Origin of the sequence: Pararhizobium polonicum (assembly GCF_001687365.1) — a bacterium.
Taxonomy (GTDB): domain Bacteria; phylum Pseudomonadota; class Alphaproteobacteria; order Rhizobiales; family Rhizobiaceae; genus Pararhizobium; species Pararhizobium polonicum.
In genome coordinates, this window is record NZ_LGLV01000019.1 from 1 (window position 1) to 112,092 (window position 112,092).

A 112,092-nucleotide genomic window follows, 5' to 3' on the forward strand; every position below is an offset into this window, starting at 1 on the left:
TCCTTGCGGGCGAGAATCTCGTCGGCGGTCTTCTTCAGGATGGCGTGGCGCTCGAGGATGCCCGAACGCGACCAGGCCGGAAACGCAGCCTTGGCAGCGGCGATCGCGGTCTTTGCATCGTCGGCGCTGGCGGTGGCATAGAGACCGACCACTTCCTTCGTGTTCGAAGGATTGATGTTTTCAACGCCGTTGCTGCCGACCCATTCGCCGGCGATCAGGTTGTGATGGAGTGTCATGGGCTAAAAGCCTCCTTGGTTTGCGCGAGCGCCTTGGGATTGGCACCCGCAGTCAAATGCTTGAACGGATCAGAGCTGGCCGATCACGATGTCGTCTTCGCCGGCAATCGCCAGCGTGTTGCGCAGCGGCAGGCCGAATTCGGATGCCTCGATTTCGAAGATATCGCCAGCCTCCGTCTTGATGCCATCGCCGAAAGACAGCGTCGCCGTTCCGAACATATGGACATGCACATCGCCCGGCGCACGGAAAATGCCGTATTTAAAGTGATGATATTCGAGATTGGCGAAAGTATGGGACATGTTGGCTTCGCCCGACAGGAAGGGCTTTTCCCAGAAAACGGCGCCATTGCGGATGATCCGCGAGGTGCCGCGAATGTCGCTCGGGGCTTCGCCGACCCGGATTTCCGGGCCAAAGCTTGCCGGCCGCAGCTTGGAATGGGCGAGATAGAGATAGTTGACCCGCTCGGTCACATGATCGGAGAATTCGTTGGCGACGGCAAAGCCGATGCGGAAGGCCGCGCCCTTGTCGGAGATCACGTAGATGCCGGCCATTTCCGGCTCCTCGCCGCCGTCCTGCGCGAATGACGGAGACACCAGCTCGCCGCCCGGAGCGACCGTCTGCGAACCGTTGCCCTTGTAGAACCATTCGGGCTGCACGCCCTTTTCGCCAGGTTTTGGCTTGCCACCTTCGAGGCCCATCTTGAACATCTTCATCGTGTCGGTGGCGCCCTCCTCCACCTTGGAGACGGCGGCGTGCATCGCATCGCGTGTCGAGGCGGAGCCAAGATGCGTCAGGCCGGTACCGGTCAGATGCAGATGGGCATCGTCCGGATGCGTGATCGGCGGCAGGAAATTGCCCTTGGCATAGACGTCCTGAAGATCGATTTCATCGCCAAGACCGTGAGCCTCGACGACAGCCTTCAGGCTCTTGCCCGAATTGGCGGCTTCCATCGCCAGTGCGTAAACGCTGGCGGCACCCTTGACGGCGCGGGCGGCTTGTCCGAGTTCACGAACGGCAACCGTGATCGAGCCGTCATTGTTCTTCACCTGAGAAATCAGCACAGCGTTGTCCTTTTCTAATTCCGGGCTGTTTTCGCACTGCCAAACGTTTGGCTTTCGGCAACAACAACCCATTGGGAGGCATGGCACACGCTCCCGTTCGTGGCGGCAAGGCCGCCGTTCTCGTCATGATGCGCGGGCCGGAGCGTTATCGCTTGCGCGCGAGCGCGCCCCGGCACCAGTTTTCACCGCCAGACAAAGCCCGGCGCATGGGACAGATCGAAACCGGTCAGCCCTTGTTCTTGTTGTAGACGTCGAAGAACACGGCCGCCAGCAGCACCAGGCCCTTGACGAGCTGCTGGTAATCGATGCCGAGACCCATGATCGACATGCCGTTGTTCATGACACCCATGATCAAGGCGCCGATGACAGCGCCGGTGATCTTGCCGACACCGCCGGAGGCGGAAGCGCCACCGATGAAGCAGGCCGCGATGACATCGAGCTCGAAGCCGACGCCGGCCTTCGGCGTTGCCGAGTTCAGACGTGCCGCGATGATCATCCCGGCGAGAGCCGCCAGCACGCCCATGTTGATGAACGTGTAGAACGTCAGCCGCTCGGTGTTGATACCGGAGAGCTTTGCCGCCTTCTCATTGCCGCCCATCGCATAGATGCGGCGGCCGACCGTCGAGCGTGTCGTCACGAAAGTATAGAGCGCGATGAGCAGCCCCATGACGATCAGAACGTTCGGAAAGCCCTTGTAGGTGGCCAACTGATAGCCGAGGAAAATCGCAACGGCAGCGATGATGGCCATCTGTGCGGCAAAGAATGCAAAGGGTTCGTTTTCCGTACCGTGCTTCTCATTCTCCCTGCGGTCGCGGAAACCGTAATAGATGGCGAGAGCGACAAGGGCGACGACGACGACGAGCGCGAAAAAGTTGGCGATCGTGTCCGGCATCGGATTGAGGAAGTAGAGAAAATCCGGAACGAAGCCCGTCGACAGCGACTGGAAGTCCTTCGGGAACGGGCCGATCGGCCGGTTCTGCAGGATCAGATAGGTCAAGCCGCGGAAGACCAGCATGCCGGCCAGCGTCACGATGAAGGCCGGAATCTTCTGGTAGGCGACCCAATAGCCCTGGGCTGCGCCGACGAGACCGCCGAGGATCAGGCAAAGCGGCACCACGATGGAGTAATGGATCCCCCATTTGACCAGCATGATCGCCGACAGGCCGCCGGTAAAGGCGACGATCGAGCCGACCGACAGATCGATATGGCCCGCCACGATGATCAACAGCATGCCCAGCGCCATGATGACGATGAACGAGTTCTGCAGGATCAGGTTGGTGATGTTGACGGGCCTGAACAGAACGCCGTTCGTCACGATCTGGAAGAACAGCATGATAACAACGAGGGCAACCAGAAGGCCGTATTCGCGGATATTGTTCCGGAGGTAATCCCCGACGGATGGTTTTGTTTTCTGAGCGCTGGTTTCGGCGACCATTAGTGTTTCTCCCCGGAGCGCATGATGGCTCGCATAATGGATTCCTGGCTTGCTTCCGCCTTCGAAAGCTCCGCGACGATGCGACCTTCGTTCATGACGTAGATGCGATCACAGGTTCCGAGAAGCTCGGGCATTTCCGATGAGATCATCAGGATGCCTTTGCCCTCGGCTGCAAGCTGGTTGATGATGGTATAGATTTCGTACTTCGCCCCGACGTCGATGCCACGCGTCGGCTCGTCGAGGATCAGCACTTCAGGGTTGGTGAACAGCCATTTCGACAGAACGACCTTCTGCTGGTTGCCGCCCGAAAGGTTAACGGCCTCCTGATAGATCGAATGCGAACGGATGCGCAGCTTCGTGCGGTATCCGGTCGCCACTTCCCTTTCCCTGAACTCGTCGATGACGCCATTGCTGGCAACGGCGTTGAGATTGGCCAGCGTCGTGTTGTGCATGATGTTGTTGCTCAGCACGAGCCCGAGATGCTTGCGGTCTTCGGTGACATAGGCAAGGCCCGCCTCGATGGCACGCGGAATGGTGCTGACATCGACCGGCTTGCCGTGCATGGAGACTTCGCCGGTGATCTTGTGACCCCAGGACCTGCCGAAGATGCTCATCGCGGTTTCGGTGCGTCCCGCACCCATCAGGCCGGCGATGCCGACGACCTCTCCGGCGCGGACATTGAAATTGACATCGTGCAGGAACTGCCGGTCGCGGTGGTGCTGGTGGAAGACGTTCCAGTTCTTCACTTCCAGCAGCGTTTCGCCGATCTTCGGCTCGCGGGCGGGATATCGGTCTTCCATGTCGCGGCCGACCATGCCCTTGATGATCCGGTCTTCGCTGATGTCTTCGTTGTGACAGTCGAGCGTCTCCACCGTACCGCCATCGCGGATGATGGTGATCTTGTCGGCGACTTTCTTGATCTCGTTCAGCTTGTGCGAAATGATGATCGAGGTCATGCCCTGCTTGCGAAACTCGATCAGCAGCTTCAAAAGCGCGTCGGAATCCGTTTCGTTGAGCGAGGCGGTCGGCTCGTCGAGGATCAGCAGCCGGACCTTCTTCGACAGCGCCTTGGCGATTTCCACCAGCTGCTGTTTGCCGATGCCGATATCGGTGATGCGCGCCGACGGCGGCTCCTTGAGCCCGACCTTTTGCAGAAGCTCCTGCGTGCGCGCAAAGGTCTGCTTCCAGTCGATGACGCCATTGGTGGCGATCTCGTTGCCGAGAAAGATGTTTTCCGCGATCGACAGCAAAGGAACAAGAGCCAGTTCCTGGTGGATGATGATGATGCCGATATGTTCGCTGTCGGAAATCGTCGAGAAGTTGCGCACTTCATTGTCGTAATGAATTTCGCCATCGTAGCTTCCGGCGGGATAGACGCCGCTCAGCACCTTCATCAGCGTCGATTTTCCGGCGCCATTTTCGCCGACGAGTGCGTGAATTTCACCCTCGCGGACCTTGAGGTTGACGTTATCCAGGGCCTTTACGCCCGGAAACGTCTTGGTGATACCGCGCATTTCGAGAATGATGTTGTCCATGGTCAGGTATTCCTGCGGCAGTCCGTGAAGGATGAGGTCAGACGAACCAACATACAAAGTCCTCATCAAGATAAAAGGGCCCGCAAGTGATCGCGGGCCCCGAATGAATGAGACGGGATCAGTTGTTGATCTGATCTTCCGTGTAGTAACCGGCACCAACCAGGACTTCCTTGACGTTGGTCTTGTCAACCGCAACCGGCTTCAGCAGGTAGGACGGAATAACCTTGACGCCGTTGTCGTAGGTCTTGGTGTCGTTGATTTCCGGCTCCTTGCCGCCGATGATGGCGTCCGTCATCGAGACGGCAACCTTGGCAAGCTCGCGGGTATCCTTGAAGACCGACGAATACTGTTCGCCAGCGAGGATCGACTTGACCGAAGGAAGCTCGGCATCCTGACCGGTAACGATCGGCATCGGCAGGTCGCCCGAGCCGTAGCCAACGCCCTTCAGAGCCGAGATGATGCCGATGGACAGGCCATCGTAAGGCGACAGAACGCCGTCAACCTTGGCATCCGTGTAGGTCGAGGAGAGCAGGTTTTCCATGCGGGCCTGTGCAACGGCACCGTCCCAACGCAGCGTGCCGACCTTTTCCATGCCCGTCTGGCCGGACTTGACGACGATCTTGCCGCTATCGATCAGCGGCTGCAGAACCGACATTGCGCCATCATAGAAGAAGAAGGCGTTGTTATCATCCGGCGAACCGCCGAAGAGTTCGATGTTCTTGACGCCGCTGTCGAGCTTCAGGCCTTCGACGAGCGAAGTTGCCTGCAGAACGCCAACCTGGAAGTTGTCGAACGTTGCGTAGTAGTCGACATTGCCCGAGTCGCGGATCAGGCGGTCATAGGCGATGACCTTGACGCCGGCTTCGTGAGCCTTTGCCAGGATGTCGGAGAGCGTCGTGCCGTCGATGGCGCCGATGATCAGAACCTTGGCACCCTTGGTGACCATGTTCTCGATCTGGGCCAGCTGGTTCGGGATGTCGTCGTCAGCAAACTGCAGGTCAGGGGTATAGCCCGATTCCTTGAACAGCTTTTCCATGGTCTCGCCGTCGGAAATCCAGCGGGTCGAGGTCTTGGTCGGCATCGAGATGCCGACGGTGCCCTTGTCCTGGGCCATCGCCGGAGCGACGAACGACGCCACGCTGAGCGCTGCGGCGGCGAGAAGCGAAGTAACTAATTTCATGTATCTCTCCCTGAGTGTTGATCCAGACAGGCAATCAGCCGGCCTCGATATGTGCAGCGCTTCGCGTGGCCGAGAGATAATATCCCTTGGCGGAGGTTTAAGGGGTGAAAGAAAGCCCTCCCAGGCCTTACACGCTCCCGAGCACGCTGGCGCACATGGCCGCAAACTGGAATCAAACATCATAACTGTCAAATACAATATAGGTGTATCCTCATAACAATTTTGATATAACAAGGCGGAACAGTGTGATTTTTCGCAGATGCGAAGGTATTTTTCTCGGAAGGCGCGCAAAATATGGACGATCCGATCCTGCTCTCATCCGTTCCTGTGGATTACTCCGAGCGGGGTATCTTCCGGTCCGGCCTGAAAATGAGCCATCTCCAGCTGATTCTCGCCATCGAGGATCACGGCCAGATCAGCGCGGCTGCGGATGCGCTGAGCATATCGCAGCCCGCCGCCTCCCGCATGCTGGGCGAGGTGGAGGCCATCCTGAAGGCGCCGCTGTGCGCCCGCGTCGCCCGCGGCGTCGAACTCACGCAATACGGCAGGGCACTGGCGCGGCGGGCCCGGACGATTTTCCTCGAACTGCGGGAAACGACGCGTGAAATCAACGAACTGAGAACCGGCAGCGGCGGCTCGGTATCGCTGGGTTCCGTCACCGGGCCGGCCATCAATCTCGCCGTTCCGGCCATCCGCCAGGTTTCGACCGCCTATCCCGGCATCGCGATCAGTATCCAGATCGAAAACAGCAACGTGCTGGTGCGCGAACTGCTGGCAGCCCGGCACGACTTCGTCATCGGCAGAATTCCGGATGACATGGATCCACGACAGTTCAACCTGATCGAGATCGGCGAGGAGGATGTCTGCCTGATCGTGCGGGAGGGACATCCGCTGCTCGACAAGGGCGTCGTCAGTTCCGCCGATCTTCCCGGCTACGATTGGGTTTTCCAGCCATCCGGGACGCTGCTGCGGCGCGCCGTCGAGGACAGCTTCCTGACGGCGGGCACCCCCCTGCCCGCAACCATCATCAACACGTCGTCGACCATCCTGACCATTTCGATCGTCCGCAACACCAACGCCGTGGCGCCGGTTGCCCGCGACGTTGCCAACCTGATTGCCGGCAATGGCAGCCAGGCAGGTGAAATCCGCATTCTCCCCACCGATTTCAACGTCAAGATCCGCCCTTACAGCCTCATTACCGCGCGTGGTCGTGCCTTGCCGCCCAGCGCCAAGCTTCTCTATGACCTGATCCTGAAGCAGAGCACCGCCTGATCAGGCCCGCAAAACCTTGATGTGCTTAGACATGCAGCGAATGCTGGAGGGACGCATGTTCGGGATGTCAGTGTTCCAGTCGGTACTGGAGCGGTTGAAAGCAGAAGAAGACGAGCAAGGCGCCACGCACGAAAAGCAGGCACCGGCCAGCATACGGGGCTTCAATGGCGGCTTTGTCGGCAATCTCGCGCCATCCGGCATGGCCGGCAGCAGTGCGGTGCAGCGCGCCTATTTCGATACGGCAAGCGACGAAATGCTTGCACCTCCCAAGCCGCTGCCCAAGCCCGTCATGCCGGAACATCTGCGCCGTATCCGCCCCGAGCAGATCGCCGCCGATCTGGCGCTGGCGGACAACGAGACGCCGCTGGGGCTGGCCGACAAACGCCGGCGGTTCGCCGCCGAAAACCATCCCGACTGCCATCATCCGGATTTCCGCACCAATGCGACCATACGCATGAAGATTGCCAACATGCTGATCGACGAGGCGCAACGACGCCTGCGCCTGATGCGGCAAGGCTGACGTCAGGCCGGATCGTCGGTTTTTGCCGGTTCGGCCGTTTCGATCTTCGGCGCCTCTTCGGCAACCTCAACCTTCGGCTTGAAGAAGATCAGGAGGACGCAGGCCGTATAGGCCGACACCGCAAGGAAGATCATCCCCCAGGTCGAGGCTCCGTTCCAGAATTCGACGGCCGTCCACAGCGTGCAGAGAACCACGATCAGAAGCCGCACCCAGAGCGGCCGGTAGAACGGGTGATCGGGATCGATGAACTTCATCATGCAAACGGTCCTTGAGGATTAGCCGGCCACACGGCCGGGTATCGAGGCCCACAGCTTTATGTCCAAAAAGACATTTGCCGCAAGAGGCGTAACGGTTTATCGGCTTGACGGCAGCGCATCAAATGGAATAAATATTCCGAAAATAACAATCATTATTTTTTCGTTCCGATTTCCGCATGTGTCACAGGAGGCATCTGGCACACAGCGCGCTTGGAGCGAAGAAGAACGGGAGAGAGACCATTGCGCCTGCCCGCACCCCCCAGCGGATCGGCAGACGCCTGACATCACATCACCAGTATCAGCGCGGACCTGTCTTCCGCAACGCCTGTCCGGAGTGAGCGTCATCACCCCGTCCCTTCGCGGCGCTCTGCCGCTCGTCAAAAAGAGATGAACATGACTGTCAGATTTGGTCTTCTCGGCGCCGGCCGTATCGGCAAGGTCCACGCAAAAGCTGTCAGCGGCAATCCGGATGCGGTGCTGGTCGCCGTGGCCGACGCTTTCCCGGCCGCTGCCGATGCCATCGCCAAGCAATATGGCTGCGCCGTGCGCAGCATCGAGGAAATCGAAAAATCGGCCGATATAGACGCTGTCGTCATCTGCACTCCGACCGATACCCATGCCGACCTGATCGAGCGCTTCGCCCGTGCCGGCAAGGCGATTTTCTGCGAAAAGCCGATCGATCTCGATGTCGGCCGCGTGCGCGAATGCATGAAGGTGGTCGAGGAAACCAAGGGCAAGCTGATGGTCGGCTTCAACCGCCGCTTCGATCCGCATTTCATGGCCGTTCGCCAGGCGATCGACGACGGCAAGATCGGCACTGTCGAAATGGTCACGATCATCTCGCGCGATCCGGGCGCCCCGCCGGTCGATTATATCAAGCGCTCCGGCGGCATCTTCCGCGACATGACCATCCATGATTTCGACATGGCCCGCTTCCTGCTCGGTGAAGAGCCGGTTGCCGTGACCGCCCATGCCGCCGTTCTCGTCGATCCGGAAATCGGCAAGGCCGGCGATTATGACAGCGTCTCGGTCATCCTGGAGACCGCATCCGGCAAGCAGGCGATCATCTCCAACTCGCGCCGCGCCACCTATGGCTATGACCAGCGCATCGAAGTCCACGGCTCCAAGGGCGTTGTCTCGGCCGAAAACCAGCGCGCCGTCTCGATCGAGATCGCCAACGGCGACGGCTACACCCGCCCGCCGCTGCACGATTTCTTCATGACCCGCTACACCGAAGCCTATGCCAACGAAATCGCCGGCTTCATCTCGGCGATCGAGAAAGGCACCAAGATCACGCCGTCCGGTGCCGATGGCCTGGCAGCCCTGGCGCTCGCCGACGCAGCCGTCAAATCCGTCGCGGAAAAGCGGCAGATCCGCGTCGACGCTTAAACGAAGACAACAGAATCAATAGTGAAAGGCCGGGTTCGCCCGGCCTTTTGCCGTCAAGGATGATCCGGTCCCGGCGGGAGCGGCTCTCGCGGCCAGCAACTTTTGATGAAGAGCGTCGATGAACGCGGCCGCCGCAGAAGCTGGTTTGCAACGCCGCAGATATCCAACATAAAATTGCTGCTTGAATTAAGAGGTTTTCGACAGGCCTCCCTTGAAAATTCCGAAAGTTTTCCCGGCATATATACCAGATATACTAGGTCAATCAGGCGGAGCGGAGATGGCGTTCAAGGTTGGTTTTGATGAGGGCACGATCGTCGATCCCCAACGACGCAACTGGTCGAACGACGGTCCCCGGCCGATTAAATGGTCAGCCTGGTACCCCGCAGTTGAGACCGCGGTCGAAGAGTTGACCCTCGTACCGACAGCTGCGCCATTGTTCATCATGGGGACAGTCGCACGCGGCGCTAGCCTCGATAACCGCCAGCAACGCTTTCCGCTCGTTTTGCTCTCGCACGGCACAGGTGGAACGGCGTCGAGTCTCGGTTGGTTGGCGCAGCGCATTGCCGCCGCCGGGTTCATCGTTGTCGGCGTGGACCATCACGGGAATACGGCATCGGAGCCTTATCGACCAGAAGGCTTCTTGTGCTGGTGGGAACGGTCACGCGATCTTTCGGTTTTGTTGGACGCGTTTGCTCACGAAGCCCGGTTCGCCGGCAGAATAGATATGAAATGCGTATCATCCGTCGGGTTTTCTCTGGGCGGATATGCCGTTTTATCTTTGGCTGGTGCGATCACCGACATGAAGCTTTTTTCAGAATGGGCGGGAACACAGCCCTTTGGAAGGGGGCCTCGGGAATATCCCGATCTCGCGGATTACATTGAACCGCTTCTTCAATCGAATTCGGTATTTCGCGCGTCTTGGGAGCGTCAATCCACATCTTATATCGATAGTCGGGTAACGGCGGTTATTGCCCTTGCTCCAGCCCCAACCGTGCGCGGTTTTACGACGGAAAGCCTTTGCCAGATTAAAATGCCTATAACAATCATGGTCGGTGACGCCGATAGCGAGGCGCCCGCCGGTTCGTGTTCAGCCTGGTTGCACAGCCACCTGTCGCAAAGCACTCTTACGTCGCTTGGTCAGAACGTCGGACATTACACCCTGCTGTGTGAAGGCACCGAGGCCGGAAAAAAGATCGAACCTGATATCTGTGTCGATCCACCCGGAATAGACCGCCTCGCCGTTCATAATATGGCAGCAAACGTCACACTGGCTGCGCTGCGAGCGCCTCGGCACCCCTCTGTTTCCCGGTAAATCGAAAAGACAGATTGGCAGCAGGATCGCTATCTCAGCATATCGCCGCGCGTCATTTGCAAAGATTCATCGAGACAGAAAGCCCCCCATTTCCGGTTGCCTCAGAGAGACGCCCCGCCTTTTGCCGTCAAGGGTGATCCGGTCCCGGCGGAAGCGGCCGGAAGGCTGCGATGTCGTGATCCATGTCGGTCAGGGCGCGGTCCAGATGGCCGTCGAAAATCAACCGCTGCTCGTCGACGATCACCGAAATCTCCGGACGTCCCTGCAGCCGCACCTCGTGCGATTGTTCGAGCCCTTCATCGACGCCGCGCTGCAGCAGATCGAAATAGCGCGTTCCCGGTCCGGTAATGTAGATCGGCATGCGATCGTAAAGACTGAGCAGCCGGGAAAGGCCGTTGCCGAGCGCGATGCCGGCTTGGCGGAAGGCATAACCGGCCATCCGGTTTCCCTGGCGGGCGCTCGTGGCGATCTTGTCCATTTCCGCCAGCGGCACGAACTTTGCCGGGATCGTATCGGGCGGCACTTCGAAGGCGGTGCGCAGGATTCCATAGAAGCCCGCCGACGCCTCGATGCAGCCGAAAGAGCCACAGCGGCACAGGCAGCCATTGGCGGCATGCAGCATGTGCCCGAAATTGGGCGCCGTCACTTCAAGCTCACCGAACCGGTCCTTGCGGGCAATGCCGAGCCCGATGCTGTGGCCGAGCGACAGGGCGGCAAGCGCCCGGAACGAACCGTCCTGGTTTGCATCCGCCTTCATCCCCAGCGCCTGGGCGACCAGCAGGGTCTCGTTGTTCAATGTCACCTTGGCGCGCCATGCCGGCTGCAGCAGCGAGACGAAATCGATCTGCTCTCCACCGAAGACCGGCGACCACAGCAGCCGCTTTCCGTCAGCGTCGACGGTCCCCTTGCTGCTGATCGAGACGGCAAGCACCTGCGCCCTGTCCAGGCGGGAGCGGTCGATCAGCCGGGTCAGTGCCTCGAGAAACCCGTTGGCAAAATCCATCGTTCCCGCAATCTTGTGATTGCGCGGCTCCTCGAAACGGTCGATCAGGCGCCCGGAATAATCCACCAGCGAATACTGGACGACATCCGACGAGATCCGCACGGCAATCAGGAAACCGCTGTCCCGGCGCTGCGCAAACAGCACGCGCGGCCGCCCCCGCCCGGAATGCGGCTGCTGCTCTGCCTTCTCGATGACCTCGACACGCTCCAGTTCGGCGGTGATTGCCGAGACGGTCGCCGATGCCAGGCCGGTATGCGCGGAAATGTCCGTATGCGACAGCGGTCCAAGACGCCGCAATGTCGCCAGCACGAGCGCACTGTTCTGCTGACGCACCAATTCGGTGCTGGATTTGGTCAGCATTGCGCATCCCCGTGATTCACGAATTCCACAAACACATGCTCCTCCCAAAGCATCTGCCCGATGTCAAACGGCCCTGCCCAAAGCCTTGTTGACAGCCCCGGAAATCTCTGACATCTATTTTCTCGACTGTCGAGAAAAAACTCTTTTCGGGTTGGCGACAGGCACTTTGGCTGACCGGGGGCTGTGCGGGAGGTTCGCACGGGCGGTCAGCGGTCACTTGGGAGGACTTCATGAAATCAGTTTTGAAACTGATGGCAGGTGTTGCCATCATCGCATCCATGCACACCGCAGCCATGGCCAAGGATCTGGTCGTCGGCGTTTCCTGGTCGAACTTCCAGGAAGAGCGCTGGAAGACCGACGAAGCCGCCATCAAGGCTGCTCTCGAAGCATCCGGCGACAAGTACATTTCCGCTGACGCACAGGCGTCCGCAGCCAAGCAGCTGACCGACATCGAATCGCTGATCGCCCAGGGCGCCAACGCCATCATCGTGCTGGCGCAGGATTCCGAAGCCATCGGCCCGGCCATCGAAAAGGCTGCCGCCGAAGGCATCCCGGTCGTCGGTTACGACCGCCTGATCGAAAACCCGGCCGCCTACTACATCACCTTCGACAACAAGGAAGTCGGCCGCCTGCAGGCTGCCGCGGTGTTCAAGGTCAAGCCGGAAGGCAACTATGTCTTCATCAAGGGCGCATCGACCGATCCGAATGCGGACTTCCTGTTCTCCGGCCAGCTGGAAGTTCTGAAGGCTGCCATGGACGCAGGCAAGATCAAGAATGTCGGCGAAGCCTATACCGACGGCTGGAAGCCGGAAGCTGCCCAGAAGAACATGGAGCAGTTCCTGACCGCCAACGACAACAAGGTCGATGGTGTCGTTTCCTCGAACGACGGCATGGCCGGCGGCGTTGTCGCCGCTCTCGAAGCCCAGGGCCTCGCAGGCTCGGTTCCGGTTTCGGGTCAGGACGGCGACAAGGCTGCCCTCAACCGCGTCGCACTCGGCACCCAGACCGTTTCCGTCTGGAAAGATAGCCGCGAACTCGGCAAGAAGGCCGGCGAAATCGCCGTAGCGCTGGCCGGCGGCACCGCCATGGACGCCATCGAAGGCACCGTGAAGTTCTCCGGCGGCCCGAAGGGCGTTGAAATGAACTCCTTCTTCATCGCACCGCAGCCGATCACCAAGGACAACCTCAACGTCGTCATCGACGCAGGCTGGATTTCCAAGGAAGAGACCTGCCAGGGCGTGAAGGCCGGAACCGTTGCGGTCTGCAACTGATCCGATCCTGACCATGGGCAAGTAAGTTCCCCGTCACGAGCGCCGCAGCGATCATCGTTGCGGCGCTTCTCCGATGTGCGGTATTTTTAGGAACGAGAATAAAGGGGGAGTAATCCGGAAATGGCAAACACCACCATTGCCACGCCTGCCAGCAGCGTGCGCCAGACGCAGGGAACCGCCTTGCAGCGCTTCCTGCAGGCGACAGAGATCGACACCCGGCTTCTCGGGATGATCGCAGCCCTGCTGTGCATCTGGCTCGGCTTTCAATATTTTACCGGCGGGCTCTTCCTGACGCCGCGCAACCTGTGGAACCTCACGGTTCAGGCGGCATCGGTTTCGGTCATGGCAACGGGCATGGTGCTGGTCATCGTCACCCGCAACATCGACCTGTCCGTCGGCTCGATCCTCGGTTTCGTCGGCATGATCATGGCGATCACGCAGGCCAAGATCCTGCCGCCCCTGATCGGCTTCGACAATCCCGCCACCTGGATCATCGCGCTCACGGTCGGCATCGTGCTCGGAACCGCTATCGGCGCCTTTCAGGGCGTCATCATCGCCTTTCTCAACGTGCCGGCCTTCATCGTCACGCTCGGCGGCCTGCTGGTCTGGCGTGCTGCGGCCTTCCTGGTCATCAGCGGCGCCACCGTCGCCCCGATGGACACGACGTTCCGGCTGATGGGTGGCGGCGCGGAAGGCTCCATCGGCGCCACGGCAAGCTGGATCGTCGGCGTCATCGCCTGCATCGTCATCGTCGCGTCGATCATCAATTCGCGCAAGCAGCGCAAACGCTTCGGCTTTCCGCTGCGTCCGATGTGGGCGGAATATTTCCTCTCTACCGTCGGCTGCGTCGCAGTGATGATCGCCGTCTGGGTGCTCAACAGCTATTACATGCCGGTCAATCTCGCCAAGAAATATGCAGAGACCCACAACATCCCCTGGCCCGAAGGCGGGCTGCAGATCCCGCTCGGCATCGCCATTCCGGTCCTGATGGCCGTCGGCATCGCCATTGCGATGAGCTTCCTCACCACCCGCACCCGCTTCGGCCGCTACGTCTTTGCCATCGGCGGCAATCCGGAAGCAGCCGAGCTCGCCGGCATCAAGACCCGCTGGGTGACGGTGCGCATCTTCGCCCTGATGGGCGCGCTCTGCGCCATCGCCGCGGCGATCTCGACCGCCCGTCTCAACGCCGCCACCAATGCGCAGGGCACGCTCGACGAACTGTACACGATCGCGGCCGCCGTCATCGGGGGCACGTCGCTCGCCGGCGGCATGGGAACGATCTCCGGCGCGGTTCTGGGGGCGATCGTCATGCAATCGCTGCAATCCGGCATGGTGCTGTTGCGGATCGATACGCCGCTGCAGAGCATCGTCATCGGCATCGTGCTGGTCATGGCCGTCTGGCTGGATACCGTTTATCGCGGCCGGGCCAAGTAGAGGAGTACGAACAATGACGGAACAACGCACTCCACTGGTGGAAATGAAGAACATTTCCATCTCCTTCGGCGGTATCCACGCCGTCGACAACGCCTCGGTCGATCTTTATCCGGGCGAAGTCGTGGCCCTGCTTGGCCATAACGGCGCCGGCAAGTCGACACTGATCAAGATCCTGTCCGGCGCCTACAAGCGCGATGCCGGCGAAATCCTGATCAACGGCGAACCGGTCCACATCAACAACCCGCGCGACGCCAAGGGCTACGGTATCGAGACGATCTACCAGACGCTCGCCGTCGCCGACAATGTCGATGCGGCCGCCAACCTCTATCTCGGCCGCGAACTGCGCACCCCCTGGGGCACGCTCGACGACGTGGCGATGGAAGCCAAGGCCCGTGAGGTCATGGGACGGCTCAACCCGAACTTCCGCCGCTTCAAGGAGCCGGTAAAAGCGCTTTCGGGCGGCCAGCGCCAGTCGGTCGCCATCGCACGCGCCATCCTGTTCGACGCCCGCATCCTGATCATGGACGAGCCGACGGCAGCGCTCGGCCCCCAGGAAACGGCACAGGTCGGCGAGTTGATCAAGCAGCTGAAGCGCGAAGGCATCGGCATCTTCCTGATCAGCCACGACATCCACGACGTCTTCGACCTCGCCGACCGCGTCTCGGTGATGAAGAACGGCCAGGTCGTCGGCCACGCCCGCACCGAGGACGTGACCAAGGACGAGGTGCTGGGCATGATCATCCTCGGCAAGGTCCCGCCGAAGGCAATCGCCGGCCCTGGCGCCATGCAGACGGCATGATCTGTCCGATGGTTTGAAAATCCGATGCCGCGCTCCAAAGGCGCGGCATTTTTCGTTGGCAACTCGTCTGGCCGAGTACACGCCCGGGCACGCTGCCAACGGTGGTGGACCGGACGGCTTTCAATGAACGGGATTTTCCTGCTGCCAAGGCGCTTTCACCATTGAAGCATCGCCTGTCCTAGGCTATGAACCGGTCACAGCCTGCTTCGACGCCTTGCCGTCGCGGATGCACCCGTAGCTCAGCTGGATAGAGTACTGCCCTCCGAAGGCAGGGGTCACTGGTTCGAATCCAGTCGGGTGCACCATTTTCTACACGACAAAGCAGAACCGCAAAATCCTCATGGCTTCGGCCGATGCGTCACCAGATCCATGGAATCCATTTGTAGCGCACACGCGCCGCGAACTCGGCGTAGCCGGGCAACTCCCGTTGCAAGGTTTTATCCTCCAGTTGGGTGCGGATCACCAGCACCACGGCAACCAGCGCCACAGGCCAGAGGGCCTGCAGCGAGCCGAGCGCAAGCGCAATTCCGGTCGCCAGCATGGTGCCGAAGACGTAGCCGGGATGCCGGGATGCCGGATATAGGCATAGGGACCGGTTGTGATCACATGGTGATCGCGGTTGGACTGGATGCGCACGCTGGGCTCGAAATGCCGGTTGACCGCCTGCGCCCATCCCGTACCCGAATAGCCGATCAGCAACAGGACATAGCCAAGGACAATGGCCCATGGCGGCGCTGGCGCCCAATGAAACCGGCCGCCATCAAGACCAGCCACAACCAGGATCGCCAGGAAACCGCCCAGAAGAATGCACAGCAAGACGATGTCCCAGCCGCGGGTGCCTTCACCGGTCAGGCGCCGCCGTGCGGCAAAGATTTCCGGATTTATGCGCCAGAGCAACGCCATGGCGACGAGGGTCAGCAATAGAAACACGGCTATGAACTGCCAGCCGTGCTGCCATTGGAGCGTGCCCGCCGACCAGAACAGCACTGCCCCCATCAGCAGCAATGTCACACCGAGCGAGACCAGAGCCTGGATCAGGTCACCACGAGAGGCAACAGACATAGCCATTCTCCTTTCGGTGCGGCCACTCTACCCTATGCAAGCCCGCTCAGCGGTATCGCTCCGGGCAGCCGGACCGGACCGCCAGCTCTACGCCAAGGCGTCCCGCACAAACCCCTTGCTCGCCACCATCAGGTTCTTCGTATAATCCTCGCTGATCCGCCCTGCGACGAGATCGGCAGACGACAGCCGTTCGACCACCTTGCCGTTTTTCATCACCGCCAGCCGCTCGCACATATGGGTGACGACGCCGAGATCGTGGCTGACCATGATATAGGTGAGCTTGCGGTCGCGGCGGACCTGTTCGAGCAGATTGAGGACTTCGGCCTGTACGGAGGCATCGAGCGCCGAGGTCGGTTCGTCGAGCAACATGATCTGCGGCTCGATGATCAGCGCACGGGCGATGGCGATGCGCTGGCGCTGGCCGCCAGAGAGCTGATGCGAATAGCGGAAGCGGAAGGAGGAGCCGAGGCCGACTTCATCGAGCGCGCGCAGGATACGGCGTTCGGCATCCGGCACGCTATGAATGGCCAGCGGTTCCTGCAACAGCCGGTCGACGGTCTGGCGCGGATGCAGCGAGCCATAGGGATCCTGGAACACCATCTGTACCTGGCGATAGAATGCCTTGTCGCGATATCTGACATCCAGAGGCTTGCCGTCGAGCACGATCCTGCCGGATGTCACCGGCGACAGGCCGGCGATGGCGCGCAACAGTGTCGATTTTCCGGATCCGGATTCGCCGACGAGACCGAAGGATTCGCCCGGTTCCACCTCAATGCTGACGGTGTCGAGCGCCAGGAAATCGTCATAGGAAACGGTCAGGTTTTCAGCCGAGACAATCGCCGTCATAGCGCCCACTCCGGTTGACGGTCGAGCACCGGCAGCGGATGCCTGTCCGTCCCGAGCGTCGGCATGCAGTTGAGCAAGCCTTGCGTATAGGGATGTTTGGCGTTGCCGAGATCGGATGCCGCCAGTTCCTCGACGATCCTGCCGGCATACATGACGATGACCCGGTCGCAGAAGGACGATACCAGTCTGAGGTCGTGCGAGATGAAGATCAGGCCCATGCCGCGCTCGGAAACCAGCTTGTCGAGGATACCGAGCACTTCGAGCTGCACGGTCACATCGAGCGCCGAGGTGGGTTCGTCGGCCACCAGCAGTTCGGGGCCGGCGATCAACATCATGGCGATCATGGCCCGCTGACCCATACCGCCGGAGACCTCATGCGGATGAAGATCGAAAACGCGGCCGGCATCGCGGATCTGCACGGCCTCCAGCATGGCAATGGCGCGGTCGCGGGCCTCGCGCTTGCTGACATTTTCATGCGTGCGCAGCGTCTCGACGATCTGTCGGCCGATGCTCATGACGGGATTGAGCGAATATTTCGGATCCTGCAGGATCATGGCAATACGGCTGCCGCGAAGGCTGCGCCGGACCTTGACGGTAGCGGACAGAAGGTCGATACCGTCAAAGTTCAGCTTACTGGCCGTTATCTTCGCATGCGCCGGCGTGAGCCCCATGATCGCCCTGCCTGTCTGCGATTTCCCCGAGCCGCTTTCACCGACAATACCCAGCCGCTCGCGGCCGAGCGTGAAGGACACGCCACGCACCGCCTCGATCAGACCGGTGCGGGTGGGAAACGAGACCCGGAGATCATCGACCGTCAGCATCGAGCTCATTGGCCGCTCTCCCGTGGATCGAGCGCATCGCGCAGGCCGTCGCCGAGCAGGTTGAACCCGAGGCTGACGATCAGAATGGCAATGCCGGGCATGGTGGCGACCCACCACTGGTCGAGAATGAAGCGGCGGCCCGATGCGATCATCGCCCCCCACTCCGGCAGAGGCGGCTGGGCGCCAAGGCCGAGAAAGCCGAGACCGGCGGCGGTGAGGATGATGCCGGCCATATCGAGCGTGACCCGCACGATCAGCGACGACACGCACATCGGCATGACATGACGCAGCACGACGCGGAACGGCGACGCTCCCATCAGGCGCACGGCGGCAATGTAATCGGAGTTGCGCACGCTCAGCGTCTCGGCCCGCGCGATGCGGGCATAGGGCGGCCATGAGGTGATGGCGATGGCAAGGATGGCGTTTTCGATGCCCGGGCCCATGGCGGCGACGAAGGCAAGCGCCAGAACAAGCTTCGGGAAGGCCAGAAAGATGTCGGTGATCCGCATCAGCACCGCATCGACCCAGCCGCCGGCATAACCGGAGATGGCGCCGACCAAGAGGCCGATGGGAGCCGCGATGATCGCCACGAGAACGATGACCAGCAGCGTCAGCCGCGATCCGTGCAACAGGCGCGAAAGGATGTCCCTGCCCTGATCGTCGGTGCCGAGCAGATAGCCCTCGCTTCCCGGCGGCAACAGTCGCGCACCGCCGAGATTGCCGATGACAGGCGAATGCGGGGCCAGCACATCGGCAAAAACAGCGATCAGGATGAGCAGAAAAATGATGCAGAGGCCGGCCACGGCCAGCTTGTTGGCCGAAAACCGCTGCCAGGTCATATAGGCACGGCCGAGACGGGCCTGCAGGCGCGATTGCGGCCGGTCTGACATCAGCCACTGGCGGCGGGTCATGGGGGTGGTTTGAAGGCTGGACTGGCTCATCGCGCGCGCGTCCTCGGGTCAAGCGTCCGGTAGAGAAGATCGGACAGGATATTGATGGCGATGAAGACGGAACCGATGACGATGGTGCCGCCCAGCACCGCGTTCATGTCGGCATTCTGCAGCGAGTTGGTGATGTAGAGACCAAGGCCCGGCCAGGCAAAGACTGTCTCCGTCAGCACCGAGCCTTCCAGAAGCCCGGCATAGGACAACGCAATCACCGTCACCAGCGGCACCGCGGCATTGCGCAGCGCGTGGCCCCAGATGATCCGGGTCTCCGACAAGCCCTTGGCGCGCGCGGCGACGATATATTCCTGGCTGAGTTCGTTGAGCATGAAACTGCGGGTCATGCGGCTGATATAGGCCAGCGAGAAATAGCCGAGCAGGCCGGCCGGCAGGATGATATGGCGGAAGACGTCGCGGAACACGTCCCACTGCCCTTGCCAGAGCGAGTCGATCAGATAGAGGCCGGTCACCGGCGTAAAACTGTATTCGTAGACAATATCGATGCGGCCGGGATAAGCGACCCATCTGAGCTTGGCGTAGAAGAACAGCAGCGACAGCAGGGCCAGCCAGAAGATCGGCACGGAATAACCGACAAGCCCGACGACGCGGACGATCTGGTCGGCGATCGAGCCGCGCTTGACGGCCGCCAGCACGCCAAGCGGCACGCCGATAAGGCTGCCGATGATGGTGCCCAGCGTTGCAAGCTCCAGCGTGGCGGGGAAGACGCGGCGTATATCGACCATCACCGGATTGGTTGTCAGCACCGAGGTGCCGAAATTGCCGGTCAACGCATCCCGAACATAGAGATAGAACTGTTCATAGAGCGGTTTGTTGAACCCCATCAGTTCGCGCGTCCGCTCGACCACATGCGCCGGTGCCCGGTCGCCGAGCACGGCCAGAACCGGATCGATCGGGATGACCCGGCCGATGAAGAAGGTCACGGCGAGCAGACCGAGATAGGTCGTAACGATGATGACAAGAAAGCGCAGGACACTTTTTGCCCAGCCGTTGGCGCGGGCGCGTTTGCGCCCGGCCAGTTGCGTTGTTTCGGGAATGGTCACCGGCTATCCCCGGCTCAATCCTTGGAGACCGTGAAGACGTAGTTGGTATCGAAGCTCGGGCCGAGCTTGAAGCCCTTCAGATTGCCGCGATAGCCGGCCACTTCGGTCTGCTGGAAGACGATGACGAACGGGCTCTTCTCGAGCACCTTCTTCTGCAGATCCTTGTACATGTCGGCGCGCTTGGTGGCGTCCTTTTCGAGAAGGGCGGCCTTGCTCTCTTCCGTCCACTCCTTCGGCACGTCCCAGGTGTTGCGCCAGGCCAGCGTCTTGTTTTTGCCTTCGTCGGAATTGTCGGCGTTGACGGTGAAGGTCTCTGCATTGGAGTTCGGATCGAAATAATCCTGGCCCCACTGGCCGATATAAATGTCGTGCGTGCGGGCACGGTACTTGGTCAGCGTCTGCTTGCCATCGCCGGGAATGATTTCCATCTTGACGTTGGCCTGGGCCAGCGTCTGCTGGATGGACTCGGCAATACCCGTGATCGGCTGGGTATTGCGCACGTCCATCGTCACCGAGAAACCATCGGCAAGACCGGCCTTGGCCAGCAGTTCCTTCGCCTTGGCGACGTCGAGCTTGTAGGGGTTTTCATCGAGTTCGCCGAGAACCCCCTTCGGCAGGAAGGTCTGGTGGATCTCGCCGATGCCCTTGATCAGGGTCGAGCCGATAGCGTCGTAATCGACGAGATACTTGAAGGCTTCGGCCACTTCCGGCTTGGCCAGATTGGCGTTCTTCTGGTTGAGGCTGAAGTAGTAGACCGTGCCCTTCGGCGCATTGGTGGTCGCAAGATCGGCGTTCTTCGACACTGCGTCGAAATCGCCCGGCTCGAGATTGCGCGCCACATCGATATCACCGGCTTCAAGCGCCAAACGCTGGCCGGAGCTTTCCTTCATGTGGCGGTAGATGACGCGGGCGAGCGGCGTCTTTTCGCCGTAGTAATTATCGTTGCGCTCCATGACGACGACTTCGTTGGCACGCCATTCACGCAGCTTGAAGGCACCCGAGCCGGCATAATTGGTCTTCAGCCATTCATTGCCGAAATCGTTGTCATACTTGTATTCGGCCGATGGCGTAACAGCGGCGACATGTTCCAGCACCAGCTTCTTGTCGACGACGGCACCGACCGTCGCGGTCAGGCAGTTGAGGACGAAGCTCGGCGCATAGGCCTTGTCGACGGTGAAGGTGAACGTGCCGGCATCCGTCGCCTTGGCTTTTTCCGCGACATTGTCGCCGGTGAGACCAAACTGCGTGAGAATGAAGGCCGGGCTCTTGTCGAGCTTGACGACGCGCTCGACGGAATAGGCGACATCCTCTGCCGTCACCGGGTTGCCGGAGGCGAATTTGAGGTCCGGCTTCAGCTTGAACGTATAGGTCAGGCCGTCGTCCGAAACCGTCCAGCTTTCGGCGAGATCACCGACGATCTTGGAGGTGTCGTTGAGGTCAAGGCGGACAAGATAGCTGTAGGTGTTGGCGGTGACTTCGGCGGTCGAAAGTTCGAAGGCTTCGCCCGGGTCCATGGTGATGATGTCGTCGATCGCCCAGCCCTCGACCAGCGTATCGGCCGGCGTTTCGGCGAAAGCGGGCGCACCCGCCATCAAGATCAGCGATAGGGCAGCACCTGTCGTCAACATTCGGACATGCCTGTTCAGTGAATGCATCATCTCTCTGTTCCCCTTGTGTGAGCCCGCAATGGGCCTTCTATTTCCGGCTCAGGCGGCTTCGTGCCAGGCTTGAGCCAAAACCCTCAGCCAGTTTTCCCGGCATATTTTTGTCAGTTCCGCATCACCATATCCGGCGTCCCGAAGGGCGGCAATCAGGTTCTGGTTACCCGCCGCGTCGGTTATTCCTTCGGGAATAGTCGCACCGTCAAAGTCCGATCCGAGCGCCACGCAGTCGATGCCCATGCGCTCGATCATGTAATCGATATGACGGACCATGTCGGAAAGGGGCGTCTTTGCGTTTTCCAGCCCGTCGGGACGCAGCATGGTCGTCGCATAGTTCAGCCCCGCCAGGCCCTTGCTGTCACGGATCGCATCCATCTGACGGTCCGTCAGATTGCGGGCAACAGCCGTCAGGGAATGCGCGTTGGAGTGGCTGGCGATCAGCGGCTGATCGGTGGTCTTCGCCACGTCCCAGAAGCCCTTTTCGGTGATATGGGCGAGATCGATCAGGATGCCGAGACGGTTGCACGCGCGCACCAGATCGAAGCCGGCATCGGTGAGGCCCGGCCCGGTATCCGGGTCCATCGGAAAGGCAAAGGGCACGCCATGACCGAAAATGTTGTTGCGGCTCCAGACCGGCCCCAGCGAACGCAATCCGGCCGCCTGGAATGTTTCGAGCGCGGTCAGATCCGCGCCGATCGCCTCGCAGCCTTCCATATGCAACACCGCGGCAAAGATACCCTTTTCCATCGCCGTGCGAATGTCGGCCGTCGAGCGGCAGAGCTTCCAGGCACCGGCGCGGTCCAGCCGCAGGGCAATCGCCGCGAACTCCAGCGCAATATCGAGAGAAGGCTGGCGCTCCAGCGGTTCCGACAGCGGCGTCACATAATGGCCGTTCTCGTCGGGCGTTTTCAGCACCAGATGCGCGGACGGAATATAGATCGCCGACAGACCGCCGGCGAGACCACCTCGTTTGGCGCGGGGGCCATCGATATGGCCTTCCGTGGTTCCCTCGGCAAATTCCCGAACCGGATCGCCGCCGTTCCTGGCATGGCTCCACAGTCGCAGCAACACATCGTTGTGGCCGTCAAACACCGCCTGCATTCGAAAAATCCCGTCCTGCCTGATGCGCAAACCGAGCGGCGCCCGTTTTTGTCCAATTGGTCAACAATGCGATGCTAGTGAATCGCCTGCGGAATCACAATGCGGTATCAATGAATTTTCGCGCGGCAAAAATTGACGGGGGAACAATGGCTTGCCCCCTTGCGGAAAGCCGTTCGACTGTGCAGCGGGCGCGGTGGATAACCGAACACGAACGGTTGGGGAAACACCCATCGGTCAAAAATGAGTATTACCGCCGCCGGAAATCTGGCAAAGCTTGCCACCAATGAGCTTGGGGACTGCAGTTATGATGACTGACCAGCGGACAGATGTGCCGGCACGGGGTTTCGCGCGGCGGTCTGCGACGATTGCGACACTGTTGCTGACAATGATCCTCGTCGCCTGCGCCAGCCGGCCGGTCGGCGTGCTGATCCCGTCCGGAACGAGTACCGGCGCTTCCGAAGTCAATATGCTGGTTGCCACGACCCGCGCTCCGTCCGGCCAGCCGGGTGTGCTGTTCAGCGGCGAACGGGCGGAGCAAATGTCCGCGGCCGAAATCACCGTGTCCATTCCTCCGGACGCCAACCGCGAGATCGGTCAGGTGCAATGGCCGAAGAAAATGCCTCCGGACCCGTCGCGCGAGTTCTCGACCGTCAGCGTCAAACCGCTGAATGTGCCGACGGATGTCAGGGGCTGGATGAAAGCAAATCTGCCGAAGAGCCGCCGCATCCTCGTGTTCGTGCACGGCTTCAACAACCGGTATGAGGATGCGGTCTACCGCTTCGCCCAGATCGTCCACGATTCAAACACCGACGTCGCACCGGTGATGTTTACCTGGCCGTCCCGCGCCAGCATCTTCGACTATAACTACGACAAGGAAAGCACCAACTATTCACGCGATGCGCTCGAGGAATTGCTGCGCCGCGCCTCGGAGGATCCGGCCATCGGAGAAGTCACGGTCATGGCCCATTCGATGGGCTCCTGGCTGACCATCGAGGCCCTGCGGCAGATGGCGATCCGCGACGGGCGGGTCGCACCCAAAATCACCAACGTCATTCTCGCGTCTCCGGATCTCGACGTCGATGTCTTCCGCAAACAATGGGAGGCGCTGGGCAAACAGAAGCCGAAATTCACGATCTTCGTATCGCGCGATGACCGGGCGCTGACGATATCGCGGCGCATTTCCGGCAATGTCGAGCGGCTCGGCCAGATCGACCCTTCGCAGGAGCCCTATCGCAGCGCTTTGGAGAAGGAAGGCGGCATCACCATCCTCGACCTGACGGCGCTGAAAGGCGGCGACAAGCTCAATCACGGAAAATTCGCTGAAAGCCCGGAGGTCGTCCGATTGATCGGCAACCGGCTGATCGCCGGTCAGGCCGTCACGGATTCCGATATCGGGCTTGGCGAGCGCGTCGGCGCGGTGGCGCTTGGTACGGCGCAAACGGTCGGCAGCGCCGCCAGCATTGCGGTCAGTACGCCGATCCTGATCTTCGATCCGAAAACGCGCGAAAACTACGGCGGACAGATCAACAGGTTCAACCAGTCCCTCGGAAACACCGTCAGTTCGACGGTCGGCCAGTGATCGAGAGTATGGATACCATGACCGAACAGCCTGAACGCCCCCGCTTCCACCTCGTCGGAGCGATCCTGCGCATCCTGTGCACGCTCGCCATTCTGAGCTTTGCCATCTGGGGTGCAATTGCTCTGTTCTATCAGGCGCCGGGCCCAATCTGGGTCCGAAGTGTGGCGGCGGCAGCCTGGGCCATTGCCTCGCTCGTAGCGCTCTTTGTCTATCTGCGCTGGCGCTCGCGGCTGGCCTCCCTGATCTATCCCGTGATGATCGCGCTGCTGCTCTTCTGGTGGGGCTCCATTCCGGCCAGCAACAGCCGCGACTGGGCCGACGAGGTCGGGCAGATGACCTCTGGCGTTGTCAACGGCCCCGAGGTGACGCTGGCCAATGTGCGCAATTTCGACTGGCGGACACCGACCGACTATACTGTTCGCTGGGAAAACCGAACCTACGATCTCGACAAACTTTCATCCGTCGATCTGTTGCTGTCCTACTGGGCAGGCCCGGCAATTGCCCACACGCTGGTCTCGTTCGGTTTCGAGGACGGTACGTTCGTCACCTTCTCGGTGGAGATCCGCAAGGAACGGCAGGAGAGCTTCTCGGAGATCGGCGGCTTCTTCAAAGAGTTCGAGACTAGCGTGATCGCGGCCGACGAGCGCGATATCGTGCGGGTGCGCACCAATATCCGCAAGGAGGACGTCTATCTCTACCGCATCAACATGCCGAAACCGGCAATGCGCTCGCTGTTCATGGCCTATGTCGATCAGGCCAACAACCTGACCGAGACGCCGCAATTCTACAACACGGTGACAGCCAATTGCACGACGATCGTCTACGAGATGGTCAGCCGCATCGTCCCCGACCTGCCGCTGGATTACCGGCTGCTGTTTTCAGGCTACCTGCCCGCCTATATCGCCGGGGTAAACGGCTTCACGCCGGGCTTCACGCTCGATCAGCTGCGTCAAGGCGGCGCGATCAGCAAACGGGCGCAGGCGGCGGACGCAGCCCCCGATTTCTCGCAGAAAATCCGCGAAGGCGTGCCGGGCATTGCCCCTTTGACGCAACCGCAAAGCACCTTAAACTAGGACCGCAGACAACAGGAAATTCCGCATGAACCTCAAGGAGTTCGCAAACCGGCTCGCACTGTCGCAGACGACGGTGAGCCGTGCCTTGAGCGGTTATCCGGAGGTGAAGCAGGCCACCCGCGAACGCATCCTCAAGGCGGCGCTGGAATATGGTTACCGGCCGAACACCAGCGCACTTGGCCTTGCGACCGGCCGTGTCGGCGCCATCGGCATTGTGCTCAAGGGTGGTGGCGAGTTCGGCCCGCACACGAGCGAATTCATGGGCGGGCTCGGCGGCCGGTTGCAGCAGGAAGAGATCGACATCCTCGTCTCCACCGTGGATTCACAGGAATCCGAACTGTCCACTTATCGGCGGCTGGCCGCCAGCAAGCGGGTCGATGCGGTGATCCTGCATTCGCCCTTTCTCGACGATCCGCGCATCGCCCTGCTCAATTCGCTCGGCCTGCCCTTCATCGTCCACGGACGCACCAATTCGGACGGCAATTTCGGCTGGCTGGACATCGACAATTTCGGCGCGGTGCGCCAGTCCACCAGCCACTTGCTCGATCTCGGCCACCGCCGCATCGCCCTTCTCAACGGCTACCGCGGCCGGATCTTTGCCGAACACCGGCAGGACGGCTATCAGACGGCGCTCAGCGAACGCGGCGTCGCGATTGATCCCGCACTGTGCGGCCACGGCGAATTCACCGACGAGATGGGGTTCCGGCTGATGCAAGGGTTTCTGAAGCTGGACGAAAGGCCCACAGCCGTCATCGCCGGCTCGATGATGTCGGCGCTCGGCGCCATGCGGGCGATCCGCATCGCCGGTATGAAAGTCGGCGAGGATATCTCGCTGATCGCCCATGACGACGTCTTTCCCTATATCAGCCCCGATCATCTGGTGCCGACATTGTCCACGACGCGGTCATCGATCCGCGCGGCGGGCGCGCGGATCGGCGAAATGGTGCTGGAACTTCTGCAGGGAACACCGGCCGAGAACCTGCGCGAGGTCTGGCCGGTGGAACTGGTCATCCGCAACTCGACGGCAGCGGTGAAGCCAGCTTAGACCGCAAGCTCGCGGCGTTCCTTCTCGGTGACCATCGCCAGATCGAGAACCTTCTGCAAATCCGCCGCGTGCCGGAATCCCGGCTCCACCGTCTTGCCGGCCCGGATCGCGTCGATGAAGCGCTGGTAATTTGTCAGCACCGTTCCGGCATCGATATCCTGCCAGATCCCCTTTTCGATGTCGGCGCCAAGGCAAGCCCTGAGCGTCGATCCGTCCGGCGTATGGATGACCTCGATCGCCCCCTTGTCACCATGCATGCGCAGGCGCAACTCGTTGAGATGCCCCGTCGCCCAGCGGCTGGCATGGACTACGCCCATGGCTCCATTGGTAAATTCGGCGGTCATGGTGAAGCTGTCATTGGCATCGAGATCGTATTCGCCGATCCGGTTGCCGGGTGCCTTGTCAAAGGTCTTCAGCCGCGCGAAAACGTGATCGATATCGGTCGCCGCGCCATAGCCGGCGAAATCGAGAATATGGATGCCGACATCACCGAGTACGCCATTCGAGCCATGCTTGGTGGACAGCCGCCAGAGCCATTGCGATTCCGTTGCCCAGTCGCCCCAGGCCTTGGAAACCAGCCAGCTCTGCAGATAGGAAGCCTCGATATGACGCACCTTGCCGATATCGCCGGCAAGAACCATCTGGCGGGCTTTCTGCACCTCGGCAACATTGCGGTAGGTGAGGTTTACCATCGTCACCAGGCCGGATTTCTCCGCGGCGGTCGCCATCTCGTCAGCCTTGGCATAGTCCTCCGCCAGCGGTTTTTCGCACAACACGTGCTTGCCGGCCGCCAGCAGCTTCAGCGTCGTCGGATAGTGGATCTTGTCCGGCGTCACGTTGGTGACCGCATCGAACTCACCCCAGGCAATCGCCTCGTCCAGCGATGTAAATGTCCGGGCGATTTCATGGCGCAATGCAAAGGCTTCTACCCGGACCAGATCGACATCGACCGCTGCGACGAGTTTCACCCCGTCGATGGTCGCGAAATTCATGGCATGGGTATTGGCCATGCCGCCGGTGCCGAGAATGAGGAGACGGATCGGCTTCATCACTTGTACCCCTCCTCGCCGGCCTGATGCAGCTTCGGGCCGCGCTCGACAATCGGTTCCAGCGCCTCTTCGACCGGCACGTTCGGCGCATCATGGATGGCGCTGTACGTGCCCTGCGGGTTGTAGGCCCATTTCACCGAATTGCGCAGAACCTTGTGGACATTGGCATCGTGATAGGTCGGATAGGTCTCGTGACCCGGACGGAAATAGAAGATGTTGCCGGCACCACGGCGCCAGGTCAGACCCGAACGGAACACCTCGCCACCGGCAAACCAGGAGATGAACACGGTTTCCAGCGGTTCCGGCACGGAGAACTGCTCGCCATACATCTCTTCGTTTTCCAGCACGAAATTCCCGTCGAGCCCTTCGGCGATCGGATGGCGCGGGTTGATCACCCACAACCGCTCGCGTTCGCCCGCCTCACGCCATTTCAGCGCACAGGGCGTGCCCATCAACCGCTTGAAAGGCTTGGAGAAATGGCCGGAATGCAGGACAATCAGGCCCATGCCTTCCCAGACACGCTTGGCGACGCGCTCGACGATCTCGTCTGATACCGCGCCGTGATCCTTGTGGCCCCACCAGAGCAGCACGTCGGTCTTTGCCAGGCGCTCGACGCTCAGGCCATGCTCCGGCTCCTGCAACGTCGCCGTCGTCGCCTCGATACCGGCATCGGTGTTGAGCGCCGCGGCGATCGTGTTGTGCATGCCGTTCGGATAAATGCTCCTGACGACCTCATTGGTCTGCTCGTGAATATTCTCGCCCCAGACGACCGCCTTGATGGTCATGATCAATCCTTTTCCTCGCTCCACCGGCGTTCGCCTGATGGATTTGAAACCGCTTTCAATTCGAAAGCGATAGAATCGACGCAACGCTTTTGCAAGCGAAAATCCGGCGGCGGGATGCGTTTAATGGAAGGTCGATTTTGAAAAGAGGTTGAGTACGACGACCCCGGCAATGATCAATCCGAGCCCGAGAAGAGCGGCGAAATCGAGCTTCTGACCGAAGCCGAAATAGCCGACGAGGGAAATCAGCACGATACCCAGCCCGCTCCAGATCGCATAGGCGATACCGACAGGAATGACCCTGAGCGTGTAGGACAGGAAATAGAAGGCGATCGCATAGCAGACGACCATGATCACGGTCGGCACCAGTCGCGTGAAGTGCTGGGCAACCTGCATCGCCGACGTGCCGAGCACCTCGAAAATGATGGCGAGGACAAGCATGGCATAGAGCATGGCGGGATTCATCTGGAGCTCCGATGGCCGGTTATTGCAGGGAAAGTGCGATGAGGTGGCTGCGCATCGCCTGACGCGCCGGCGGATCGACATCATGGCTCTTGAGAAGATCGGCCAGCCACAGGCCGTCGGCAGCAAACCGCGCGAGCAGACATGCGGCCGAAGAATCCGTCCCGACGAATGCGTCCGCGTGATCGGCCACCCATAACCGCCATCGCGCGCGCAGCTGCGGCTCGGACAAGAGCGCAATCGTCAGGACCTGCCAGCCCTGCGCGTCGGCGTCCTCCTGCAGCGCAAAGACGCAGGAGAGATAGGCTCGCGTGAACCGGCCGTGCGCGACGGGATCGTTGCGCATTTCCTCGGCAATCATCCGGTCGAGCTTGCCGGTCAGATCATCGAACAGACCGTCCAGCAACGCCATCTTGTTGGGAAAATGATGCAGCAGCCCGCCCTTGCTGACACCGGCAGCGTGCGACACGGCATCCAGCGTAACACCGGCTGCGCCCTGCTCCAGGGATAGGCGCGCGGCGACCTCCAGCAACTGCTGACGGACGAGTTCGGGTTGCTTACGGCGATGATGAGCGATAGACATAGGCTCATAAGATACCGTCTGGACGGTTTGTCAAGGACATTTTCAACGCGACCGTGACGGCGCGGTCAATCGACGCAACCCTGTCAGCCTTTGCGAAAACCGATGGAACACGCAGGCGCGGCACGCTAGAAGGTACGGCAATCAGGGAAGCGGTGATGACAACGGACGGGCAGACGGAAACACTTTACAACGCCATCGGCGGCGACAGCACCGTGCGGGCGCTGACCCATCGTTTCTACCAGCTGATGGATACACTTCCCGAAGCGGCCCGCTGCCGCGCGGTGCATCCGGCCGATCTCTCCGGCAGCGAAGAGAAATTCTACGAATACCTCACCGGTTGGCTCGGCGGTCCGCCGCTTTACACCGACAAGCGCGGCCATCCGAGGCTGAGAAGCCGGCATTTCGGCGCGGCGATCGGCGCGCAGGAGCGCGACGAGTGGCTGCTCTGTTTCACCCGGGCGCTGGAGGAAACCGTTTCCCATCCACAGTTGCGGACCGTCATTCTGGAGCCGGTGACACGTCTTGCCCATCACATGCAGAACAAGGACGAATAGACCATGCAGAACGGCCAGTTGCGACCGACGATCCTCTTCGTCGCGGGATTGATGGGATTGTTTGGCGTCATCAGCGCCGCCGCGGCCTCGCACGGGGCAGACCCCCGCCTGCTGGGCGGCGCATCGGCCATGTGCCTGGCGCACGCCCCTGCCCTTGTCGCCCTCTACGCCGCCTGGCCGGCGATGCGGACCGCGGCCATTGCCGCGCTGCTGCTGTCTGCAGGCACGGCACTGTTCGCCGCCGACCTGACCGCGCGCCATTTCCTCGGCCACGGCCTGTTTCCGATGTCGGCACCGGCCGGTGGCACCCTCATGATGGCCGGCTGGCTTGCCGTTGCCGCCGGGGCATTCTTCATGCGAAAGGAAATCTAGGCGGGGACCTCAAAGGCCGGGAATACAGCCGAACCGCAACAGGTTTCCATGCGGATCATGGATGTAGAACTCTTCCATGTTCCAGGGGCGCACGGTCATGTCGCTCAGCCGCTCAATGCCTTTGGTGCTGAATTCGCGATGGAGATCGCCGATGCCGCCGCCACGCAGGTAGATGGAGGTTCTTTCGCACAGGCTGCGATCGTCGGTCAGCCAGAAATGCAGTTCCATGTCCTCACGGCGCAGGATAAGATAACTTTCCGCCTGATGCACGGTGATGTCGAAACCCAGCTTGTCACGGTAGAATGCCAGGGTCTCACCAATATCGAGCGACGGCAGAACCGGCAGGACCTCGATGCGATTGTCGCCTGAGAGATCGGCCATCACGCGCCCTCGACCACGGAAAACCCCTCGAACTTCGGCGGCCCGAGATACATCTGCCGGTTATCCGCGGCACTTTTATGCGCAGCGCGGAAGTTTTCCGATTTCGTCCAGGCCGAAAAGGCATCGCGGCTTTCCCAGATCGAGCTGGAGACGAACAGCGTATAGCCCTCTTCGGCAACGGTTTCGCCGCGCAGCAACCGGAACTCCTTGAAACCGGGCACCTCGGAGAGGCTGGATTCACGGTTCTTCCAGACATCTTCAAAGGCCGTTTCATGGCCGGTTGCGATCCTGAACCTGTTCATGGCGAAATACATGCTGCTATCCTCAAGCCCGGTCCTTGTTCGGCACGGCAACGGCCGCACCGGATGGGAACGGCAGAATATTGTCCCTGGGTTCAGGCGCAACCCCAAATACCGCGCGGGCCGGCGGGCGCGCTTGCCAGGCCGGAAACTCCGTCACGTTCGGATTGCCTTCCACCATGCTCGCACGGCGCGACAGCAGTTCATAAAGCTCCGGAACCAGCCCATCGCCGCATTGCGATGCCAGCTTGTGCAATCCGATCATCGCAAACTGATCAGGGCGCTCGTTGTTCATTCGTCTCATCTCCGTAGAAACCGGGCGGGTCAGCTGGCGTTGCTGCGGCTGGCCTTCAGATCCAGGAATGCGCGCTCCAGGCTCGACTTGCTGCCGTTGCGCAAGGGCACAAAGGCCTTGCCCCACTTCTTGCAGCCGGTCTTGACCCGCAGACATGCATCATGGCTGATACAGTCGATCGGGCAGAAAACGCAGTCGACCGACGGAAGGATATTGTCGATGCGGGAGACCGCCTCGCGCAATCCGCCGTCGTGATGGATGAGTTCGGCGCCATGCGAACTGGCGATCTGGCGCAGATGCGCCACCTGGCAATCGCGGCCGCCGACATAGAGGAAACTGCGGCCTTCGAGACGGGTCTCCTGCGTCTTGGCAGAAACCGATGCAGTGCGAGTTTCTGCCTCCCGGCCCTGCTTCTGCTTCGGCTTGAGCTGATGCCGTTTGTCGCCCATGTCAGTCTCCGCTTGTTTCGGAATCGGCCTTGCGGCGGATCATGCGGAGACCCTATTTAACTTGAGAAAAAGAGTAAAGTATAAACATGAGTTTTTTTATCATATTTTTTAGAGCTTGGGTTGCGCATTGTTTTTAGGGCGTAAAATCAGTTGTGAATGTGTCATTGAGCGAATTGAAGGGGAAAAGTAAAACGCCAACTGCTGCGATTTACACCCTCTGGAAACTTGGGAAAAGGTTGAGCCTTACGGACCGCATTTAGCGCGGCCTCGTCAAGCACTGACGAGCCTGAACCGCTGACAATTCCGATGCCACTAACCTCTCCGCTCGATGATACGGTAAAACCGACCATCACTACTCCCTTCACCCCCGCCCTGTTTGCCGATCTGGGATAACGGAAGTGACGGCTGACTTTCGAACGAAGCTTACCCTTGTAATTGCTCGCCGCCGCATCTCCCTCCGCTTGGGAGACCTTACCCTTATTGCCCTGGGCATTGGAGGCGACTGCACCCTCGACGCCATCCTCCTGCCCCTTATTGGCCGCCGTCTGCTGCTTGCCCTCGTCGCCAGCCTGCTTTTTGACGACTTTTTTCGGCTTTTCTTTTTCAGGCTTCTTCTTTGGCTCCGGCTTCTTTTCCGGCTCGGGCTTGACCTCTTCCGGTTCCGGCTTTTCTTCAGGAACAACGATTTCGGCAGGCGCAACGATGGCGGTGATCTCGGGCTGTTCCGCTACCACCGGCAAAATCTCCTCGGCCGGGAGGATCACGTCGGCCTCGGTCGGCACGATATCCGTCGGGGTCTCGGCGGTGATTTCGGATTGCACCGGCGGCACTTCGGCGACCTCGGCCAGTGGCGGCTCGACCTCTTCCGGCTTGATTTCCTCCGGCTGGATCTCCTCATCCGGATCACCGGCCTGAAGCGCATCCTCGAAAGCATTGCCAAGAACAGCGACTTCCATCTCCTCGCCGCCTTCGACCATCGCCATCTCCGGTGGCTTTTCATCCGGCTCGAACAGCTTTGCCGTTCCCGCATGCGCCAAGAGCGAAAGGACGATAGCCCCGGTCCATTTGATCGTATTTCTCATCACAGATACCGATGCGAAACCCGCATCAACCCTTCAGCTCGACGGATGACTTCGATCCGGTCTTCAGCACCTTCATGCAGGCGTCCTTGGCAATGCCGTCGCCCGCGCAGACCGGCGCATCATTGATCAGCAGGCTCTTCACGGCCTCGCATTTCGTTCCCGGCAGATCGAACTGGCGGACCTTTGTCTTGCCGGCGGGCAGATCACGGAAATCAAGCACCGCCATCCGCTCCACCAGTCCCTTTTGGTCGAACAGCACAAACTCGAACGAAGCCTTGGTGAGGGACTGCGGCAAGCCGTTTGCCGCAATGAACGTCAATTTGCAGCCTTTGTCCGATGGCGCCAGATCATTGATCTCGATGGACAGATTGCCGGACGTTGCGGCATCCTGCGCCAGTACAGCCGTGCCTGACGATATAAGAGCAAGGAGAGCCAGAGGCAGTAGTCGATCGAATTTCATCATTGCCTGTCCATTCTCAGAGATGGGTGTCGCGGCCTTGTGAAGACCAGCCGCCTGGAAAGCTGAGCCGCAGGCACATCGTTGGTCGCGGCGATTAAACTTGACTACAAAAAACCTGTATTGCGTCCATAATAAAATATGAGTAATGAAGTCAAGATACCAATCGCAATGATCCGGCAAGAGAAGGGAAGCAATCCCCCGTTTTCGGCCGCCATGATCAGGACCCTGAAACCTGTGACACCGAATGAACCAGATGCCGCGCCGGCCGTTTCGCCGGCAAGCCAGACGCAGCGCCTCGTTGAGAGCCGCGAGCTTTTCCGCGGCGAAAACGAAATCCTGATCTCCCATGGCGATGCCATCTACCGCATGAAAATCACCCGCCAGGGCAAACTTATTCTGAACAAATAGGCCAGACACATGACGCAAACGACCTGCCCGACTCCGTCCGAAATCCGCGCCTACCGGGCCGCCAACCCCAAGATGCGTGAGCGCGATATCGCCGCTCAGCTGGGTGTTTCGGAAGCCGCTCTCGTTGCAGCCGAATGCGGCCTGACTGCCGTCCGGATCGATGGCGATGCAAACCGTTTTCTCACGCGCGCGGCCGAACTCGGAGAAGTCATGGCCCTGAGCCGCAATGAGAGCGCCGTTCATGAGAAAATCGGCGTGTTCGAGAACATCACCCCCGGCAAACATGCCGCGATCGTGCTGGGCGAGAATATCGATCTGCGCATCTTCCCCGGGGCTTGGGCACACGGTTTCGCCGTCACGAAAACCGATGGCGATGACGTTCGCCGCAGCCTGCAGTTCTTCGACAGGCAGGGAACGGCCGTGCACAAGGTACACCTGCGCCCGGCTTCCGATCTCGACGCATATCAGAGCATCGTCGACGCCTTCCGTCTGGACGATCAGTCGCAGGAATTCGTTGCCGAGGCTGCGGTTGGCAGCATCTCCGAAGGCGAAAGCACATCGGTGGATATTGCCGTGCTGCGCGACGAATGGAGCAAAATGACCGACACGCACCAGTTCCATGGGCTGCTGCGCAAGCTGAAGCTCGGCCGCCGCCAGGCGCTGCAGTCGATCGGCGAGGATTTCGCCTGGAAGCTGCAGCCTGAAGCCGTCGAGGAGATGATGCGCGAATCCGCGAAGGTGGAATTGCCGATCATGTGCTTCGTCGGCAACCACGGCATCATCCAGATCCATTCCGGCGCCATCGCCAACATTCAGACGATGGGCCCCTGGCTCAACGTCATGGATCCGACCTTCCATCTGCACCTGCGCAGCGATCATCTCGCCGAGATCTGGGCTGTCCGCAAGCCCACCGCCGACGGCCATGTGACCTCGCTCGAGGCGCTCGATGCCAAGGGAGAAATGGTCATCCAGTTCTTCGGCAAGCGCAAGGAAGGCTTTGCCGAGCGCCCGGAATGGCGTGCCATCATGGAAAACCTCGCCCGGCTCGATATCACCGAAGCGGCCTGAAGGAAGCGATCATGAAAACGTCCTGTGATTTCCGCCGGCTCCGCTCCTGGGAACTCGCCCTGGCGATCTTCGCGGTTTCCGCGCCCTTCGTCCTGCCGGTCACGGCACCGGACGGCGCATCCTTCGTGCAGGCGGCCGTCGCACAGGAAATGCAGAAGGCCGACACGTCGCGGCTGGTGTCCGTCGGCGGCGCCATCACGGAAATCGTCTATGCGCTCGGCGAAGAGGGCAAGCTTGTCGGCCGCGACTCGACCAGCATCTATCCGGAGGCTGCGACCCAGCTTCCGGATGTCGGCTACATGCGGCAGCTGGCGCCGGAAGGCGTGATCGCCACCAATCCGACCGCCATCATCGCCGTCGAGGGAAGCGGCCCGCCCGAGACGCTCACCGTTCTCAAGGATGCCAACATTCCCTTCCAGACCGTTCCGGAAAGGTTCGACCGTGACGGCATTCTCACAAAAATCCGCACAGTCGGCGATTTTCTCGGCGTACCCGAGAAAGCAATGGTTCTTTCCGAACAGGTGAAGAGCGATCTCGACGCAGCGGTGGCCGATGCCGCCAAACGCCCGGAAAGCGAACGCAAGCGGGTGATCTTCATCCTCAGCACCCAGGGCGGAAAGATCATGGCCTCCGGCACCGGCACGGCCGCCGATGGCATCATTTCGCTCTCCGGCGCCGTCAACGCCATGGGCAGCTTCCCCGGCTACAAGCCACTGACCGATGAATCGATTATCGAAGCCAAGCCCGATGTCGTGCTGATGATGAGCCGCAGCGGCGGCCATGCGACGACCGATGACGAACTCTTCGCCCATCCGGCCCTCAGCCTGACACCGGCTGCCAAAAACAGGGCGATCATCCGCATGGACGGCCTGCACCTGCTCGGTTTCGGCCCGCGCACGGCAAGCACGGTGCGCGAACTCAACGCAGCGATCTACGGAAAAAAAACGAATGCCTCACAGTGAAATGGCCGCGGGTGACGGCGGCTCGCAGTCCTTTGCGGCGCGCTTGAAATCCGAGTGGCACATGGGCGACCGGTCACGGCTGGCGCAGCTGCTGATTCTGGTGCTGATCGTAGTCGCGGTGTCGATGTTTACCGCCTCGATCATGACAGGCGCAGCCGACGCATCGCTCGGCAATGTCCTGCGCTGGATCTTCGGCATGGAAGGCGCTGAGCAGGCCCTGAGCCTGCGCGACCGTATCATCATCCTCGACATTCGCCTGCCCCGTGCCGTGCTCGGCATGCTGGTCGGCGCCTCGCTTGCCGTATCCGGCGCCGTCATGCAGGGCCTTTTCCGCAATCCGCTCGCCGACCCGGCGCTCGTCGGCGTGTCCTCCGGTGCGAGCCTTGGTGCAGTGCTGATCATCGTGCTCGGCAGCACCTTTTTCGGCCCGGTTTTCGCGGTGTTCGGCTTCTACGCACTCCCGGTTGCCGCGTTCTTCGGCGGCCTGATCACGACATTGCTGCTCTACAGGATTGCCACCCGCAGCGGCCAGACATCCGTTGCCACCATGCTCCTGGCCGGTATCGCGCTCGGCGCCCTGGCCGGCGCCGTCACCGGCGTTCTCATCTTCATGGCCGATGACAAGCAGTTGCGTGACCTCACCTTCTGGGGCCTCGGTTCGCTTGCCGGCGCCAACTGGATGAAAATCCTCTCCGCCGGACCGATCATCGTCGTTTCGCTTGCCGTCGTTCCGTTCCTGGCACGCGGGCTCAATGCCCTCACCCTCGGAGAAGCCGCCGCCTTCCACATGGGCATTCCCGTGCAACGGCTGAAGAACATCGCCATCGTCAGCGTCGCGGCGTCGACCGGGGCCTCTGTCGCCGTCAGCGGCGGTATCGGCTTCGTCGGTATCGTCGTGCCGCATGTGCTGCGGATGCTGATCGGTCCGGATCACCGTTATCTGCTGCCCGCATCTGCCCTGCTCGGTGGCACGCTGCTGATCTTTGCCGATATGATCGTCCGCACCATCGTTCCGCCGGCGGAATTGCCGATCGGTATCATCACGGCTTTCGCCGGTGCTCCGTTCTTCCTGTGGATCCTGCTGCGCGGGCGCTCCCATATGGGGCTTTGAGGAAAACCCATGATCAAGGCCAGCAATCTCTCCGTCCGACTTTCCGGAAAACAGGTGCTGCACGGCGTCAGCATCGAGGCGGCAGCGGGACAATTGACCGCAATCGTCGGTCCGAACGGTTCCGGCAAGACCACCAGCCTCAAGGCAATTGCCGGCGAACTCGCCTATGACGGCACCGTCAGCATCAACGGTCATGATATATCGACGCTGAAGCCGTGGGAGCTGGCGCTGAAGCGCGCCGTGCTGCCGCAGTCCACGGTGATCTCCTTCCCCTTTACCGTGCGCGAAATCGTCCGCATGGGACTTTCGGTCAGCGCCAAGGCGGATATGGGAGAAACCGACCGGATTGCCCGCGATGCGCTGGAAGCCGTCGACCTCTCCGGTTTCGCCGGCCGTTTCTACCAGGAGCTGTCCGGCGGCGAGCAGCAGCGCGTCCAGCTTGCCCGTGCGCTGTGTCAGATCTGGGAACCGGTGCGGCACGGCGAACCCGCTTTCCTGCTGCTTGACGAGCCCGTATCGAGCCTCGATATCCGCCACCAGCTGACGATCATGCGGCTTGCCCGGGATTTCTGCAGGCGCGGCGGCGGCGTCATCGCCATCATGCACGACCTCAATCTGACGGCGATGTTCGCCGACCGGATGATCATGATGAAAAGTGGGCGCGTCAGGGCCGCCGGACATCCCAACGAAGTGATGACCGACGCGGTGATGGAAGCCGTTTTCGGCTGCGCCATGCGGGTCAATGCGACGCCGGCGGGCAGCGTTCCCTTCGTGCTGCCGCACACCGCGGTGGGTTAAGAGACCCGTCTTCTCGCCTTGTGAGTGGAACCAAAGACTACCTTGCGCGTTGATGTTGCGAACCGCTGACACGGTGATCATCTCACATGTCGGTATGAACGCACACCGGGGCCTGCCTTGAAACCGCAGTCCCGCCGCAGCTAGGAGTTATTCATTATGGCAACAGGTCTCTTTTCCGGTTCCAGCGCAAAGAAGCGCCTCGTCGATGCGCCGATCGAAGATCAGATCAGCGAAATCCGCGACGAGATTGCATCGCTCGCAAAGCTGCTTTCGCAGCGCGGCGCTGAAGCCTCGAAGGACGTGCGCGCCAAGGCAGCCGAGGCAACCAAGGATGTTCGCGCAAAGGCCCATGATGCCCGCGACCAGGCAGAAGCCGGGCTGCACGACCTGATCGAAAACGGTGAAGCGCTGTTTGCCGAACTGCGCGGCCATTACGCGGCCACCGAAAAGCAGGTGCGCCACACGGTTCGCAAGCATCCGGTCGCAACGCTCGGCGCGGCCGCAGCCCTCGGCCTTCTCGTGGCAGCCCTCATCCGCCGCTAAGCGCGCCCGACACCACGCAGACAGACCGGAGGCAACAGGATTGCCGTCCGGTCTTTGCGTCCTCTTTCTTCCTTCTGGAGACAAAAATGGGTTCTTTGGCCGCAATGCTTTCGGCTCTCGTGGTGACCGACGTCGGCGTCACGGTATCGCGCTACAAGCGCAATGGGGCCATGTGGCTTGTTGCCTCACTGTTCTTCCTGACCGCCTACATTTTCGCGCTGGTTGCCGGAGCCATCTACCTGGGCACCGTCTATACGCCGCTCCAGGCCACGATCATCCTTGCCGTTGCATCCCTGGTCATCGGCCTCGTCGTCATCGGCATCATGTATGGACTGAACGCGCGCGACCGGCGTATCGCCGCCGACAGGCGCCGGCGCTCGCAGGCGCAGACAACCTTTGCCATTGCCACGGCACTTACACTTTTCCGCAGGCAACCGCTTCTCGCCGCAGGCCTGGCCGTGGGCGCCGGCACCCTTCTCGGACTGATGCGAAAATCAGGCGACAGGGATCATTCCTGAACTGTATACTGGGAAATCTTCAAAGCGGCAGACGGACGATCGCGGTCAAACCTGCGGGCAGGTATTCGACCTTCACCGAGCTGCCCATCACCTTGTCCAGGCTTCGCTCGATCAGGATCGAGCCGAACCCGCGCCGTGTCGGCTCGTCCACGGGCGGACCGCCGACCTCCGTCCATGTCAGATGCAGAATGCGTTGACCGTCTTCATCGACACCGCGTGCGGTCAGCACCACCCTGCCACCCGGCACCGTCAGCGAACCGTATTTCGCCGCATTGGTTGCCAGTTCGTGCAGCACCAGCCCGAGGCCAACGGCCTGATCCGGCCCCAATAGAATTTCGTCCTTGTGGACTTCGATCTGCTTTTTGTAATCGCGCACATGCGGCGCCAGCTGTTTGGCCAGCAGCGCGGAAAGGCGGATTTCGCCCCATTCGTGATCCGACAGCAGTCCATGTGCTTCGGAAATCGCCTGAAGCCTGCCGGCGAATGCCGTCATGAACTCCTGCGGGTCGCTTGTCCGCCGCAGCGTCTGGCGGGCCAAGGACTGAAGCATGGCCAGCGTGTTCTTGACCCGGTGGTTGAGCTCGCGCAACAGCAAGCGGGTTCGTTGGGTCGCCCCCTGCTCTTCGGTCACATCGATATTAATGCCGAGAAAAAGCGTCGGTTTGCCCTGCGCGTCCCGTTCATGCACCCGCCCTCGGCCAAGAAGCCACCGGCCGGTGGACGCGACGCGGAAGATGCCGTCATACTCTTCGTCCTGCGTCATGGCGGAGCGCAATTTCGACAGCGTCGCTGCACGGTCGTCATGATGAATGGCGCTGAAAATATCCCTGGCCTGGACGATCGCGACGGGTTTCATCCCGAACATGCGCAGCATCGGCTGGTTGCAGGACACGCTGCCTGAGCGGACATCCCAGAGCCAGCTGCCGATATTGGCCGCATCCAGCGCCATGGCATGCCTCTGCTCCTCGCGCGAAAGGGCGGCCTCCTTCAGCGCACGCTGATGCGCCTCATGCTTGAGCTTGAACAGCGAGGAAGCAAGCCGCGACAGCCGCTGCAACTGCGCCACGAGTTGTGGAGCGATCTCGGGACGCGGCTTGATATCGAAAACACAGATCGTCCCCACCGGCTGCTCGTCGATGACCAGCGGGACGCCCGCATAAAACCGCAGGAACGGTGCGCCCACGACACGCGGCTGGCCGGCAAAGCGAGGGTCGGCAACGGTATCGGCGACAACCAGCGCGCCGTCCGATGGCTCCGCGATCGTATGCATGCAAAACGATGCGGTAGCGGGCGCATGCGTCTCATCGGTTCCGACTGCGGCCTTGAACCATTGATCCCTGGCATCAACGAGTGTCACCAACGCAACCGGGGCATCGAAAAGATCGGCTGCCATCTCCGCAAGGTCGCGAAAATCGGCATCCGGATCAGCCATATCCGGGACAACGGAATGCAGGACGTCGAGCCGCTCGGCCGATGTCAGAACGGCGGCAACCGCCGCTTGCGAAACGTTGTTCTTTTTAGTCATGAATTTCCACACCCAGCCCCGGGCGCCATTATTGCCCGAACCCCGCCGTCTTTCCCTTACAGCATGCAGGTCGCAGTTTCTGCATGATTATTTCCCCTCGAAGCGATCATGCCGCGACGTCACAACGCTCCAAAGAATACGCCCGCCAAACCTCTAAAAGACGATTGGCGGACGCTGGAGCCTTTTATTGTCAGGAAACAAACGCCCGTGACGTCATCGGCGCGGATGTAGCGTCGGGACCGTATTCATTCTCGCCGGTGATCTGCAGGATATCCTGAAGCCGCTGCCGGGCGCGATTGACGCGGCTCTTGATCGTTCCGAGCGCGCAGCCGCAGATTTCCGCAGCTTCCTCATAAGAAAAGCCGGAAGCCCCCACCAGAATGATCGCCTCCCGCTGATCCGGCGGCAACGTCTCGAGCGCACGTTTGAAATCCTGAAGATCCAGGGAGCCATATTGCGCCGGATGCTGGGCGAGCGACTCGGTGAAGTACCCGTCACTGTCCTGCACCTCGCGGCCCCGTTTGCGCATCTGGCTATAGAGTTCGTTGCGCAGAATGGTAAACAGCCACGCCTTCATGTTCGTGCCCATCTCGAAATGGTCCTGCTTGGCCCATGCCTTCATGATGGTATCCTGAACGAGATCGTCGGCCCGGTCGTGCCTGCCGATCAGCGACATGGCGAACGCACGCAGGCTGGGAAGGGCTGCGAGCATTTCGCGCTTGAAACTTGGTTCCTCAGTCGTCATGCCACCACTCATTCAGCCACATCCGGCATAGATTGGCGCTCGACTGCATCGAGTTTCTCAAGCAGGTCGAGAAACCGGTCCGGAATGGCTTCCTCCTGTACAGAAAGATAGAGTGCGCGGAGCTTCGTTGCAATCTGCGCATTCGGATTGTCGGCACGCACCGGCATCGCCGCCTCGCGCCCTGCCCCAATTTTGTAGGTCATAAAGTCAAAATACCTTCAGAAGTTCATCTGGCAGCATAATGCGCCGGGGAAAAATTTGTTCCGCCGGGAGGAACCTTTTTTTTGGCGTTGCGTTTCCTCGATGTCATGGCCATCACCCCGGCCAGTTGAGGGAGTTCATATATGTCACTTTCCACACGGATCGCTCCGTTTCTGCCCTATTTGCGCCGCTACTCACGCGCGCTGACCGGGTCGCAGACTTCGGGCGACGCGTATGTCGCAGCTGTTCTGGAAGCGCTGATCGCAGATGTCGCCATCTTCCCCGAAGCCAGCACTGACAGGGTTGCCCTGTTTCAGCTGTACACCAAGCTCTTCGGCTCATCCTCCGTCCTGATCCCGGAACCGGTCTCGCCATTTGCCTGGGAAAAGCGGGCATCGATCAATCTTGCGTCCGTCTCGCCGCTTGCCCGGCAGGCCTTCCTGCTCGTCTCGGTCGAGGGATTCCGCACGAGCGAGGCGGCCGAGGTCCTCGGCACCAGCGAGAGCGGCATGAGCCAGCTGCTCGAGCGCGCATCGGAAGAGATTTCCCGCCAGGTCGCAACCGACATCATGATCATCGAAGACGAGCCGCTGATCGCAATCGACATCGAGCAGATGGTCGAGAGCCTCGGGCACAAGGTGACCGGCATTGCCCGCACGCGGGACGAGGCCGTGGCCCTGTTCAAGGCGACGCGGCCAAGCATGGTGCTCGCAGACATCCAGCTTGCCGACGGCAGCTCCGGCATCGACGCGGTCAACGATATTTTGAAGAACACCGCCATTCCGGTGATTTTCATCACGGCATTCCCCGAGCGCCTGCTGACGGGTGAGCGACCCGAACCGACGTTCCTGGTCACCAAGCCGTTCAATCCGGACATGGTCAAAGCCCTGATCAGTCAAGCGCTGTTCTTCAACGAATCCACCAAGGCCGCGGCCTGAGACGTGTTGCGCCCGGAACAATCGGGCAGGCAATCTCGTTATCCATTGACCCGGGGCGCCAAGGCACCCCGGTGAAGCCTATCAACAGTTGAAGCCCGGCCCGTTTCCGGTCGGAATATCCGATCGGATTGACCGCTTTTTCGCTCGCGCGGGAGCTGAAGCGGACAGGCGATCAAAAAGCGGAAGGCGCAGCGCGTGGGCAATGCAGGCAGTACAGCCTCCCTCAAGACCAATGCCTATGCAGGCAAGATCCTGATGGAGCTCGTTCTGAAGAAATCAGGCTCAGGCTACCTTTATCAGTCGGACAATCTCGACGTCGTTTTTTCCGGAAACCTGCCCGAAGGATTGCGGTCGCTGGAAGCCAGGGAGCAGGCGGACGAGAAAACCTTCGGGGCCGAGGACGGTGCCCGGTTGACTGCCCTGAAGCGCGACGTGGCGCGCAACTGCAGTCCGGCCTCGACGGAAATCGACGTGACGTCTGCAACCGGCGTCCTGACCTACCGGATAGACATCGAACGTATCGACACCCAGGGAATGACCGGAATCCTGTCCGTCATCACGGACATTTCGGAAACCCGGCATCGCGAACGCATCCTGAAAACCCTGCTGCGCGAACTCAGCCATCGCTCGAAAAACCTGCTCGCCATCATCCAGGGGATCGCCACCCAGACGGCACGCCAGGCCCTGTCGCTGGACTATTTTCTTACCAAGTTTCGCGGGCGAATCCAGTCGCTGGCCTATTCACAGGATCTCGTCACCGATTCCAGCTGGCGCGGCGCCTATCTCTTCGCGCTGGCCGAACGGCAATTCAGCGCCTATTGGCCCGATTCCGAAACACCCATCGCGATAAGGGGCATCAACGCGCATCTGTCGCCGAACGCCGCGCTGCATATCGGACTTGCCCTGCACGAACTCATCGTCAATTCCGCATCCTATGGGGCGATCTCGGCGGGCGTGAACTCGCTGACGATCGATTGCTTCGAAACGGCACTCGACGGCAACGACGCCATTGAACTGACCTGGATCGAACACCTGCCGCCCGCGGTCACATTGCGGGAGACCGACGAGCATACCTTCGCGCGCACGGTGCTGGAGCGTGTCGTGCCGGTGGCGATCGGCGGCAGGGCACTGTACCTGACGGCGCCCGACCGCGTAGAATATCACCTGACCATTCCCTCGCGGGAGTATGAAATCATCGATCGTATCGACCAATGAACGCATGCAGATGCGCTCAGAATGGTTCGCCGGGATAGACCGTTCGAGAGCCCCCTTGAAAAAGAACAGCCAGCGCCCGGGGAAGGCACTGGCTGATGCTAACAACTCACCGAGGGGGCGTGTGAGCTGGGTGCCGGATGATTTATGGGGGGCGTTCGCATTGGGGGCGATGCGAAGCACGATCCGGACATCCCATAAACGAACCCGCCGCAAAAAGGTTCCGCTCGGATTTCATTTTTTTCAAAATATTCTGCAGATACCGAAACCGGCCGTCTCAGAGCGCTTCCAGTTCGGCGCGATGCCGGTAGAGGCTGAGGAACTTGGCGTAGTCGCGATCATAGGCTTCCCGCAGGTCCGGATTGGGATAACGTGCGTGCCCGCCGGGAGACATGGCCGGGCCGGCAGCCCGAAGGTCCGGATAGAGACCGCCCGCAACCGACGCAACCATGGCTGTCCCCAGAAGAACGGCATCATTGGTTTCCGGTACGACGACCGTGCAGCCGGTCACGTCGGAGTAAAGCTCCATCAACAACGCATTGCGGACATGGCCGCCCGTAACATGCAGGGTATCGAGGTCGTAACCCGCCTCTTTCATCGTTTCGAGAATATGGCGGATACCGAGCGCGATGGCGACGCAGGTGCGCCAGTAGAGGCGGCAAAGCGCATCGAACGAACTGTCGAGCGTCAGGCCGCTGATAACGCCGAGTGCATGCGGATCCGCAAGCGGGGAACGGTTTCCGTGAAAATCCGGCAACACATGCAGACGTGCCGCGAACTCGGCTCCATAGGCGGCGCGCAGTTCCTGGATACGCAGGATGATCCTCTGGTGAACTTCGGCGTCCGGCTCGCCACCGGCGCTGTGACTGCGCACGACATGATCGAGCAGTGCGCCCGTCGCCGATTGTCCGCCCTCGATCAGCCAGCTGTCTTGAAATGCTGCCTCGAAATAGGGGCCCCACATGCCGAAGCCGGGCTTCATGTCCTTGGAGAAGGCGACGATACAGCTGGAGGTTCCGGCAATCAGGGCAAGCTGCCGCTCCAGTGTGTCGTGTTCACCGGCAAAACCACCGAGCACACCGATGGCGCCGGCATAGGCATCGATCAGCCCCGTCGCCACCTGGCAGGTCTCATGCAGGCCCAGTTCGGCCGCAGCCGCGGCCGTCAGATGTCCGGTCGAGTGCCCGACCGGCAGGGTTTTCTCCGGCAGTCCACCGCGTTCGCGCAGATCCTCAAGCCCGATCCGTGCCAGAAACCCGTCCTGCCAACCGCTTTCTTCATGGGAAAGGTAGTTCCACTTGGCCGTCAGCGTGCAGCGGGAGCGCGCTGCGTTGCCAGTCGCCCGCCAGGACAGAAAATCGGCGAGATCGAAGAAATACCCTGTCTTTTCCCATTGTTGCGGCAGGTTCTGCTTCAACCACATGAGCTTTGGCATCTCCATTTCCGGCGACATGACGCGGCCGGAATGATCGAGCACCGGGTGTTTTGTCGCCGTGCAGAAATCGGCCTGTTTCAGAGCCCGGTGGTCCAGCCAGACGATCGTGTCCCAGCGCGGATCGCCCTTGCGGTTGACGGAGAGCGGAGCACCGTCCCTGTCGCGCACGACCAGCGAGCACGTCGCGTCGAAACCGATGGCAGCAATGGCGTCAGCAGGGACGCCGGCCTTGGCGCGCGCCGTTTTGACAACGATGCAAACGGCTGCCCAGATGTTTTCGGAATCATGCTCGGCGTGATTCTCTTCCGGCCTGTTCATCGCGATCGGATAATCAGCCCGGGCCAACTGCTTGCCATGCCGATCGAAAATACCAGCGCGGGCGCTGCCGGTTCCGACATCGACAGCAACGATCAAATCAGCCATCAGAGCCCTGCGTTCCCGTCCCTTTGTTCGTTGCGGACAAGATGGATCAATTCCCGCATGTCGTCAAACAGCACATCGGGATCAAGCCGCCGCAACGTTTCCAGATGCCGTTCCGATTTGGCATGCGAGGCACCAGCAAACGCGAAAACCCGCATGCCGGCCGCCTTGGCCGCCTCGATACCGGCCGGGCTGTCCTCCACGACGATGCAGTCTTCCGGTGGGGTGCCCATTTGCGCCGCCGCATGCAGGAAGAGATCCGGCGCCGGCTTGCCACGCTTGACCATGCTGGAGCTGAACAGATGCGGCTCAAGCTTGTCGATCAGCCCCGTGATGGTCAAAGACAGCCGGATACGCTCCATCTGGCTCGAAGACGCCACGCAACGGGGAATATCAAGCGCATCGAGCGCCGCGGCAATGCCCGCCACGGGCTGCAGTTCCTGGCGGAAACGCTGGTAGAGATCGAGACGCATCTCCTCAAGGAAGGCGTCGTCCACCGCAAGACCATAGTCGTCATGCAGAATATCCGACATGGTCTTCAGGCTCTTGCCGAGAAAGCGCTCCGTCGCCTCCTCGGCATCCATCTCGACCCCGGCATTGCCGAGCACGCGAACCAGCACGTCGAGCGACAGCGGTTCGCTATCCACCAGTACGCCATCGCAATCGAAAATCACCAGCTTTGGCGGATGCTTGGCCATCTCCATCAGGCCGCGGCTTGCGTGCCGAAACGATGGCACGATACGCCCGCGACAGTGCGCGAAAGCCCAAGCGTCATGAGGTCATTCTCCAAGTTTTCCGTCGAGATAGAGCTGAAGCGTTGCCCGCGTGCCCTTGTCCCAAAGTGTCCGCAGCGCATGTGCGAAGCGCTTTTGAAACAGCGTTGATTGCGCAACATCGCCGAAGATATCCGAAAGTGCAAGGAAGGCCTGTGGATCGTCCTTGGCTTTCACCGCCGCCGCGTGAAGCCGGTCGGCGCTGGCATCGTTGAAGGTGATCGCCTTGCCGCTATCGGAAGTTCCCGCAAAGTAGCGGCACCAGAGCGCCGACACCAGCGACAGGCCGATGACATCTTCACCGCGCCGCAACCGGTCGGCCGTGGTCGGCAGGATGAACTTCGGCTGCCGGTTGGAGCCATCCTGCGCCAGGCGTGGGATGGTATCGCCGATCTTCGGATTGAAGAGGCGTGTCTCGACCTTTTTGAAATAGGCATGCAGATCGGTATCCGGAACCGGCGGAATGACCGGGATGATTTCCTCATGCTCCAGCTTGGCGAGGAACGCGCAAACCGTCTTGTCCTCCATCGCCTCGTGCACGAAATGAATATCGAGAAGTGCTGCCGGATAGGCGATTGCCGCATGGCCGCCATTCAGGATGCGGATCTTCATGTGCTCGTAGGGCGCTACATCCGGCACGAACTGGACACCGACCTTTTCAAGCGCGGGCCGGCCGGCCGGAAAATGATCTTCCAGAACCCATTGCTTGAATTCCTCGCAGAACACCGGCCAGTTGTCGTCGATGCCGTAGTCGTCGGCAGCAATACCAACTTCGCGTGGTCCGGTTGCCGGCGTGATGCGGTCCACCATCCCGTTCGGAAAAGCCACATTGGCCTCGATCCACGCGGCAAGCGCCGGATCGGACAGCCGCGCCAGGCCGGAAACGGCCGCATGCGTGACTTCGCCATTGCCGGGAATATTGTCGCAGGACATCACCGTAAACGGCACGATACCCTTGTCCTTGCGCGCCTTCAGTCCGGCGATGATCAGGCCGAACACGGTCTTCGGATCGCTGGGATTCTGGCTGTCGGCAACGATGGCAGGATGCTTCGGATTGAACGCGCCAGAGGCAGGGTCGATAAAATAACCGCCCTCGGTGATCGTCAAGGACACGATACGGATCGCCGGATCGGCAAGCCTGGCAATTGTCGCTGCCGCATTGCCTGGCCGCAGATAGTCGATCATCGGCGCAGTGACGCGCGCAGCACTTCTGTTGTTGTCCTGCTCGACCACCGTCGTCAGGAAGTCCTGTTCGGCGAGTTTTGCGCGCATCGCCTCGTCGGAGGGGAGAACCCCTGCCCCGACGATTGCCCAATCGTGATCGCTGCCGGTGTTGAAGAGGTCGTCCAGATAGATCGCCTGATGGGCGCGGTGAAAATTGCCAACACCGAAATGGACGATGCCTGCTGTCAGGGTCGACCGGTCATAGGCCGGGACCGCGGCAGTCGCCTTGATGGCGTCAAGATTGGCGAGCGAAAGTTTGGTCGTCATGTTCATTCCTTTCGACGAGCTTTGAGCTCAGCTCATCCAGTTGCCGCCATCGACATTGTAGGTCTGCGAAACGACATAGTTGCTGTCTGCGGAAGCGAGGAAGACCGCCATGCCCGTCAGGTCGTCGGCCGTGCCCATGCGCCCGAACGGCACTTCGGCGCCGACCAGCTTCTTCTTCTCGCCCAGCGGACGGTTTTCGAACTTGGCAAACATCGCATCGACACCGTCCCAATGCTCGCCATCGACGACGCCCGGGGCAATCGCGTTGACGTTGATGCCGTGCTTGATGAGGTTCAGTCCGGCCGATTGAGTCAGGCTGATAACCGCCGCCTTGGTCGCGCAATAGACGGCGACAAGAGCCTCGCCCCGGCGCCCCGCCTGGCTTGCCATATTGATGATCTTGCCGCCGCGTCCCTGCGCGATCATCTGCCTTGCGGCCGCCTGCATGGTAAAGAGCGTGCCGGAGACATTGATCGTAAACAGCCTGTCGTAGCTTTCCCGGGTGATCTCGACGATCGGCGCGAGATCGAACAGGGCCGCATTGTTGACCAGAATATCCAGACCGCCGGCCTTTGCCACGACCGCTGCGATCGCCGCATCGATGGAGGCCTGGCTGGTCACGTCCATTTCAACGGCATAGGCAGCGGCGCCAAGCTCGGCAGCAGTTGCTTTCGCGCGGTCGAGATTGATATCGGCGATCGCCACCGTCGCACCTTCGCGGATATAGGCCTCTGCGAAAGCCCGGCCGATCCCCCGCGCCGATCCCGTGATCAGCGCGCTTTTACCCTTGAGCCGTGTCATCGAATTGCCAGTCCCTTGTCATCGAACTTGTGAACGCGGCCCTCTTCCGGCGTCAGGAACACCCGATCGCCATGCTTGACCACAAAATCGCCGCCGACACGGGCCGTCACCAGACCAATGCCGTCGACATGAATATGCAAGAAGGTATCGGAGCCCAGATGCTCGGCGACACCGACGACACCGCTCCAGCTGCCCGCTTCGGTCGACAGCTGGAGATGCTCGGGACGAACACCGATCGTGTGCGCATTGTAGGGCTTGGAGAATTCGCCGGTGGCAAAATTCATCCGCGGTGAGCCGATGAAGCCGGCGACGAAGATATTGTCCGGCCGGTGATAGAGATCGAGCGGCGAGCCCACCTGCTCGATATTGCCGGCGTTGAGCACGACGATCTTGTCGGCCATGGTCATGGCCTCGACCTGATCGTGGGTGACGTAGATCATCGTCGTCTTCAGCTGATGATGAAGCTCGCTGATCTCCAGCCGCATCGTTCCGCGCAGGGCCGCATCGAGGTTGGACAGCGGCTCGTCGAACAGGAACGCCGAAGGTTCGCGCACGATGGCACGGCCGATGGCGACACGCTGGCGCTGACCGCCGGAGAGCTGGCCGGGACGGCGGTCGAGATAGTTGGTGAGGTTCAGCACCCTTGCTGCTTCCGTCACCTTCTTGTCGATCGTCTCCTGATCGAGCTTGGCCATCTTCAGCGGAAACGCGATGTTGTTGCGCACCGTCATATGCGGATAAAGCGCGTAGGACTGGAACACCATCGCCAGCCCGCGCTTGGCCGGTGCCATGCCCGTGACGTCGCGGCCGTCGATCTCGATCGTGCCTGCGGATGTATCCTCAAGCCCGGCGATCAGGCGCAGCAGCGTCGACTTTCCACAGCCCGACGGACCGACGAACACGACGAACTCGCCCTCGCTGATCGTCAGGTCGATGCCCGGAATGACCTGTGTCGTGCCGAAGGATTTGTTGACCTTCTTGAGTGTGATATTGCCCATGCGTGCCTCCAGGTCTTTTCTTTGAGTTATTTCACGGCGCCAAAGGTCAGGCCGCGGACAAGTTGTTTCTGGCTGAACCAGCCCATGATCAGGATCGGCGCGATCGCAAGCGTCGATGCTGCCGACAGCTTGGCCCAGAACAGCCCCTGCGGACTGGAGAAGGACGCGATGAAGGCGGTGAGCGGCGCCGCATTGGTCGTGGTCAGGCGGATCGTCCAGAAGGCTTCGTTCCAGGCGAGGATAATGTTCAGCAGCATGGTCGAAGCGATGCCGGGTATCGCCATCGGTGTCAGGACGTAGACGATCTCGCCCCAGAGCGAGGCGCCGTCCATGCGCGCCGCTTCCAGGATTTCGCCGGGAATCTCGCGGAAGTAGGTGTAGAGCATCCAGACCACGATCGGCAGGTTGATCATCGTCAGCATGAATGTCAGGCCGATCCGGCTGTCCAGCAGGCCGAAATCGCGGAACAGAAGATAGATCGGCACCAGAACGGCAACCGCCGGCATCATCTTGGTGGAGAGCATCCACATCAGGATGTCCTTGGTCCGTCTGGTCGGCGAAAACGCCATCGACCATGCGGCCGGCACCGAGATCAGCAACGCAAGGAATGTCGAGCCAAGCGACAGGATGACCGAGTTCAGAAAGAACTTGAAGTAATTGCTCTGAGCCTGCACGGCCTCATAGCTTTCGACCGTTCCCGAGGGGATCAGGCTGAAACCCTGGATCGCCTCGGTTTCGGATTTGAAGCTGGTGATGATCGTGTAAAGGATCGGGAAGAAGATGATGAGCGCGACGATCCATGCGAAGATCGTGACGACAACGGTTTTTCTGGTCGAGACTGCGCGGGCCATGGTCCTGCCTCCCTTATCTGTCGAGGTTCTTGCCAACGGCGCGCATCAGGAAGAAGGCGACGATATTGGCGAGGATAACTGCGATGATGCCGCCCGCCGAAGCGCCGCCGACATCGTAGCCAAGCAGGGCCGTGCGGTAGATCAGGAACGGCAGGTTCGTCGATGCGTAGCCCGGGCCGCCATTGGTGGTGACGAGGATTTCGGCATAGACGCCCAGAAGGAAGATCGTCTGGATCAGGATGACGACGGTGATTGAACGCGCCAGATGCGGCAGCGTCAGATAGATGAAACGGTTGACGAAGTTCGCCCCGTCCATCTCGGCTGCTTCCTTCTGCTCCCCGTCAAGCGATTGCAGGGCGGTCAAAAGGATGAGCGTCGCAAACGGCAGCCATTGCCAGGCAACAATGATGATGATCGACAGCAGCGGATATTGCGCGAACCAGTCGACCGGCTGCAGGCCAAGCGCGCGACTGATATCCGCGAACACGCCGTAGCCCGGATGCATGATCATGTTCTTCCACACCAGGGCTGCCACCGGCGGCATGACGAAGAACGGCGAAATGATCATGATGCGCACGATGCCCTGCCCGAACATCGGCTGATCCAGCAGCAAACCGAGTGCGATGCCGCCGATGACCGTGATACAAAGCACGCCGACCACAAGAACCAGCGTGTTCCAGATGGACTGGAAAAAGGCAGGATCCGTGTAGAAATACTGGTAATTGAACAGGCCAGCGAAACTGACATTGCCCGGATTGAGCAGATTGTAGTTCTGGAACGAAAACCACAGCGTCATCGCCAGCGGCACGATCATCCAGATCAGAAGAAGCCCGACGGACGGGGCCATCATAAAGCGCGCGAGCACGCGCGTATTCTGTGTAGCCATTGGAACAACCCTCCCTCGCCATATTGCCCGATATTCTGACAAATCGGAACACTGGTCTCGTTCTCTATATTATCATGTGTAAAGTTTAAACATGGCGCGCATAAAAAATTTCGCGCGACGGCAAACCCTGTTGCCGTGGAGGGTTCGACTGCCCGGAATGGTTCCGGGCAGTCGCGTCCTTGGGAAGGAACGTTACTTGATGTAGCCGCCGCGTGTCATTTCGCGGGTGGTTACCTGCTGTGCCTGTGCGAGCGCATCGTCCACGGACATCTGGCCTGCCAGAGCGGCGGAGAAGAGCTGCCCGACCGTCGTGCCGAGACCCTGGAATTCCGGGATCGCGACGAACTGAACACCAACGTAAGGCACCGGCTTTACGGACGGGTTCTTCGGGTCGGCGGCATTGATGCTATCGAGCGTCATCTTGGCGAACGGAGCCGCCTTCTGGTACTCGGGGTTTTCATAAAGCGAGGTGCGCGTGCCCGGAGGAACGTTTGCCCAGCCTTCCTTGGCGGCAACGATGTCGAGATAGTGCTTGCTGGTTGCCCAGGACACGAACTTCTCGGCTGCATCCGCCTTCTTGGTGCCGGCCGGAATGGCCAGGTTCCAGGCCCACAGCCAATTGCCACGCTTGCCGAGACCGGTGTCGGGAGCAAGAGCGAAACCGACCTTGTCGGCAACCGTCGAGTCCTTCGGGTTGGTCACGAACGAAGCTGCCACCGTGGCGTCGATCCACATGCCGCACTTGCCCTGCTGGAACAGCGCCAGGTTTTCGTTGAAGCCGTTGGACGAAGCGCCCTGCGGGCCGGCATCGTTCATCAGCTTGACGTACATGTCGAGCGTGGCTTTCCATTCCGGCTGATCGAACTGGGGCTTCCAGTTCTCGTCAAACCAGCGTGCGCCGAAAGCGTTGGACGTGGCGGTCAGGAACGCCATGTTCTCGCCCCAGCCGGCCTTGCCGCGAAGGCAAATGCCGTTGATGCCGGCCCCGCGGTCGGTCATCTTGCGGGCAGCCTCGCCGATGAACTCCCAGGTCGGAGCGTCGGGCATGGTGAGCCCTGCCTTTTCGATCAAGTCCTTGCGGTACATGACCATCGAGCTTTCGCCGTAGAACGGAGCCGCGTAGAGCTTGCCGTCCGCGGTCAGGCCCGAACGGATGGCCGGCAGAAGGTCGTCGACGTCATAATCGGCGCCCAGCTTGTCGAGCGGTAGCAGCCAGCCCTGCTTGGCCCAGATCGGAACTTCATAGGTACCGATCGTCAAAACGTCGTACTGGCCGCCCTTGGTTGCGATGTCCGTGGTGACGCGTTCGCGTAGCACGTTCTCTTCGAGGGTGACCCATTCGAGCTGGATGTCAGGGTTTGCCTTGGTAAAATCGTCCGTCAGCGTCTGCATCCGGACCATGTCGCCATTGTTCACCGTGGCAATGGTGAGGGTTTCTGCCTGCGCAAAACCCGCGATGACGACTGCCGAGCACGTGCCCAGCAAAAAAGTTTTCAAGTTCATATATCTTCCTCCCAGAAGAGTTATGAGCATTTGCCTTGCTCGTGGGCAATTACTCACACGTTTCCAAAGAATGTCAATCGGCATTCGTTGCTGCAGCGCAGAAGCGACACCCTATTGATTTGATTTTACTTATGAAAATTTATGGGCATTCGCTCAATTGGCGAGCAAAAACTCCGCAGTCGTCTCGTCGGTGATCAGTCCGTTGATCACGCGCCCCTTGAGAGCAGCCCGCAACGCAACGTATTTTCGCTGCCCCTTGGCGATGCCGATGACGGTCGACGAATCACGCGACGGCAACGGCACGCTGGCGACGCGTTGGTTGATGCTGCCGGGCATCATTTGTCCCTCGCGGTCGAACATCCAGCCGCAGATTTCACCGGCAGCCCCCTCGTCCATCAACCGCGCCATCTCGTCGGGGGCCAGAAAGCCATCCTCGCACAGGGGCGCCTGCTGGCCGAGTTCGCCGACGCCGACGAAAGCGACATTCGCCTCGGCACCAAGCTGCAGCGCGGATTTCACCAGCGCCTGGCTGTGCAGCACCACCCGCTCCTCCGGCGAAGACACGAGAACCGGCAACGGCATCGGAAAATGCCGCGCCTTGACCGCATCCGCCATCGAGAAGATGACGTTGTAATAGGCAGCCGACCCGTCGAGGCCGATATTGCCGGTCAGGGAGACGATGCGATGCTGCGGACATTCCATTGCCGGCAGCTGATCGATCGCCGCCTTCAGCGTTCGCCCCGTACCGATGGCCAGAATGATCGGATCGACCGATTTCAGCCAGCGCTCGATCTCGGCCGCCCCCGCTTCGGCGATACCGACGGTGGTCGATGACGACGCGGGATCGCTCGGCACGATATCGACCTGCCGCAGGTCGAATTTTTCCTTGAGGCGAAGCCCGAGCTCAAGACAGGCGGCGATCGGATGATCGAGGCGGACCTTGATCAGGCGCTCGGCCATGGCGAGCGAAACCAGCCGCTGCGCCGACTGGCGCGAAATCCCCATTGCGGACGCAATTTCGTCCTGGGTGCGCCCGGCGACATAATAGAGCCAGCCCGCACGCGCGGCATCATCGAGCCTGTTGTTGCCTTCCGGTCTGCGCGCCATTTGCTGTACTCCCTAGTCAATGTGCTGACACTTTTTCCGGCACTCTGTCAAACACAGACCGCTGACATCCCCATCAGTGGCAGGTCGAAACCCCTGCTACGCCGCGATTCCGGCGATTTCATTTTTAAAATTTTACCGTTTGATAAAAAAATAAAGCGTGTTACCGTTTCATCATCCTGAGGCACGACATTTGGGAGAAAAAAATGGGAACGACTGAAACTGGAATACTGAGCGGGCGCCTCTCGCCAGTTGAATATGAGAAGAATTTTTCCGATCTGCATCCGCCGCTGGATGAGCATGAAGCGCTGGTCGCCTCCGACCGCTGCTATTTCTGCTACGACGCGCCCTGCATGACAGCCTGTCCCACCTCCATCGATATCCCGCTGTTCATCCGGCAGATATCGACTGGAAACCCGATCGGGTCGGCAAACACCATTTTCGACCAGAACATTCTCGGCGGCATGTGCGCTCGCGTCTGTCCCACCGAAACGCTCTGCGAGCAGGCCTGTGTGCGCAACACGGCCGAGCATCGCCCGGTCGAGATCGGGCGGCTGCAGCGCTATGCCACTGACATCGCCATGCGCGAAAACAAGCAGTTCTACGAGCGCGCCGAACCGACGGGCAAATCCATCGCCATCGTCGGCGCAGGTCCGGCAGGTCTCGCCTGCGCCCACCGCCTCGCCGTCAAAGGTCACGATGTGGTCATCTACGACGCCCGCGAAAAGGCCGGCGGCCTCAATGAATACGGCATCGCCACCTACAAGGCGGTCGATGATTTCGCACAGGCCGAAGTCGACTACGTTCTCGCCATCGGCGGCATCGAGGTCCGCAACCGCCAGATGCTCGGGCGCGATTTTTCGCTGAGCGACATGCTGGCCAATCACGACGCCGTCTTCCTCGGCCTCGGCCTTGCCGGCGTCAACGCGCTGCGGGCCGAAGGCGAAACTGCCGAAGGTGTCGAGGATGCGGTCGATTTCATCGCTGCGCTCCGACAATCGGAAACCAAATCGGACATCCCCGTCGGCCGCAGGGTCGTGGTACTCGGCGGCGGCATGACCGCAGTCGATGCCGCCGTGCAGGCAAAGCTGCTCGGCGCCGAAGAGGTGACGATCTGCTACCGCCGCGGCAAGGAAAACATGAACGCCTCGGAATTTGAGCAGGATCTCGCCGCCGCCAAGGGCGTCACGATCCGCCACTGGCTGCAGCCCAAGCGCATCATCGCCCGCGACGGCAAGGTGGCCGGCATCGAACTTGATTACACGACGATCGAGGACGGACGCCTCACCACGACAGGCGAAACCGGCGTCATCACCGCCGATCATGTGCTGAAGGCCATCGGCCAGACCTTCGAGGCCGACGGTCTCGGGGGCATTACCCTGCAGTCCGGCCGTATCGTCGTCAACGACGAGGGCCGCACATCGCTCGACCGCGTCTGGGCCGGCGGTGACTGTGTTCTGGGCGGCGAGGACCTGACGGTTTCCGCCGTTGCCATGGGCCGCGACGCGGCCGAATCGATCAACCGTGTGCTGGCCGCTGCATCGCAGCCGGCCGTCGCCGTCGCTTGAAGGGGAGAATGAACAATGGCTGATCTGCGCAACAATTTCATCGGCATCAAGTCTCCCAACCCCTTCTGGCTGGCCTCGGCACCGCCAACCGACAAGGCCTACAATGTCGAGCGCGCCTTCAAGGCGGGATGGGGCGGCGTGGTCTGGAAGACACTCGGCGAGGAAGGCCCGCCGGTCGTCAACGTCAACGGCCCGCGCTACGGCGCGATCTGGGGCGCCGACCGCCGGCTTCTCGGTCTCAACAACATCGAGCTGATTACCGACCGCGACCTCTACACCAACCTGCGCGAAATGAAGCAGGTGAAGATGAACTGGCCGGACCGGGCTCTGATCGCCTCGATCATGGTTCCGTGTGAAGAAAATGCCTGGAAGGCGATCCTGCCGCTGGTGGAAGAAACCGGTGCTGATGGTATCGAACTCAATTTCGGCTGTCCGCACGGCATGTCGGAGCGTGGCATGGGTGCCGCGGTCGGACAGGTGCCGGAATATATCGAAATGGTCGTGCGCTGGTGCAAGCAATACACCCGAATGCCGGTCATCACCAAGCTGACGCCGAACATCGCCGATATCCGCAAGCCCGCCCGCGCCGCCAAGGCCGGCGGCACTGATGCGGTGTCATTGATCAACACGATCAATTCGATCACATCGGTCAATCTCGATACGTTCTCGCCCGAGCCTTCGATCAACGGCAAGGGCAGCCATGGCGGCTATTGCGGCCCGGCGGTCAAGCCGATCGCGCTCAACATGGTGGCCGAGATCGCCCGCGATCCGGAAACCTACGGCCTGCCGATCTCCGGCATCGGCGGTATCACCACCTGGCGGGACGCGGCCGAATTCCTCGTTCTCGGTGCCGGCAATGTTCAGGTCTGCACAGCGGCAATGACCTACGGCTTCAAGGTCGTTCAGGAGATGATCACCGGCCTGTCCAACTGGATGGATACCAAGGGGCACCGCAATCTCGACGACATCTGCGGCCGCGCGGTTCCGAACGTCTCCGACTGGCAGTATCTCAACCTCAACTACATCGCCAAGGCCCGCATCGACCAGGATGCCTGCATCCAGTGCGGTCGCTGCCATATCGCCTGCGAGGACACCTCGCACCAGGCAATCACCCAGTTCGTTGATGGCGTCAGGCGTTTCGAGGTGATGGAAGACGAATGCGTCGGCTGCAATCTCTGCGTCAACGTCTGTCCCGTGCAGGATTGCATCACCATGGTCGGCCTGGAGCCGGGCACGCTGGACGAGCGGACCGGCAAGGTCGTCGATGCCAACTACGCCAACTGGACGACCCATCCGAACAATCCGATGGCCCGCCAGGCTGCGGAGTAAGAACGGCTTTCGCCCAATATCGGCCGTCTCGCCCAAAATGCGAGGCGGCCGATTGCCATTGATCGCCACCGCGAACCTGTTATGAAACATCCGCCGCAATCTATGGCAGCATGCCAAAACAGGAGGCAATCATGTCACGCAAAACCTTCCACGACGTGAGCTTTTGAGATCACGTCCAAGCGACGCAAGTCTTATCCATCCGAAACCAACGTCAAGACCGGCACCCGGTTCGTTCGCGGCGACGTCGAACTGATCGAGAAACTCGGCCGCAACGATCCCTGCCCCTGCCAATCGCGGAGGCGGTTTCAAGCACTGCTGCCTGAAGTCCGGCCGTTATGACGGCATCGAGCGGGATCACTACTTTTAGAGACCGGAACTGAACGATTGCAGGCGTCTGGCTGAACCCCGGGCGCCTGCGGTCCCGGTCGGAAAAAATGCCCGGATTTTTGCCATGCGACGCGATAACGTGCAGCCGGGATAACGGATTGGACACAAAATTGCGACGATGCGTCCACAAATCGTGCGTTGCCCCAGACCGGGAACTCGTCAATAAGAAGTAAAAGACACGCGGCTCGTGGCCGCCAACACCGGATGTCTGTTTGAAGCTCGCTTCCTCACGATCGCGCAAAAGGCTGCATCTGCTGACAGGCGCCTGTCTGGGACTGTTCCTGCTGACGCATTTTTCCAACCATGCGCTCGGCCTGATCTCGGTCGACGCCATGGAGAAAGTGCGCGGGGTCTTCAACGTCGTCTGGAGAAGCTGGCCGGGCACCGCCTTGCTCTACGGCTCGCTGCTGGTCCATTTTGTGCTCGCACTTGAAAGCCTGTACCGCCGGCAAACCCTGCGCATGCCGGTCCGCGAAGCGCTGAAGATCGTCTTCGGGCTTTCCTTTCCTTTCCTTATCGTCGGCCACGTGGTCAGCACGCGGATCGAGTGGATGCTGACGGGCTATGGCGATGGCTACTACGAAGTCTTGCCGGCGCTCTGGTCGAATTCCCTGACCGCGACTCGGCAATCGGTCGCACTGGTCCTTGCCTGGGCGCACGGCTGTCTTGGTGCATGGTTCTGGATGCGGGGCCGCAGCTGGTATCCGCGCTATTTTCTGGTCTTCTACACATTCGCGGTGCTGGTTCCCCTGCTCGCCCTGCTCGGGTTTGCCGTCGCGGCGCGGTCGCTGGAAGGCGGGCTGCCGTCCGCATCCTGGTTCCGGCCGCCCCGCGCCTCCTCCGAAACCCTTGGACATATCCGGCTGTCCATCATCGCCGGCCTGTTGGCGATGATCGGCGGAACGTTGATCGCGCGCGCGGTCCCCGTCCGCGGAAAGATCCGCATCACCTACCCGGACCGGGCCATCTCTGTTGCCAAAGGCTTCAGCGTGCTCGAGGCAAGCCGCGCCGCCGGCATCCCGCATCTGTCGATCTGCGGCGGACGTGGACGCTGCTCGACCTGCCGGGTGCGGGTGACGGAAGGGCTGGAGCGGCAGCCAGCGGCCAACGAGGCCGAGCGGGCAACGCTGACGCGTATCCGCGCACCTGACAATGTGCGCCTTGCCTGCCAGCTGCGGCCGACCCACAACCTGTCGATTTCGCCCATTCTCGGTGCCGACAATGTCGGCCACAAGGCCCAGCCGACCGAGCATGAAGCGGCCGGCCGCGAGCGCAAGATCGCCGTGCTGTTCTGTGACCTGCGCGACTTCACGCTGCTGGCCCAGCAACAGCTGCCGTTCGACACCGTCTTCCTGCTCAACCGCTATTTCGAGACCATCGGCGAGGCGGTGGAGGGAGCGGGCGGCGTCATCGACAAGTTCATCGGCGACGGCGCTCTCGCCATCTTCGGACTGCATACGTCCATCGAGGACGCCTGCGCGCAGGCGCTGACCGCGACCATCCGCATCGCCAGGGGCGTCGACGTTCTCAACCGCAATTTCATGAGCGAACTCGACAAGCCGCTGCGCATCGCCATGGGCATGCATGCCGGCCCCGCCATCATCGGCCATATCGGCTATGGCAAAGCCTCGGCGCTGACAGCCGTCGGCGACACGATCAACGCGGCCAGCCGGCTGGAGGGCTTTGCCAAGGAATATGATGCGCAGCTGGCCGTTTCCGCCGACGTCGTGCGGTATGCCGGCCTCACGGTCGATGGCCGGGAGAGCTACAACATCGCCATTCGCGGCCGCACCGGCACGCTCGAAACCCTGATCGTTCACAACGCCGATGAATTCGAGGGCTTGATGGCCGCATCGTCGGGAAAGGGCGAGGCTCCCGCCCAGCCGTCAGGAAGCTGACAAACGTCAGTTCGCCGGACCGTCGGCCGAAAGGCCTGTGACGAACAACTGCTCAAGAAACCGCGCCGCATCCTCGAAACGCCCTTCACCGGAGCGCCCGTCTCCCAGCACGCCGCGCACCTGCACGTCGAAATCGGCATAGTGCTGCGTCGTCGACCAGATGGCGAAGATCAGATGGTAGGGATCGCATTTGGCGATCTTGCCGGCCTTTGCCCAGGCGCGGATCACCTCCGCCTTCTCATCCACGAGCGCCTTCAGCGGCCCTTTCAATTCGTCCTCGATATGGGGAGCGCCCTGCAGGATCTCGTTGGCAAACAGCCGGCTCTCGCGCGGAAAATCCCGCGCCATCTCCAGCTTGCGCCGGATATAGCTGCGGATTTCGGAGACTGGATTGCCCGCAGCGTCAAATTCGCGCAGCGGATCGAGCCAATTGTCCAGCACCCGGTCGATCAGCGCCCGGTGCATGGCTTCCTTGGTGCGGAAATAATAAAGCAGGTTGGGCTTCGACATCCCAGCCACATCGGCGATCTGGTCGATCGTGCTGCCGCGAAAGCCATGGGTGGCGAACACGTCGAGCGCCGCCTCCAGAATCAGTTCTTCCTTCTCCTCCTGGATACGGGTTCGCCGTTGCGTTCGGGCTGCCCTCGGAAGTACCATGTTTTCCCCTGCCTTCTCACCAATCGCCGCCTGTGCCGGCCTGAAAACGTCCGAAAGCCACGTGATTTAAAAATTCGGACGGCAATTCCGTTTTTTCTGTTTTTCGTCTTGAGTGCGCCAACGGAAGTTGTAATGTTTTACCAACCGGTCAAATTATCAGTCAGTTCAAAGTCAAACGCAACGGCTGATCGCAGGGCAATCGAAAAAACCAGATGGCCCCGATTTGACCACGGGAACGACGGGATGTGCTGATACCGCGCATCCCCTAATAAAGAATGAGGAGAACCGTCATGGCTCATGCGCCGGGCGAGAACATGCGTGTCAATGCGGACCGTCTTTGGGACATGCTGATGGACATGGCGAAGATCGGCCCCGGTATCGCCGGCGGCAACAATCGCCAGACCCTGACCGACGAAGACGGCGAAGGCCGCCACCTTTTCAAGACATGGTGCGAAGATGCCGGACTGACCATCGGCGTCGACAAGATGGGCACGATGTTTGCCACCCGCCCCGGCACCGATGCCGATGCCCTGCCTGTCTATGTCGGCTCGCACCTCGACACGCAGCCGACCGGCGGCAAGTATGACGGCGTGCTCGGCGTGCTCGCTGCACTGGAAGTCGTGCGCACCATGAACGACCTCGGCATCAAGACCAGACATCCGATCGTCGTCACCAACTGGGCGAACGAGGAAGGCGCGCGTTTCGCGCCCGCCATGCTCGCCTCCGGCGTCTTTGCCGGCGTTCATTCGCTCGATTTCGCCTACGGCCGCAAGGACCCCGAGGGCAAGACCTATGGCGACGAACTGAAGCGGATCGGCTGGCAGGGCGAGGAAGAGGTCGGCGCCCGCAAGATGCACGCCTATTTCGAATATCACATCGAGCAGGGACCGATCCTCGAGGCGGAAGAAAAGACCATCGGCGTGGTGACGCACTGTCAGGGCCTCTGGTGGCTGGAATTCACGCTGACCGGCCGCGAGGCCCATACCGGCTCGACGCCGATGAACCTGCGCGTCAATGCCGGTCTTGCCATGGCGCGGATCGTCGAGATGGTCCAGGGCGTCGCCATGGAAAACCAGCCGGGCGCCGTCGGCGGCGTCGGCCAGGTGTTCTTCTCGCCCAATTCCCGCAACGTGTTACCCGGCAAGGTGGTCTTCACCGTCGATATCCGCTCGCCCGACAAGGCCAAGCTCGACCGCATGCGCGCCAGGATCGAGGCAGAAGCGCCGAAGATCACCGAAGCGCTCGGCGTCGGCTGTTCGATCGAGGCGATCGGCCATTTCGAGCCGGTGACCTTCGACCCCACGCTCGTCACCGCCGTGCGCACGGCCGCCGAAAAGCTCGGCTACAGCCACATGAACCTGATCTCCGGCGCCGGCCACGACGCCTGCTGGGCCGCCAAGGTGGCGCCTGCCACCATGGTCATGTGCCCCTGCGTCGGCGGCTTGAGCCACAACGAAGCCGAAGAGATATCCAAGGAATGGGCGTCGGCAGGCTGCGACGTGCTGTTCCATGCGGTGGTGGAGACGGCGGGGATCGTGGGGTGAAAGCGATGTCGCCGCTAGAGCAAAAGTTTGAAGCGGCGATGTTCGACATTTATCGCCGGGCAAAATCAGAAGCAAAATATACTGCCACGATTTTCCTCAGCATGCTGAATGACCGCGGCGGACTGGCAACGGCCAAAACACTCGTTAACGCAGAAGCGCAATCCCAAGGTTACACTGCTTTGATGTTTGCCAACCGACTTGACCTCACTGTGGAGGCTTTGGTCGTCGAGGACAGAAGATGGCACAGCCTGTTTCTGCCTGAAGAAATATCCAAAGCGAAAAAGCGCCTCCAAGATAACCAGTATGTAGTTAAAATGCGAAACTGACACTGGAATTATAGTAGGGAACCCTCATGACCACAGTCATCAAAAACGGAACCGTCGTCACCGCCGACCTCAGCTACAAGGCAGATGTCAAGATCGACGGCGGCAAGATCGTCGAGATCGGGCCGAACCTTTCGGGCGACGAGACGCTGGATGCGACCGGCTGTTATGTCATGCCCGGCGGCATCGATCCGCATACCCATCTCGAAATGCCGTTCATGGGCACCTATTCCTCCGACGATTTCGAAAGCGGCACGCGCGCGGCCCTGTCCGGCGGCACGACCATGGTCGTCGATTTCGCGCTTCCCTCTCCCGGCCAGTCGCTGCTTGAAGCGCTGACCATGTGGGACAACAAGACCTCGCGCGCCAATTGCGACTTTTCCTTCCACATGGCGATCACTTGGTGGAGCGAGCAGGTCTTCAACGAGATGCAGACCATCGTCCAGGACAAGGGCATCAACTCGTTCAAGCATTTCATGGCCTACAAGGGCGCATTGATGGTGGACGACGACGAGATGTTCCACTCGTTCCAGCGCTGTGCCGAGCTTGGCGCGCTGCCGATGGTGCATGCTGAAAACGGCGACATCGTCGCGCAGATGCAGGCAAAGCTGCTGGCGGACGGCAACAATGGTCCGGAAGCTCACGCCTATTCCCGCCCCGCCGCCGTCGAGGGCGAGGCAACCAACCGCGCCATCATCATCGCCGACATGGCGGGCAGCCCACTCTATGTCGTGCATACCTCCTGCGAACAGGCACATGAAGCGATCCGCCGCGCCCGGCAGAACGGTATGCGCGTCTATGGCGAGCCGCTGATCCAGCACCTGACGCTGGACGAAAGCGAATATGCCAATCCCGACTGGGATCATGCCGCCCGCCGCGTCATGTCGCCGCCGTTCCGCAACAAGCAGCATCAGGACTCCCTTTGGGCGGGCCTGTCCGCCGGTTCGCTGCAGGTGGTGGCGACCGATCACTGCGCCTTCACGACGGCGCAAAAACGCTTCGGCGTTGGCGATTTCACCAAGATCCCGAACGGTACCGGCGGGCTTGAAGACCGCATGCCGATGCTCTGGACCCATGGCGTCGCTACCGGCCGCATCACCATGAACGAGTTCGTCGCCGTCACCTCGACCAACATCGCCAAGATCCTCAACATGTACCCGAAGAAAGGCGCCATCCTTGTCGGCGCCGATGCCGATCTCGTCGTCTGGGATCCGAAGCGCTCGAAAACGATCTCGGCTGCAAGCCAGCAGTCGGCGATCGACTACAACGTCTTCGAAGGCAAACAGGTCACCGGCCTGCCGCGCTACACCCTGACGGGCGGCATGGTCGCCATCGAGGAATCGACCATCAAGACCCGCGAAGGTCAGGGCAAATTCGTCAAGCGCGACCCCTTCACCGCCGTCAACAGGGCACTCTCGACCTGGAAGGACATCACCGCCCCGCGCAAGGTCCAGCGCACCGGCATTCCGGCAAGCGGGGTGTGATGATCGTGAGAGCGGCGCAGCGCATCTCTTTGTTCGTTGTGACCGGCCTCGCCATGACCGGAACGGCCGATGCGCAGCAAGCCTTTCTCGACGGAGCCTATGGCAACAAGGATGGCTGCGCTTATGCCAAGACCGGCGAATCCACCGGCTCCGACGACTTCTTTCTGCTGACCGGCGAAGGCATCACGACGGCGGCTTCCTATTGCGGCTTCAAGGGAGACGTCACCAAAGAAGGCGATTCCTTCGCCGCGGCGATCTCCTGTTCCGAAGAAGGCGAAGGTGGCGAGACGGAAGACCGTGTCGAGATACGGCGCACGGGCAAGGATTACACCATCGCCTTCAAGGATGGGACGCGCTGGGGGCCTCTAAAGAGATGCAAATGAGCCGCCCTCCATCAACCCAATCGCTCTGTCGCCGGCCGGCGGGCAAGAGGCGCCACCACAGGCCAGCCTACGCAACACCGAGATTAAACCTCCCGTTCAGGCAGCAGGATGACGCTTTCCTGTTTGTTCGGATCGGTACAAGCGATCACCGCCGAACAGCGCTGGTCCAGCAGACATTTCGACATCTCCCCGGCAACAACATCGCCGGCGGCATACCTCATTCGAAAAATATGAAGTACGACTATCGAAGACAGGGAGCCGAATGACCTCACAGCAAATTTCCAGCCAATGGCATTCAGGGCGGAGCGCACCGGACACAATGACAACAACACCAGCATCCGTCGTTTCGGCCCGCGATCTCGGCCTGACCTTCGAGACCAATGACGGTCCCGTCAACGCCCTGACCGGTGTCAATCTTGACGTCAACAAGGGCGATTTCGTTTCCTTCATCGGTCCGTCGGGCTGCGGCAAGACCACCTTCCTGCGGGTCATTGCAGACCTGGAAAAACCCACCTCCGGCGCAATCACCGTCAACGGTACCACGCCGGAGGACGCCCGCAAGAACCGCTCCTACGGTTATGTCTTCCAGGCCGCAGCGCTTTATCCCTGGCGCACGATCGAGAAGAACATCGCCCTGCCGCTGGAGATCATGGGCTACAGCACTGCCGACCAGAAGGCCCGCATCGACCGCACGCTGGATCTGGTCAACCTCTCCGGCTTCGGCAAGAAATTCCCCTGGCAACTCTCCGGCGGTATGCAGCAGCGTGCCTCCATCGCCCGCGCACTCGCCTTCGACGCCGATCTTCTGCTGATGGACGAGCCCTTCGGCGCACTGGACGAAATCGTCCGCGACCACCTGAACGAACAGCTCCTGAAACTCTGGGACCGGACGAACAAGACCATCTGCTTCGTCACCCACTCCATCCCGGAAGCCGTCTACCTCTCCACCAAGATCGTCGTCATGAGCCCCCGCCCCGGCCGCGTGACCGACATCATCGAATCGACATTGCCCAGGGAGCGCCCGCTCGATATTCGCGAAACACCGGAATTTCTGGAAATCGCCAGCCGGGTGCGCGAAGGGCTGAGAGCGGGGCATAGCTATGATGAGTAGCTGTTCGGTGCTTGAGGCAAAAACCCCTCCCCAACCCCTCCCCACAAGGGGGAGGGGCTTGCCCCGGCCAACCGCCGGTTTTCAAAATTACAGCCCGAAGGCAAACTTGCGTCTCGATGGTCTTCAATTTGGCGAAGCAGGTGCCGCGGGTCTTCCCCTCCCCCTTGTGGGGAGGGTGGTGAGCGAAGCGAACCGGGAGGGGTCTTTCTTGCCGCACTCCAATATCGACCCAAAAACTCGGACAAGGGCCAAGAAACTTCGCACCGAATTGACCAAAGCCGAAGCCAGAATGTGGAATATGCTGCGAGACTTTCGCGCGCGTGGCGCCCGTTTCCGCCGCGAAACTCCAATCGGCCCTTACATCGCTGACTTTGCCTGGCTATCGGCTCGCATTGTGATTGAAGTGGATGGCGATAGCCATGAAACGTCAATTGGAAGAAAGCACGATAGCCAGCGTGACCGGTTCCTTCAAAACCAAGGCTTTCTCGTCCTACGTTTCGACAACGCACAAGTAATTGATGGGCCGGACTATGTTTTTCTTGCCATAGAACAAGCGATTTCGCCATTTCTACAGATCGAGCCAACCCAATGAACCTCTCCTTCATCCTCTGGCTCTCAGCGTCCATGGCCATTTTCCTCAGCGCCGCCACCGCATCGCGTTATTATGTCTCCAGCAACAACATCCTGATCCTCATCGTCTCGCTCGGCCTTTATTGCGTCGGCAACCTGATGATGGTGCGGCTGATGCGCGAGGGGGGCTTGGCTCTGGCGATCTCGGCCTCGGCGATCGTCCAGCTGATCCTGATCAACGTCATCGCCTTCGCCGTCTTCGGCGAACGGATGACCCTGCCGCAACTGGCCGGGGTTGCCCTTGGTATCGTCTCCATGGGCCTGATGATGCTGCCCGCCGGCGGAAAGGCTTGAGGATGGGAAACCCGGGCTTCTTTCGCGACAGGATCATGCCGGTGGGGGTCATCCTGCTTGCCCTGCTCGTCATCTGGTATGTCGCCGTGATCTTCCTCAATGCGCCGTTCGAGCGTGACACCGCTGCGCGCGCCGGAACGACAATCACCTTCTCGGAAATCCTGCCGAAAACCATGTTTCAGCAGCGGCCGGTGCTGCCGGCCCCACATCAGGTGATCACCGAAATTTGGAATACGACATTCTTGATGCCGATCACCTCCAAGCGCAGCCTCGTCTACCACGCCTGGATCACGCTCTCGGCGACGTTGCTCGGCTTCGGCATCGGCACCGTGCTCGGCATCGTTCTTGCCGTCGGCATTGTCCACAATCGGGCGATGGACCGCTCGCTGATGCCGTGGGTCATCGCCAGCCAGACCATCCCCATCCTTGCCATCGCGCCGATGATCATCGTCGTGCTCAATGCGGTCGGCATTTCCGGCCTGCTGCCGAAGGCGCTGATCTCGACCTATCTCAGCTTCTTCCCGATCGTCGTCGGCATGGTGAAGGGACTTCGCAGCCCCGAGCAGATCCAGCTCGACCTGATGCACACCTATTATGCCAGCCCGTCGCAGACCTTCTGGAAACTGCGCTGGCCCTCGTCGATGCCCTATCTCTTCACCTCGCTAAAGGTCGCCATCGCCATCTCGCTGGTCGGTGCCATCGTCGGTGAATTGCCGACCGGCGCCGTATCCGGTCTCGGCGCGCGGCTGCTTGCCGGCTCCTACTATGGCCAGACAGTGCAGATATGGTCCGCCCTGTTCATGGCGGCAGCGCTGGCGGCAACCCTTGTGATCATCGTCGGCTTTGCCCACACTGCTGTCCTCAAACGCATGGGGATGAAGCCATGAACACCGGTATCATCCTTGGCGCCATCGCATTCTGGCTTGCCGCCTGGGCAACCAACGAATGGCTCGTCCGCCAGAAATTCCGGGACCGGTCCGCCAACCGGGCTGTCCGCCTCGCCGTCCCGCTGCTGTTCGGCATCAGCATCCTCGTGCTGTGGGAAGGTATCGTGCGTGGGTTCAATGTTCCCTCGGTCCTTTTGCCGCCGCCCTCGATGATCTGGACGCGGCTGATCAACTCCCTGCCGATACTTTGGGCCGATTTCCGCCAGACCTTCCTGAAAGCCGTCATCACCGGCTATGCGCTGGGTTGCGGTCTCGGCTTCCTCGTTGCCATCGGCATCGACCGGTCGCCTTTCCTGCAGAAGGGCCTGCTGCCGCTTGGCAATTTCGTCTCCGCCCTGCCCGTCATCGGCGTCGCGCCGATCATGGTCATGTGGTTCGGTTTCGACTGGCAGTCAAAGGTCGCCGTGGTGGTCATCATGACCTTCTTCCCCATGCTGGTGAACACGGTTTCGGGGCTCGCCGCCGCAAGCACGATGGAACGGGATCTCATGCACACCTATGCCGCGAGCTGGTTTCAGACGCTGGTCAAATTGCGTCTTCCGGCGGCATGGCCTTTCATCTTCAATGCGCTCAAGATCAACTCGACGCTGGCGCTGATCGGCGCCATCGTCGCTGAATTCTTCGGCACCCCGATCGTCGGCATGGGGTTCCGGATTTCCACCGAAGTGGGGCGCATGAATGTCGACATGGTTTGGGCCGAGATCGCCGTCGCGGCGGTGGCTGGCTCCGCCTTCTACGGGATCGTGGCGCTCATCGAGCGCGCCGTCACGTTCTGGCACCCGTCCGTGCGAAACGCCCGGACGGTCTGAAAAAGAACCTGCCCGCGCTGGGCAGGCAAAGCAGGAAGGCCCGCCTTTTCGTGGTTGGAGAGGCATAACAAAAAAGAGGGAACTGACATGAAGACGAAACTTGCATCATTGCTGCTGGCAAGCGCCTTTTCGCTGTCCGCATTCCAGGCCGTCGCCGCCGACAAGGTGGTGCTGCAGTTGAAATGGGTCACGCAGGCCCAGTTCGCCGGCTATTACGTCGCCAAGGACAAGGGTTTTTATGAAGCCGAAGGCCTCGACGTCGAGATCAAGCCGGGCGGCCCGGATATCGCACCTCCGCAGGTCATCGCCGGTGGCGGCGCCGATGTCGTGGTCGACTGGATGCCCTCGGCACTGGCAACCCGCGAAAAGGGCGTGGCGCTGGTCAATATCGCCCAGCCGTTCAAGTCCTCGGGCATGATGCTGACCTGCCTGAAGGAATCCGGCGTCGCAACGCCTGCCGACTTCAAAGGCAAGACGCTTGGCGTCTGGTTCTTCGGCAACGAATATCCCTTCCTGTCCTGGATGAGCCACCTCGGCCTCAAGACCGACGGCGGCCCGGATGGCGTCACGGTCCTGAAGCAGGGCTTCAACGTCGATCCGCTGATCCAGAAACAGGCGGCCTGCATCTCGACCATGACCTACAACGAATACTGGCAGGTCATCGACGCCGGCATCAAGCCGGAAGATCTTGTCGTCTTCAAATATCAGGACCAGGGCGTCGCCACTCTGGAAGACGGTCTCTACGCGCTGGAAGACAAGCTCAAGGACCCGGCCTTCAAGGAAAAGATGGTCAAGTTCGTTCGCGCTTCGATGAAGGGCTGGAAATACGCCGAAGCCAATCCGGATGAAGCAGCCGATATCGTTCTTGAAAACGACGCCACCGGCGCCCAGACGGAAGCGCACCAGAAGCGCATGATGAGTGAAGTCGCCAAGTTGACGGCCGGCTCGAACGGCGCACTGGACGAGGCCGACTACAAACGCACCGTCGATTCACTGCTGAAGGGCGGCTCCGACCCCGTTATCACCAAGGAACCGGTCGGCGCCTTTACTCACGAAATCACCGACGCTGCTCTCAAGTAGGCCGTTTAAATAATACTTTTCAAACAGGAAACGCGCGGGCCAGCCCCGCGCGTTTCTCATTTGCAACACCGGCGAACACTTTCCCGCAACAAAACAACATAAAACAAACGTTGTCTTGATGGCATTCAACAAATAAAATAATGAGGCACCATTCTTTCGTGGCATCATCTTGCATCGCCGAAGGGGGCCAACTAAATAGAGCCCGAGGCATTTTGAGGAAGATGCGAGGAGGAAATATATCGCTCGATGAAACCGAGGCGATACTTTCTTCTCTTCGAGCAGGCGACGACGACAAATCCTTCCTTGAAGGCTTGCGGCGTCAGCAAACTGATTTATCCGGAATTCGAGGAAAGTGAGCCGATGGCCCGTAACAAGACGTTTGCGTTTGGTGTGTCCACAACCCTGCTTTTGGCCTTCCTGTCGAACACCGCATTTGCGCAAGAAACCGTCGCGCCCAAAACCGAACAGGCATTGCCCTCCATCGTCGTGACCCCGGTGGAAAATCAGCCGATCGTCGACCGGGTCGTCGCAACCGGTGCCGTCAAGGCCGTGGAAGAGACCTATGTCTCGCCGCTGGTCGATGGGCTCTCCATCCGCTCGCTGAACGCCGACGTCGGCGATCGCGTCGAGGCCGAAAGCACGCTGGCCGTTCTTAACGAGGACATGCTGCTGCTGCAGAAGAGCCAGTATGCGGCAAGCCTCGCCAAGGCCAATGCTTCGCTCGCACAGTATCAGGCACAGCTTGCCGAAGCGCAGGCCAATGCCGATGAAGCCGTGCGGGTCAGCGAACGGTCGAGAAAGCTCTCGGAGGCCGGCTCCATTTCCACTGCCCAGCGCGATCAGGAAAAGGCGGCAGCGACCGCAGCCCTTGCCCGCGTCAATTCGGCCGAACAACTCATCGCGGTCGCCCACGCCGAAATCAAGGTTGTCGAAGCGCAGATGTCGGATCTTGAGCTGCGTCTTGCCCGCACCGAAGTCAAATCGCCGGTCAGCGGCGTCGTATCGGCAAGGGCCGCCAAGGTTGGAGCCATCGCCAACGGCACCGGCGATCCTCTTTTCACCATCATCCGCGACGGCGCCGTGGAGATGAAAGCCGACATCACCGAAGCTGACCTGCCAAGACTTCAGATTGGCCAAAAGGCGAAAGTGACGCTTGCGGACGGCAAGACGGTAATCGACGGCCATATTCGCCTGATCTCGCCGGTGGTCGATGCCCAGACACGGCTCGGAAACGTCTATATAAGCCTGCTCGAGTCGGACAAGGCCCGCGTCGGCATGTATGCCAGTGCGCAGATCATCGTTGAGGAAAAACAGGCGCTTGTCCTGCCGCTGTCGGCGGTGACCAAGACCAAGGACGGCATGGTCGCCCGCAAGGTCGAAAATGATATCGCGCATGTTGCCCCGGTTGAAACCGGCATACAGGACAACGGATATATCGAAATCCGCAGCGGGCTCAGCCGGGGAGATCGCGTGATCACCAAGGCCGGCGCCTTTGTGCGGGACGGCGACCATATCAAGCCCGTCCTTGCAGACGCCAACCCCGTATCGAACTGATCGAGGCTATGTCGATGAATTTTTCCGCCTGGTCCATCCGAAATCCCATCGCTCCGATTCTCGGGTTCGCGCTGCTTTTGTTCCTGGGAATTCAATCGTTCTACGCATTGCCGATCACCCGCTTCCCGAACATCGACGTTCCGGTGGTCGCTATCACCGTTGTTCAAAACGGCGCCTCGCCGTCAGAACTGGAAATGCAGGTTACAAAAGAGGTCGAAGACGCCGTCGCATCGATCGCCGGCGTTGACGAAATCCAGTCGACGGTGACGGACGGACAATCGGTCACCAGCGTCGTCTTCCGTATCGAAAAGCCGACCGAGGAAGCCGTTCAGGACACCAAGGATGCAATCGACCGCATCCGCAGCGACCTGCCGGCCGATGTCGACGAACCGATCGTCACGAAAATCGACGTCGAGGGCCAGGCGATCCAGACCTTCTCGGTGTCTTCGCCCGACATGACGCTTGAGGAATTGTCCTGGTTCGTCGATGACACCGTCAAGCGCGCGCTGCAAGGACAGGTCGGCGTCGGCCGGATCGATCGTTACGGCGGATCGGACCGGGAAATCAGCGTACAGCTCGATCCGAGCAAGCTCGATTCATTCGGCATCACCGCGCCGGACGTCAACAACCAGCTGCGCAGCACCAACGTCGATCTCGGTTCCGGACGTGGCCAGATCGGCGGCGCCGAGCAGACCATCCGCACGCTCGGCGATGCCCGCAATGTCGCCCAACTGGCAAACACGACGATTGCCTTGCCCAACGGACGGTTTGTGAAACTGTCCGATCTCGGCAGCGTCACCGACACCTATGAGGAGCCGAAATCCTTCTCGCGCTTCAACGGCAATGCATCGGTCACCTTTGCGGTATTCCGGTCCAAAGGCGCCAGCGAGGTCTCGGTAGCCGAAACAGTCGCCAAAAGCCTCGACACGGTGCGCGCCGCCCATCCCGAGGTCAACATCGAGATGGTGGACGATTCCGTCTACTTCACCTACGGCAACTATGAGGCTGCGCTCCATACACTGCTGGAAGGCTCGATCCTCGCCGTCATCGTCGTGCTGCTGTTCCTGCGGAACTGGCGGGCAACACTGATTGCAGCCGTCGCCCTTCCCCTGTCCGCGATCCCGACATTCTGGATCATGGATATCATGGGCTTTTCGCTCAATCTCGTCAGCTTCCTGGCCCTGACGCTCGCGACCGGCATTCTGGTCGATGACGCCATCGTCGAGATCGAGAACATCGCCCGGCATATCAAGATGGGCAAAACCCCGTACCGGGCGTCTCTCGATGCCGCCGACGAAATCGGCCTTGCGGTCATTGCCACCAGCTTCACGATCATCGCCGTCTTCGTGCCGGTGTCATTCATGCCGGGCATTGCCGGGCAGTATTTCATCCAGTTCGGATTGACGGTCGCATTCTCGGTCTTCTTCTCGCTGATGGTCGCGCGTCTCATCACCCCGCTGATGGCCGCCTACCTGATGCGGCCCGAGGACGGCGTCGACGATCATCATGACAATGACGGACGCCTGATGAAGGCCTATACGCGGCTGGTCAGCGCCACGACAAAGCGCTGGTACATGCGCTATGCCACGATGCTTGCCGCGTTCGCGTTCCTGGCAGGATCGCTGTTCCTGATGGCGCAGGTGCCCGGCAGCTTCATGCCGCCGGACGACTCCTCGCGTGTCGTTCTTTCCGTCGAACTGCCGCCGAATGCGACGCTTGCGGAAACAGACGCAACCACCAGCTACATCTACAATGCCATCAAGGATGTCGACGGGGTGGACAGCGTCTTCATTCTCGGCGGCGCCTCGCCGAAGGGAGACCTTGAACTGCGCCGCGCCACCGTTCGCGTCATTCTCGGCAAGATCGATCACTCCCTGCTGAAGACGTTGGTCAACAAGGGGCTCGGCGGCATTCCGCTCATCGGGCAATATATGCCCAAGATGCAGATGGAAGGCCGTATCCGCCCGCAGTGGGACGTTGAAAAGGATATCTTCGCCAACCTGCGCGGCATTCCCGATGTCCGCATCACGAAATTGAACGACCGCGGCGAGCGTGAACTGACGTTCAACTTCCTGTCGTCGAACGAAGAAGACCTCAATCAGGCGGTCGGCCTACTTGAAGGCAAGCTGCGCGCATCTCCGATCCTCGCGAACGTCAGTTCCGAGGGCGCCCTACCCCGCCCGGAACTTCAGATCCGGCCGCGCAAGGACCAGATCGCCCGTCTCGGCATCACTCCGCAGCAGATCTCGCAGACCATCCGCGTTGCCACGACCGGTGACGTGGCTGCGGCCCTCACCAAGATCTCGCTGGACGACCGGCTCATTCCCATCCGGGTGCAGGCATCGCTCGACGTCCGCCGCGACCTGCAGGCGATCGGAGCCTTGAAGGTGAAAACTGCGTCGGGCGCGACCGTTCCGATCGATAGCGTCGCGGATATCACCTACTCGGAAGGGCCGAGCTCGATCCTGCGCAATGCCCGCAACCGCGTGGCCTCGATCGGCTCGGACGTGCCGCAGGGTACCGCGCTCGATACCTCCACCGCCGAGTTCAAGCGGATCGTCGACGAAACGAAACTGCCGGCGACGGTGCGGCTTGCCGAAAGCGGAGACGCCAAGATCCAGAGCGAAATGATGCAGAGCTTCGGCAACGCCATGCTGCTCGGGCTGCTGATGGTTCTGGTCGTGCTCATCCTGCTCTTCAAGGACGTGATCCAGCCGTTCACCATTCTTTTGTCGCTACCGCTTGCCATCGGTGGCGTCGCCGTTGCCCTGATCCTGACGCGCAACGCGTTTTCGATGCCTGTGATGATCGGGGTGCTGATGCTGATGGGCATCGTCACCAAGAACGCCATCCTGCTGGTCGATTTCGCCGTCGAGATGAAGCGCCATGGCATGGAGCGCGTTCAGGCCATGGTGGAGGCGGGCCGCAAGCGCGCCCAGCCGATCATCATGACCTCGATCGCCATGTCGGCGGGTATGATCCCGTCCGCGCTTGGCATTGGCGAAGGCGGCTCGTTCCGCGCACCGATGGCGATCGCGGTCATCGGCGGTATCATCGTCTCGACGGTCCTGTCGCTTCTCGTCGTGCCATCGTTCTTCCTGATCATGGATGACCTGTCGCGGTTGATGGGCTGGCTCTTTGGCCGCATGGTCGGCAAGAAGGACGAGGAACTGGAGGTGCTGGAGAACGAAGCACTGACGGAAATCGTCACCGACCAGGGCAAGACGATCGGCGAGTTGCAGGAGCGCCTCGACAAGCTGGAAGGCCCGAAACGCGGCAATGTCATCAAGCATCCGGCGCTCGCGGCGGAGTAATCCATCAAGATCACAAAAAAGCCCGGCCGCATCGACATGCGGCCGGGCCTTTTCATTGACACGTGGCTCAATCAGAGACCGCCTTCGACCCTCAGAAACTCGACGATCGTCTCGATGCCGTCGCCGCGCTTCATGTCCGAAAACACGAAAGGCCGTTCCTGGCGCATCCGGTTGGCATCGCGCTCCATCACGTCGAGATCGGCGCCGACATAGGGCGCCAGGTCCTTCTTGTTGATCACCAGCAGATCCGACCGCGTGATGCCCGGCCCGCCCTTGCGCGGGATTTCCTCACCCTGGCAAACCGAGATGACATAGATGGTGATATCGGCAAGATCGGGCGAAAAGGTCGCGGCCAGATTGTCGCCACCGGACTCGATGAAGATCACGTCGAGATCGGGAATGCGGCGGTTGAGATCGGCGATGGCCTGCAGATTGATCGTCGCGTCCTCGCGGATGGCGGTATGCGGGCAGCCGCCGGTCTCTACGCCGACGATCCGGTCAGACGGCAAAGCCTGCATGCGCACGAGCGCCTCGGCATCCTCCTTGGTGTAGATATCGTTGGTGACCACGGCCACCGAATAGGCCTCCCGCATCGCCTTGCAGAGCTTGTCGGTCAGCGCCGTCTTGCCGGAGCCGACCGGGCCGCCGATACCGACGCGAAGGGGACCATTGGCGGATTTCATCGCAATATTCCTTTCTTGAAAATGGCTGCTCATTGCCGTCAGGACCGGAAGAGCCGCGAATGCAGTGTCTCATGGCGCAGGGCCGAAATCTCGGCCAGAACGGTGGCGGAGCCGAGATCGTCCAGCGTACTCGAAGCCGCCAGCGCCGCCACGTCCGCGATCACCGGCTCAAGCTTGGCCAGCACGCCGACCCCATGCGTCTGGCCCGTGACACCACAGCGGATCGCCACCGAGACGAGATTGGAGGCGGTCGCGTGCAGGTAAGCGGCCAGAGCCGGTTCCAGCCCGGTGCGATGCGCGCCCGCAACCGCGCCAACCGCGACGGGATAGGCAACCGCGCCGGTGAGCGTTTCGAGTATGGGATGTGGCCAATGGCCTGCCGCGGTCAGAAAAGCCTCTCCCTGCAGCGTCGTTTCCATGTGGCGCTCGCGCGAGCCAGCCAGCGCTTCCGCCAGCTCCCGCACGGTTTCGAGCCTCGATGGATCGCTACAGGCCCGGTAGCTTTCAGCCAGCAGCACCGCGTCGTTCCAGCCCGAACCGTGGCGGATCAGCGCCTGCAGCCAGCGTGCAAGTTCCGGCGCATCGGTGACCAGTCCATCATGAACCGCCTGTTCCAGCCCGCCGGAATAGGAGAATGCGCCAACAGGAAAGGCCGGCGACATCCAGGTCACCAGCCGCAGCAGCGCCTGTGTGCCGGCATGATCAGTCATGGGCGTGATGATGGCTACCGTGCCCATGGGCATGTCCATGGGAATGGCCGCCCGAGCCATGATAGGCGCCGCGCATCGGCTGGAACGGTTCGGTCACCTCGGTAACCGTGGCGCCCAGCCCTTCGAGCATTGCCTTGATCACCGGATCGCGCAGGATCAAGATCCGGTCCGGTCTGATTTCTGCCGGCAGATGCCGGTTGCCGAGATGCCAGGCAAGCTCGATCAGGTGCAGCGGGTCACGCGGGCGGATATCGTAGAGCGTCTCCTCAGTCGCCGCGATCCGCACATAGTCGCCCGTGTCCAGCACCAGCAGGTCGCCATCGGCCAGCATGACGGCCTCCTTCAGGTCCAGCATCACCACATCGTCATTGTCGAGATGCAGCAGCTTGCGGCGCAAATGCCGCTGGTCATGGGCCAGCGCAATCGTGTGGAGCGGCGTCTTGTCGGCCGGGCCGGGGGACAGGATCTGGGTCGAGCGATAGGGCATTCAACGAACCTTCACATTCAATCAGGCGACTGTAACAACAAAAAAATCCGGCGCCAGACCAAACAGCCCCGGCACCGGATTTCAAGCATTCAGCCACGCTTTTCTCAGGCCGCAATCTTTTCAGACTGCAGCGCGCCAAGGATGTTCTGTGGCGCGGAGACGCCATAGGGATCGCTGTCGGCGTTGTCGCAATAGCCTTCTTCTTCGAACCACTGCTCGACGACGCCGTCATTGATGACGGCGGCATAACGCCAGGAGCGCATGCCGAAACCGAGATTGTCCTTGGAAACGAGCATGCCCATCTTGCGTGTGAACTCACCGGAACCGTCCGGGATGAGCTTGACGTTTTCCAGATTCTGCGACTTGCCCCATGCGTTCATCACGAAAGCGTCGTTGACGGAGATGCAGTAGATTTCATCGATGCCTTCGGCGCGGAAATCGGCGGCCAGCTTTTCGAAATCGGGGAGCTGGAAGGTCGAGCAAGTCGGCGTAAACGCGCCCGGCAACGAGAAAAGGACGACGCGCTTGCCGGCGAAATAATCAGCGGACGAAACGTCCTGCCAGCGGAACGGGTTGGAACCACCAACGGCCTCATCGCGGACGCGCGTGCGGAACGTAACAGACGGCACTTTTCTGCCAATAATCATGATTGTTTCTCCTTGAAGGCGAACTCCCCGCGCAGCAGGTCTTGGGAGGAACCCGGCACAGGAGGCGAGCCGCATTTTTACAACGAAACGTGCTGCAATGCAGCACGAGCCGGCCAATAAAATCGATCCGCATGGCAGCCATGCGGCTCACGCATAACTACCCAAATGGGTGAATAATGAGGGATTTCAATTGTAAAGAGAGAGCGATGTTGTCAGCGAGACCGGCAACGGATTCCACCAGCCGGTGCGCAAACCGGCTTCGCGAAGCGCCTTTGCCGTCCAGGTGTTGCAGCCGACGGCCGCGCTGAACCAGCCATTGGCCTCGAAGAAGCGATCGTTCGGACCATAGGCCGTGCCCGGGATCGCCTCGATCCGGCCGTCCATCGGCGTAAAACTCGCCTCGATGAAGGAGAGCAGCCGCTGATAGTTCTCCGTCCCGATCTCAAAACCCGCAACGCGGTCCGAAGGCTCGACGATCTCGCCGGCAACATCCGCATGGATGACGGAGCGATCCACTGTCAGCCCCTTGATCAGCGGCACCGGCTTCAGCTCCGCCCAGGTCGGCGTCTCGATGTAGAAGGCGCGGCCACCCCATCCGAAGATAAGCCAGCGGGCATTCGGATGATCGACAGGCATGCCGCTCTCCGCCAGAAACGGAAAACGCGCCAACGTTTCAGCATCGATCGGTATGGCGATATCCGTGTGGATGGGGTTCGACAGGACGAGGATGCGATGCGTCTCCGCGGCCGCCATATCGGCCTTTGCGACAGGCCAGAGTGGGCGCGGGATCATCGTACCGGCGACAGCCGCCAGCACCGCCGCAAGCACGACGGCAACCAGCCATCGAACAGGCCGTTTCCAGAACATCAGCAAGGTGCCTTCACGATCGGGCACACTCCCCTAGAACATGAAATAGCGCTGCGCCATCGGCAGAACCGTTGCGGGTTCGCAGGTCAGAAGCTCGCCATCGGCACGGACTTCATAGGTTTCCGGATCGACCTCGATATGCGGTGTCAGACTGTTGTGGATCATCGAGGCCTTGCTGATGCCGCCACGGGTATTCTTCACCGCGATCAGTTGCTTGGCCACTCCGAGGCGTGCCTGCAAACCGCCATCGAGCGACGCCTGCGACACAAACGTGACGGAAGAATTTGTCCGTGCCTTGCCGAAAGCGCCGAACATCGGCCGGTAGTGCACCGGCTGCGGCGTCGGAATAGAAGCATTGGGATCGCCCATCGGGGCAGCCGCGATCATGCCCCCGAGGATGACCATATCCGGCTTCACCCCAAAGAATGCAGGATTCCAGATCACCAGATCGGCGCGCTTGCCGACCTCGATCGATCCGATCTCGTGGGAAAGCCCCTGCGCGATGGCCGGGTTGATGGTGTATTTGGCGATATAGCGCCGGACGCGGAAATTGTCGTTTTCGCCGGTCTCCTGCGCCAGCCGGCCCCGCTGCCGCTTCATCTTGTCGGCGGTCTGCCAGGTGCGGATCGCCACCTCGCCGACGCGGCCCATGGCCTGGCTGTCGGAGGAAATGATCGAGAACGCGCCGATATCGTGCAGGATGTCTTCGGCCGCGATGGTTTCCTTGCGGATGCGGCTTTCGGCAAAGGCGATATCTTCCGGGATGGACGGCGACAGGTGATGGCAGACCATCAGCATATCGAGATGCTCGGCCAGCGTATTGATCGTGTAGGGCCGTGTCGGGTTGGTCGAGGACGGAATGACGTTGGACTGGCCGCAGATCTTGATAATGTCGGGCGCATGGCCACCACCCGCACCTTCGGTATGGAAGGCATGGATGGTCCGGCCCTTGATGGCGTCGATCGTATCCTCGACGAAGCCGCTTTCGTTCAGCGTGTCGGTATGGATCATCACCTGCACGTCATAGGCATCGGCGACCGACAGGCAGTTGTCGATGGCGGCCGGGGTCGTACCCCAATCCTCGTGCAGCTTCAGGCTGGACGCGCCGGCAAGGATCATTTCCTCCAGCGGTGCCGGAAGCGAGGCATTGCCCTTGCCGGCCAGCGCCAGGTTCATCGGAAAGCCGTCGAAACTCTCGATCATCCGCTCGATATGCCAGGCGCCGGTGCAGGTCGTGGCCAGCGTGCCATGTGCCGGGCCGCTGCCGCCGCCAAGCATGGTGGTAATGCCCGACATCAGCGCTTCCTCGATCTGCTGCGGGCAGATGAAGTGAATGTGCGCATCCATGCCGCCAGCCGTGAGGATCTTGCCTTCTCCGGCGATGACTTCCGTCGAAGGTCCGACGATGATGGTCACGCCCGGCTGTGTATCCGGATTGCCGGCCTTGCCGATCGCCGCGATGCGCCCGTCCTTCAGACCGACATCGGCCTTGACGATGCCCGTGTGATCGACGATCAGCGCATTGGTGATGACGGTATCGACCGCCCCTTGCGCCCGCGTCGCCTGGCTTTGGCCCATGCCGTCGCGGATGACCTTGCCGCCGCCGAACTTCACCTCGTCGCCATAGGTGGTGAAATCCTTCTCGACCTCGATAAACAGTTCGGTATCGGCCAGCCGGACCTTATCGCCGGTGGTGGGACCGAACATGCTGGCATAGGCCGCGCGCGACATTTTATGGGACATGGGTATCAGGCTCCTGAGCAAAAGCGGATAGAGTATTCTGATCGAGGCGCGACAGACGCCCCCTGGAAATCAAGTCATCGACATAGCGGCGCTCGGCCGCAAACGGGTGCCACTCCCAGCCGGCATGGCCGAAACCGGCCAGCACGACGCGATCATCCGGCCGCCGCCAATGCGCCAGCACCTCGGCGATCGCAATCATGCCGCTGCTCGGCACGACATAGGCGCCCGCATCGAACTGTTTCAGCGCGGCATCGACACCTTCATGCGTCGATGCCGCAACCGTATGAAAGGCGCGGCCGGTCGCCTTGGCGAATGCCCGAAAGCCGTCGGTATAATCGTCGCAAAGGTCATCGAGATCCGGATGGCTTGCGGCCAGTTGTGGGCGCAGCACCCGAAACGTGTCGGATGCCCGGACGCACCAGATTTCACCGGCCTGCCGCACCGCTGCATTCGTCTTCCATAGACCGCCACCCAGCATCGCCAGCGCCGGGCGCCCGGTGTTGCAGACGGCAACGATATCCGTCTTCTGCCCACCCGCACCGCACGAGCGGCAATCGTTGAAGCGGATGACCAGATCGGCCGCATCGATGATCGCGGCTGCGCGCTGCGGTACAGGTCCATTTCCGACGATCATGATGGTTCGGCTTGCGGTCACTCTTTCCTCGGTTTCCAGGGCCCTCGGTTTCCAAGACCTTCCGTCAGGTCCTTGAGTTCTTCGGTGCGCTTCTTTGTCTGATCCGCAAGACAGCCGGAAACCAGCATCGGTTCCATCGAGCCGCCCCGCGCCTCGATACCGGCAAGTTTGCACCCGAGGCCGATCACGCCAATCGGGATCCGCAGCCGCTTCATAGCTTGCCCATGACCTTCTGGCGAAAACCATAGACTTCGCGCTTTCCCGCGAAGGGAATGAGCGTGACGCTGCGCGTCTGCCCCGGCTCGAAGCGCACGGCCGTGCCCGCCGGAATATCGAGGCGCCTGCCATGGGCCACCGCGCGGTCGAACACCAGACCCGCATTGGTTTCAGCGAAGTGATAATGACTGCCGACCTGGATTGGCCGGTCACCGGTGTTGGACACCTCAAGCGAGAGGGTTTCCAACCCGACATTCAGCTCGATATCGCCGCTTGCGGCAATGATTTCACCGGGGATCATGATCTGTCTCTCCTGTTCAAGCGGCCCTGATCGGCGCGCAGCCATCCGGCTTCAAAACACGTTCAGTGGATGCCGGAAATGTCTGCAATTTGGCGGCGGGGCGAACCGGGCGACGGACGAGTTCGCCGGCACAATTCGGGCAATGCCCGTCCAGAACCTTGGATGCGCATTGCGTGCAGAAGGTGCACTCGAAGCTGCAGATCATCGCCTCAAGGCTGCCGGGTGGCAGGTCCTTGTCGCAACATTCGCAGTTGGGTCTCAGTTGCAGCATGGTTCGCGTCTCAGCGAATGGGTTCGTGGACGGTCACCAGCTTGGTGCCATCCGGAAAGGTGGCCTCGATCTGGATGTCATGGATCATTTCGGGAATGCCTTCCATCACCTGGGCGCGGGTGATGACATGCGCACCCGCCTCCATGAGATCGGGCACCGAGCGCCCATCGCGGGCGCCTTCGACGACAAAATCGGTGATGAGCGCGATCGCTTCGGGATGATTGAGCTTCACCCCGCGCTCCAGCCTCCGGCGGGCCACCATGGCCGCCATCGAAATCAGCAGTTTGTCTTTTTCACGAGGAGTAAGGTTCATGCGCGGCCACCAGATTGCGTGTCGATTACAGGTTCCAGACTTTCGGCACAGAGGCGCCCTTGCGCAAGTGCGAAATGATCGGGATGAGGATTTTTCTCAAGGCGAAACCGTCGGGCGCGACAAGGCGGGCAATCAGCTTTTCCTCACCCGCGACCTGATAGTGGCTCACCCCACCACCTATACCGCCGATCAGGCTTCGCAGTTTGTCGACCTGCTGCTCACAATCGGCGCCGGTGTAAAAGAGCGTGGCAAAAGCCACCTGCCCACCCAGCACAGCTGCCTCATGGGTCAATTCAGCGATATCCCCGGACAGCCGCAGGTTTTCCGCATGCAACAGGACGCCGTTCTTGCGGATGCGCCAGCAATCCTGAAACAGGCCCGCCCGCATCGCCTCGCCCATCGCCTTGCGGCCCAGCAAAACCGCCTCGACAGCCAGAAACTCCGCACCCTCGGTGATATCGACATCGAGCCTGCGCGACAGCGAGGCACGATCGAACAGGATCGTCTCCTGCGGCAGCCAATGTACCGTCGCTCCGGCCCCGACCGAAATCTGCGCCTTGACGGCCGCCGTTCCGGTACTGGCCTTGTAGATCTTTTCGCAGGCCTGCGTCGTCAACGTCAGGTGCGTGCCCTCGCCCGCGGAAAACGACCATTCCATGTGATCGCCACCGGTCAGGCCGCCGGAACTGTTGATCAGCACCGCTTCCATCGTGGCGTCGAACGTATCCGGCAGGCGGATCTTGGCGCAGCCTTCCTGATAGAATTCGGCCAACCGTGTGCGGCCGGCAAACGGCTTTGCCACCAGCCGTCCCTTGCCCCACGCCCTTTGCGGTGCGATGATCGCTGCCTCAGCCATTGAAATCCGCCGCTAAACTGTCAGGTGGCGGCGCGCTTCCGGTGTGTCCAGCGTTTCCGCCGGGCCTTCGTGCACGATCTCGCCCCGATCCATGATGTAGACATGGTCTGCAAGCTCACGGCAGAAGTCAAGATATTGTTCCACAAGCAAAATTGCCATCCCGGTGGAATCGCGCAGATACTGGATCGCCCGGCCAATATCCTTGATGATCGACGGCTGGATGCCTTCGGTCGGCTCGTCGAGCACAAGGATTTTCGGCCGCGTCACCAGCGCCCGGCCGATAGCCAGCTGCTGCTGCTGCCCCCCCGACAGGTCACCGCCGCGCCGTCCGAGCATGGTGCGCAGGATCGGGAACAGGCTGAAGATATCATCCGGAATGAAGCGGTCCTTGCGCGCCACCGGCGCATAGCCCGATTCCAGGTTTTCCTTGACCGTCAGCAACGGAAAAACTTCCCGCCCCTGCGGCACGAAGCCGATGCCATGCTTGGCGCGGTTGTAAGGCGCCATGCCGTTCAGCACCGTATCATTGAAGGTAATGGTACCAGCACTCAGCCCGTGCTGGCCGGTAATCGCCCGCAATAGACTGGTCTTGCCGACACCGTTGCGGCCGAGCACGCAGGTGATCTTGCCCATCGGCGCGGTGATGGAGACGCCACGCAGCGCCTGCGCCGCGCCATAGTGCAGATTGATATTATCGACCGTCAGCATACCCCATCACCTTTTTCGTCATCAGTTCAAAAGCGTCCGCCTCAGCGTCTGCAAAACATGTCTCTGTTCCTGCGTCGCCTCGCCGCCGACAGTGGAAACCTCGTCGGCAACGGCGATCAGTTCCTGCCGTTCGTCCACCGTCAGCGCCTTGCTCCACAGGTCGCGGAAACGGCGGATCGGATCTTCCGGATTGACCACGTTCTTCACCGCCCAGTCCGCGAACACCAGCACCTCGTCCATGTCGCCAGGCTTGATGATCCCATTCATCCGCTGCCGCACCACGTCGCGCGCGGCATCCTTCCAGACCGGCTTTTCGTTGGCGAGGCTGAGGAAGAACGCAACAGCTGCGATCGCAGGATCGGCAATCGAGGCAAGCGGCGCGACTTCGGCCTTCTTGCGGAACTGGCGGCGCTTGTAGGCGCCGCGCATCCGCTCCACCGAGTCGATGATTTCACTTCCTGCTTCCCGCACCATTTTCAAACGCCAGTACCAAACGGCCGCCCCGGCCAAGGCGAAGACCAAAACCCCAAGAATATGCATCGATTGACCCCCAGAATCCGAAAAGAACTGCCGGTGTTAAAGCCGCTTTTCAGCAAGGGTTCAACCTTTACGTTCATTTACCGTCCCAAATAATTCTCGATCACTTTCGGATCGTTGCTGACGAAATCGATCGAGCCTTCGGCCAGCACCGAGCCTTCGGCAAGACATGTCACCTTGACACCCAGATCACGGATGAAGCCCATGTCATGCTCGACCACAACGACCGAGCGGGTCTTGGCGATTTCCTTGAGCAGGATGGCGGTTTCCGCCGTTTCGGCGTCCGTCATGCCGGCTACGGGCTCGTCAACCAGAAGCAGCTTCGGCTCCTGCGCCAAAAGCATGCCGATCTCCAGCCACTGTTTCTGCCCATGCGAGAGATTGGCGGCCAGATCGTCCTTGCGCGCCGTCATGCGCACGGTTTCGAGGATTTCCTCGATGCGTGCTTTGTCGGCCGGGGTCAGGCGGTAGAACAGCGTCGAGAACACGCCGCGCTTCCGGTTGAGCGCCAGCTCGATATTGTCCCAGACCGTATGGCTCTCGAACACCGTCGGCTTCTGGAACTTGCGGCCAATGCCCAGCTGGGCGATATCGGCCTCGTCCTTCTTCGTCAGATCGATATCGCCGTTGAAGAAAACCTGTCCGCTGTCCGGACGGGTCTTGCCGGTGATGATGTCCATCATCGTCGTCTTGCCGGCACCGTTCGGGCCGATAATGGCCCTGAGCTCGCCCGGCTCGACCACGAAGGACAGCGAATTCAGCGCCTTGAATCCATCGAAGGATACCGAGACGCCGTCAAGGTAGAGAAGGCTGCGGGAGGTCTTTTCGTCCATCGATCTTACTCCGCGGCCTGGGGTTCAAGTGTTGCAAGCTGGCTTTCCGCCTTGGCAGCCGCCTTGTCCTGATAGGCCTGCTCGACGGCATCCGCCTTTTTCTGTTCCTTGCGCCGGGCAAGAAATTGCTGGACCGTGCCGACCACGCCCTTGGGCAGGAACAGCGTCGTTGCAACGAACAGGGCACCCAGCGCAAACAGCCAGAATTCCGGGAAGGCGGCGGTGAAGATACTCTTGCCGAAGTTGACGAGAATAGCGCCTATGATCGGTCCGATCAGCGTGCCGCGACCGCCGACTGCCGTCCAGATGACCACTTCGATCGAGTTGGCCGGCGCGAATTCACCTGGATTGATGATACCGACCTGCGGCACATAGAGCGCCCCGGCGACACCCGCCATCATCGCCGAGACGGTGAAGATGAACAGTTTCATATTCTCGACCCGGTACCCCAGAAACCGGGTCCGGCTTTCGGCGTCGCGCACGCCGACCAGCACCTTGCCGTATTTCGAGCGAACGATGGCGGAGCTGAGAACGAGAGCCAATGCGAGTGCTATGGCTGTGGCCGCAAACAGTGCCGCCCGCGTACCACCAGCCTGAACATTGAAGCCGAGGATTTCCTTGAAATCGGTGAGGCCGTTGTTGCCGCCAAACCCCATCTCGTTGCGGAAGAAGGCCAGCAGCAGCGCGTAGGTCATCGCCTGGGTGATGATCGACAGATAGACGCCGGTAACGCGGGAGCGGAAGGCGAACCAGCCAAAGACGAAGGCCAGTAGGCCGGGCACCAGCACAACCATCAGCGCGGCGAAGGCGAAATGGTTGAAGCCGTACCAATACCAGGGCAACTCCTGCCAGTTCAGGAAGACCATGAAATCCGGCAGAAGCGGGTTGGCATAGACGCCCCGGTCGCCGATCTGGCGCATCAGGTACATGCCCATGGCATAACCGCCGAGTGCGAAGAACGCGCCATGGCCGAGCGAGAGAATGCCGCAGTAACCCCAGACCAGATCGAGCGCCAAGGCCAGAAGGGCATAACACAGGTACTTGCCGAGCAGCGGCACCAGATAGCCGGGGACATGAAACGCGCTGCCTTCCGGGATCAGCAGATTGGCGAGCGGCACCAGGGCAGCGGCAAGCAGGATCAGGAACACCGCCCAGATGGTTTTCTTCTCGTGCCGGCTGAAAAGCATTTGCGTGATCATTGTTCGACCGCCCTTCCCTTGAGCGCGAACAGGCCGCGTGGCCGCCGCTGGATGAAAAGAATGATGAAGACGAGGATAAGGATCTTGCCCAGCACCGCACCGGCATAGGGCTCGAGGAACTTGTTGGCGATGCCGAGCGTCAAAGCGCCGACCAGCGTCCCCCAGAGATTGCCGACCCCACCGAAGACCACGACCATGAAACTGTCGATGATATAGTTCTGTCCGAGATTGGGCGAGACATTGTCGATCTGGCTCAACGCCACACCGGCCATTCCGGCAATGCCGGAACCGAGACCGAAAGTCAGCGCATCGACCCAAGGGGTGCGAATACCCATGGACGATGCCATGCGGCGGTTCTGCGTCACGGCCCGCATCTGAAGACCGAATTTCGATCGCTTGAGCAGCAGCAGCAGCGCGACGAAGACACCGAGCGAAAAGACGATGATCCACATGCGGTTATAGGTGATGGCAAGGCCACCGAACTCGAAGGCGCCCGACATCCAGCTTGGATTGTCGACCTGGCGGTTGGTCGGCCCGAAGATCGTGCGGATCGCCTGCTGCAGGATGAGCGAGATGCCCCAGGTGGCGAGCAGCGTTTCCAGCGGCCTGCCGTAAAGCCAGCGGATGACGCTGCGCTCGATGCAGACTCCGACCAGACCGGTAAACAGGAAGGCAGCGGGAACCGCGAAGGCCAGCGAATAATCGGCTATTCCGGGCGCCACCGAAGCGACCGTCTGCTGCACGACATAGGTGGTGTAGGCGCCGAGCATGACCATTTCGCCATGCGCCATGTTGATGATGCCCATGACGCCGAAGGTGATGGCAAGCCCGATGGCGGCAAGCAACAGCACCGAGCCGAGCGACAGGCCGTACCAGACGTTCTGCGCCACGTCCCATAGGGCGAGGCTGTTTTTGATGGAGCTGATGTTCTGTTCGATGGCCGGCTTCAACGCATCCGGCGCATTGTCCATGGCCGCGGTCAGGATCGTCAGCGCATCGCGGTTTCCGCGCGCGGCGATCATGTCGATGGCGGCCTTTTTGTCTTCTGCACTGGCATCGGTCTTGAGCAGGATGACGGCGCGCGCCGCTTCCATCGTCGCCTTGATCTCGGCGTCCTTTTCCTGCGCGAGGGCAGAGTTCAAAAGGTCCAGATTGTTCGGGTTGGCATCTTTCAGCAGGTCCTGCGACGCAGCCAGACGGGCGGAACGGTCCGGGCTTAAAAGTGTCAGCTGGCTCAGCGCCGCGCCGATCGCGCCACGCAAGCCATTGTTCAGCCTGATCTTGGCAAGGTTGCCGGGAACATCGACTGCGGCCGCGCCGGTCAGGACATCGATATAGGCACCATCCGCCGGACCTTCGAGATAGACCGGGCCGCCGGCCTTCGGCGCGTAGAGTTTACCGTCGGTGAGATTTTGCAGGATATCGGCAACCTTCGGATTGCCCGACGCGGCGAGCGCTTTGACGGCCTCGATCTTCTGCGGAAAACTGGTGGCGCCGAGCGCATCGACCAGCGGGCGGATATCCTCCTGGGCGCGCAGGCCCGTTGCAAGGCAACTGACCAGCAGGCAGAGAGCGACAAGGAAGGTCTGGATGGCGCGATACATGAGCTCTTCTTGTTCCGTTGGCTTGGGCAGCCGCGCATTGCCTGAAAAACGCTTGATGCCGGCGCTGTTGCTTAAGATTTCCGCAATCCGCTCGTCCGACGACCAGATCGGACAGGGTTGGCATCCCGAGCCGTACCCCTGGCCTTCACCATGCAGAAAACATGCCAGACACCCGGCGAGGCAAGGACTGTCCTCCGTCCAGATGGGAGACCTGAACGGAGGGTATTGATGCTACGTCGCACTGTATCCGTATGATTTGGGGGAAACGGCTCCGAAGCCGTTTCCGGATTATATTGGCCTTGATGAAATCAGGAGCCCTTGCCGCCGCACTTGCCCGTTGCAACGTTGAAGTTGCCGCAGGACATCGGCTTGCGCCAGTCGGAGATCAGGTCTTTCGAGTCGGGTAGGTAGTCGGACCATTCGTCACCGACAACCTGAGGTGTCTGCTGAACGATTTCGAACTGGCCGTCCGCCTGGATTTCACCGATCAGCACCGGCTTGGTGATGTGGTGGTTCGGCATGACGGTGGAATATCCGCCGGAAAGGTTCGGAACGCTCGTGCCGATGATGGTGTCGAGAACGGCGTCTGTGTCGGTGGTGCCGGCAGCTTCGACGGCCTTCACCCAGGCGTTGAAGCCGATATAGGCGGCCTCCATCGGATCGTTGGTCACACGCTTGTCGTTCTTGGTGAACGCGTGCCACTGCTTGATGAATTCGGCATTCGCAGGCGCGTCGACGGACTGGAAGTAGTTCCAGGCGGCCAGATGGCCGACCAGCGGCTTGGTATCGAGACCGGCAAGCTCTTCTTCACCGACCGAGAAGGCGACGACCGGGATGTCGGTTGCCTTGATGCCCTTGTTGCCCAGTTCCTTGTAGAACGGAACGTTGGCATCGCCGTTGATGGTCGAGACGACGGCGGTCTTCTTGCCGGCCGAGCCGAATTCCTTGATCTTGGCGACTTCCGTCTGCCAGTCGGAGAAGCCGAACGGCGTATAGTTGATCAGGATGTCTTCCTTCGGAATGCCCTTGGCAATCAGATAGGCTTCGAGAATCTTGTTGGTCGTGCGCGGATAGACGTAGTCGGTGCCTTCAAGCACGAAGCGCTCGACGCCTTCGGTGTTCATCAGGTAGTCGACAGCCGGAATGGCCTGCTGGTTTGGCGCGGCACCGGTGTAGAAGATGTTGCGCGAGGATTCCTCACCCTCATACTGGACCGGGTAGAACAGGATCGAATTCAGCTCTTCGAAAACCGGCAGGACCGACTTGCGCGACGAGGATGTCCAGCAACCGAAGACGGCAGCGACCTTATCGACAGAGATCAATTCGCGGGCTTTTTCAGCAAACAGCGGCCAGTCGGAGGCCGGATCGACGACGACAGCCTCGAGCTTCTTGCCGAGAAGGCCGCCCTTCTTGTTCTGCTCTTCGATGAGCATCAGCATGGCGTCCTTGAGCGTCGTCTCGGAGATCGCCATGGTACCGGAAAGCGAATGCAGCACACCGACCTTGATCGTGTCTTCGGCGGCATAGACGCTGGAGAATGCCGTCGTGGCCAGTGCACCAGCCAGGAACGCGCTCATGACATGAGATTTGATTTTCATTGTGAACCCCTCTCGTTCTTTTGACGACGGCTCTTGGGAGACCTTTACCGTTCGTCAACGAACTATCCGCCGGGGACGGGCAATTCTGTATACGTCAATTGACGTAGACACCGGGGCGAAGTGTGCAATGCAGCACACTTAAGGATCGCGATTTTCTGTGTTACGACTTTGTTGCGGCCCAAAAAATGCCGCTTGTCAGGGACCCAAGGGAAACGCACGCAGCAGATGACAGCACGCCAGCGCATCATTCCGGTCCGGCGCGAATATAATCGCTGGGTCGCCAACCAGACGCTGGAAGACTACGCGCTGCGCTTCACCGCCAAGAGCGCCCGGCAGTTCTCGTCGCAGCGCATCTCGCAGACGGCGATCGGGGCAATCTCCTTCCTGGCGCTGGAGGCGATCGGCGGTGCCATCACGCTCTCCTACGGCACCACCAATGCCATCATCGCCATCCTTGCCGCCAGCCTCGTCATGCTTGGCGTCGGCCTGCCGATCAGCCGTTATGCCATCCGCCACGGCGTCGATATCGACCTGCTCACCCGTGGGGCCAGCTTCGGCTATATCGGCTCGACGATCACCTCGCTGATCTATGCCAGTTTCACCTTCATGCTGTTTGCCATCGAGGCTTCGATCATGTCGGCGGCGCTGGAACTGGCGCTCGGCATCCCCGTCTGGATCGGCTATATCATCAGCGCCGTGATGGTCATCCCGCTGGTGACTCACGGCGTGCGGCTGATCAGCAAGTTCCAGCTGATGACCCAGCCTTTCTGGATCATTCTCAACATCGCGCCCTTCATCTTCATTGCGCTGGCCGACTGGAGCAAGTTCGACCTCTGGCTCGCCTTCCCCGGCGCCCATAAGGCAGCCGGCGCACCCGGCTCCTTCGCGCCGTTTTCGCTCGTCGAATTCGGTGCCGCCTCCGCCGTCATCCTTGCCCTGATGGCGCAGATCGGCGAGCAGGTGGATTTTCTGCGCTTCCTGCCGCCGGAAGGCCAACGCAAGCTGCGGCATCGTTTCGCCGTGTTCCTCGCTGGTGCCGGCTGGGTGATCGTTGGCGCTCCGAAGCTGCTGGCCGGCTCCTTCCTCGTCGTCCTGTGCCTCAGCGCCGGCGTCCCGGTCGAAGATGCCGCCGACCCCGCGCATATGTACCTGACCGCCTTCGGCTACATGATCCCGTGGCACAACGCGGCCCTGCTGCTGATGGCCGCCTTCGTGGTCGTGTCGCAGCTAAAGATCAACGTGATGAATGCCTATGCCGGCTCGCTTGCCTGGTCCAACTTCTTCTCGCGCCTCACCCACAGCCATCCCGGCCGTGTCGTCTGGCTGATGTTCAACGTGGCGATCGCGCTGCTGTTGATGGAGCTTGGCATCTACAAGCTGCTGGAGGAAACGCTCGGCATCTTCTCGATCATCGCCATGTCCTGGCTCTGCACGATCTCGGCCGACCTGTTCATCAACAAGCCGCTCGGTCTTGCCCCACCCAACATCGAGTTCAAACGCGCCCATCTCTACGATATCAATCCGGTCGGCGTCGGTGCGATGACCGCATCGGCACTGATTGCGCTCATCGCCCATTTCGGCCTGCTCGGCGCCCTGGCGGCGTCCCTGGCTCCCTATATCGCGCTGATCACCGCCTTCATCGTCTCCCCTGCCATCGCCTGGGGCACCAAGGGTAAATATTACCTCGCCCGCAAGCCGCGCCAGAGCTGGAAGAACCTTTCGACTGTGACCTGTTCGATCTGCGAGCATCCGTTCGAGCCGGAAGACATGGCCTGGTGCCCGGCCTATTCGGCACCGATCTGCTCGCTCTGCTGCTCGCTCGACAGCCGCTGCCACGACATGTGCAAGCCGCATGCAAGCTTCAACTACCAGGCCGCCGTCGTTGCCAAGACCCTGCTGCCGCAGAAGGTAACCGAAACACTCTCCACCCGCCTTGGCCGATACGGGATCGCCGTTGTCCTTTCCATCGCCGGCATCGGCGCCATCCTGGCGATGATCGCGCATCAGACCGGCACGGCCTCGCCGGAGACGGCTTCGGTGATCAACCGGACCGTCGGTGTGGTGTTCTTCGTCTTTGCGGTGGTCACCGGCGTCGTCTGCTGGTTCTATGTGCTTGCCCATGACAGCCGGCTGGTGGCCGAAGAAGAATCCTCGCGCCAGAACACATTGCTCCTGAAGGAAATCGCCGCCCACAAGAAGACCGACGCCGCCCTGCAATATGCCAAGGAAACGGCGGAAGCGGCCAACCGCGCCAAGAGCCGCTATGTCGTAGGCTTGAGCCACGAACTGCGCACGCCACTCAACGCCGTCCTCGGCTATGCCCAGATCCTCGAGCGCGACGAGACCATTCCCGCACCGCGCCAGTCGGCCATCAAGGTCATCAAGCGCAGTGCCGATCATCTCTCCGGCCTGATCGACGGGCTGCTGGATATTTCCAAGATCGAGGCCGGCCGCCTGCAGGTCTATTCCAACGAGATCAACATCCAGGATTTCCTCGACCAGATCGCCGACATGTTCCGGCCGCAGGCGCAGGCCAAGGGTCTGGTCTTCGAACACGAGCGGGCCAGCAGCCTGCCGCAATATGTCCGCACCGACGAAAAGCGCCTGCGCCAGATTCTCGTCAATCTGCTCTCCAACGCGATCAAGTTCACCGATACCGGGACGATCCGCTTCGATGTCGCCTATCGCAGCCAGGTGGCGACGTTCACGGTCTCCGATACGGGCCGCGGCATCTCGGAGACGGACCTGCCGCGCATCTTCGAGCCGTTCCAGCGCGGCGAGGCCGAGCATATCCGGCCGATGCCTGGGCTCGGACTGGGGCTCACCATTACGCAGCTTCTGACCCAGACGCTCGGCGGCGAGATCAACGTCAGCAGCGAGCGCGACAAGGGCTCGACGTTTCGCGTCCGGCTGATGCTGTCGGCGATTGCCCGTCCGACGGCCTCCCTGCCCTCGGTGCGCAAGATCGCCGGTTATGCCGGTCCACGCCGGACCATCGTCGTCGTCGATGACAACGAGGACCATCGCGACCTGATGCGCGAGGTACTGATGCCGCTCGATTTCGTCGTCCTGACGGCCGCGGGCGGCACGGAATGCCTGACGCTGATCGAGGGCATCAAGCCCGATCTTTTCCTGATCGACATCTCGATGCCCGGCATGAGCGGCTGGCAGCTGGTCACGCGGCTGCGCGATCACGAGCAGACGGCGCCGATCATCATGCTTTCGGCCAATATCGGCGACGGCACGGCGGCCGACACCCATACCGGCCACAACGATACGCTTGCCAAGCCCTTCGATATCCGCCAACTGCACGACAAGCTGGCGGTTCATCTGGCCCTCGAATGGGTCTACAGCGACACGGTCCTACAACCGCCACCGAAGCCGAAGCCCACGGGCGCGGTAAAGACCCCCGGCGTCGCCCATGTCGAGGAGCTGATCCGGCTCGGCGAAATCGGCTATGTCCGCGGCATCGAGGCCAAGCTCGCCGATCTCGCGCGTCAGGAGGAAAATCAGCCGTTTACCGAGGCGGTCAAGACCTACGTTCAGGCTTTCGATCTTGCCGGCTATGCCGACTTCCTGCAGAACATCAACAAACAGGGGAGACCGGCTGGTGAATGAAACCGTGCATCCGCGCGACATCGTGCTCATCGTGGATGATAGTCCCGAAACGCTCGGGTTCCTTACCGATGCCCTGGAGCAATCCGGATTTTCCGTGTTGATCGCCACTTCCGGCAAGGCGGCGATCAACGTCGTCGACCGCATTACACCCGACGTCATCCTCATGGACGCCGTCATGCCGGGCATGGACGGCTTCGACACCTGCCGGACGCTGAAGACCAATCCGGCGGTGGCGCAGGTTCCGGTGATCTTCATGACCGGGCTGACCGAAACCGAACATATCGTCCATGCGCTGGAATCCGGTGGCGTCGACTATCTTTCCAAGCCGATCAATATCGACGAACTGCGCGCCCGCATCCGCGTGCACCTTGCCAATGCACGCTCGGCGCAAAGTGCGCGCGTGGCGCTGGACGCCGCCGGGCGCCACCTGCTTGCCGTGCGCAGCAATGGCACCATCCAGTGGTCGACGCCGCAGGCGACCCGTCTGGTCAATGCCGCCACCGGGCGCGACGACGGGCTGGATACGCTTGCCGTCCACATCAGCAAATGGCTGCAGGAGCGCGAGAAACACGGCGTCTCCAGGGACGGCCCGCTGATGATCCATCAGAACGGTCAGCCTGTGCTGCAGCTTGCCTATCTCGGCGCCATCGGCGGCGATGAATTCCTGTTCCGGCTCACCGGTGTCAGCCAGACCAGCGACGACGAAATCCTCCGGCAGAGCTTTTCGCTGACGGTGCGCGAGGCCCAGGTGCTGCTGTGGATCGCCAAGGGCAAATCCAACCGCGACATCGGCGAAATCCTCGGCCTCAGCGCCCGCACGGTCAACAAGCACTTGGAGCAGATCTACGTCAAACTCGGTGTCGAAAACCGTGCCTCCGCCGCCGTCAAGGCCGCGAACGCCCTGCACGAGGTATGAGCGATCAACTCAATAGGAGTGCGGCGGCACGAAGAGGCAAAGGGTCCGGCTTGAATCCTTGCCCGCCACCGAACACCAGTGAAATTCACCGTCCGGCGAGACCCTGATGCGCTTGTCCGCATAGGGCACGACCTCGCCTGTGATATTGATCACATAGCCCTGCGGTTTCTCGCTGATCGCCTTGGTCGCCACCGGCCGGCAATCCAGGTTAGAGCAGCAGGAAAACGGATAGCTCCAGCCCGAGGGCGCGTCATGCGCCCTGACCATCACAGGCCACAAGCAGGCCGCGATCAGCGGCGGTAGCAGCCAGGCGAGAGACGATCTCCCTTGCCGCATCAAGGGGATTGCAGTCGAAGCACGTTCATCGGCGATTGGGGGGAAGATGACCTTTGACGAGCGCATGAAGAACTCCTGGTTTGGGACCACTCTGTTCCCGCCCTTCAAGCATTTCTTCCCGCATATCGGCTGACGCCCGGTCATTTCCGCCGGCGCCGACATCGGCACGATCCTCTTCGGGATCCTGTCTCCGTTCCTTGGCATGGCGCCGCCGGCACACAGTTTAGGCGACGCAACGCCTGCCTTATGGGAAATCACTATCTGCCGATTCTCGGCGATGAGCAATTGGCCGCCAAGGCCAACCGGATGTATTTCTACATAGAAGCAATCAAAAGTTGAGCATGCTGAAAATCGAGACCCTACTCTCCGCGATTCGCCGGTTCCCGCCCCCGAACCAATGCCCGGATGAAAAACGCAAAAAGACCCGGCAATGCCGGGCCTTTCGCGATCCAGAAGGACCAATCGGCGCTATGCCGAAAACGATTATTCGTTTTCGAAGTAGCTGAACTTGCCGTCTTCACCCTTCTTCCAGGTGTACATGACGTAGTCCGGACGGGTGATGTCGCCCTTTTCGTCATAGCCGAAGTCGCCGATGACGGTCTTGAACGGACCCTTGCCCTTGATGTTCTCGGCAACAGCCTGCGGGTCGTTGCCGCCGGTGGTCTTGGCAGCTTCAGCGATGACCTGCAGAGCAGCATAGGAGTAGAGCGTGTAGGCTTCCGGCTCAAAGCCGTTAGCACGGAACTTTTCCACCAGTTCCTTTGCAGCCGGGTTCTTGCGCGGATCCGGAGCAAACGTCATCAGCGTGCCGTTGACAGCATCGCCAGCGATCGAAGCCAGTTCGTTCGAAACGATACCGTCGCCAGACATCAGGGTCGCCTTCAGGCCCTGGTCAGCCATCTGGCGCATGATGAGACCGGCTTCCGTGTGCAGACCGCCGTAGTAAACCAGCGTTACGCCGGCTTCCTTCATCTTGGCGATCAGTGCCGAGAAGTCCTTGTCGCCAGCCGTGATACCTTCGTAAACGACTTCCTTGACGCCGGCTTCGTTCATGGCAGCCTTGGTCAGGTCAGCAAGGCCCTGGCCGTAAGGTGTCTTGTCGTGAACGACGGCAACCTTGCCGTCCTTGAAGTTTGCAGCGATGTAGGCACCGGCAACGGCGCCCTGCTGGTCGTCACGGCCGCAGGTACGGAAGGTGTTCCACAGGCCCCGTTCGGTGAAGACCGGGTTGGTGGAGGCAGGCGTGATCTGCAAGATGCCGTTTTCGGCATAGACTTCCGAAGCCGGGATCGAAACGCCGGAGTTGAAGTGGCCGATGACGAACTTGACGCCGTCAGCAACGAATTTGTTGGCAACGGAAACGCCCTGCTTCGGGTCGGAAACGTCGTCGCCGAGCACGATCTTGATCTGCTCGCCGTTGATGCCGCCGGCAGCGTTGATGTCAGCTGCGGCCTGCTCGGCACCCTTCTGGAGCTGTGCGCCGAAAGCTGCGTTCGGGCCGGTCAGCGGGCCAGCAACACCAACCAGCAGGTCAGCCCATGCAGTGCCGCTGAAAGCGACCATTGCAGTCAGCGCAACAGCTGACAAAAGTGACTTTTTCATCTTGTTACTCCCAAAAAATTGAGCGGGTGCCTTTTTAAAACCAGTCACGATACCCACCTTAATCGCGCCGGTGTTCTTATGTCCGCCTTGGCGCTGAACACGCCGCCGCGGGGTTCCCTCTTATTTGGCCTTCCAGGAAAAGGGCGATGCCTTCTCGTACAGCCAGTAGTAATTGTTGGTCATCTGCTTCGTACGGTAGTAGCGATAACCGGCAAAAGCAAACAACAAAAGTACGATCGTGTCCACGATATAATACTGCAAAGTCAACATCGTGCCGTTGAACAGCGCATGGTGGATGAAGCGGATCGCAACGCCCAGAAGCAGCGTATAGATGATCAGCACCGAATAGTTCTTCCAGCCTTCGGCAGCGCTCTTTCCGGTACGCCACGCGGTCCAGCCGCCCATCACCACCGTGATCAGTATGAAGTTCAGAATGGATGGTTCTTCGTAGAGAATGCCTTGCATCCTAGTTGCTCCCCTTTAGAGCGTCCCGCGTCCAGCCGGACGTGCGGCAACGCGCCAAAACTTTGAATTTGCACCGCCGCCGTGCATCCGGACCAAACCGTCCGGATACCGCATGCGGAACCACCATCAATGATGGCCGCCTTCCAGATAGGCGGCGCGAACTTCCGGATTGGCCAGCAGTTCCTTGCCGCTGCCGCTCATGGTCACCTTGCCGTTGACCATGACATAGCCGCGATCCGACAGTTTCAATGCGGCAAAGGCGTTCTGCTCGACCAGGAACACGGTCAGCCCCTGCTCCTTGTTGAGAACCTTGATCGCCGCGAAGATCTGCTTGACGATCAGCGGCGCCAGACCCAGCGACGGCTCGTCGAGAAGCAACAGCTTCGGGCGGGCCATCAGCGCACGGCCAATCGACAGCATCTGCTGCTCGCCGCCCGAAAGTGTGCCGCCACGCTGCGCCTGACGTTCCTTCAGCCGCGGAAACAACGTGAAGATCTTTTCAACATCCTCGTTGAAATATTTCAGATTATCGAGGCTGGCGCCCATCTGAAGGTTTTCATAGACGGTCATGCGCGGGAAGATCCGGCGGCCTTCCGGAGACTGCGCGATCCGCAGCCGGGCAATCTCGTGCGTCGGCATATGGGTAATGTCCTGGCCGTCGAAAATGACCGAGCCGGTACGGGCCTGCGGGCTGCCGCAGATGGTCATCATCAGGGTCGACTTGCCGGCGCCGTTGGCACCGATCATGCAGACGATTTCACCCTTGTTGACCTCGACATCGACGCCGCCAAGCGCCCGGATGTTGCCGTAGTATGTTTCAACGGCCTTTACCTGGAGAAGCGTGTCGCTCATCAGTGCGCTCCCCCCGTTTCGCCTTCGACTTCGGCAATCACGTCTTCGACCTCATCATCCTCGACACCGAGATAGGCGGCAATCACCTTCGGATCGTTCTTCACGTGGTCCGGCGTGCCATCCGAAATCTTCTGGCCGTATTCCAAGACGACGACATGGTCGGAAATTTCCATGACGACGGACATGTCATGCTCAATCAGCAGGATCGACGTGCCGGTATCCTGACGGATGCCGCGCAGCAACTCGTTGAGCGCGAGGGACTCACGCGGGTTGAGACCGGCAGCCGGCTCGTCCAGGCACAGGAATTCCGGTCCCGTGCACATGGCGCGGGCAATTTCCAGGCGGCGCTGCGCACCATAGGGAAGATCACCGGCCGGATCGTCCGCGCGGTCGAGAAGGCTTGCCTTCTCCAGCCAGTATTTGGCCACTTCGATCGATTCTCCGACCGCGCGCTTGTAGGTCGGAAAACCGAGCAGCCCGAGAATGGTATAGCCCGAGGCGAGCATCAGCTTGTTGTGCTGCGCAACCAGCAGGTTCTCCAGAACGGTCAGGCCGGAAAACAGCCGGATGTTCTGGAAGGTACGGGCCACTTTCGCATCGCGGGTGATCTCGAAATCGGTCATCCGTTCCAACAGATGCACCTGGCCGCCTTTACGGTTGAGCGAGATCATGCCCATCGTCGGCTTGTAAAAGCCGGTGATGCAGTTGAAGACCGTCGTCTTGCCGGCGCCGTTCGGGCCGATCAGCGCCGTGATGTCGCCGCGCTTGGCCTCGAACGACAGGTCGTTGATGGCCATCAGTCCGCCGAAGCGCATCGACAGATGCTCGACTTTCAGGATTGTGTCACTCGTCATCGTGTTTGTCTCAAGGGCCATCAGCCGTGCCCTTCCTTGGTAAAGCTGCCGGAAACGTTCTTGCGTTCGTAGAGGAAGGCTGTCGGTTCTCGAGAGCCGACGAATCCACGCGGTTTCCAGACCATGACGACGACCATGGCAATGCCGAAGAGCAGCATGCGGTAGAGTTCCGGAGTGAAGTCCTCCCCGAAAATCTGCTTGAGAAGGGTCATTTCGCGCAGCAGTTCCGTGCCGCCGATCATCACCACCGCAGCAACCGCAATGCCGACCAGCGAGCCCATGCCGCCGAGAACGACGATGGCGAGAATGATGGCCGATTCCAGGAAGACGAAGGATTCAGGCGAGACGAACCCCTGGCGGACCGCAAAGAACGAGCCGGCAAACCCACCGAACATTGCGCCGATGGAAAAGGCCGTCAGCTTGGTCGTCACGGTATTGATGCCGAGCGACCGGCAGGCGATCTCGTCCTCGCGCAGGGCTTCCCAGGCACGGCCGATCGGCATGCGGCGCAGGCGGATGGTCACAAAGGCCGTCAGCAGCGCCAGAGCCAGGATGAGATAGAACAGAAAGATCTTGTAGTAGGCCGACGATATCGGCAGCCCCATCAGCGCTGCGAAACCATCCTTCGAGGCATCGAACTTGATGCCGAACAGCGTGGCCTTGGGAATGCCCGAAACCCCGAAGGTTCCCTTGGTCACGGCCGTCCAGTTGATCAGAACCAGACGGATGATTTCCCCGAAGGCCAGCGTCACGATGGCAAGGTAATCGCCTTTGAGCCGGAGCACCGGGAAGCCAAGGATCATGCCCCAGAAAGCGGCCAGAATACCCGCGAGCGGCAGCAGGATCCAGAAGGAAAGCCCGAAATAACTCGACAGCAGCGCGTAGGAATAGGCGCCCACGGCATAGAAGGCGACATAGCCGAGATCGAGCAGGCCGGCGAGGCCGACGACGATGTTCAGCCCCCAGGCCAGCATCACATAGATAAGGATCTGGACGCCGAAGTTATCGACCCATTTCAGCGAGCCCTGCACGCCGGTCAACGCCAGGATGACAGGCGGATAAAGAATGAGCGCGATGATCGCGAGCATGCTGAAATTCGCGACGATATAGGCCCGGAAGTAGAAGAACACCGATGCCAGCACATAGATGATGGCAGCGCCGCGGATCAGCGAGAGATAGGCGCCGGCCGTCGGCGGGACCGACGCCGAGATCGTGCTTCCGAACACCAAAAGCGCCAGGGCGATGACAACGGCGGCAATGAAAGCCGGCAGCTTGAAGAACCGCGTCGCAACGCTGTCGGGCAGCAATCCGGTAACCAGATTGGTCACTTTCTGCCGCTCCGTGAACGGGCGGATATAGGCCACCACCACGAACCGGCCGATGGCGGCGACAGCGACGAAGATCGCCAGCAGACCCCAGCGCTTGACCAGGATAAGCTCGTTGAGGATGTTCTGGTCGGTCTTCAGACCGACGAACAGAACGAAAAGGCCGAGAGAGATGAGGCCGGCGAAAAAACCTTCGCGCAGAGCCCGCGCCGTCAGATTGCTGTCGGCGCTTACGGGGTTGGACGTCGTGTTTGTCATGAAACTATACCTTCTCGACTTCCGGACGTCCGAGAATACCGGACGGCTTGAAAATCAGCACGATGGCGAGGATCGAGAATGTCGCGACATCCTTGTAGTCAATCGTGAAATAGGCAGACCAGAGCGATTCGATCAGGCCGATCATCAGGCCGCCGAGAACGGCACCCGGGAGCGAACCGATACCGCCGAGAACAGCCGCCGTGAACGCCTTGACGCCGGGCGTGAAGCCGTCCGTGAACACCACGACACCATAATACATCAGATACATGGTCCCGGCGACGGCTGCGAGCGCCGCACCCATGATGAAGGTGATGGAGATCGTTTTGTCGACATCGATGCCGAGCAGCGCCGCCATCTTCCGGTCCTGTTCGGTGGCCCGCTGGGCGCGGCCAAGCGGCGTGTGATTGACGACGTACCAGAAGATCGTCAGCAGCACCGCCGTGACCGTGACGATGATGATCTGCTTCAGCGAGATCGAAATGCCGAAGACATCATAGACGGACGAAACCAGGGACGGGATCGGCTTGTTGCGCGGTCCCTGTGTCACCTGAATGAAATTGGACAGCGCGATCGACATGCCGATCGCGGTGATCAGCGGCGCGAGCCGGAACGAACCGCGCAACGGCCGGTAAGCCATCTTCTCGATGACCCAGTTCCACAGACCGGTCATCAGCATCGCAACGACGATCATGACGAACAGCGCCAGCGCAATCGGGACTCCGCCAAACAGCGAGACCAGAAGCAGATAAACGATCAGTGCCGAGAAACCGCCAAGCATGAAAATATCGCCGTGAGCGAAGTTCACCATGCCGATAATGCCGTAAACCATTGTATAGCCAATGGCTATCAAACCGTAAATTGAGCCAAGCGTCAGCCCATTGACGAGCTGCTGGACAAAGTACTCCATCTATATCCCCCGGATATGATCCGTATCGGTCATATCTCTTGTTTTTGTGCTCTTTTTGAGCATCATTTGCCAATGCAGATTCCATACCGCTTTAGAAAGAAAAAGGAAGCCTAAAAGTGAGAGACTGACAATTTCTTTCCATTCTGACTTGAAATGGTGCATCCGAAGCCGGAAAACTCAAAAAATCATCACTTCGCGGCTTCGTTTTGAGCAGTTTTTGTCCGCTACGCGCATATTAGAATAAAATAATAATCAGGAACGGTTGTTCCCGACGCCCGATTTCACCTCGAATATGAAACCGGACTGCCCAGAAGCGCATACGTGTGCCACTGGCACCGAAAAGTGGGCGCACCTGCGGACGGGCGAGCCAGCCAATTTCCCGACGGCGAGAAGGCGAAGCGGCACGCGACGGCGCTTTTATCCTTGCGCGGAAAAATCGACCGAAAGATCGAATTCGCGTCCCATCAGCCGCAGATCATCGAACAACGATTCGGCAAAGCTGCGCATGACGATCAGCTCGAATTCGTTCTCGCCGGTGCGGGAAAGATTGATACTGATATGACCGCAGAGAACGTTCGACGACGCACCGATCTCGAAGACGGCCGGATGCAGATCGATACCGATGCCCTTGGCCAGGATGCGCCGGACATTGGGGCCGGAAAGCCTGAGAACGACCCGGCCGTCGCTCTGGTCGACAATATAGGCATTGTCGGCGAGAAGCAGCGACAGATTGCGGTGCAACTCCTCCGGCGTTTCGGACTGCGACAGTGCCAGCCATTCGCCGGGACCGATGAACCGCAGGGAGACATCGCCCGCCACCGCAAGACCGGCGCCGACGGCAGCCTCTTCACCCTCCATCGCCATCACGAGTGCAACCGCATATTCGCGCGGAACTTCCAGATGATCGACGGCACGGATGCCGGATTCGACGGGAATCCGCGCATCCAGGGCATGGCCGGAAATGTAAGGTTTCGTCATGTCCGCCTCCACCTCAAGAATTCAATCTGGCATTGCCGGGATCGACGAAGACCGGGGTGCAGACCTCGGCCACGACCTCGGCTCCGGCGAGCTTGTCCCAGACGACGATGCGCTCGCCATAACGCTCGCGGCCGGATTTGAGGAAGGCGAGCGCGATGTCATGGCCGAGTGTGGGCGAAAAGCAGGCAGAGCTGACATAGCCCTGATCGTTGAGCGTCGAAGGCTTCGCGCCCTCGCGCAGCAGATGCGCCCCGGCACGGATATGCTGGTCCGCCTCCACCGGCTTCAGTCCCACCATCTGCATCCGGTCGGCAGCGGTCAGACCGTAGCGCGTAGACAACCGCTTACCGATGAAATCCGGTTTCTGCGCCGAGACCATCCGCCCGAAGCCGGCATCGTCGGGTGTCACGCGGCCGTCAAATTCGGCGTGGGTGACATGCCCTTTTTCGATGCGCAGCACGTTCAGCGCCTCCAGGCCGTAGGCGCAGATCCCGTGCGCCCTGCCCTCCTCCATGATCGCATCTGCGACAGCTGCGCCGGAGCCCGCGGGCACCGCGAGCTCAAAGGCCAGTTCGCCGGAAAAGGAAATGCGAAACAGACGCGCCGTCAGGCCACCCTTCAAGGTAACGATACCGGCCGCAAGGAACGGAAACGCCGCGTCCGAGATATCGTCCTCGACCAGCGCCTGAACCACCAGCCGCGCCTTCGGACCGGCGATCGCCATCTGCGCCCACTGATCGGTCGAGGAACAGAAACGGACCTTGAGGTCCGGCCAGAGCACCTGCGCGCAATATTCCATATGGGACATGACGCCGCCGGCCAGCGCCGTCGTTGTCGTCACGAAGAAATGTCCAGGAGACAAGCGGCTGACCGTGCCGTCGTCGTAGACCATGCCGTCCTCGCGCAGCATCAGCCCATAGCGCGCCTTGCCGACCGGCAATTTCAGGACCGGATTGCAATAGAGGCGATTGAGGAATTCGGCGGCATCCGGGCCAAAAATCTCGATTTTACCGAGCGTCGAGACATCGCAGAGGCCGACATTCTGGCGCACGTTCACAACCTCGCGGTCGGTGCTCTCCCGCCAGGTCTTCTCGCCATGCCGGGGAAAGTAAGCCGGCCGATACCAGAGCCCGGACTCAGCAAAGACGGCACCGTTCTTTTCCGCCCAGCCATAGAGAGGCGACTTGCGCACCGGGGCTGCATGCTCATCGCGCGACGTCCCGGCCAGCGCGCCCAAAGCCACCGGCGTGTAGAATGGCCGGAAGGTGGTGGTACCGACATCGGCGGGGCTGATGCCCTGCATGGCAGCCAGAAGCCCTGTCGCATTGATGCCGGAAAGCTTGCCCTGATCCGTTGCCATGCCGTTCGTCGTGTAGCGCTTGGCATGCTCGACATGGCCGAAGCCTTCGCGCAAGGCGAGCCCGATATTCTTGACGTGAACATCGTTCTGGAAATCGACGAAGGCCTTCGCCTTGGCACCCGGGGAATACCACAGCGCGGTGAACGAGGGATCCACCTCCTCCCCCACAACCGGCAGCGCTTGGACGGCCACCGAAAAGCCGAGATCGGCAGCAATGGCAGCCGCCTTTGCCGCACCGTCCGCCAGACAAGCAGCCAAAGTGTAGTGCCCGGCCGCCGAACCGGCGACAACCAGCCCATTGCCGACATCCGGCGCCAGGAAGGTCTGCAATTCCTGTGACCACAGCGCCTTTGCGCCACGCTGGCAGGCGAGATGAATGACCGGGTTCCAGCCGCCCGACATGCCGATCGCATCGCAGGCAATGGTTTCCTCGAAGCCCGAACGCTCAACGACGACACCGGACAGACGCTGGCGCCCCTGCGTATCGATGACGGAACCCGACCGGATAACGCGAACACCGGCGGGAGCCACATCCGCCGCATCGGCGCGGCTGTCGATGATGGCGGCGATCTCCATGCCATGGGCCGTCAGATCGTGTGCGGCCTGATAGCCGGCGCTGCCATTGGCAAAGATCGCCACAGACTTGCCCGCCGCCACGCCAAAACGGTTGGCATAGGTGCGCATGGCGCCGGCCATCATCACGCCCGGCTTGTCATTGCCGCCGAAGACCAGAGGCCGCTCCTCGGCGCCCGTCGCCAGCAGCGCCCGCTTGGCGGCGATGCGCCAGAGCCGCTCCACCGGAAGCTTGGCCTGCGGCACCGCCACATGCTTCTGCACCTGCTCGACCGCGCCGAAAACATTGTCGTCATACCAGCCGAAAACGGTGGTGCGCGGCATGATGGTGACGTTCGGCAGCGACCGAAGCTCGGCAATCGACGTTTCGGCGAAAACTTGCGGCGATGCATCACCAACACGTATGGTTTCCGCCAGCAGCGAGCCGCCCGGTCGAAAATCCTCGTCGGCGAGAATGACGCGCAATCCGGCCCGCCCGGCCACCAGAGCCGCCATCAGCCCGGCCGGACCGGAGCCGACGACCAGCAGATCGCAATGCGCCCAGCATTTCTCGTAAGAGCCCGGGTCGCGCTCCAGCACCGCGCGCCCAAGTCCGGCAGCCTTGCGGATGACGGGCTCGTAGACCTTCTCCCAGAAGGACGCCGGCCACATGAAGGTCTTGTAGTAAAAACCCGCGCCAAGGAAAGGCGACAACAGGCCGTTCATCGCGCCGAGATCGTATTTCAGCGACGGCCAGCGGTTCTGGCTGCGGGCGTCGAGCCCGTCATAGAGCTCGGCAACCGTGGCCTTGGTGTTCGGATCTGTGCTCGCTCCCTTACCGATCGCGACCAGCGCATTCGGCTCGGACGCCCCGGCGGTAACGATGCCGCGCGGCCGGTGATACTTGAAGCTGCGGCCGATCAGAAGCTGATCGTTGGCAAGCAAAGCCGATGCCAGCGTATCGCCGGCAAACCCGCTCATTACCCGGCCGTCGAACCTGAAACTCAATGTGCTACCGCGATCGACCAGACCGCCGGATGGAAGGCGACTGGCGGTCATCGGCTCTCCTCCCGCGCGGCAGCAGCCCCGTCCGTTACGGAAAAAACTGTGTGGGTGGCCGTATCGCGCTCGACGACAAGCCAACGCCTGCAGCCGGCAACATGCTGCCAATGTTCGCGGTAGCGCCCACGCGGGTTGGTGCGGATGTGGACGTATTCGTGCCAGGTTTCATCCGATGCCTCGGGATGCGGGCGCACCAGCGATGCGTCGCCCCGGATCGAAAACTCTTCTTTCGGACGGACGCCGCAATGCGGACAGGGGATGAGGCTTGCCATTCAGGGTCTCAATGCAGGTTGGGCTGGGGACCAGCACCGCGTTCATCGATGGGATAGCCGCGTTCGAAACGATCGAGGCGCAGGAAGCGTGCGACAGGATGGGTCTCATCCTTGGCGATCAGGTGGGCGAAGCACCAGCCAGACGCCGGCGTCGCCTTGAAGCCGCCATAACACCAGCCGCAGTTGAGATAGAGGTTGTCGATCGGCGTCTGACTGATGATCGGCGAGCCGTCCATGCTCATATCCATGACACCGCCCCAGGAGCGCAGCACGCGGACACGCGACAGGCCGGGGATCATCGCCACGCCCTCCTCCATCACATGCTCGACCGTCGCCAGATTGCCGCGCTGGGCATAGGAATTGTAGCCGTCAATCTCGCCGCCGAAGACAAGGCCGCCCTTGTCCGATTGGGAAATATAGAAATGTCCGGCGCCATAGGTGATGACGTGGTCGATGGCGGGCTTCAGTCCCTCGGTGACGAAGGCCTGCAGCACATGGCTCTCGATCGGCAGCTTCAGATCCGCCATCTCTCCGACGCGTGATGTGTTGCCGGCGGCCGCCAGGCCCAGCTTGCCGCAACCGATGAAACCCTTCGACGTCTCGACACCGGTCACCACGCCGTTTTCACGCCGGATGCCAGTGACCTCGCAGTTCTGGATGAGATCGACGCCGAGCCGGTCGGCGGCGCGGGCATAGCCCCAGGCAACAGCATCATGACGGGCCGTGCCGCCACGCTTCTGCAACAGGCCGCCCATGATCGGAAACCGGGCATGATCGAAATTGAGGAAAGGCAGCATCTTCTGCAATGCCGCGCGATCCAGCAGCTCGGCCGGAACGCCCTCCATCCACATGGCGTTGCCGCGGCGGACATAGGCGTCGCGCTGGCCGTCATTGTGGTAGAGATTGATGACGCCGCGCTGCGACAGCATGGCATTGTAGTTGAGATCGCGCTCCATGCCCTCCCAGAGCTTCATCGAAAATTCGTAGAACGGCTCGTTGCCTGATAGCATGTAGTTGGAGCGAACGATCGTGGTGTTGCGGCCGACATTGCCGGAGCCGAGATAACCCTTTTCAAGCACTGCGATGTTCTTGAGGCCGAATTCCCTGGCGAGATAGTAGGCCGTCGCCAATCCATGCCCGCCGCCACCGACGATGATCACATCGTAGAAGGGCTTGGGTTCCGGCTGGCGCCAGGCCGGCTTCCAGTTGAGGTTGCCCGAAAGCGCGTTCTTGACGATCGAGAATGCCGAATAGCGCATGCCAGTCCCAACTCACCATACTGTTGCAGCGCCACTTTTGCATAAGCGGCGACCGGCGCAAAGACCGCCACGGCAAAGACGGATCGAATGCGCCGCGCCGTGCTGTCGCAGCTCTATCCGAACGCGACCCAAGACACAGTGCCAAATGCAGCACAGTCGGAAAAATTTGACGCGCAAACCTTGTAAAGACCGGTAAGGAATGTGGATGTATAATCCGTGTTCCGGTTGATCGCGTTCAACGTCTCCGGGAAAATGTGAACGCCATGGCCGAAGACGGCAGGAAGGCGCAGGAAGCAAGATGCTGGACGTTCTGCAAGCGGCGGCGGTGGCTGCGGGGAAAGCGATCCTCGACGTCTATCATGCCGGACCGGAGGTCAGCTACAAGGCCGACTGTTCCCCCGTGACCGATGCCGACGAGAGCGCCGAAAAGATCATCCTCGATCGCCTTGCCGCCGCGTTTCCCGATATTCCCGTGGTCGCCGAAGAGGCGGTTGCAGCGGGCCATATCCCCGATATCGAGGGCAAGTCCTTTTTCCTCGTCGATCCGCTCGACGGCACCAAGGAATTCGTCGGCCGCAACGACGATTTTACCGTCAACATCGCGCTGATCGAAAACGGCGAGCCCGTTGCCGGCGTCGTCTATGCGCCGGCCCTCGGCATTCTCTATGCCGCCACCCGCAACAAGGCGAAAAAATCCGTCGTTTCCGGCCAGCATGACATCGGACCGCCGACGATCATCGGCTGCCGCAGCCGTGGCGACACGCTGGTGGCGCTCGCCAGCCGCTCCCATAACAGCCAGGAAACCATCGCCTATCTCACCGAACACGGCATTACGGATTACGAATCGATCGGCTCTTCGCTGAAATTCTGCCTTCTCGCCGAAGGCCTCGCCGACATCTATCCACGCCTCAGCCGGACGATGGAATGGGACACGGCGGCAGGCGATGCCGTTTTGCGCGCAGCCGGCGGCGAGACAGTGACCATGGACGGCAGCCCGCTGGCCTATGGCAAGCGCAACCAGATCTCCGATGCGGATTTCGCCAATCCGCATTTCGTCTCGCGCGGCAAGAGCTGAGGCACCCAAACCGCCTTTGACGGCCGGGGACGAGCGGGCACGCTCAGCCGGAATTTCCCTTTGCCGGCAAGGCGGTGGCCGGGCCGCCATCCCCTGTCGTGCCCACACGGGTACCCTTCTCCTGACAGCAAAGGAGAACCACCCGATGAGCGAAACGACGATCAACCTGGAACTGCCCTATATCCTGCCCTCGCAGGCACAAAAGCACGTCACCCATAACGAAGCGCTGCAGCGTCTCGACGCCTTGACGCAGCTGACCATCACCGCATCTCTCTCGACGCCGCCGTCCGGCCCGCAGGAAGGGACCTGCTACGACGTCACTGCGTCGCCAACCGGCGCATGGACGGGCAAGAGCGGCGCGCTCGCCCTCAGACAGGATGGCGACTGGACCTTCATTTCTCCGAGAGCGGGATGACGCGGCTGGTTCCTGGCCGAGGACAGGATGAAGATTCATGACGGCGGCGCCTGGGAGCCCTATGACGCGATCGGCACACCTTCGCATCTCGGTATCAACACCACAGCCGACAGCACCAGCCGGCTCGCCGTCGCGGCGGCGGCCACGCTGCTGACGCATGACGGGAATGGACATCAGGTGCGGATCAACAAGGCAGCGACAGGCGATACGGCCAGCCTGCTGTTCCAGACAGCCTGGTCCGGCCGGGCGGAAATGGGGCTCACCGGATCGGATGAGTTCGCCGTCAAGGTCAGTCCGGACGGAACCGCCTGGACATCGGCGCTGAGCATCACCGCACAGGGACAGGTGCGCATGCCGCAGCGCCCGCTGGTGCGCGCCACCCGCGGCGGCGGCGTGCTGACGCCGGCATCCGGGACCCAGACCGGCTTTTCCGCATTGAGCATCAACCAGGGCGGCTTCAGTCTGGGCGCTTCCGTCGCCGGCGGCGGCAATCGGCTGATTGTCCCGGTCACGGCCCCCTATCTCGTCTGCCTCGGCGTCGAAGCCAATCCGTCCGGCGCCTTTTCCGTCGCGGTCAAGGTCAACGGCACGACGGCCATTGCCAGTGTCAACGACAATGACGCGGCCTCCGCCTCCTATGGCAATTGCGCCATCGGCATGGCGCTTCTCAATGCCGGCGACTGGCTGGTGCTGGAACATACCGGCACCACGCCGCTCGATTTCGGTTACGACAAGACCGAACTGATGGTGGTCATGCTGTAAGGGCGCGGAAAGCCCGGGTGTGGGATTGCGCCAGGCACAACCCCACACCCGGGGACATCTTTGCTAGACCGGCACCGCATCATCCGGAACGGGCGCATCCGACCCCTCGACCTTCACCTCATCCGTCTTTTCCGGCGGCCTGATGCGGAACCAAGCGATATAGAGCGCCGGCAGGAAGAGCAGCGTCAGCACCGTGCCGACGATGATGCCGCCCATCATGGCGTAGGCCATCGGTCCCCAGAAGATTTCCCGGGAGATCGGGATCAGCGCCAGACTGGCGGCCGCAGCCGTCAGCATGATCGGCCGCATGCGATGCTCGGTCGCCTCCTGCACTGCCTGCCAGGGGGCAATCCCCTCCTCTCGCAGATGTTCGATCTGCACCACCAGAATGACCGAGTTTCGGATGAGGATGCCGATCAGCGCCAGAATCCCGAGAATGGCGACAAACCCCATCGGCGAATTGCTGGATAGCAACGCCACCACCACCCCGATCAGCGCCAGTGGCGCCACCGCAAAGACGAGGAACAGACGCGAGAAACTCTGGAGCTGGATCATCAGGATCGTTGCCATGACGAACAGCATCAACGGCACGACGGCGACAATCGGCGCCTGGCTCTTGCCGCTTTCCTCGACGCTGCCACCAACCTCGACCGTGTAGCCGGGCGGCAACGTTGCGGTGTAGGCGGAGACATCCTTCGACAACTGCGCCACGATCGTCGCCGGCTGCGTCGCATCGACGATACCGGCCTTGACGGTCAAGGTCGGCAAGCGCGACCGGCGCCAGACGACCGGCTGCTCCATCTCGTAGCGGAAGTTCGCCACCGCTGCCAGCGGAACGGAATTGCCGTTGGTTCCCGGAAGCTGCAGATCGCGCAGGGTCTCGATCGACTGCCGCTCGGATGCCTTGGCGCGGGCAACCACGTTGATGAGATAGATATCATCGCGAACCTGCGTCACCGTGGTGCCGCCAACGATGCCGTTCAGAGCCGATGCGATATCCTGCGAGGTCACCCCGAGCTGGCGGGCCTTGTCCTGCAGCACGTCGACCTTGATGACGCGGGCCGGCTCGTTCCAGTCGTAGACGATATCCCCGAGCAGCGGGTTGCGGCCGAGAACACTGCCGAGTTCGAGCGCATGCTGGCGGACCTCGCCGATATCCGGTCCGCTAACCCTGTACTGCACGGGCCGGCCGACCGGCGGACCGATATCCAAGAGCTTCACATAGGCATCGGTCCCGACGAAGGTCTCCTTCAGGTATTTCTGCAGATCGGCACGCAGCTTGTCGCGCACTTCAAGGCTCTTGGTGACGATGATCGTCTGGCCGAACGAGGTATCCGGCGGCTGCACGTCGAACGACAGGACGAAGCGCACGGCGCCCTCTCCGACATAGGTCGACCAGCGCTCGACATCGGGATTGCCGACGAGCTTGTCCTTTTCGAACTTCGCCATCTGCGCATTGGTCTCGGTGATCGAGGAATTCTGCGGCAGCGACCAGTCGACAATCAGTTCAAGCCGGTCGGATGACGGGAAGAACTGCTGCTGCACGTGGGTCATGCCAAACAGCGACAGGGCGAAAATGGCCACCGTGAAAGCGATCGTCGTCCACTTCCAGCGCATGCACCAGACCAGGAGACCGGCGAATATCCGCGCCAGCCGGCCCTTCTCGTCGTGATGCTGCTTCATCGTCTTGGGCAGGATGGTAACCCCGAGCAATGGCGCGAAAACCACCGCGACGACCCAGGACACCAGCAGCGAGACGGCAATGACGACGAACAGCGTGAAGGTGAACTCACCGGCAGCACTGTTGTTGAGACCGACCGGAATGAAGCTTGCGACGGTGACGAGGGTACCTGTCAGCATCGGAAAGGCGGTGGACGTATAGACATAGGTCGCCGCCTTGCGCAGAGAATCCCCCGTCTCCAGCCGCGCCACCATCATTTCAACCGCAATCATCGCGTCATCGACCAGAAGCCCCAGCGCGATGATCAGCGCGCCGAGCGAGATACGCTGCAGCGAGATGCCGAAATAGGACATGACGACGAAGGTGATGGCCAGCGTCAGCGGGATAGACAGGGCGACGACAAGGCCGGCGCGCACGCCGAGGCTGACGAAGCTGACGGCCAGGACGATGATCACCGCCTCGGCAAGGCCGCGCGTAAAGCCCGACACCGCCTCCTCGACGATCAGCGGCTGATCGGACACCAGATGCACATCGACGCCAACCGGCAGTTCCGCCTCGACCTGTTTGATCTGCTCTTCGACATGCTTGCCGAATTCCAGAAGATTGGCCCCCTGCTTCATGCCGATCGCAAGGCCGATGGCCGGCTCGCCGTTGAAGCGGAACAGCGCCGAGGGCGGATCGGTATAGCCGCGGGTAATCGTGGCGATGTCACTTAGGCGGAAGAAACGATTATTGACCTGCAGATTGACGGCGCTCAGGCTGTCTTCGGACGAGAACTGGCCGTTGACGCGAACGCTGACGCGCTCGCCATCCGCCTGCACCACACCCGACGGCGCGATGGCATTCTGCGCCTGCAGCGTGGCAACGACATCGTTCTGATTGATCCCGAGGGCCGCGAGCTGACGCGTCGAGAATTCGAGATAGATCACCTCGTCCTGCGCGCCGACAATATCGACCTTGCCGATATTCGGGACGGTCAAGATCTGCCGGCGTGCGGTCTCGACATAGTCACGCAACTGCCGCTGGGTGAGACCATCCGCCGTGAAGGCATAGATATTGCCGAAGACATCGCCGAAGCGGTCGTTGAACGACGGGCCGACGACGCCGGACGGGAACTGGCCGCTGATATCGCCGATCATATTGCGAACGGTCACCCAGATAGAGGCGACATCGCGTGCCTTCGTCGTATCCTTGAGATTGACGAAGACGAGTGTCTGGCCCGGCGTGGTGATGCTGCGGGTGTAGTCGAGCGATTCCAGTTCCTCGAGCTTACGCTCGATGCGTTCGGTAACCTGGCGGGTGGTCTCCTCGACCGAGGCGCCCGGCCACTGCGCCGAGATCGTCATCGTCTTGATCGTAAAGGACGGATCTTCCTCGCGGCCAAGGCTCAGATAGGAGAAGAACCCGAGCAGGCCGAAGACGATCATGAAATACCAGACCATCGACGCATGATCGAGCGCCCAGTCGGACAGGTTGAACTTCTTCATGAGCGTGCCTCGTCTTCAACTTTCACTTTCTGGCCTTCCTTGAGACTGTGTACCCCGGCGGTGATGACGCGCATGCCGGCGTCGATACCGGAGGTGACGACAATATTGCCGGCCACTTCAGGCCCCGTTACCACTTCGCGGGCGCTCACCGTTGCGTCACCCTGCGCAACCACCCAGACATAGGATTTGCCGTCGCGCGCAAGAATCGCGGTTGCCGGCAGAATCATCCGCTCGACGACGGCCTCCGTCTGCGTGGCGGTGATCGTGGTTCCAAGCCGGAAGCCTGCCGGCGGATTTTCCAGGGCAATCTTGACGCGGCGCGTTCGCGTCGCCGCGTCTGCCGCCGGCGCGATCTCGCGCACCTTGCCGTTCACGACCATGGCGGGATTGATCTGGAGAGAAACCGAAAACGGCGTACCCACCGGCAAAAGTGCATTGCCGTCCGGAACGTCCACCACGGCATCCCTGTCATCCGGCCGGGCGACGGTCACGACGGAGGCGCCGGCCGCGACGACCTGTCCGACCTCCGCGCCGGTCTCCGTCACCACGCCGTCAAATGCTGCCGTGATCTGCGTGTAGGAAAGCTGTTCCTGGGCCTTCGACAAGGCCGCGCGCGATTGCACGACAGACGCCTGCGCACTGGCGCTCGTCTGTTGCGCACTTTCGACGGACGCCTGTGTTTCCGTGCCGACCTTGAACAGCGCCTCGGTCCGCCGTTCGACGGAGAGGGCATTGGCAAGCGAGGCTTCCGCATTGGCCAGATCGGCCTTGGCCGATCCCACGGCAAGTTCAAGCGCTGTTGGATCGAGCGCTGCCAGCAACTGCCCCTCGGTCACCGTATCTCCCGTATCGACATCGCGGGCAACGAGCAGGCCTGTGACGCGCGGGCCGAAGATGGTTTGAACCTTTGGCTGCACGGTGCCGGCAAAGCTGGAACCGGGCAGCGCCTGAAGGGTCACGATTTGCGACAGCACGGGGCGGATCGGCGGTGGCGCCTCATCCTCTTTTTTCTGGCAGCCCGCCAGCGTGGCAAGCGTGAGTGGCGCAAGCAGCAGCGCCAGCGATATCCGGTTCATTCTGCCTGTTCCTTGATGACATCAACCACTTGGCCGGGGCGCAACATCTTCGCACCATCGACCACAACGTTATCGCCCTTGGTGAGACCTTCGGAAATCAGCACGCGGCCGGTCTCGTAAGGGCCGACTGTCACCGGCTTCAGGTTGACCGTGCTGTCCTTCGTATTCACCACCCAGACAGCCGGTTTTCCATCCAGCACGGAAAGCGACGTCCATGGCAGGACCACCAGCTTCGTCGGCATGCCACGGGCAAAACCGGTCACCGGTGCGCCAAGCGTCATGCGGTCGGGCGTGCTGTCCATGGCGATCTTGACGCGCACGGTTCCCGTTGCCGTATTGATCGTCGGAGAGATTTCGCTGACCGTTCCTCCGGTTTTGACCGAGGGGTCGCTGATCAGCGCCAGTTCTATTTTCGGCTCCGAAGGCTTTTGGAACAGCAGCGATTCATAGACTTCGAAGATCGCGTCGCGCGGACCGTCCCTGGCAACGGTGAACATGGTCTGCGCCGCCTGGACCACCTGGCCCGCCTCCGCGTTGCGCACGGTGACGATCCCATCGGCATCCGCCCGAAGCTCGGTATAGGACAGGGCGTCGCGCGAGGTGCCGAGTTGCGCATTGGCGGAATCGAGCGATCCTTGCGTCGTCTGCAGGGCTGTCTGCGCCTGATCAAAGGCCTCCTGCGTGGTCGAGTTCTTCGCCAGCAGCGATTTCTGGCGCTCGAATGAGGAAGAAGCCTGCTTGACCTGTGCCTCCGCCGCGCGGACCGCGGCCTCGGCAGCCTGGACATCCGCCTTTTGTTCACTCGGATCGATGCGCGCCAGAACATCACCGGCCTTCACATGCGATCCGACGTCGGCGTGCCAATCGGTTATCTGGCCGCTGACGCGGAAGGAAAGATTGGTCTGGACATGGGCGACAACCTCGCCGGTCAGCGTCACAGACTGCTGGTGATCGACAAAGTCGGCACTCTGAACCTGGACCGTTGTTTTTCCCGTTTCCGGAGGCTTGGTTTCGCCCTGGCAGGACGCCAGAACCAGGACCGCGACCGATGCCGCGCACCACCCGCCAAAGCGGGATTTTCGTTCTTTGTTCATCTGCAACCGTTCGTTCTGATATTTATACCGAACCATTTATTGTGGCCCCTCAATATACACAACGCGCACCAAATACAAGCCGGTCGGCAGGCAGACCGCGCTCACTGCGATAAACTATCCGTTCCCTGCCCAAGTGGGAATATATCAGAAACCATACGGGTTTATTGCGCAAGTAGAAAGAAAACCTGCGGTTGAAATTTACATGCCGACAGGGGCCGGGCCGTCCTGAACGACGGCAGGCACAGGGAGAATTACGGCTGACCAGCCGTTGCGGCGGCCAGCAGGCGGGCCATCGAGCTTTCGTCGAAAGGCTTGGTGATGTGGGGGATTTTGCGCAGCGCGGCCGGAAAGAACGAGTTCTCGCCGTAACCGGAAACGAAGCCGAAAGGCATGCCGCGCGCAGCAAGAAGAGCGGCAAAATCGAAGCTCGTCTGGGAGCCCAGATTGACGTCGAGAAGAGCAAAATCGAAGGGCTGCGCTTCGATCAGGACACCGGCCTCAGCCAGATTTCCGGCAATTTCGACATGTTCGACGCCAAGGGAGCGCAAAATATCCTCGGCTTCCATGGCAATGATGAAATTGTCTTCGAGCACCAGCACGCGCCTGATCGAAAGTGAAGTTTCCGTAAGCGCCAACGATAGGGTCCTGTCTGCAATTCGTCCGGCGGCATTAAGCCGCGGCCCTTGGACCCGAGCAGTATGGCAAGAACGGGGCAGTGACATTTAAATAAGACACGTCCCCGGCGATATCTCCGCGCATGGTTCAGATGAAGGGGCGGCTCTTTTCGTGATATCCTTCCCAGCCGGCCATCTTCATCAGCCCCTCATCATCCAGAATGTCGCAGCCGCGATCGGCCCAGCGAATCAGCTTGCGCTCACCCAGCTTTTTCAGCGTCTTGTTGGTGTGGACGATGGAAAGCCCGAGCGTATCGGCCACATGCTGCTGCGTGATCGGAATCGAGACGCGCGCACCTTTGAACAGATTGCTGGCCTTGGCCCGCTGGTAGAGAAAAGCCAGAAGATAGGCCGCCCGCTCCAGTGCCGAGCGGCG

Annotated in this window: 113 protein-coding genes, 1 tRNA gene and 3 pseudogenes (1 of these 117 only partly in view); 43 read left to right on the forward strand and 74 right to left on the reverse strand. The window is 60.9% G+C overall.

Annotated elements, in window-relative coordinates; genetic code table 11:
- From ADU59_RS25775 to chvE, 5 genes are all read right to left on the reverse strand, one after another.
- On the reverse strand, positions 1-236 hold a 236-nt coding region (locus tag ADU59_RS25775), incomplete at its 3' end, for an aldehyde dehydrogenase family protein (RefSeq protein WP_139093226.1).
- A gap of 69 nt (positions 237-305) precedes the next feature.
- On the reverse strand, positions 306-1,298 hold the full coding sequence (araD1, locus tag ADU59_RS25780; RefSeq protein ID WP_068958042.1) for an AraD1 family protein: 993 nt from the start codon (positions 1,296-1,298) through the stop codon (positions 306-308).
- Positions 1,299-1,524: 226 nt separating this feature from the next.
- Positions 1,525-2,733: a multiple monosaccharide ABC transporter permease gene (mmsB, locus tag ADU59_RS25785; protein ID WP_068958044.1), complete on the reverse strand. Its 1,209-nt coding sequence runs from the start codon at positions 2,731-2,733 to the stop codon at positions 1,525-1,527.
- Positions 2,733-4,268, reverse strand: coding sequence for a multiple monosaccharide ABC transporter ATP-binding protein (gene mmsA / locus ADU59_RS25790; RefSeq protein WP_068958293.1), 1,536 nt, complete (start codon positions 4,266-4,268; stop codon positions 2,733-2,735). Before mmsA ends, mmsB begins: the two co-directional genes overlap by 1 nt.
- 118 nt (positions 4,269-4,386) lie before the next feature.
- Positions 4,387-5,448 (reverse strand): multiple monosaccharide ABC transporter substrate-binding protein, encoded by a 1,062-nt coding sequence (chvE, locus tag ADU59_RS25795; RefSeq protein ID WP_068958046.1) that lies wholly within the window; start codon positions 5,446-5,448, stop codon positions 4,387-4,389.
- 294 nt (positions 5,449-5,742) lie between these two features.
- On the opposite strand from chvE, the gene ADU59_RS25800 reads away from it, so the two are divergent.
- Positions 5,743-6,720 (forward strand): LysR family transcriptional regulator, encoded by a 978-nt coding sequence (locus tag ADU59_RS25800; protein ID WP_068958048.1) that lies wholly within the window; start codon positions 5,743-5,745, stop codon positions 6,718-6,720.
- 55 nt (positions 6,721-6,775) lie between these two features.
- Positions 6,776-7,240, forward strand: coding sequence for a hypothetical protein (locus tag ADU59_RS25805; protein WP_068958294.1), 465 nt, complete (start codon positions 6,776-6,778; stop codon positions 7,238-7,240).
- A 2-nt stretch (positions 7,241-7,242) separates the two neighbouring features.
- Here ADU59_RS25805 and ADU59_RS25810 read toward each other — a convergent pair whose 3' ends face one another.
- Positions 7,243-7,497, reverse strand: a complete 255-nt coding sequence (locus ADU59_RS25810) for a hypothetical protein (RefSeq protein ID WP_068958050.1) — start codon at positions 7,495-7,497, stop codon at positions 7,243-7,245.
- A 393-nt stretch (positions 7,498-7,890) separates the two neighbouring features.
- On the opposite strand from ADU59_RS25810, the gene iolG reads away from it, so the two are divergent.
- Entirely contained in the window at positions 7,891-8,886 is a 996-nt protein-coding gene (gene iolG, locus ADU59_RS25815) for an inositol 2-dehydrogenase (protein WP_068958295.1), read from the forward strand.
- A gap of 277 nt (positions 8,887-9,163) precedes the next feature.
- Positions 9,164-10,198, forward strand: coding sequence for an alpha/beta hydrolase family protein (locus tag ADU59_RS25820; protein ID WP_068958052.1), 1,035 nt, complete (start codon positions 9,164-9,166; stop codon positions 10,196-10,198).
- Positions 10,199-10,325: 127 nt separating this feature from the next.
- Here the strand turns inward: ADU59_RS25820 and ADU59_RS25825 are convergent, their stop codons facing one another.
- Positions 10,326-11,561, reverse strand: coding sequence for an ROK family protein (locus ADU59_RS25825; RefSeq protein ID WP_068958054.1), 1,236 nt, complete (start codon positions 11,559-11,561; stop codon positions 10,326-10,328).
- Between the two features lie 230 nt (positions 11,562-11,791).
- Between ADU59_RS25825 and xylF the strand changes: the two genes are divergently transcribed.
- The 4 genes from xylF (at position 11,792) to ADU59_RS25845 (ending at position 15,370) form a co-directional block, all read left to right on the forward strand.
- On the forward strand, positions 11,792-12,832 hold the full coding sequence (gene xylF / locus ADU59_RS25830; RefSeq protein WP_068958056.1) for a D-xylose ABC transporter substrate-binding protein: 1,041 nt from the start codon (positions 11,792-11,794) through the stop codon (positions 12,830-12,832).
- Positions 12,833-12,952: 120 nt separating this feature from the next.
- Entirely contained in the window at positions 12,953-14,266 is a 1,314-nt protein-coding gene (locus ADU59_RS25835; RefSeq protein ID WP_068958058.1) for a sugar ABC transporter permease, read from the forward strand.
- Positions 14,267-14,279: 13 nt separating this feature from the next.
- The gene (locus tag ADU59_RS25840) at positions 14,280-15,065 is read left to right on the forward strand and encodes an ATP-binding cassette domain-containing protein (RefSeq protein ID WP_068958060.1); all 786 of its coding nucleotides are present in this window, start codon (positions 14,280-14,282) and stop codon (positions 15,063-15,065) included.
- Positions 15,066-15,293: 228 nt separating this feature from the next.
- Positions 15,294-15,370, forward strand: a tRNA-Arg gene (locus tag ADU59_RS25845).
- Between the two features lie 53 nt (positions 15,371-15,423).
- Here the strand turns inward: ADU59_RS25845 and ADU59_RS31400 are convergent.
- The 8 genes from ADU59_RS31400 to ADU59_RS25880 form a co-directional block, all read right to left on the reverse strand.
- Positions 15,424-15,606 (reverse strand): hypothetical protein, encoded by a 183-nt coding sequence (locus tag ADU59_RS31400; RefSeq protein WP_338012950.1) that lies wholly within the window; start codon positions 15,604-15,606, stop codon positions 15,424-15,426.
- Complete coding sequence (locus tag ADU59_RS25850; protein ID WP_338012951.1) at positions 15,525-16,127, reverse strand: isoprenylcysteine carboxylmethyltransferase family protein; 603 nt, start codon at positions 16,125-16,127, stop codon at positions 15,525-15,527. Before ADU59_RS25850 ends, ADU59_RS31400 begins: the two co-directional genes overlap by 82 nt.
- An 87-nt stretch (positions 16,128-16,214) precedes the next feature.
- On the reverse strand, positions 16,215-16,973 hold the full coding sequence (locus ADU59_RS25855; protein WP_068958062.1) for an ABC transporter ATP-binding protein: 759 nt from the start codon (positions 16,971-16,973) through the stop codon (positions 16,215-16,217).
- Positions 16,970-17,803, reverse strand: coding sequence for an ABC transporter ATP-binding protein (locus ADU59_RS25860; protein ID WP_068958064.1), 834 nt, complete (start codon positions 17,801-17,803; stop codon positions 16,970-16,972). Before ADU59_RS25860 ends, ADU59_RS25855 begins: the two co-directional genes overlap by 4 nt.
- The gene (locus ADU59_RS25865) at positions 17,800-18,735 is read right to left on the reverse strand and encodes an ABC transporter permease (protein WP_068958066.1); all 936 of its coding nucleotides are present in this window, start codon (positions 18,733-18,735) and stop codon (positions 17,800-17,802) included. The genes ADU59_RS25860 and ADU59_RS25865 overlap by 4 nt, the downstream gene beginning before the upstream one ends.
- Positions 18,732-19,799, reverse strand: coding sequence for an ABC transporter permease (locus tag ADU59_RS25870; RefSeq protein WP_193427103.1), 1,068 nt, complete (start codon positions 19,797-19,799; stop codon positions 18,732-18,734). Before ADU59_RS25870 ends, ADU59_RS25865 begins: the two co-directional genes overlap by 4 nt.
- 14 nt (positions 19,800-19,813) lie before the next feature.
- Positions 19,814-21,457: an ABC transporter substrate-binding protein gene (locus tag ADU59_RS25875; RefSeq protein WP_068958068.1), complete on the reverse strand. Its 1,644-nt coding sequence runs from the start codon at positions 21,455-21,457 to the stop codon at positions 19,814-19,816.
- A 48-nt stretch (positions 21,458-21,505) separates the two neighbouring features.
- Positions 21,506-22,561 (reverse strand): dipeptidase, encoded by a 1,056-nt coding sequence (locus ADU59_RS25880; RefSeq protein WP_068958070.1) that lies wholly within the window; start codon positions 22,559-22,561, stop codon positions 21,506-21,508.
- Positions 22,562-22,868: 307 nt separating this feature from the next.
- Here ADU59_RS25880 and ADU59_RS25885 point away from each other — a divergent pair, with 307 nt between their 5' ends.
- Genes ADU59_RS25885 through ADU59_RS25895 form a run of 3 tightly spaced genes read left to right on the forward strand, consistent with a single transcriptional unit; the run spans position 22,869 to position 26,258 of the window.
- A complete protein-coding gene (locus ADU59_RS25885) occupies positions 22,869-24,140 on the forward strand; it encodes an alpha/beta hydrolase (RefSeq protein WP_083198433.1) in 1,272 nt (423 codons plus the stop codon).
- Between the two features lie 17 nt (positions 24,141-24,157).
- Entirely contained in the window at positions 24,158-25,213 is a 1,056-nt protein-coding gene (locus ADU59_RS25890; protein ID WP_068958301.1) for an Lnb N-terminal periplasmic domain-containing protein, read from the forward strand.
- Between the two features lie 25 nt (positions 25,214-25,238).
- A complete protein-coding gene (locus ADU59_RS25895) occupies positions 25,239-26,258 on the forward strand; it encodes a substrate-binding domain-containing protein (protein ID WP_068958072.1) in 1,020 nt (339 codons plus the stop codon).
- On the opposite strand, the gene ADU59_RS25900 is transcribed toward ADU59_RS25895, so the two are convergent.
- The 4 genes from ADU59_RS25900 to ADU59_RS25915 form a co-directional block, all read right to left on the reverse strand.
- Entirely contained in the window at positions 26,255-27,298 is a 1,044-nt protein-coding gene (locus ADU59_RS25900; RefSeq protein WP_068958303.1) for a Gfo/Idh/MocA family protein, read from the reverse strand. The two genes, ADU59_RS25895 and ADU59_RS25900, sit on opposite strands and share 4 nt — an antisense overlap.
- A gap of 8 nt (positions 27,299-27,306) precedes the next feature.
- On the reverse strand, positions 27,307-28,092 hold the full coding sequence (locus tag ADU59_RS25905; protein WP_068958074.1) for a ThuA domain-containing protein: 786 nt from the start codon (positions 28,090-28,092) through the stop codon (positions 27,307-27,309).
- A 120-nt stretch (positions 28,093-28,212) separates the two neighbouring features.
- Positions 28,213-28,554, reverse strand: a complete 342-nt coding sequence (locus ADU59_RS25910; RefSeq protein WP_068958076.1) for a DMT family transporter — start codon at positions 28,552-28,554, stop codon at positions 28,213-28,215.
- 19 nt (positions 28,555-28,573) lie between these two features.
- Complete coding sequence (locus ADU59_RS25915; protein ID WP_068958078.1) at positions 28,574-29,134, reverse strand: TetR/AcrR family transcriptional regulator; 561 nt, start codon at positions 29,132-29,134, stop codon at positions 28,574-28,576.
- A 155-nt stretch (positions 29,135-29,289) separates the two neighbouring features.
- Here ADU59_RS25915 and ADU59_RS25920 point away from each other — a divergent pair, with 155 nt between their 5' ends.
- Together ADU59_RS25920 and ADU59_RS25925 are read left to right on the forward strand one after the other, a co-directional pair.
- The gene (locus ADU59_RS25920) at positions 29,290-29,688 is read left to right on the forward strand and encodes a group II truncated hemoglobin (protein WP_068958080.1); all 399 of its coding nucleotides are present in this window, start codon (positions 29,290-29,292) and stop codon (positions 29,686-29,688) included.
- Between the two features lie 3 nt (positions 29,689-29,691).
- Positions 29,692-30,060 (forward strand): DUF423 domain-containing protein, encoded by a 369-nt coding sequence (locus ADU59_RS25925; RefSeq protein ID WP_068958082.1) that lies wholly within the window; start codon positions 29,692-29,694, stop codon positions 30,058-30,060.
- A 9-nt stretch (positions 30,061-30,069) separates the two neighbouring features.
- Here ADU59_RS25925 and ADU59_RS25930 read toward each other — a convergent pair whose 3' ends face one another.
- The 6 genes from ADU59_RS25930 to ADU59_RS25955 all read right to left on the reverse strand — a co-directional run bounded on the left by ADU59_RS25930 (position 30,070) and on the right by ADU59_RS25955 (position 33,026).
- A complete protein-coding gene (locus ADU59_RS25930; RefSeq protein WP_068958084.1) occupies positions 30,070-30,441 on the reverse strand; it encodes a bleomycin resistance protein in 372 nt (123 codons plus the stop codon).
- Positions 30,441-30,755, reverse strand: a complete 315-nt coding sequence (gene hmuQ, locus ADU59_RS25935) for a heme-degrading protein HmuQ (protein ID WP_068958085.1) — start codon at positions 30,753-30,755, stop codon at positions 30,441-30,443. The genes ADU59_RS25930 and hmuQ overlap by 1 nt, the downstream gene beginning before the upstream one ends.
- Before the next feature lie 10 nt (positions 30,756-30,765).
- Positions 30,766-31,035 (reverse strand): hypothetical protein, encoded by a 270-nt coding sequence (locus tag ADU59_RS25940; protein WP_068958087.1) that lies wholly within the window; start codon positions 31,033-31,035, stop codon positions 30,766-30,768.
- 29 nt (positions 31,036-31,064) lie between these two features.
- Positions 31,065-31,484 (reverse strand): DUF2325 domain-containing protein, encoded by a 420-nt coding sequence (locus ADU59_RS25945; RefSeq protein ID WP_068958089.1) that lies wholly within the window; start codon positions 31,482-31,484, stop codon positions 31,065-31,067.
- A 161-nt stretch (positions 31,485-31,645) separates the two neighbouring features.
- Positions 31,646-32,566, reverse strand: a complete 921-nt coding sequence (locus ADU59_RS25950) for an energy transducer TonB (protein ID WP_068958091.1) — start codon at positions 32,564-32,566, stop codon at positions 31,646-31,648.
- A gap of 25 nt (positions 32,567-32,591) precedes the next feature.
- Positions 32,592-33,026: a hypothetical protein gene (locus ADU59_RS25955; RefSeq protein WP_425332057.1), complete on the reverse strand. Its 435-nt coding sequence runs from the start codon at positions 33,024-33,026 to the stop codon at positions 32,592-32,594.
- Between the two features lie 234 nt (positions 33,027-33,260).
- Here ADU59_RS25955 and hemP point away from each other — a divergent pair, with 234 nt between their 5' ends.
- The 7 genes from hemP (at position 33,261) to ADU59_RS25990 (ending at position 38,434) form a co-directional block, all read left to right on the forward strand.
- The gene (gene hemP / locus ADU59_RS25960) at positions 33,261-33,434 is read left to right on the forward strand and encodes a hemin uptake protein HemP (protein WP_068958305.1); all 174 of its coding nucleotides are present in this window, start codon (positions 33,261-33,263) and stop codon (positions 33,432-33,434) included.
- Between the two features lie 9 nt (positions 33,435-33,443).
- Positions 33,444-34,502: a hemin-degrading factor gene (locus ADU59_RS25965; protein ID WP_068958095.1), complete on the forward strand. Its 1,059-nt coding sequence runs from the start codon at positions 33,444-33,446 to the stop codon at positions 34,500-34,502.
- Positions 34,503-34,513: 11 nt separating this feature from the next.
- Entirely contained in the window at positions 34,514-35,464 is a 951-nt protein-coding gene (locus ADU59_RS25970) for a heme/hemin ABC transporter substrate-binding protein (RefSeq protein WP_068958097.1), read from the forward strand.
- Positions 35,451-36,575, forward strand: a complete 1,125-nt coding sequence (locus tag ADU59_RS25975) for a FecCD family ABC transporter permease (RefSeq protein ID WP_068958099.1) — start codon at positions 35,451-35,453, stop codon at positions 36,573-36,575. Before ADU59_RS25970 ends, ADU59_RS25975 begins: the two co-directional genes overlap by 14 nt.
- 9 nt (positions 36,576-36,584) lie before the next feature.
- Positions 36,585-37,373, forward strand: a complete 789-nt coding sequence (locus tag ADU59_RS25980) for a heme ABC transporter ATP-binding protein (protein WP_068958101.1) — start codon at positions 36,585-36,587, stop codon at positions 37,371-37,373.
- Between the two features lie 156 nt (positions 37,374-37,529).
- Positions 37,530-37,916: a DUF883 family protein gene (locus ADU59_RS25985; RefSeq protein WP_068958103.1), complete on the forward strand. Its 387-nt coding sequence runs from the start codon at positions 37,530-37,532 to the stop codon at positions 37,914-37,916.
- Between the two features lie 86 nt (positions 37,917-38,002).
- Complete coding sequence (locus tag ADU59_RS25990; RefSeq protein ID WP_068958105.1) at positions 38,003-38,434, forward strand: hypothetical protein; 432 nt, start codon at positions 38,003-38,005, stop codon at positions 38,432-38,434.
- 19 nt (positions 38,435-38,453) lie between these two features.
- Here ADU59_RS25990 and ADU59_RS25995 read toward each other — a convergent pair whose 3' ends face one another.
- The 3 genes from ADU59_RS25995 to ADU59_RS26005 form a co-directional block, all read right to left on the reverse strand.
- Positions 38,454-39,959 carry a sensor histidine kinase gene (locus tag ADU59_RS25995; RefSeq protein WP_068958107.1) on the reverse strand — a complete coding sequence of 502 codons (1,506 nt, stop codon included), beginning with the start codon at positions 39,957-39,959 and terminating at the stop codon, positions 38,454-38,456.
- 190 nt (positions 39,960-40,149) lie between these two features.
- Positions 40,150-40,704, reverse strand: coding sequence for an RNA polymerase sigma factor (locus ADU59_RS26000; RefSeq protein ID WP_068958109.1), 555 nt, complete (start codon positions 40,702-40,704; stop codon positions 40,150-40,152).
- Between the two features lie 8 nt (positions 40,705-40,712).
- On the reverse strand, positions 40,713-40,907 hold the full coding sequence (locus ADU59_RS26005; RefSeq protein ID WP_068958111.1) for a NepR family anti-sigma factor: 195 nt from the start codon (positions 40,905-40,907) through the stop codon (positions 40,713-40,715).
- A gap of 141 nt (positions 40,908-41,048) precedes the next feature.
- On the opposite strand from ADU59_RS26005, the gene ADU59_RS26010 reads away from it, so the two are divergent.
- Complete coding sequence (locus ADU59_RS26010; RefSeq protein ID WP_068958113.1) at positions 41,049-41,843, forward strand: response regulator; 795 nt, start codon at positions 41,049-41,051, stop codon at positions 41,841-41,843.
- A 255-nt stretch (positions 41,844-42,098) separates the two neighbouring features.
- Complete coding sequence (locus tag ADU59_RS26015; RefSeq protein ID WP_068958307.1) at positions 42,099-43,058, forward strand: sensor histidine kinase; 960 nt, start codon at positions 42,099-42,101, stop codon at positions 43,056-43,058.
- 274 nt (positions 43,059-43,332) lie between these two features.
- On the opposite strand, the gene ADU59_RS26020 is transcribed toward ADU59_RS26015, so the two are convergent.
- The 9 genes from ADU59_RS26020 to ADU59_RS26060 all read right to left on the reverse strand — a co-directional run bounded on the left by ADU59_RS26020 (position 43,333) and on the right by ADU59_RS26060 (position 53,320).
- Positions 43,333-44,913, reverse strand: coding sequence for an FGGY-family carbohydrate kinase (locus ADU59_RS26020; protein ID WP_068958115.1), 1,581 nt, complete (start codon positions 44,911-44,913; stop codon positions 43,333-43,335).
- The gene (locus tag ADU59_RS26025; protein WP_425332058.1) at positions 44,913-45,614 is read right to left on the reverse strand and encodes an HAD family hydrolase; all 702 of its coding nucleotides are present in this window, start codon (positions 45,612-45,614) and stop codon (positions 44,913-44,915) included. The genes ADU59_RS26020 and ADU59_RS26025 overlap by 1 nt, the downstream gene beginning before the upstream one ends.
- Positions 45,615-45,689: 75 nt before the next feature.
- A complete protein-coding gene (locus tag ADU59_RS26030) occupies positions 45,690-47,174 on the reverse strand; it encodes a mannitol dehydrogenase family protein (RefSeq protein ID WP_068958311.1) in 1,485 nt (494 codons plus the stop codon).
- A 27-nt stretch (positions 47,175-47,201) separates the two neighbouring features.
- Entirely contained in the window at positions 47,202-47,975 is a 774-nt protein-coding gene (locus tag ADU59_RS26035; protein WP_068958117.1) for an L-iditol 2-dehydrogenase, read from the reverse strand.
- Positions 47,972-48,973: an ABC transporter ATP-binding protein gene (locus ADU59_RS26040; protein WP_068958119.1), complete on the reverse strand. Its 1,002-nt coding sequence runs from the start codon at positions 48,971-48,973 to the stop codon at positions 47,972-47,974. Before ADU59_RS26040 ends, ADU59_RS26035 begins: the two co-directional genes overlap by 4 nt.
- A gap of 26 nt (positions 48,974-48,999) precedes the next feature.
- On the reverse strand, positions 49,000-49,824 hold the full coding sequence (locus ADU59_RS26045; RefSeq protein ID WP_068958121.1) for a carbohydrate ABC transporter permease: 825 nt from the start codon (positions 49,822-49,824) through the stop codon (positions 49,000-49,002).
- A gap of 13 nt (positions 49,825-49,837) precedes the next feature.
- A complete protein-coding gene (locus ADU59_RS26050; RefSeq protein WP_068958123.1) occupies positions 49,838-50,710 on the reverse strand; it encodes a carbohydrate ABC transporter permease in 873 nt (290 codons plus the stop codon).
- Positions 50,711-50,902: 192 nt separating this feature from the next.
- The gene (locus ADU59_RS26055) at positions 50,903-52,213 is read right to left on the reverse strand and encodes an ABC transporter substrate-binding protein (protein WP_068958124.1); all 1,311 of its coding nucleotides are present in this window, start codon (positions 52,211-52,213) and stop codon (positions 50,903-50,905) included.
- Positions 52,214-52,366: 153 nt separating this feature from the next.
- Positions 52,367-53,320, reverse strand: coding sequence for a sugar-binding transcriptional regulator (locus ADU59_RS26060; RefSeq protein WP_068958126.1), 954 nt, complete (start codon positions 53,318-53,320; stop codon positions 52,367-52,369).
- A gap of 203 nt (positions 53,321-53,523) precedes the next feature.
- Here ADU59_RS26060 and ADU59_RS26065 point away from each other — a divergent pair, with 203 nt between their 5' ends.
- From ADU59_RS26065 to ADU59_RS26075, 4 genes are all read left to right on the forward strand, one after another.
- A complete protein-coding gene (locus ADU59_RS26065; protein WP_068958127.1) occupies positions 53,524-54,885 on the forward strand; it encodes an NAD(P)-dependent oxidoreductase in 1,362 nt (453 codons plus the stop codon).
- Between the two features lie 15 nt (positions 54,886-54,900).
- Positions 54,901-56,214, forward strand: a complete 1,314-nt coding sequence (gene preA / locus ADU59_RS26070) for an NAD-dependent dihydropyrimidine dehydrogenase subunit PreA (protein ID WP_068958129.1) — start codon at positions 54,901-54,903, stop codon at positions 56,212-56,214.
- Between the two features lie 252 nt (positions 56,215-56,466).
- Positions 56,467-56,553 carry an SEC-C metal-binding domain-containing protein gene (locus ADU59_RS31230; RefSeq protein WP_244506519.1) on the forward strand — a complete coding sequence of 29 codons (87 nt, stop codon included), beginning with the start codon at positions 56,467-56,469 and terminating at the stop codon, positions 56,551-56,553.
- A gap of 260 nt (positions 56,554-56,813) precedes the next feature.
- Positions 56,814-58,499 carry an adenylate/guanylate cyclase domain-containing protein gene (locus ADU59_RS26075; protein WP_068958131.1) on the forward strand — a complete coding sequence of 562 codons (1,686 nt, stop codon included), beginning with the start codon at positions 56,814-56,816 and terminating at the stop codon, positions 58,497-58,499.
- A 6-nt stretch (positions 58,500-58,505) separates the two neighbouring features.
- Here ADU59_RS26075 and ADU59_RS26080 read toward each other — a convergent pair whose 3' ends face one another.
- The gene (locus tag ADU59_RS26080; protein WP_068958133.1) at positions 58,506-59,156 is read right to left on the reverse strand and encodes a TetR family transcriptional regulator C-terminal domain-containing protein; all 651 of its coding nucleotides are present in this window, start codon (positions 59,154-59,156) and stop codon (positions 58,506-58,508) included.
- A 290-nt stretch (positions 59,157-59,446) separates the two neighbouring features.
- On the opposite strand from ADU59_RS26080, the gene ADU59_RS26085 reads away from it, so the two are divergent.
- From ADU59_RS26085 to ADU59_RS26100, 4 genes are read left to right on the forward strand one after another with little or no spacing between them, the layout of a single operon-like run.
- Positions 59,447-60,700 carry a Zn-dependent hydrolase gene (locus tag ADU59_RS26085; RefSeq protein WP_068958135.1) on the forward strand — a complete coding sequence of 418 codons (1,254 nt, stop codon included), beginning with the start codon at positions 59,447-59,449 and terminating at the stop codon, positions 60,698-60,700.
- A gap of 5 nt (positions 60,701-60,705) precedes the next feature.
- Positions 60,706-61,026: a hypothetical protein gene (locus ADU59_RS26090; protein WP_068958137.1), complete on the forward strand. Its 321-nt coding sequence runs from the start codon at positions 60,706-60,708 to the stop codon at positions 61,024-61,026.
- Between the two features lie 26 nt (positions 61,027-61,052).
- A complete protein-coding gene (gene hydA / locus ADU59_RS26095) occupies positions 61,053-62,507 on the forward strand; it encodes a dihydropyrimidinase (protein ID WP_068958139.1) in 1,455 nt (484 codons plus the stop codon).
- Positions 62,507-62,890: a hypothetical protein gene (locus ADU59_RS26100; RefSeq protein WP_068958141.1), complete on the forward strand. Its 384-nt coding sequence runs from the start codon at positions 62,507-62,509 to the stop codon at positions 62,888-62,890. Before hydA ends, ADU59_RS26100 begins: the two co-directional genes overlap by 1 nt.
- Positions 62,891-62,973: 83 nt before the next feature.
- Here the strand turns inward: ADU59_RS26100 and ADU59_RS30985 are convergent, their stop codons facing one another.
- Positions 62,974-63,228, reverse strand: a complete 255-nt coding sequence (locus ADU59_RS30985; protein WP_193427104.1) for a hypothetical protein — start codon at positions 63,226-63,228, stop codon at positions 62,974-62,976.
- On the opposite strand from ADU59_RS30985, the gene ADU59_RS26105 reads away from it, so the two are divergent.
- The 8 genes from ADU59_RS26105 (at position 63,210) to ADU59_RS26140 (ending at position 72,629) form a co-directional block, all read left to right on the forward strand.
- The gene (locus tag ADU59_RS26105; protein WP_068958143.1) at positions 63,210-64,001 is read left to right on the forward strand and encodes an ABC transporter ATP-binding protein; all 792 of its coding nucleotides are present in this window, start codon (positions 63,210-63,212) and stop codon (positions 63,999-64,001) included. The two genes, ADU59_RS30985 and ADU59_RS26105, sit on opposite strands and share 19 nt — an antisense overlap.
- 58 nt (positions 64,002-64,059) lie before the next feature.
- On the forward strand, positions 64,060-64,593 hold the full coding sequence (locus tag ADU59_RS26110) for an endonuclease domain-containing protein (RefSeq protein ID WP_244506512.1): 534 nt from the start codon (positions 64,060-64,062) through the stop codon (positions 64,591-64,593).
- A complete protein-coding gene (locus ADU59_RS26115) occupies positions 64,590-64,925 on the forward strand; it encodes a hypothetical protein (protein ID WP_068958145.1) in 336 nt (111 codons plus the stop codon). The genes ADU59_RS26110 and ADU59_RS26115 overlap by 4 nt, the downstream gene beginning before the upstream one ends.
- 2 nt (positions 64,926-64,927) lie before the next feature.
- Positions 64,928-65,812, forward strand: coding sequence for an ABC transporter permease (locus tag ADU59_RS26120; protein ID WP_068958147.1), 885 nt, complete (start codon positions 64,928-64,930; stop codon positions 65,810-65,812).
- Positions 65,809-66,681 carry an ABC transporter permease gene (locus ADU59_RS26125; protein ID WP_068958149.1) on the forward strand — a complete coding sequence of 291 codons (873 nt, stop codon included), beginning with the start codon at positions 65,809-65,811 and terminating at the stop codon, positions 66,679-66,681. The genes ADU59_RS26120 and ADU59_RS26125 overlap by 4 nt, the downstream gene beginning before the upstream one ends.
- Before the next feature lie 87 nt (positions 66,682-66,768).
- On the forward strand, positions 66,769-67,761 hold the full coding sequence (locus ADU59_RS26130) for an ABC transporter substrate-binding protein (RefSeq protein WP_068958151.1): 993 nt from the start codon (positions 66,769-66,771) through the stop codon (positions 67,759-67,761).
- A 360-nt stretch (positions 67,762-68,121) separates the two neighbouring features.
- Positions 68,122-69,315 (forward strand): efflux RND transporter periplasmic adaptor subunit, encoded by a 1,194-nt coding sequence (locus ADU59_RS26135; RefSeq protein WP_068958316.1) that lies wholly within the window; start codon positions 68,122-68,124, stop codon positions 69,313-69,315.
- A gap of 14 nt (positions 69,316-69,329) precedes the next feature.
- A complete protein-coding gene (locus ADU59_RS26140) occupies positions 69,330-72,629 on the forward strand; it encodes an efflux RND transporter permease subunit (protein ID WP_068958318.1) in 3,300 nt (1,099 codons plus the stop codon).
- A 71-nt stretch (positions 72,630-72,700) separates the two neighbouring features.
- On the opposite strand, the gene ureG is transcribed toward ADU59_RS26140, so the two are convergent.
- The 18 genes and pseudogenes from ureG to urtA form a co-directional block, all read right to left on the reverse strand.
- Positions 72,701-73,312, reverse strand: coding sequence for an urease accessory protein UreG (gene ureG, locus ADU59_RS26145; protein WP_068958153.1), 612 nt, complete (start codon positions 73,310-73,312; stop codon positions 72,701-72,703).
- 38 nt (positions 73,313-73,350) lie between these two features.
- Complete coding sequence (locus ADU59_RS26150) at positions 73,351-74,022, reverse strand: urease accessory protein UreF (RefSeq protein ID WP_068958319.1); 672 nt, start codon at positions 74,020-74,022, stop codon at positions 73,351-73,353.
- A complete protein-coding gene (gene ureE, locus ADU59_RS26155) occupies positions 74,015-74,509 on the reverse strand; it encodes an urease accessory protein UreE (protein WP_068958155.1) in 495 nt (164 codons plus the stop codon). Before ureE ends, ADU59_RS26150 begins: the two co-directional genes overlap by 8 nt.
- 104 nt (positions 74,510-74,613) lie before the next feature.
- On the reverse strand, positions 74,614-75,153 hold the full coding sequence (locus tag ADU59_RS26160) for a peroxiredoxin (RefSeq protein ID WP_068958321.1): 540 nt from the start codon (positions 75,151-75,153) through the stop codon (positions 74,614-74,616).
- Positions 75,154-75,342: 189 nt separating this feature from the next.
- Positions 75,343-76,023, reverse strand: coding sequence for a TIGR02117 family protein (locus tag ADU59_RS26165; RefSeq protein ID WP_068958323.1), 681 nt, complete (start codon positions 76,021-76,023; stop codon positions 75,343-75,345).
- Between the two features lie 33 nt (positions 76,024-76,056).
- Positions 76,057-77,766, reverse strand: coding sequence for an urease subunit alpha (gene ureC, locus ADU59_RS26170; RefSeq protein ID WP_068958157.1), 1,710 nt, complete (start codon positions 77,764-77,766; stop codon positions 76,057-76,059).
- A complete protein-coding gene (locus tag ADU59_RS26175) occupies positions 77,756-78,400 on the reverse strand; it encodes a Urease operon accessory protein (protein WP_068958159.1) in 645 nt (214 codons plus the stop codon). The genes ureC and ADU59_RS26175 overlap by 11 nt, the downstream gene beginning before the upstream one ends.
- Before the next feature lie 17 nt (positions 78,401-78,417).
- Positions 78,418-78,612 (reverse strand): annotated as a pseudogene (locus ADU59_RS26180) (lysozyme inhibitor LprI family protein); the annotation flags it as partial.
- Entirely contained in the window at positions 78,612-78,917 is a 306-nt protein-coding gene (locus ADU59_RS26185) for an urease subunit beta (RefSeq protein ID WP_068958164.1), read from the reverse strand. The gene ADU59_RS26185 and the pseudogene ADU59_RS26180, both read right to left, overlap by 1 nt.
- Positions 78,918-78,933: 16 nt before the next feature.
- Positions 78,934-79,188 carry a DUF1272 domain-containing protein gene (locus ADU59_RS29790; protein ID WP_083198430.1) on the reverse strand — a complete coding sequence of 85 codons (255 nt, stop codon included), beginning with the start codon at positions 79,186-79,188 and terminating at the stop codon, positions 78,934-78,936.
- Between the two features lie 10 nt (positions 79,189-79,198).
- Positions 79,199-79,501 carry an urease subunit gamma gene (locus ADU59_RS26190; protein ID WP_037099076.1) on the reverse strand — a complete coding sequence of 101 codons (303 nt, stop codon included), beginning with the start codon at positions 79,499-79,501 and terminating at the stop codon, positions 79,199-79,201.
- 25 nt (positions 79,502-79,526) lie between these two features.
- Positions 79,527-80,357, reverse strand: a complete 831-nt coding sequence (locus tag ADU59_RS26195; RefSeq protein ID WP_068958166.1) for an urease accessory protein UreD — start codon at positions 80,355-80,357, stop codon at positions 79,527-79,529.
- Between the two features lie 12 nt (positions 80,358-80,369).
- Positions 80,370-81,065: an urea ABC transporter ATP-binding subunit UrtE gene (gene urtE / locus ADU59_RS26200; RefSeq protein WP_068958168.1), complete on the reverse strand. Its 696-nt coding sequence runs from the start codon at positions 81,063-81,065 to the stop codon at positions 80,370-80,372.
- Positions 81,066-81,086: 21 nt separating this feature from the next.
- Positions 81,087-81,539 carry a hypothetical protein gene (locus tag ADU59_RS26205; protein WP_244506513.1) on the reverse strand — a complete coding sequence of 151 codons (453 nt, stop codon included), beginning with the start codon at positions 81,537-81,539 and terminating at the stop codon, positions 81,087-81,089.
- A 143-nt stretch (positions 81,540-81,682) separates the two neighbouring features.
- A complete protein-coding gene (gene urtD, locus ADU59_RS26210) occupies positions 81,683-82,435 on the reverse strand; it encodes an urea ABC transporter ATP-binding protein UrtD (protein WP_068958171.1) in 753 nt (250 codons plus the stop codon).
- 5 nt (positions 82,436-82,440) lie between these two features.
- Positions 82,441-83,622: an urea ABC transporter permease subunit UrtC gene (gene urtC, locus ADU59_RS26215; RefSeq protein WP_425332059.1), complete on the reverse strand. Its 1,182-nt coding sequence runs from the start codon at positions 83,620-83,622 to the stop codon at positions 82,441-82,443.
- A gap of 8 nt (positions 83,623-83,630) precedes the next feature.
- Positions 83,631-85,238, reverse strand: a complete 1,608-nt coding sequence (gene urtB, locus ADU59_RS26220; RefSeq protein WP_068958175.1) for an urea ABC transporter permease subunit UrtB — start codon at positions 85,236-85,238, stop codon at positions 83,631-83,633.
- 308 nt (positions 85,239-85,546) lie between these two features.
- The gene (gene urtA / locus ADU59_RS26225; RefSeq protein WP_068958177.1) at positions 85,547-86,836 is read right to left on the reverse strand and encodes an urea ABC transporter substrate-binding protein; all 1,290 of its coding nucleotides are present in this window, start codon (positions 86,834-86,836) and stop codon (positions 85,547-85,549) included.
- 225 nt (positions 86,837-87,061) lie between these two features.
- On the opposite strand from urtA, the gene ADU59_RS26230 reads away from it, so the two are divergent.
- A complete protein-coding gene (locus ADU59_RS26230; protein ID WP_068958179.1) occupies positions 87,062-90,454 on the forward strand; it encodes a hybrid sensor histidine kinase/response regulator in 3,393 nt (1,130 codons plus the stop codon).
- A complete protein-coding gene (locus ADU59_RS26235; RefSeq protein WP_068958181.1) occupies positions 90,447-91,370 on the forward strand; it encodes a response regulator transcription factor in 924 nt (307 codons plus the stop codon). Before ADU59_RS26230 ends, ADU59_RS26235 begins: the two co-directional genes overlap by 8 nt.
- 9 nt (positions 91,371-91,379) lie before the next feature.
- On the opposite strand, the gene ADU59_RS26240 is transcribed toward ADU59_RS26235, so the two are convergent.
- The 12 genes and pseudogenes from ADU59_RS26240 to ADU59_RS26290 form a co-directional block, all read right to left on the reverse strand.
- Complete coding sequence (locus ADU59_RS26240; protein ID WP_068958325.1) at positions 91,380-91,637, reverse strand: hypothetical protein; 258 nt, start codon at positions 91,635-91,637, stop codon at positions 91,380-91,382.
- Between the two features lie 552 nt (positions 91,638-92,189).
- On the reverse strand, positions 92,190-93,308 hold the full coding sequence (locus tag ADU59_RS26245) for a branched-chain amino acid ABC transporter substrate-binding protein (protein WP_068958183.1): 1,119 nt from the start codon (positions 93,306-93,308) through the stop codon (positions 92,190-92,192).
- 120 nt (positions 93,309-93,428) lie between these two features.
- Positions 93,429-93,773, reverse strand: a complete 345-nt coding sequence (locus ADU59_RS26250) for a DUF6867 family protein (protein ID WP_068958185.1) — start codon at positions 93,771-93,773, stop codon at positions 93,429-93,431.
- Between the two features lie 126 nt (positions 93,774-93,899).
- Positions 93,900-94,625: an ABC transporter ATP-binding protein gene (locus tag ADU59_RS26255; RefSeq protein WP_068958186.1), complete on the reverse strand. Its 726-nt coding sequence runs from the start codon at positions 94,623-94,625 to the stop codon at positions 93,900-93,902.
- Entirely contained in the window at positions 94,625-95,500 is an 876-nt protein-coding gene (locus ADU59_RS26260) for an ABC transporter ATP-binding protein (RefSeq protein WP_068958188.1), read from the reverse strand. The genes ADU59_RS26255 and ADU59_RS26260 overlap by 1 nt, the downstream gene beginning before the upstream one ends.
- Positions 95,500-96,579: pseudogene (livM, locus tag ADU59_RS26265) on the reverse strand (high-affinity branched-chain amino acid ABC transporter permease LivM); the annotation flags it as partial. The pseudogene livM and the gene ADU59_RS26260, both read right to left, overlap by 1 nt.
- Positions 96,580-96,783: 204 nt before the next feature.
- Positions 96,784-97,062: pseudogene (locus ADU59_RS31405) on the reverse strand (DUF3382 domain-containing protein); the annotation flags it as partial.
- A 4-nt stretch (positions 97,063-97,066) separates the two neighbouring features.
- The gene (locus tag ADU59_RS26270; protein ID WP_068958192.1) at positions 97,067-97,969 is read right to left on the reverse strand and encodes a branched-chain amino acid ABC transporter permease; all 903 of its coding nucleotides are present in this window, start codon (positions 97,967-97,969) and stop codon (positions 97,067-97,069) included.
- Positions 97,970-98,386: 417 nt separating this feature from the next.
- Entirely contained in the window at positions 98,387-98,947 is a 561-nt protein-coding gene (locus tag ADU59_RS26275) for a sarcosine oxidase subunit gamma (protein ID WP_068958193.1), read from the reverse strand.
- A gap of 13 nt (positions 98,948-98,960) precedes the next feature.
- Positions 98,961-101,918, reverse strand: coding sequence for a sarcosine oxidase subunit alpha family protein (locus ADU59_RS26280; protein ID WP_068958195.1), 2,958 nt, complete (start codon positions 101,916-101,918; stop codon positions 98,961-98,963).
- Positions 101,915-102,193 (reverse strand): sarcosine oxidase subunit delta, encoded by a 279-nt coding sequence (locus ADU59_RS26285; protein WP_068958197.1) that lies wholly within the window; start codon positions 102,191-102,193, stop codon positions 101,915-101,917. The genes ADU59_RS26280 and ADU59_RS26285 overlap by 4 nt, the downstream gene beginning before the upstream one ends.
- Positions 102,194-102,201: 8 nt before the next feature.
- Positions 102,202-103,452, reverse strand: a complete 1,251-nt coding sequence (locus ADU59_RS26290) for a sarcosine oxidase subunit beta family protein (RefSeq protein WP_068958199.1) — start codon at positions 103,450-103,452, stop codon at positions 102,202-102,204.
- Between the two features lie 298 nt (positions 103,453-103,750).
- Here ADU59_RS26290 and cysQ point away from each other — a divergent pair, with 298 nt between their 5' ends.
- The 3 genes from cysQ (at position 103,751) to ADU59_RS26300 (ending at position 105,704) form a co-directional block, all read left to right on the forward strand.
- Positions 103,751-104,527 (forward strand): 3'(2'),5'-bisphosphate nucleotidase CysQ, encoded by a 777-nt coding sequence (cysQ, locus tag ADU59_RS26295; RefSeq protein WP_068958201.1) that lies wholly within the window; start codon positions 103,751-103,753, stop codon positions 104,525-104,527.
- A gap of 145 nt (positions 104,528-104,672) precedes the next feature.
- Positions 104,673-104,942 (forward strand): DUF2793 domain-containing protein, encoded by a 270-nt coding sequence (locus ADU59_RS31235; protein WP_244506514.1) that lies wholly within the window; start codon positions 104,673-104,675, stop codon positions 104,940-104,942.
- A 27-nt stretch (positions 104,943-104,969) separates the two neighbouring features.
- Positions 104,970-105,704 carry a hypothetical protein gene (locus tag ADU59_RS26300; protein ID WP_244506515.1) on the forward strand — a complete coding sequence of 245 codons (735 nt, stop codon included), beginning with the start codon at positions 104,970-104,972 and terminating at the stop codon, positions 105,702-105,704.
- Positions 105,705-105,767: 63 nt separating this feature from the next.
- Here ADU59_RS26300 and ADU59_RS26305 read toward each other — a convergent pair whose 3' ends face one another.
- From ADU59_RS26305 to ADU59_RS26325, 5 genes are all read right to left on the reverse strand, one after another.
- Complete coding sequence (locus tag ADU59_RS26305; RefSeq protein WP_068958203.1) at positions 105,768-108,872, reverse strand: efflux RND transporter permease subunit; 3,105 nt, start codon at positions 108,870-108,872, stop codon at positions 105,768-105,770.
- Positions 108,869-109,948, reverse strand: coding sequence for an efflux RND transporter periplasmic adaptor subunit (locus tag ADU59_RS26310; RefSeq protein ID WP_068958205.1), 1,080 nt, complete (start codon positions 109,946-109,948; stop codon positions 108,869-108,871). Before ADU59_RS26310 ends, ADU59_RS26305 begins: the two co-directional genes overlap by 4 nt.
- A complete protein-coding gene (locus ADU59_RS26315) occupies positions 109,945-111,042 on the reverse strand; it encodes an efflux RND transporter periplasmic adaptor subunit (RefSeq protein WP_244506516.1) in 1,098 nt (365 codons plus the stop codon). Before ADU59_RS26315 ends, ADU59_RS26310 begins: the two co-directional genes overlap by 4 nt.
- 251 nt (positions 111,043-111,293) lie before the next feature.
- A complete protein-coding gene (locus tag ADU59_RS26320; protein ID WP_244506517.1) occupies positions 111,294-111,677 on the reverse strand; it encodes a response regulator in 384 nt (127 codons plus the stop codon).
- Between the two features lie 127 nt (positions 111,678-111,804).
- Positions 111,805-112,092, reverse strand: the end of a protein-coding gene (locus tag ADU59_RS26325; protein WP_068958209.1) for a Crp/Fnr family transcriptional regulator. It continues 468 nt past the right edge of the window; 288 of the gene's 756 nt are visible here — the last part of the coding sequence; its start codon lies off the right edge, out of view; it ends in the stop codon at positions 111,805-111,807.

What these genes read in the sequence shown, in the direction of transcription:
- mmsB (WP_068958044.1), bottom strand. Translation starts at nt 2,733, where the DNA reads ATGGTCGCCGAAACCAGCGCTCAGAAAACAAAACCATCCGTCGGGGAT.
- mmsA (WP_068958293.1), bottom strand. Translation starts at nt 4,268, where the DNA reads ATGGACAACATCATTCTCGAAATGCGCGGTATCACCAAGACGTTTCCG.
- chvE (WP_068958046.1), bottom strand. Translation starts at nt 5,448, where the DNA reads ATGAAATTAGTTACTTCGCTTCTCGCCGCCGCAGCGCTCAGCGTGGCG.
- ADU59_RS25800 (WP_068958048.1), top strand. Translation starts at nt 5,743, where the DNA reads ATGGACGATCCGATCCTGCTCTCATCCGTTCCTGTGGATTACTCCGAG.
- ADU59_RS25805 (WP_068958294.1), top strand. Translation starts at nt 6,776, where the DNA reads ATGTTCGGGATGTCAGTGTTCCAGTCGGTACTGGAGCGGTTGAAAGCA.
- ADU59_RS25810 (WP_068958050.1), bottom strand. Translation starts at nt 7,497, where the DNA reads ATGATGAAGTTCATCGATCCCGATCACCCGTTCTACCGGCCGCTCTGG.
- iolG (WP_068958295.1), top strand. Translation starts at nt 7,891, where the DNA reads ATGACTGTCAGATTTGGTCTTCTCGGCGCCGGCCGTATCGGCAAGGTC.
- ADU59_RS25820 (WP_068958052.1), top strand. Translation starts at nt 9,164, where the DNA reads ATGGCGTTCAAGGTTGGTTTTGATGAGGGCACGATCGTCGATCCCCAA.
- ADU59_RS25825 (WP_068958054.1), bottom strand. Translation starts at nt 11,561, where the DNA reads ATGCTGACCAAATCCAGCACCGAATTGGTGCGTCAGCAGAACAGTGCG.
- xylF (WP_068958056.1), top strand. Translation starts at nt 11,792, where the DNA reads ATGAAATCAGTTTTGAAACTGATGGCAGGTGTTGCCATCATCGCATCC.
- ADU59_RS25835 (WP_068958058.1), top strand. Translation starts at nt 12,953, where the DNA reads ATGGCAAACACCACCATTGCCACGCCTGCCAGCAGCGTGCGCCAGACG.
- ADU59_RS25840 (WP_068958060.1), top strand. Translation starts at nt 14,280, where the DNA reads ATGACGGAACAACGCACTCCACTGGTGGAAATGAAGAACATTTCCATC.
- ADU59_RS31400 (WP_338012950.1), bottom strand. Translation starts at nt 15,606, where the DNA reads ATGCTGGCGACCGGAATTGCGCTTGCGCTCGGCTCGCTGCAGGCCCTC.
- ADU59_RS25850 (WP_338012951.1), bottom strand. Translation starts at nt 16,127, where the DNA reads ATGTCTGTTGCCTCTCGTGGTGACCTGATCCAGGCTCTGGTCTCGCTC.
- ADU59_RS25855 (WP_068958062.1), bottom strand. Translation starts at nt 16,973, where the DNA reads ATGACGGCGATTGTCTCGGCTGAAAACCTGACCGTTTCCTATGACGAT.
- ADU59_RS25860 (WP_068958064.1), bottom strand. Translation starts at nt 17,803, where the DNA reads ATGAGCTCGATGCTGACGGTCGATGATCTCCGGGTCTCGTTTCCCACC.
- ADU59_RS25865 (WP_068958066.1), bottom strand. Translation starts at nt 18,735, where the DNA reads ATGAGCCAGTCCAGCCTTCAAACCACCCCCATGACCCGCCGCCAGTGG.
- ADU59_RS25875 (WP_068958068.1), bottom strand. Translation starts at nt 21,457, where the DNA reads ATGATGCATTCACTGAACAGGCATGTCCGAATGTTGACGACAGGTGCT.
- ADU59_RS25880 (WP_068958070.1), bottom strand. Translation starts at nt 22,561, where the DNA reads ATGCAGGCGGTGTTTGACGGCCACAACGATGTGTTGCTGCGACTGTGG.
- ADU59_RS25885 (WP_083198433.1), top strand. Translation starts at nt 22,869, where the DNA reads ATGACTGACCAGCGGACAGATGTGCCGGCACGGGGTTTCGCGCGGCGG.
- ADU59_RS25890 (WP_068958301.1), top strand. Translation starts at nt 24,158, where the DNA reads ATGACCGAACAGCCTGAACGCCCCCGCTTCCACCTCGTCGGAGCGATC.
- ADU59_RS25895 (WP_068958072.1), top strand. Translation starts at nt 25,239, where the DNA reads ATGAACCTCAAGGAGTTCGCAAACCGGCTCGCACTGTCGCAGACGACG.
- ADU59_RS25905 (WP_068958074.1), bottom strand. Translation starts at nt 28,092, where the DNA reads ATGACCATCAAGGCGGTCGTCTGGGGCGAGAATATTCACGAGCAGACC.
- ADU59_RS25910 (WP_068958076.1), bottom strand. Translation starts at nt 28,554, where the DNA reads ATGAATCCCGCCATGCTCTATGCCATGCTTGTCCTCGCCATCATTTTC.
- ADU59_RS25915 (WP_068958078.1), bottom strand. Translation starts at nt 29,134, where the DNA reads ATGTCTATCGCTCATCATCGCCGTAAGCAACCCGAACTCGTCCGTCAG.
- ADU59_RS25920 (WP_068958080.1), top strand. Translation starts at nt 29,290, where the DNA reads ATGACAACGGACGGGCAGACGGAAACACTTTACAACGCCATCGGCGGC.
- ADU59_RS25925 (WP_068958082.1), top strand. Translation starts at nt 29,692, where the DNA reads ATGCAGAACGGCCAGTTGCGACCGACGATCCTCTTCGTCGCGGGATTG.
- ADU59_RS25930 (WP_068958084.1), bottom strand. Translation starts at nt 30,441, where the DNA reads ATGGCCGATCTCTCAGGCGACAATCGCATCGAGGTCCTGCCGGTTCTG.
- hmuQ (WP_068958085.1), bottom strand. Translation starts at nt 30,755, where the DNA reads ATGTATTTCGCCATGAACAGGTTCAGGATCGCAACCGGCCATGAAACG.
- ADU59_RS25940 (WP_068958087.1), bottom strand. Translation starts at nt 31,035, where the DNA reads ATGAACAACGAGCGCCCTGATCAGTTTGCGATGATCGGATTGCACAAG.
- ADU59_RS25945 (WP_068958089.1), bottom strand. Translation starts at nt 31,484, where the DNA reads ATGGGCGACAAACGGCATCAGCTCAAGCCGAAGCAGAAGCAGGGCCGG.
- ADU59_RS25950 (WP_068958091.1), bottom strand. Translation starts at nt 32,566, where the DNA reads ATGAGAAATACGATCAAATGGACCGGGGCTATCGTCCTTTCGCTCTTG.
- ADU59_RS25955 (WP_425332057.1), bottom strand. Translation starts at nt 33,026, where the DNA reads ATGAAATTCGATCGACTACTGCCTCTGGCTCTCCTTGCTCTTATATCG.
- ADU59_RS25965 (WP_068958095.1), top strand. Translation starts at nt 33,444, where the DNA reads ATGACGCAAACGACCTGCCCGACTCCGTCCGAAATCCGCGCCTACCGG.
- ADU59_RS25970 (WP_068958097.1), top strand. Translation starts at nt 34,514, where the DNA reads ATGAAAACGTCCTGTGATTTCCGCCGGCTCCGCTCCTGGGAACTCGCC.
- ADU59_RS25975 (WP_068958099.1), top strand. Translation starts at nt 35,451, where the DNA reads ATGCCTCACAGTGAAATGGCCGCGGGTGACGGCGGCTCGCAGTCCTTT.
- ADU59_RS25980 (WP_068958101.1), top strand. Translation starts at nt 36,585, where the DNA reads ATGATCAAGGCCAGCAATCTCTCCGTCCGACTTTCCGGAAAACAGGTG.
- ADU59_RS25985 (WP_068958103.1), top strand. Translation starts at nt 37,530, where the DNA reads ATGGCAACAGGTCTCTTTTCCGGTTCCAGCGCAAAGAAGCGCCTCGTC.
- ADU59_RS25990 (WP_068958105.1), top strand. Translation starts at nt 38,003, where the DNA reads ATGGGTTCTTTGGCCGCAATGCTTTCGGCTCTCGTGGTGACCGACGTC.
- ADU59_RS25995 (WP_068958107.1), bottom strand. Translation starts at nt 39,959, where the DNA reads ATGACTAAAAAGAACAACGTTTCGCAAGCGGCGGTTGCCGCCGTTCTG.
- ADU59_RS26000 (WP_068958109.1), bottom strand. Translation starts at nt 40,704, where the DNA reads ATGACGACTGAGGAACCAAGTTTCAAGCGCGAAATGCTCGCAGCCCTT.
- ADU59_RS26005 (WP_068958111.1), bottom strand. Translation starts at nt 40,907, where the DNA reads ATGACCTACAAAATTGGGGCAGGGCGCGAGGCGGCGATGCCGGTGCGT.
- ADU59_RS26010 (WP_068958113.1), top strand. Translation starts at nt 41,049, where the DNA reads ATGTCACTTTCCACACGGATCGCTCCGTTTCTGCCCTATTTGCGCCGC.
- ADU59_RS26015 (WP_068958307.1), top strand. Translation starts at nt 42,099, where the DNA reads ATGGAGCTCGTTCTGAAGAAATCAGGCTCAGGCTACCTTTATCAGTCG.
- ADU59_RS26020 (WP_068958115.1), bottom strand. Translation starts at nt 44,913, where the DNA reads ATGGCTGATTTGATCGTTGCTGTCGATGTCGGAACCGGCAGCGCCCGC.
- ADU59_RS26025 (WP_425332058.1), bottom strand. Translation starts at nt 45,614, where the DNA reads ATGGAGATGGCCAAGCATCCGCCAAAGCTGGTGATTTTCGATTGCGAT.
- ADU59_RS26030 (WP_068958311.1), bottom strand. Translation starts at nt 47,174, where the DNA reads ATGACGACCAAACTTTCGCTCGCCAATCTTGACGCCATCAAGGCGACT.
- ADU59_RS26035 (WP_068958117.1), bottom strand. Translation starts at nt 47,975, where the DNA reads ATGACACGGCTCAAGGGTAAAAGCGCGCTGATCACGGGATCGGCGCGG.
- ADU59_RS26040 (WP_068958119.1), bottom strand. Translation starts at nt 48,973, where the DNA reads ATGGGCAATATCACACTCAAGAAGGTCAACAAATCCTTCGGCACGACA.
- ADU59_RS26045 (WP_068958121.1), bottom strand. Translation starts at nt 49,824, where the DNA reads ATGGCCCGCGCAGTCTCGACCAGAAAAACCGTTGTCGTCACGATCTTC.
- ADU59_RS26050 (WP_068958123.1), bottom strand. Translation starts at nt 50,710, where the DNA reads ATGGCTACACAGAATACGCGCGTGCTCGCGCGCTTTATGATGGCCCCG.
- ADU59_RS26055 (WP_068958124.1), bottom strand. Translation starts at nt 52,213, where the DNA reads ATGAACTTGAAAACTTTTTTGCTGGGCACGTGCTCGGCAGTCGTCATC.
- ADU59_RS26060 (WP_068958126.1), bottom strand. Translation starts at nt 53,320, where the DNA reads ATGGCGCGCAGACCGGAAGGCAACAACAGGCTCGATGATGCCGCGCGT.
- ADU59_RS26065 (WP_068958127.1), top strand. Translation starts at nt 53,524, where the DNA reads ATGGGAACGACTGAAACTGGAATACTGAGCGGGCGCCTCTCGCCAGTT.
- preA (WP_068958129.1), top strand. Translation starts at nt 54,901, where the DNA reads ATGGCTGATCTGCGCAACAATTTCATCGGCATCAAGTCTCCCAACCCC.
- ADU59_RS26080 (WP_068958133.1), bottom strand. Translation starts at nt 59,156, where the DNA reads ATGGTACTTCCGAGGGCAGCCCGAACGCAACGGCGAACCCGTATCCAG.
- ADU59_RS26085 (WP_068958135.1), top strand. Translation starts at nt 59,447, where the DNA reads ATGGCTCATGCGCCGGGCGAGAACATGCGTGTCAATGCGGACCGTCTT.
- ADU59_RS26090 (WP_068958137.1), top strand. Translation starts at nt 60,706, where the DNA reads ATGTCGCCGCTAGAGCAAAAGTTTGAAGCGGCGATGTTCGACATTTAT.
- hydA (WP_068958139.1), top strand. Translation starts at nt 61,053, where the DNA reads ATGACCACAGTCATCAAAAACGGAACCGTCGTCACCGCCGACCTCAGC.
- ADU59_RS26100 (WP_068958141.1), top strand. Translation starts at nt 62,507, where the DNA reads ATGATCGTGAGAGCGGCGCAGCGCATCTCTTTGTTCGTTGTGACCGGC.
- ADU59_RS26105 (WP_068958143.1), top strand. Translation starts at nt 63,210, where the DNA reads ATGACAACAACACCAGCATCCGTCGTTTCGGCCCGCGATCTCGGCCTG.
- ADU59_RS30985 (WP_193427104.1), bottom strand. Translation starts at nt 63,228, where the DNA reads ATGCTGGTGTTGTTGTCATTGTGTCCGGTGCGCTCCGCCCTGAATGCC.
- ADU59_RS26115 (WP_068958145.1), top strand. Translation starts at nt 64,590, where the DNA reads ATGAACCTCTCCTTCATCCTCTGGCTCTCAGCGTCCATGGCCATTTTC.
- ADU59_RS26120 (WP_068958147.1), top strand. Translation starts at nt 64,928, where the DNA reads ATGGGAAACCCGGGCTTCTTTCGCGACAGGATCATGCCGGTGGGGGTC.
- ADU59_RS26125 (WP_068958149.1), top strand. Translation starts at nt 65,809, where the DNA reads ATGAACACCGGTATCATCCTTGGCGCCATCGCATTCTGGCTTGCCGCC.
- ADU59_RS26130 (WP_068958151.1), top strand. Translation starts at nt 66,769, where the DNA reads ATGAAGACGAAACTTGCATCATTGCTGCTGGCAAGCGCCTTTTCGCTG.
- ADU59_RS26135 (WP_068958316.1), top strand. Translation starts at nt 68,122, where the DNA reads ATGGCCCGTAACAAGACGTTTGCGTTTGGTGTGTCCACAACCCTGCTT.
- ADU59_RS26140 (WP_068958318.1), top strand. Translation starts at nt 69,330, where the DNA reads ATGAATTTTTCCGCCTGGTCCATCCGAAATCCCATCGCTCCGATTCTC.
- ureG (WP_068958153.1), bottom strand. Translation starts at nt 73,312, where the DNA reads ATGAAATCCGCCAATGGTCCCCTTCGCGTCGGTATCGGCGGCCCGGTC.
- ADU59_RS26150 (WP_068958319.1), bottom strand. Translation starts at nt 74,022, where the DNA reads ATGACTGATCATGCCGGCACACAGGCGCTGCTGCGGCTGGTGACCTGG.
- ureE (WP_068958155.1), bottom strand. Translation starts at nt 74,509, where the DNA reads ATGCCCTATCGCTCGACCCAGATCCTGTCCCCCGGCCCGGCCGACAAG.
- ADU59_RS26165 (WP_068958323.1), bottom strand. Translation starts at nt 76,023, where the DNA reads ATGTTCTGGAAACGGCCTGTTCGATGGCTGGTTGCCGTCGTGCTTGCG.
- ureC (WP_068958157.1), bottom strand. Translation starts at nt 77,766, where the DNA reads ATGTCCCATAAAATGTCGCGCGCGGCCTATGCCAGCATGTTCGGTCCC.
- ADU59_RS26175 (WP_068958159.1), bottom strand. Translation starts at nt 78,400, where the DNA reads ATGATCGTCGGAAATGGACCTGTACCGCAGCGCGCAGCCGCGATCATC.
- ADU59_RS26185 (WP_068958164.1), bottom strand. Translation starts at nt 78,917, where the DNA reads ATGATCCCCGGTGAAATCATTGCCGCAAGCGGCGATATCGAGCTGAAT.
- ADU59_RS29790 (WP_083198430.1), bottom strand. Translation starts at nt 79,188, where the DNA reads ATGCTGCAACTGAGACCCAACTGCGAATGTTGCGACAAGGACCTGCCA.
- ADU59_RS26190 (WP_037099076.1), bottom strand. Translation starts at nt 79,501, where the DNA reads ATGAACCTTACTCCTCGTGAAAAAGACAAACTGCTGATTTCGATGGCG.
- ADU59_RS26195 (WP_068958166.1), bottom strand. Translation starts at nt 80,357, where the DNA reads ATGGCTGAGGCAGCGATCATCGCACCGCAAAGGGCGTGGGGCAAGGGA.
- urtE (WP_068958168.1), bottom strand. Translation starts at nt 81,065, where the DNA reads ATGCTGACGGTCGATAATATCAATCTGCACTATGGCGCGGCGCAGGCG.
- ADU59_RS26205 (WP_244506513.1), bottom strand. Translation starts at nt 81,539, where the DNA reads ATGGTGCGGGAAGCAGGAAGTGAAATCATCGACTCGGTGGAGCGGATG.
- urtD (WP_068958171.1), bottom strand. Translation starts at nt 82,435, where the DNA reads ATGGACGAAAAGACCTCCCGCAGCCTTCTCTACCTTGACGGCGTCTCG.
- urtC (WP_425332059.1), bottom strand. Translation starts at nt 83,622, where the DNA reads ATGCTTTTCAGCCGGCACGAGAAGAAAACCATCTGGGCGGTGTTCCTG.
- urtB (WP_068958175.1), bottom strand. Translation starts at nt 85,238, where the DNA reads ATGTATCGCGCCATCCAGACCTTCCTTGTCGCTCTCTGCCTGCTGGTC.
- urtA (WP_068958177.1), bottom strand. Translation starts at nt 86,836, where the DNA reads ATGAAAATCAAATCTCATGTCATGAGCGCGTTCCTGGCTGGTGCACTG.
- ADU59_RS26230 (WP_068958179.1), top strand. Translation starts at nt 87,062, where the DNA reads ATGACAGCACGCCAGCGCATCATTCCGGTCCGGCGCGAATATAATCGC.
- ADU59_RS26240 (WP_068958325.1), bottom strand. Translation starts at nt 91,637, where the DNA reads ATGGTCAGGGCGCATGACGCGCCCTCGGGCTGGAGCTATCCGTTTTCC.
- ADU59_RS26245 (WP_068958183.1), bottom strand. Translation starts at nt 93,308, where the DNA reads ATGAAAAAGTCACTTTTGTCAGCTGTTGCGCTGACTGCAATGGTCGCT.
- ADU59_RS26250 (WP_068958185.1), bottom strand. Translation starts at nt 93,773, where the DNA reads ATGCAAGGCATTCTCTACGAAGAACCATCCATTCTGAACTTCATACTG.
- ADU59_RS26255 (WP_068958186.1), bottom strand. Translation starts at nt 94,625, where the DNA reads ATGAGCGACACGCTTCTCCAGGTAAAGGCCGTTGAAACATACTACGGC.
- ADU59_RS26260 (WP_068958188.1), bottom strand. Translation starts at nt 95,500, where the DNA reads ATGGCCCTTGAGACAAACACGATGACGAGTGACACAATCCTGAAAGTC.
- ADU59_RS26270 (WP_068958192.1), bottom strand. Translation starts at nt 97,969, where the DNA reads ATGGAGTACTTTGTCCAGCAGCTCGTCAATGGGCTGACGCTTGGCTCA.
- ADU59_RS26275 (WP_068958193.1), bottom strand. Translation starts at nt 98,947, where the DNA reads ATGACGAAACCTTACATTTCCGGCCATGCCCTGGATGCGCGGATTCCC.
- ADU59_RS26280 (WP_068958195.1), bottom strand. Translation starts at nt 101,918, where the DNA reads ATGACCGCCAGTCGCCTTCCATCCGGCGGTCTGGTCGATCGCGGTAGC.
- ADU59_RS26285 (WP_068958197.1), bottom strand. Translation starts at nt 102,193, where the DNA reads ATGGCAAGCCTCATCCCCTGTCCGCATTGCGGCGTCCGTCCGAAAGAA.
- ADU59_RS26290 (WP_068958199.1), bottom strand. Translation starts at nt 103,452, where the DNA reads ATGCGCTATTCGGCATTCTCGATCGTCAAGAACGCGCTTTCGGGCAAC.
- cysQ (WP_068958201.1), top strand. Translation starts at nt 103,751, where the DNA reads ATGCTGGACGTTCTGCAAGCGGCGGCGGTGGCTGCGGGGAAAGCGATC.
- ADU59_RS31235 (WP_244506514.1), top strand. Translation starts at nt 104,673, where the DNA reads ATGAGCGAAACGACGATCAACCTGGAACTGCCCTATATCCTGCCCTCG.
- ADU59_RS26300 (WP_244506515.1), top strand. Translation starts at nt 104,970, where the DNA reads ATGAAGATTCATGACGGCGGCGCCTGGGAGCCCTATGACGCGATCGGC.
- ADU59_RS26305 (WP_068958203.1), bottom strand. Translation starts at nt 108,872, where the DNA reads ATGAAGAAGTTCAACCTGTCCGACTGGGCGCTCGATCATGCGTCGATG.
- ADU59_RS26310 (WP_068958205.1), bottom strand. Translation starts at nt 109,948, where the DNA reads ATGAACCGGATATCGCTGGCGCTGCTGCTTGCGCCACTCACGCTTGCC.
- ADU59_RS26315 (WP_244506516.1), bottom strand. Translation starts at nt 111,042, where the DNA reads ATGAACAAAGAACGAAAATCCCGCTTTGGCGGGTGGTGCGCGGCATCG.